This window comes from Acidovorax sp. sif1233, from assembly GCF_019218755.1.
Taxonomy (GTDB): Bacteria; Pseudomonadota; Gammaproteobacteria; order Burkholderiales; family Burkholderiaceae_C; genus Acidovorax.
In genome coordinates, this window is sequence record NZ_JAHUWZ010000012.1 from 1 (window position 1) to 93,626 (window position 93,626).

A 93,626-nucleotide genomic window follows, 5' to 3' on the forward strand; every position below is an offset into this window, starting at 1 on the left:
TTCTTCTTCCACCTTCTCAGCCCCGGCAACAACAAGGCCTAGACCCCATCATCACCCAAACCTCCAGCGCCCCGCATCTCTGCAGCACCGCCTCAGTAGCGAAGCCCTCGACTATAGCATGAGTTCGGAGGGCGAGAAAAGACTCCAGCCAAAAAATTGCCCTCTACCGGGGGGATGCCGCCATGGCGGCATCCAGTGCGTCGATGAACAGGGCTGCGACATCACACCCTGTCTGATCGAAGATTTCCTGGAAGCACGTCGGGCTGGTCACATTGATTTCCGTGACGCAGTCCCCGATGACATCCACGCCCGCCAGCAACAGGCCGCGCTCTTGCAGTAGGGGCCCCAGGGTTTCGCCGATCTCCAGGTCGCGTGCCGTCAGGGGTCGTGCCACGCCCTTGCCTCCCGCCGCAAGGTTGCCACGCACCTCCGTGCCTTGCGGAATGCGCGCCAGGCAATAAGGAACGGGCTTGCCGCCAATCACCAGCACGCGCTTGTCGCCGTCCACGATCTCGGGCAGAAACTTCTGCACCATCACGCTCTGCGCGCCGTCGCGATTGAGCGTTTCGGTGATGCTGCCCAGGTTCAGGCCATCCGGTCCCACGCGGAAGATGCCCATGCCCCCCATGCCGTCCAGCGGCTTGAGGATGATGTCCCGGTGCTCTGCGTGAAAACGCTGGATGTCCGATGCGCTGCGCGTGACCAGGGTTGGCCCGATGAACTGGGGAAACTCCATGATCGCCAGCTTTTCCGGATGGTCGCGCAGTGCCCGGGGCTTGTTGAACACGCGGGCGCCATCTCGCTCGGCCTGCTCCAGCAGATGGGTGGCGTAGAAATACTCGCTGTCGAAGGGCGGGTCCTTGCGCATCAGCACGGCGTCGAAGTCCACCAACGCGGCGACGCGTTCGGGCTGCGCCTCGAACCACGGGCTGGCATTCCCCGTCAGTCGGATGTCGCGCACCCGCGCACTCACCTTGCTTGCGCGCTGCCATGTGATGTGCCGTGGCTCGCACACCGCCAGCGTATGCCCGCGCCGATGGGCTTCGCGCATCATGGCGAAGGTGGTGTCCTTGTAGATCTTGAAGCTTTCCAGGGGATCGGCGATGAAGAGCAGTTTCATGGTGTCGGATCGAAAGTAGCAGGAGAGGCGCTGCCAGGCTGTCCAGCTAGCTCCTCTATATAGATATGGGCAAAGACGATGGCCGCAACGCCCGGTTGGCCCGGCCGCCGCGCCAGCGGTTCACCCGGGCCCGCCTCACGCACCCCGGGCCGGCGAACGCCTGTACTGTTGCACAAATAGCGCAAAGCTGCCGGCGACCACGCCCCAGAAGGCCGACCCCACCCCGGCAATGACCACGCCGCTCAGGGTGACGAGGAACGTGACGAGCGCCGCTTCGCGGTGCGACTCCTCGCGCAAGGCGACCGCCAGGCCGTTGCCGATGGTGCCCAGCAGGGCCAGGCCTGCGATCGCCACCACCAGTTCGGAGGGAAATGCGGTCAGCAGGCCGGTGATGACCGCACCAAAGAGACCGATCGCCACATACAGTGCGCCGCAGCACACCGCTGCCGTGTAGCGCCGATGGCGGTCCTCATGGGCCTCGGGGCCCATGCACATCGCGGCCGTGATGGCGCTGAAGTTCAGCGCGAAGGCGCCAAAGGGCGCGAGCGCGAGCGTGGCGAGCCCCGTCAGCGTGATGAGGCGGGAGATGGGCAGGTCATAGCCCGAGGCCCGGATCACCGCAACGCCGGGAAGGTTTTGCGACGCCATGGTGACGACGAACAAGGGGATCGCCAGGCTGATGGTCGCGGCAAGGCTGAACTGCGGCGCCGTGAAGACGGGCATTGCCAGTTCCAGCCGCACCCCCGACCATGCCATCTTCCCCTGCAGGGCCACGAAGACCACGGCCACCGCCAGGGTGACGACCACGGCGTACCGCGCCGCGAACTTGCGGGAAAACAGGTACACGACCAGCATGGTCAGCACCAGCGGCAATGCCGTCTGGGCGGCGGCAAACGCCTGCAGGCCGAAACGCGCCAGCACGCCCGCCAGCAGGGCGGCGGCGATCTCCATGGGGATCCGCCCCATGGCCCGCTCGAACCAGCGCGTCACGCCGGCCAGCGTGATGAGGACGGCGCTGACCATGAAGGCGCCCACCGCCTCGCCCATGGTGAAGCCCCCGGCCAGGCCGGCCGTGGCCAGCACGGCCGCGCCAGGGGTGGACCAGGCCACCATCACGGGCTTGCGCAGGATGAGCGAGGGCACCAGGGAACACAGGCCCATGCCCAGGCCCAGCGCCCACATCCAGGACGTGACCTGGGCCGGCGTGGCACCAAACGCCTGCGCGGCCTGGAACACGATGGCCACCGAACTGGTGAAGCCCACCAGCACGGCCACGAACCCGGCAGTGAATGCCGACAGGCTCAGGTCTTTGAAAAATTGCATGGGCTGGATTCTGGCACCACGCATCCCCGCCGGCGGCCGCGCCACCGCAGAAAGGCGGGGGACACGATTGCTATTATTTTTATAGCTATTGGCACTTGATGAGAAAGCGCTTGAAGCCCAAAAGACCCCAACCCGCTCAAATCTCGATCTTGGATCCGAGTTCGACGACCGCGTTGTTGGGCAGGTGCAGGAAGTCCGCCGCACCACTGGCGTTGTGGTGCATCTGCGCGAACAGTTTCTCGCGCCAGGGCGCCATGCCGCTGCCAATGGTGGGGATGACGGTATCGCGCGAGAGGAAGTAGCTGGTGGTCATCGACTCCAGCTCGCAGCCCCGCCCGCGCAGCAGCTCCAGCGCACGCGGCACGTCCGGGTCGTTCTTGAAGCCGTAGTGGATCACCACCTGCCAGCAGTCGTGGCCCAGGGACTCCACCTGCAGGCGCTTGTCCAGCCCGATCCAGGGCGTCTCGTGGTTGTGCACGGTCACGAACAGGTTCTGCTGGTGCAGCACCTTGTTGTGCTTGAGGTTGTGCAACAGCGCATTGGGCACCGCACCGGTCTCGGCCGTGAGAAACACGGCGGTGCCCTCGACCCGCGTGGGCGGGCTGATGAACACCGACTCCAGGAAGTCCTTGAGGTCGATGGCGTCCGCACGCAGCTTGTCGTTGAGCAGCCGTCGCCCCTCCTTCCACGTCATCATGAGGGAGAACACGACGCCGCCGATCATCAGCGGGAACCAGCCGCCCTGGAACAGCTTGAGCAGGTTGGAGGCAAAGAACGCCAGGTCCACCACGAAGAAGCAGCCCGTGGCCGCGATGCACAGCGCCAGCGGGTAGCCCCAGCCGTACCGGATCACGAAGAAGGTCAGCGTGGTGGTGATCAGCATGTCCAGCGTCACGGCGATGCCGTAGGCGGCCGCCAGGTTGCTGGAGGAGCGGAACATCACCACGGCCAGCACGATGGCGGCGAACAGCCCCCAGTTGACCAGCGGCATGTAGATCTGCCCGGTGTCCCGCACGCTGGTGTGCTGGATGTTCAGGCGCGGCAGGTACCCGAGCTGGATGACCTGCTTGGTCACGCTGAAGGCGCCGGTGATGAGCGCCTGCGATGCGATCACGGTGGCCATGGTGGCCAGAATCACCAGCGGGACCAGCGCCCAGTCGGGCGCCATCATGTAGAACGGGTTCTTCACGGCCTCGGGCTCGGCCAGCAGCAGCGCGCCCTGGCCGAAGTAGTTGAGCGTGAGCGCGGGCATGGCCACGCCGAACCAGGCCATGCGGATGGGGCGCTTGCCAAAGTGGCCCAGGTCGGCGTACAGGGCCTCGGCCCCCGTCACGCACAGCACCACGGCCCCCAGGATGATGAAGCTGGTGCCGGGATGGGCCCACATGAAGCCCAGCGCGTGGTGCGGGCTCAGCGCCCAGAGGATCTCGGGATGCCCCACGATGTGCGAGACGCCCAGCAGCGCAATGGTGATGAACCACACCAGGGTGATGGGCCCGAAAAACTTGCCGATGCCGCTGGTGCCGCGCTTTTGCACGGCAAACAGGCAAAAGAGCACGACCAGGGTGATCGGAATCACGTACTGCTTGAAATGCGGCGAGACGACTTCCAGCCCTTCGACGGCCGACAGGACCGAGATGGCGGGCGTGATGACGCCGTCGCCATAGAAGAGCGAGGTGCCGAAGATGCCCACGGCCAGCAGCACGCCACGCAGCCGGGGCTTGTCCTTGACGGCCTGGGAGGCCAGCGCCAGCATGGCGATGAGCCCGCCCTCGCCGTGGTTGTCGGCGCGCAGCACCAGCACCACGTACTTCAGCGAAACAATGACGGTGAGCGTCCAGAAGAAGATCGAGAGGATGCCGTAGATATTGGCTGGGGAGAACGGCACATGGCCGGACCCGAAGACCTCCTTGACGGCATACAGCACGCTGGTGCCGATATCGCCATACACAACACCGATGGCGCCCAGCGTAAGCGCTGCGAGCGATGATTTGGAGCTTTGCACTGACCGCACCCGGCACACAGGGGCTGCCGGGTTCCGTTACTTTTGGGAACGCTATTGTGCGCCTGAGGCAGATCAAGTGCCTGGGGGGAGCTCCCCATGTTGCAACGCAACAACTTGCCCTTGGCAGCCCGGCGCAGACATGGCAGGCCGCGCGGAATCCCCCGGCGAAACTGGCGCTGCCTGGTCGCAGGGGCGACCCCGCCCCCTCCGGGAGAACACGGAGAAGACACGCCGCTTCCCGGGGGCGCCGTTTCAGTCGTACACCTCGGCGTCCGGGTTGGTGGCTTCCAGCTCGTAGCTGGCCGCCAGCATGGCCAGGCGCGCGACCACGCCGTACATGTAAAAGCGGTTGGGGGCGCTCACGCCAGGGCGCACGCCGGGCTGGGGCATGTGCGTGCTGTGCTCGAACGCGAGCGGCACGAAGCTCGCGCCCGGGGCGTTGAGGTTCTCGTCCACGCCGCGCTCGGCATGCATGCGGTAGAAGCCGCCCACCACATAGCGGTCCATCATGTAGACCACCGGTTCGGCCACGGCCTCGTGCACGCGCTCCTGCGTGAGCACGCCTTCCTGGATGATGAGGTCGCTGACCGGCTGGCCGTCCTTGATGATGGCCATCTTGTTCTTGGTCTTGCGGTTCACCGCGTCCAGCTCCTTGGCGTCGCGCACGGTCATGATGCCCATGCCGTAGGTGCCGTTGTTGGCCTTGACGATGACGAACGGCTTCTCGTTGATGCCGTATTCCTTGTACTTGCGGCGCACCTTGGTCAGCAGCGCATCCACCGTGGTCTGCAGCTTGTCCATGCCTTTGTCCTCGGCAAAGTCCACGCCGTCGCACTGGCTGTACATGGGGTTGACGAGCCAGGGGTCGATGCCCAGCATCTTGCCGAAGCGCTTGGCCACCTCTTCATAGTTCTTGAAATGGGTGCTCTTTCGGCGCACGCTCCAGCCCGCATGCAGCGGGGGCAGCAGGTACTGCTCGTGGATGTCTTCCAGGATGCCGGGCGGCCCGGCGGAGAGATCATTGTTCAGCAGAATGGTGCAGGGGTCGAAGTCCTTGAGGCCCAGGCGGCGCTTGGTGCGCACCACGGGCTCCAGCGTCACCGTGTCGCCATTGGGCAGCTCGATGAGCGTGGGCTTCTTGATCTCGGGACTGATGGAGCCCACGCGCACGTTCAGGCCCGCCATGTTGAAGATGCGCTGCAGCTGCACCACATTGGCCAGGTAGAAGGTGTTGCGCGTGTGGTTTTCCGGAATGATCAGCAGGTTGCGCGCCTCGGGGCAGATCTTCTCGATGGCGGCCATGGCGGCCTGCACGGCCAGGGGCAGCATCTCCTTGGTGAGGTTGTTCCAGCCCCCGGGAAACAGGTTGGTGTCCACGGGCGCGAGCTTGAAGCCCGCATTGCGGATGTCCACCGAGGTATAGAACGGCGGCGTGTGCTCCATCCACTCCAGCCGGAACCAGCGCTCGATGGCGGGCATCGAGTCGAGAATGCGCTGTTCGAGTTCGTTGATCGGCCCGGTGAGGGCCGTGATGAGATGCGGAACCATGGAAAGCCCTCGGGAAGCGATTGCGATGAATTGTAGGGAGTTGGGGTCGGGCCGGAAATTCGCAAGCCGCCTGCGGCACGAGCCGTGGCGGGCGCTGGCTACCGGCGCCAGAAGGCGGGGGTGAGCAAGGCCATGAAGCTCAGGATCTCCAGCCGCCCCAGCAGCATCGCCAGCGAACACACCCAGATCTGGAAATCGGTCAGCACGGCATAGGTGGACGCGGGGCCCACGCTGCCCAGCCCCGGGCCCGCGCAGTTCACGCTGGCCAGCACCACCGAGAACGCCGTGACCGGGTCCAGGTCGGTCAGCAGCATGACCATGCTGAGCCCGAAGACCGTGCCGCCATACACCAGCATGAACGCGAGCACCGAGAAGATCACGCGGTTGTCCACCACGGCCCCTCCCAGGCACACGGGCTGCACGGCGCGCGGGTGCACCAGGCGGTTCATCTCCCGGCGCGCCTGCTTGGCCAGGATAAGCATGCGCACCATCTTGATCCCCCCGCCGGTCGACCCCGCGCTGGTGGCCACGCCCGACAGCAGCAGCATGAACACGGGCGCAAACACGGGCCAGGCCAGGTAGTCCACGGTGGCATAGCCCGTGGTGGTGGCGAGCGAGATCACATTGAACATCGCGTGGCGCAGCGCATCCAGCGGGGCATAGACCCCCTTGGCCCACAGCAGCAGCGCCACCACCAGCCCCCCGCCCACCAGCGAGAAAAGCGTCGCGCGCAACTCCGGGTCGCGCCAGAAGCCACCCCAGTGGCCCTTGCGGAAGGCCACGAAGTACAGCGCGAAATTGCAGCTGGCCACCAGCATGAAGAAGACGCAGATCGCCTCCAGCAGCGGCGACTGGAAATACCCGAAGCTGGTGTCATGGGAAGACAGCCCGCCCAGGCTCACCGTGGTGAACATGTGCATCAGCGCATCCAGCGGCCCCATGCCGGCCGCCCAGTAGGCCAGGCCGCAGGTGACGGAAAACAGTGCATACACGCCCCACAGGCCCTTGGCGGTGCCCGTCATGCGCGGCGTGAGCTTGGCGTCCTTGAGCGGCCCGGCCGCTTCGGCCTTGAACAGCTGGCTGCCCCCGACCCCCAGCAGCGGCAGGACGGCCACCGCCAGGATGAGGATGCCCATCCCGCCCATCCACTGCAGAAAGGTGCGCCATACATTGACCGACACGGGCAGCGCGTCCAGGCCGCTGAGCACCGTGGAGCCGGTCGTGGTCAGGCCCGACACCGCCTCGAAGTACGCATGCGTGAAAGACATCGGCCGCCCGATGTGGTGGCCCGCCAGCATCAGGGGCACCGCGGCGGACAGCGGCAGCAGCATCCACACCAGCGACACCAGCATCACGCCGTGGCGCGGCTGCAATTCCTGGCGGAAAAGGCGCAGGCGCCACCAGAGCCACGCCCCCACCGCCATCGTGGCGCCCATGGCGATCGGGTACACGTGCCACACGCCATCGCGCGTCCACAGCGACACCACCAGCGGCAGCCCCATGGCCAGCGAAAAGATCATGACCAGGATGCCCAGCACGCGCAGGACGGGAAACATGTCTGTCATGACGGGCGTCCTTGGTCCATGGCAGCCGGCATCGCATGCAGCTGCCGATACTGGCGCAGCCCAGGCGAGGGCCGCCGCGCAAGGGCCGCCGCGCCGCAGAGGCGGCGCTTCGCTGGCGTGCGCTGGCGGCGTCCCCCTGCCCGCAGCGCGAAGCGCTGCGAGAGCGGGGGCTGGGGGCCGGGGCTCCCAGCGTGCCTGCGCAGGCTGGGACGGCCCCGAAGAGCTGGTGCCTCTGGCAACTGCACGGAGGCGCGAATCAACTCAGGGGAGGACATCAAAAAAACGTCGCGCTCACGCGGAAGAGCTTTTCCACGTCGCGCACGAGCCGCTTGTTCGGCAGGAAGAACACCACGTGGTCGTTGCCCTCGATCACCGTGGAACTGCGCGGGATGATGACCTGCGGCTCGCGCAGATCCCCGGGCGGCGCATCGGGCGAATCCGGCAGGCCGCGCACGATCAGGCCCATGTGCACATCGCGCGGCAGCGCCAGTTCGCTGACCTTGCGGCCCACCACGCGCGAGCTTTTCCGGTCGCCGCGCGCCACGATCTCCAGCGCCTCCGCCACGCCCCGGCGCAGGCTGTGCACGGCCTGCACATCCCCCTGGCGCACGTAGGCGAGCAGCTCGCCCAGCATGGCCTGCGCGGGCGACAGCGCGATGTCGATCTGCGTGCCGTGCATCAGGTCGGCGTAGCTGCGGCGGTTGATGAGGGCGAGCACCCGCCTGGCGCCCATGCGCTTGGCCAGCAGGCAGGACATGATGTTGTCCTCGTCGTCGTCGGTGAGCGCCAGGAACAGGTCCACCTCCTCAATGCCCTCGTCGCCCAGCAGGTCCTCGTCGGTGGTGTCGCCCTGCAGCACCAGCACCTCGGAAGGCAGGGCCGAGGCCAGCTCGACGCAGCGGTCGGCGTGGTCCTCGATGATCTTGATGTTGAAGCGCCCCGGCGCCTGCGCCAGCTGGCGGGCCAGGCGCAGCCCCACCCGGCCGCCGCCGGCGATCATGATGCGGCGCACGGGCTGGGAAGGCTGCGACTGCGGCCGGTGCAGGGCCGCCAGCACCTTCGCGATGTGCTCCTGCGCGGCCAGCACGAAGACCTCGTCGCCCGGCTCGATGCGGGTGCGCCCGTCGCACGCGACGAAGCGGTCCGGCTCGTCCGGAAACCGCCGGTAGATGGCCACCATGCGCATGGCCATCTCGGGGTCGCTCTCGCGCAGCTGGCCGATGGTGTGGCCCGCCATGGGGGCACCCGCACGCGCGCGCACCGACACCAGACAGGCACGCCCCCCCGCGAACTCGCGCACCTGCATGGCCTCGGGGTATTCGATGAGCTTGCCGATGTAGCGCGTGAGGGATTCTTCGGGGCAGATGATGCGGTCCACCGCAAAGCCCTCAGGGCCGGTCAGCCGCGTGTCCAGGTCAAAGCCGGTGGAGCGCACCCGCGCGATGCGCTTGGGGATGTTGAACACCAGCTGCGCGATCTTGCAGCACACCAGGTTGGTCTCGTCCTGCGCGGCGCAGGCGATCAGCAGGTCGGTGTCCTGCGCGCCCGCCTCGGCCAGCACGGCGGGCTCGATGCCGTTGCCCACCACGCCGCGCAGGTCGAAGCGCGACTCCAGGTCGCGCAGGCGCGCGGCGTCCGTGTCGATCACGGTGATGTCGTTGCGCTCCGACACCAGGCTGTCGGCCACGCTCTGGCCCACGCGGCCCGCCCCGAGGATGATGATTTTCATGTGGTATGGGCCGTCAGCGCACTACTGGCAAGCGCCACCAGCTATGAAAAATGGAGCAAATCAGGTCCGCACCTCGCCCTCGCCCAGCACCACGTACTTGAGCGAGGTCAGGCCTTCGAGCCCCACGGGCCCGCGCGCATGGAATTTGTCGGTGCTGATGCCGATCTCGGCGCCCAGCCCGTACTCAAAGCCATCGGCGAACCGCGTGCTGGTGTTCACCATCACACTGGCGGAATCCACCTCGCGCAGGAACCGCTGGGCATGCACATGGTTGGTGGTGAGGATGGCATCCGTGTGGTGGCTCGAATACCGGTTGATGTGGGCGATGGCCTCGTCCACGCCATCCACCACCTTCACGCTGATGATCGGGGCCAGGTACTCCTCGCTCCAGTCCTGCTCGGTGGCGGGCACCAGCTGGGCGCCTTGTACCGATTGCAGGATGGCCAGCGCCTGCGGGCAGCCCCGCATCTCCACGCCCTTGGCGGCGTACACGGCGCCTATCTTCGGCAAGAAGTCGGCCGCCACGCCCCGCGCCACCAGCAGGCCTTCGCTCGCGTTGCAGGGGCTGTACTTGTTCGTCTTGGCGTTGTCGGCCACCTTCACCGCCATGGCGATGTCGCAGGGGTCGTCCACATAGGTGTGGCAGTTGCCGTCCAGGTGCTTGATGACGGGCACCTTGGCGTCGCGGCTGATGCGCTCGATCAGGCCCTTGCCGCCACGCGGAATGATCACGTCCACGAACTGCGGCATGGCGATGAGCTGGCCCACGGCCTCGCGGTCGGTGGTCTGCACCAGCTGCACCGCGTCCTGCGGCAGGCCGGCCTCGGCCAGCGCCTGCTGCACCAGCTTGGCCAGAGCCTTGTTGGAATCGATGGCCTCGGAACCGCCGCGCAGGATGCAGGCGTTGCCGCTCTTGATGGACAGGCTCGCGGCCTCGATGGTCACGTTGGGCCGGCTCTCGTAGATCATGCCGAACACGCCGATCGGCACACGCATCTGGCCCACGCGGATGCCGCTCCCCTGCTGCTTCATGCCCAGGATCTCGCCAATGATGTCGGGCATGGCGGCCAGCTGCTCGCAGCCTTCGGCGCAGGTCTCCAGCACCTTGGGGCCGAGCTTCAGGCGGTCCACCATGGGCTCGGCCAGGCCGGCGGTGCGGGCGCGGTCCAGGTCGCGGGCGTTGTCGATCTGCAGCGCCTCCACGTTCTCGCGCAGCAGGCGGGCCAGGGCCTTGAGTGCTTTGTTTTTGATAGCTGCTGGCGCTTTGGCCATCAGCGCAGAGGCCGTTTTGGCCTGCTGGCCGAGGGTGTGCGTGTATTCAGCGACGTTGAGGGCGTTCATCCGGCGATTTTGCCGCAGATACCCTCTGTGCGGCCCACCGAGCGCCTGTTACCCTTGCCACCCCGCCGCCATCCCCCGCTTCCAGAGCCGCCCATGACCCGCGCCCACCTGCTCCAACCTGTCCACGACGCCCTGCAGGCCTTCAGCCAGGGCACGCTATCGGCGTCCGCCCTGAGCACCACCGCCCGCGCCCAGACCGACCTGCTGGCCGCCCTGCCCCCGCGCTACGCCGAGGTGCTGCACGGCCTGCTGGACCGGCTCGAATCCAGCGCGCTGTTCTCGGAAGAAAGCTGCTCGTTCAGCCAGAAGGATCTTGTCGCCAACCTGGAGATGTGGGTGGACAAGGTACGCGGCGTGCTGGACGCCGCCTGACCATCACTACCATTTTGATAGCTTCCAGCGCTTGATGGACAAGCGGTAGCGGCTATTTTTATCTGGAACCAGGCGCAGCGCGGCTCACCGCGCCGCCTGCGTCAGCCGGCACACCTGAAACGCCAGCCGCTGCAGCGCCTGCCAGCCGTTCTGCGGCCAGTCGGGTACCTTCAGGCCCTTGACGATGCCGTCCACCGTGTGGGCCGACTGCAGCAGGCGCGCCAGGGCGGCGTCGCTGGCCTTGGGCAGGATGCGCTCATACAGCTTTTCCTTGGCTCCCCAGATGCGGTTCTCGCGCAGGGCCATGGGCAGGGGGCGGCCGGCGTTCATGGCGTCCTTCACGCGCTTGAGGGCGCGGATGTCTTCGGCCAGCGCCCAGTGCACCAGCACCTCGGCCTCGCCTTCGGCCTGCAGGCCGTCGAGCATGCGCTGCACGCGCGCGGTCTGGCCGGACAGCACGGACTCGGACAGCTTGAACACGTCGTAGCGCGCCACGTTGAGCACGGCGGCCTCGACCTGGGCCTGCGTCAGCTCGCCCGCCGGGTGGAGCAGGGCCAGTTTCTGGATCTCCTGGTGCGCGGCCAGCAGGTTGCCTTCCACGCGGTCGGCAAAGAACTGCAGCGTGCGCTGCCCCTCCTCGCCCGCCACCACGCGCTGCCCCTGGGCGGCCAGGCGCTGTGCGATCCACTGCGGCAGCATGCCGCGCTCGATGGGGTCGATCTGGAGCGAGGTGCCGCTCGATTCGAGCGCCGCGAACCACGCGCCGGTGCGTGTGGCCTTGTCCAGGCGCGGGAGCATCACGAGCGTGAGCGTGCTGTCGTTGCCCCGGGCGGACTCGGCCACCTGCTGCAGCGCCACGCTGCCGTCCTTGCCGGGCTTGCCCGAGGGAATGCGGATCTCCACGATCTGCTTGTCGGCGAACAGGCTGAGCGAGCCGCCCGCCGCCAGCACCGCGCTCCAATCGAAGTGCGCGCCCGCCACCGTGTAGGAACTGCGCTCGGTATAGCCCTGCGCACGGGCCGTGGCGCGGATGGCGTCGGCCGCCTCCTGCTGCAGCAGGGGCTCGTCGCCATGCAGCACGTAGAGCGGCGACAGGCCCCGTTGGAGATGCGTGGAGAGTTGGGCCAGGGCGACTTGCATGCGGCAAAGTTTATCCCCTTGCCCTGGCACCCTGGCGCACCAGGAGGCCAGGGGCACAGAAAACCCCGCAGATCGCCAGCACAGGCCTGCAGATTGCACGGTACACGCACCCGATTGCGCAGCTGTCCTGCTTTTCATTGGCGCTCCCCGCCCCGACAATCACCCCGCCACCACACGGGCACCCAGCACCCCGGGCGCGCCCGGCACCGTCCGTTCCCCACAAAGGCCTCGCACCATGACCTCCACCCCGCCCCTCCCCGCACCATCCATTAGCCTCCTGGGCGCCCCCACCGACGTGGGAGCGGGCGCGCGCGGCGCCTCCATGGGCCCCGAGGCCCTGCGCGTGGCCGGGCTGCAGCCGGCGCTGGAAAGCCACGGCCTGCGGGTGTTCGACCGGGGCAACCTGAGCGGGCCGGCCAATCCCTGGCAGCCCCCGCAGCAAGGCTACCGCCACCTGCCCGAAGTCGTGGAGTGGAACCAGCGCGTGTTCGATGCGGTGTATGCCGAATTGCGGCGCGGCCACCTGCCCATCCTGATGGGCGGCGACCACTGCCTGGGCCTGGGCAGCATCAGCGCCGTGGCGCGGCATTGCGCGGAGACCGGCAGGAAGCTGCGCGTGCTGTGGCTTGATGCGCATGCCGACTTCAACACCAGCGCCCTCACGCCCAGCGGCAATGTGCACGGCATGCCCGTGGCCTGCCTGTGCGGCTTTGGGCCGAAGGAGCTGACACAGCTGGCCCGGATGCCCGGCGGAGGCCCCGCGCTGCACCCCGGCCAGATCCGCCAGATCGGCATCCGCAGCGTGGACGAAGGCGAAAAACGCTTCGTGCACGAGCAGGGCCTGGAAGTCTTCGACATGCGCTACATCGACGAGGTGGGCATGCGCCAGACCATGCAGCAGGCGCTGGCCGGGCTGGATGCCGACACCCACCTGCACGTGAGCTTCGACGTGGATTTCCTGGACCCGGACATCGCGCCCGGCGTGGGCACCACGGTGCCCGGCGGCCCCACCTACCGCGAGGCCCAGCTGTGCATGGAGATGATCGCCGACAGCGGCCGCCTGGCGTCGCTGGACATCGTGGAGCTCAACCCCGCGCTGGACGTGCGCAACCGCACCGCCGTGCTGGCCGTGGACCTGGTGGAGTCGCTGTTCGGCAAAAGCACGCTGATGCGCGTGCCATCGGGCCTGCGCGCCCCCCAGGCGGCGCTCCGTAGCGCTTCCTGAAACGGGCGCGCTCCCCGCACGGGACGCCGTGGAGCGGGCCTGGCCCGGCCGCTGGCGTCGCCGCCCCCCGGCTACCGCTTCACGGCGGCCAGCCGGCGCATCAGCTGCTGCACCAGGTCGGTCCGCATGTTGCGGTACAGCAGCGCCTCTTCGGCCTCCTTGGCCAGGGCGATGGTTTCGTTGTAGCTGATGTCGCGCTGCTGCAGCAGTTCGGTGTCAGGGATCAGTTCGGTGCCCGCCGGGGTCCGGAGCCTGAAGCGGATGCGCAGCCGCAACTGCAGCTCGCGCACCTGGCCCGAGGCGTTGAGCCCCACCACCACGCGCTCCTGCTGCTCCTGCAGCAGGTCCAGGATGGCCTCGGCGGTGGGCAGGGCCGCCGGGTCGCGCAGCACCTGCAGCTTGCTGCCCGACCCGTCCAGCGTGCGCTGCAGCTCCCGCGCCAGCGGCGAGCCCGCGGGGGCCGCGATGTAGAGCGAGTCGAACCCGAACTCCGGCACGCCCCGCAAGCGAAAACCGCAGGCCGACAGCAGGGCCGCGGGCGCGATGAAGAGCAGTGTGCGTCTTTGCATTTCAGTTATCCATTGCGTTCGCGCCACCCACAACCCGTGGCACTGGCGCGGCCCAGGCCAGCAGACGCCGCACCAGGGCCGCCCCGGCGCGCAGCGCCTCAGGGAGGTGTCGCTTCATTTCACACCACCACGTTCACGAGGCGGCCAGGCACCACGATCACCCGCTTGGGCGCTGCGCCCGCGGCATGTGCCGTGAACGCTTCGCTGGCCAGGGCGATGCGCTCGATCGCTGCCTTGTCGGCCTGCGCCGGCACGTGGATGGAGCCGCGCAGCTTGCCATTGACCTGCAGCATGAGCTCGATCTCGTCCTGCACCAGCGCGTTCGCATCCACCTGGGGCCAGGGCGCATCCAGCAGATCGCCCAGGTGGCCCGCGTAGCCCAGGCTGCTCCACAGGCTGTGCGCGATGTGGGGCGTGGCCGGGTACAGCACGCGCAGCAGGATGCCAAAGCCTTCGATCAGCGCCACCTGGGCGCCGGCCGACTCCGTGGCCTTGAAGTCCTCGAGCGCGTTGATCATCTTCATCGCGCCCGACACCACGGTGTTGTACTGCATGCGCTGGTAGTCGTAGTCCACCTGCTTGAGCACGGTGTGGATCTCCAGCCGCAGGGCCTTGGCCTCCTTGCCGAACTCCACCTCCTTCAGGCTGCTGGCGCTTGCCACGCTGGCGCTGGCGGCTTGCATGTCCATGGCGGAGAGCTTGAAGCCGAAATTCCACACGCGGCGCAGGAAACGGTAGCTGCCTTCCACGGCCGCATCGTTCCACTCCAGCGTGGCCTCGGGCGGGGCGGTGAACATGGTGTACAGGCGCGCGGTGTCGGCGCCGTACTTCTCGATGAGGTCCTGCGGGTCCACGCCGTTGTTCTTGGACTTGGACATGGTGCCCACGCCCTCGTAGTCGATGGGCGTGCCCGCCGGCAACAGGCCGTCACCGCTGGTGGCTTCGTTCTTGAGCCTGGCGCCAACGATCTTGCCGCCTTCGTCCAGCACATGCTCCACATCGTGTGGCCAGAAGTAGTCCTTTCCGCCCTTGGCGGTGCGGCGGCTGTAGATGTGGTTGAGCACCATGCCTTGCGTGAGCAGCTTGGTGAAGGGCTCGTCCACCTTGACCAGCCCCAGGTCGCGCATGACCTTGGTCCAGAAGCGCGCGTACAAGAGGTGCAGGATGGCGTGTTCGATACCACCGATGTACTGGTCCATCGGCATCCAGTAGTCGGCGCCGCCAGCGACCATGGCGTCGGCATTCTTGGGGTCGCAATACCGCATGAAATACCAGGACGAGTCCACGAACGTGTCCATGGTGTCCGTCTCGCGCCGCGCGGCCTTGCCGCACACGGGGCAGACCACGCCAGCATGGAAACCTTCGTGCTTGTGCAGCGGGTTGCCCGAACCATCGGGCACGCAGTCGGTGGGCAGCACCACCGGCAGGTCCTTCTCGGGCACGGGCACGGCGCCGTGTTCATCGCAATGGATGATGGGAATGGGCGTGCCCCAGTAGCGCTGGCGGCTCACGCCCCAGTCGCGCAGGCGCCAGGTGGTCTTGGTCTCGCCCAGGCCCTTGGCCTGCAGCGCGTGGGCCACGGCGGTGACGGCTTCCTTGTAGCCCAGGCCGCTGAAGCTGTCGGAGTTGATGGTGACGCCGCGCTGCTTGTCGCCGTACCAGTCGTTCCACTGGTGGTAGTCGAAGTGCTCGCCATCGACCAGCACCACCTGCTTGATCTCCAGGTTGTACTTGAGGGCGAAGGCGAAATCGCGCTCGTCGTGCGCGGGCACGCCCATCACGGCGCCGTCGCCATAGCCCATGAGCACGTAGTTGCCGACCCAGACCTCGACCTTTTCCTCCGTCAGCGGGTGCGTGACGAACAGGCCCGTGGGTTGGCCCTTCTTTTCCTGCGTGGCCAGCTCGGCCTCGGTGGTGCCGCCGCTCTTGCATTCCTCGATGAAGGCGGCGAGCTCCGGGTTCGTCCTGGCGGCGTGGGCGGCCAGCGGGTGCTCGGGCGCCACGGCGCAGAAGGTCACGCCCATGATGGTGTCGGCGCGCGTGGTGAAGACGTACATGCGGCCGTCGCCGATCAGCGTGCCGTCATCGGCCCGGATATCGTGCGGGAAGGCGAAGCGCACGCCTTCGCTCTTGCCGATCCAGTTCTCCTGCATGAGCTTCACGCGTTCGGGCCAGCCGGGCAGCTTGTCGCCGGTCACGAAGTCCAGCAGCTCTTCGGCGTAGTCGGTGATCTTCAGGTAGTAGCCCGGGATCTCGCGCTTTTCCACCGTGGCGCCGGTGCGCCAGCCCTTGCCGTCGATGACCTGCTCGTTGGCCAGCACGGTCTGGTCCACCGGGTCCCAGTTCACGACCTGGGTCTTGCGGTAGGCAATGCCCTTTTCCAGCATCTTGAGGAACAGCCACTGGTTCCACTTGTAGTACGTGGGGTCGCAGGTGGCCACTTCGCGGCTCCAGTCGATGGCCAGGCCCATGGCCTGCATCTGCTTCTTCATGTACGCGATGTTCTCGTACGTCCACTTGGCGGGGGGCACGCCGTTCTTGAGCGCGGCGTTCTCGGCCGGCAGGCCGAAGGCGTCCCAGCCCATGGGCATGAGCACGTTGTGGCCGTTCATGCGCAGCTGGCGCGTGAGCATGTCGTTGATGGTGTAGTTGCGCACATGGCCCATGTGCAGCTTGCCGCTGGGGTAGGGCAGCATCGAGCAGGCGTAGAACTTCTTCTTGCTGGTGTCCTCCGTCACGCGGTAGGCGTCGGTGGCGGTCCAGTGGTCGTGCGCGGCGCGCTCGACGTCTTGGGGAGAGTATTTGTCTTGCATGAGGGCTCGGGGATGAGAGAGGTGTGCGGCTGCGAGGCCGCGCTGCGCAGATTTTAGGCTGTCAGGCCCTGCGTTCCGCGCCCGCCGCCGCCAGCGGCCTGCGCGGCCCCCCCTGGGACCCCGGCGCATGGCGGCTTCAAGGTGCCCTGGCAGGGGCCGTTGGCGCGCCAGTGGCCGGCGGCTCGGCCACGAAGCCGATGCGCTGCAGCCCGGCCAGGTGCGCCGCGCCCATGACCTCGACCACCCGCCCATAGGGCACGGCCGCATCGGCGCGCAGCTGGATTTCGGTGTCGGGCCGTTCGGCGCCGATGCGGCGCAGGCGCTCGGCCAGCGCGGGCTGCGACAGGGGCTCGTCCTGAAGAAAGGCCTGGCCCGAGGCATCGACCACCAGGGTGACGAACTGCGGCACCGTGCCGGGCGTGGCGCCTTCGGTGCGCGGCAGGTCCAGCCGGATCGCGCTGGCCATGAGCGGCGCCGTGAGGATGAAGATGACCACGAGCACCAGCATCACATCCACCAGCGGCGTCATGTTGATGTCGCTCATGGGCTGGGGCCCGGCGGTGCGTTCAAGTCGTCCGAAGGCCATGGTGAAAACGGACCTCCGGGATTCAGGGCCGAGCACCGGCGGACGGCGCCGTGTCGATCAGCAGTTCGCGCAGGTCGCGCGCGAAGCCTTCCAGGTCGGCCTCGATGCGGCCGATCAGGCGGCCGAACACGTTGTAGGCCAGCACGGCCGGGATCGCCACCGCCAGCCCGGCCGCCGTCATGACCAGCGCCTCGCCCACGGGGCCGGAGACGCGGTCGATGGTGATCTGCCCCGCGCCCGCCATGGCCGTGAGCGCATGGTAGATGCCCCAGACGGTGCCCAGCAGCCCCACGAACGGTGCCGTGGAGCCCACCGTGGCCAGCAGCACCTGGCCAAACTGCAGGCGCCCGAGCACGCCGTGCAAGGCGTCGCGCAGCACGCGGGTGAGCCGCTGCGACAGGCTGCCTGCCGCGGCCAGCGTGGGCTGGCCGGTGGGACCGGCATGATTTGCTATTGAATTCGCAGCAACAACCAAAGGCAGGACAAGCGCAGCGCGGTCAAAAGATTGCAGGCGCTGTGCAGCAACGTCCATGGACGGCGCCTGCCAGAACGCCGCCGTGCAGCGGGCCACGTCGGCGCTGGCCTGGCGCATGAGCCGCAGCTTCCAGACGATGACCACCCAGCTTGCCACGGACATGGCCAGGAGCACCAGCGCGGCACCCTGCGTGACGGCGTCGCCCTGGCGCCACCAGTGGAGAGCGTCCATGGCTGGCCCGATGGCTAGTTGTTGTTAAGGCCGAGCACATCGAACATGTCGAACATGCCCGTCTTGTGCCCGGCGAGAAAGCGCACCGCGCGCAGGCTGCCCTGCGCGTAGGTGGCGCGGCTGGAGGACTTGTGCGTGATCTCGATGCGCTCGCCGATGCCCGCGAACAGCACGGTGTGGTCGCCCACGATGTCGCCGCCCCGGATGGTGGCAAAGCCGATGCTCGACGGGTCGCGCTCGCCCGTGACGCCCTCGCGCGCAAACACGCCGCACTCCTTGAGGTCGCGGCCCATGGCGCCGGCGATCACCTCGCCCATCTTGAGCGCGGTGCCCGAGGGCGCATCCACCTTGTGGCGGTGGTGGGCCTCGATGATCTCGATGTCGTAGCCGGTGGCCATGGCCTTGGCGGCCATCTCCAGCAGCTTGAGCGTGACGTTGACGCCCACGCTCATGTTGGGCGCCATGACGATGGCCGTGCGCTGGGCCAACGCCGCGATCTCGGCCTTCTGCGCATCGGTGAAGCCGGTGGTGCCGACGACGGCCTTCACCCCGAGCTGGCTGCACACGGCCAGGTGGGCCAGGGTGCCTTCGGGGCGCGTGAAATCGATCAGGACGTCGGCGTTTTTCAGGCCCGTGGCAATGTCGGCCGTGATGGCGACGCCGCTGGCATGGCCGAGGAACGCGGTGGCATCCGAGCCGATGCCCGGGCTGGACGGCACGTCCAGCGCACCGGCCAGCACGCAGTCGTCACTGGCGCGAAGGGCCTCGATGAGCATGCGGCCCATGCGGCCCGATGCGCCGGCGATGGCGACACGGCAGGGGCCGGAGCCCGTGGAAGCGGTGGAAGGGGTGGCAGGCGAAGAAGTCCCTGTCATGGGTGTCCTGTACGTTGTGGCTGAAGCACGGCGGGCCAGGCACGGCCCACCGCCAGCCCGCCGGCGTTACCGTGCGGGCGCTTCAAGCGGTGGATAGCTGATGGAAGCGGGCTCCAGCGGCGCCGCGGTGGGCGACGCGGGGGGCCGCTGGGAAGCGGGATACCGGGCCAGCTGCTCCGGCGTGGCCTCGAGCACGGGCACCTTGCCCTTGGAGCCGCGTGACCCCAGGGCCGCCACGAACTCCGTCTCGGTCGGCATCTCGTCGCCCTCGGAGCGCTCGAGCGCGTCCCCCTTGAAGTACACGGTCAGCTTGCGGGTCTGGGCATCTTCGCCGGGGCGCTTGAGCGTGAACACGTATTCCCAACGGTCGGCATGGAACAGGCTGGTGACCAGCGGGGTTCCCAGAATCTCTCGCACCTGCTGGCGGCTCATGCCAGGCTGGAGCGCCTCGACCTGCTCGCGCGAGACAAAATTGCCCTGCACCACATCTATCTTGTAGGGGGTGACAATGTTGGCAATGCGGGTACTGGCGCCATCCAGGCTGCTGCAGCCGGCCAGGGCGGCCACGCTGGCACCGATCAACAGGACCAGGCCCAGGCGGGCGCTGCAACGGGCTTTGACGGGCATGGGTAAAAGGGCTGAGGATATGATCGCCCCATTGTAGCGGCAGGCCCTCCGACCCCCAGGCGGGGCCGCATCCCGAAAGACCATGCCATGACCAACATCGACGAACTCAAAAGCACGGGACTCAAGGCCACGCTGCCCCGCCTGAAGATTCTGGAAATCTTCCAGAAGGGCGCGCAGCGCCACATGACGGCCGAGGACGTGTTTCGCGTGCTGCTGGAGGAGCGCTCGGACATCGGCCTGGCCACGGTCTACCGCGTGCTCACGCAGTTCGAGCAGGCCAGCATCCTGATCCGCAGCAATTTCGAGAGCGGCAAGGCGGTGTACGAGCTCAACGAAGGCCAGCACCACGACCACTTCGTGTGCACCTCGTGCGGCAAGGTGGAAGAGTTCTACGACCCCGAGATCGAAAAACGCCAGCAGGCCGTGGCCAAGGCCAAGGGCTGGCTGGTGCAGGACCACACCATGGCGCTGTACGGGCAGTGCGCCGACTGCGCTAAGAAATGACTCCCCCCTGAGCCACCTTCGGCGTCTTCCCCCTAAGGGGGACGCTCCCGGCGCGGCGGGGCGGCCCTTGCGCGGGAGCCCTGGTATGGGCCGCGCCAGTTTCGGTGGCCTGAGCGCCGCTAGCCGCCCGTATCGCGCTCCATGGCGCGGCGATGGCGTTCGACAAACTCTTGGTAAGTGTCGATGCCGCGCAATTGCAGGATGGTGTTGCGCACGGCGGCCTCGACCAGCACGGCGATGTTGCGGCCGGCGACCACCTGGATCACGACCTTGAGCACGGGCACGCCCAGCACGTCCTGGGTGAGAGGCTCGTAGGGAAGGCGTTCGTAGTCGCGCTCCAGGGTTTCCTTGCGCACCAGGTGCACGATGAGCTTCAGCCGCATCTTGCGGCGCACGGCGGTCTCGCCAAAGATGGCGCGGATATCGAGCAGGCCGATGCCGCGCACTTCCAGCAGGTTCTGCAGCAGTTCGGGGCACTTGCCCTCGATGGTGGTCTGGTTGATGCGGAACAGGTCCACCGCATCGTCGGCCACCAGGCCGTTGCCGCGCGAGATCAGCTCCAGGCCGAGCTCGCTCTTGCCCAGGCCCGATTCGCCGGTGATCATCACCCCCAGGCCCAGGATGTCCATGAACACGCCGTGCATGGTGGTGCGGTCGGCGAAGTGCTTGGACAGGTAGGCGCGCAGCACGTCGATGACAAACGCCGACGACTCGTGCGTGGAGAACATCGGGATCTGCGCCCGCTCGCACATCGACACCAGGGCGTCGGGGGCGGTCTGGTTGTCGGCCAGCACCAGCACGGGCGGCTCCAGCGTCACGATGCGCGCGATGCGGCGCTTGCAATCATCGGGTGAAGCGCTGCCGAGATACGCGATCTCCCGCTCGCCCAGGATCTGGACGCGGTACGGATGGATGTAGTTGAGATAGCCGACCAGATCGGCCCCGGAACGTGCCGAGCGCACCGCCACTTCGTCAAAGCGGCGTTCGGAGGCGCCCAGCCCCGCCACCCACTCCCATTTCAGGAGGCCCCGGAATTCCTCGAAAAGGACATCGGCGCTGACGACATTGGGCTTCACGGTGGATCGGCGACGGTGCGAGCGTGCGTTCGTGCGCGGCGCCAGGCGGCTCAGGCCGTCTGCGTGGACTGCCAGCCCGCGATCATGCCGTGCAGCTCGGTGGCGTCGGTGCAGCCCTTGAGCCGTTCACGCAGCGCCGAATCGCTCAGCAGCTCGGCGATCTCGGACAGGATCTCCAGGTGCTTTTGCGTGGCCGCTTCGGGCACCAGCAGGAAAATGAGCAGCCCGACGGGCAATTCGTCCGGCGCATCGAACCCGATCGGATTGAGCAGCTGGAACACGGCGGCCATGGGCGCCTTCAGGCCCTTGATGCGACCGTGGGGAATGGCCACGCCATGGCCCAGGCCGGTGGAGCCCAGGCGCTCGCGCGCGAACAGGCTGTCGGTGATCAGCGCGCGCGACAGGCCGTGCTGGCTCTCGAAAAGGAGACCCGCTTCTTCAAAAGCACGCTTCTTGCTGGTGGCGTCCACGCACACGAGCACTTGAGCGGAAGGCAGGATGGAGGCGAGTCGGTTCATGGTCAAGGGTAACAATTATGCACACGTTGGCGAAAACCCTGAGCACAACGCATCGGGCAACAAAAAAACCGCCCAGTGGGCGGCTGCTGTGCCAGGCTCAGGGCTGCCGCATCAGGCGTGCAGTTCGCGCTTGGCGGCATCGTGGTGATGGTCCTGCAGGCGATCCTTGTGGCGCACGACCTGGCGGTCCATCTTGTCGACCAGTTCATCCACGGCGGCATACAGGTCGGCGTGGGAGCTTTCGGCAAACAGGTCGTTGCCCTTGACGTGGATGTTGCATTCCGCTCGCTGCCTCTTTTCCTTCTCCTTTTGCTTCTCTACCGTCAGCAGTACCTTGACATCGACAACCTGGTCAAAATGGCGGGTGATCCGGTCCAGCTTGGTGGTGACGTAGTTGCGCAAGGCTGGGGTAACTTCGAGGTGGTGACCGCTGATCGTCAAGTTCATAAATAAGTCTCCTGTAACACTCTCGGTGGAAGAACGCCGCCCTGGATCAGAGGAGCGGCTCGGCGAACCTGGATGCATCCCGTTGACGTGAAGTCACTATGCCCCCGCCCTCCCTGAAAAGCAATCCCATACCGACCCTGTCCGCTGGGTTATGCCGACCAAGGTGCCAAGCCTCCGAAAAGCGCGCACAATGGGCAGGTTGCCGGGTGGGCAGTCCCGTACACCGCCGCCCCGCAGATGCGGCTCCTCACCGTGCCGCGGGCGCCGCGCCGTGCAGCGTGAGCCGCCCCACCACCACCATCGACAGCAGGCTCGCCGCAATGCCCACCACGGCAGCCATCCAGTAGTTCTGCACCAGCCCCTGCGCGTCGCGGCTGATCAGCACCCCGCCCACAAAGGACGCCACGCCCATCGCCGCGGACTGCACCGACGCATTCAGCGTCATGAAGGTGCCGCGCAAGGGCGCCCGGGCCGCCGAGGAAATGATGGCCATGCCCGGAATCATGCGGCCGCTCATCAGCGCGAACATCAGCGTCGACACCACCAGCACGGCCACCAGCGGCACCCCGCGCACCAGCGTGATGCCCAGCAGGGGCAACGCGCCGGCCAGCGCCAGGCAGCGGAACATCACCACCTTGCCCCAGCGGTCCGTGAGCACGCCGAACAGGCGCGCGGTGAACAGCGTCACCACGCCGCCGCACAGGTACACCAGGGGAATCTGGTCGGGCCGCACCCCGGCGTTGGCCTGCATGTAGATGGTGATGTAGGGAATCACCGTGAAGCCGGCGAACATGATGAGCGCCGAGAACAGGAAGGCCCAGCGGTGGTTGGCGTCGGCCAGCACCTGGGCGATGCCGCCCAGCGCGGTGCGGCCGTCCGCGGCCCGCAAATGCCCCGTCATCACGGGCATGGTGCGTGCCGCCAGAACGGCCAGCACGCCCACCATCAGCGCAATGGCCAGGAATGGCAGGTTCCAGCCCCCGTATTCGGCCAGGATCAGCCCCAGGGGCACACCGGCCACGGTGGACAGGGAAAACGACGTCATCACGATGCCCATCGCGCGCCCGCGCCGCTCGAAGGGGATCACGTCGGCCACGATGGTTTGCGACAGCGCCGACAGCACGCCCCCGAAGGCCCCCGCCAGGATGCGCGCGGCCATGAGCGTGCCGTAGGTGGGTGCCACGCCGCAGGCCAGCGTGGCCAGCCCGAACAAGACGTACAGCGTCAGCAGCAGCCGCTTGCGGCCGAAACGGTCGATGTAGGTCGAGGCCAGCAGCCCGGATGCGCCCGCCGAGAGCGTGTAGGCCGAGACCAGCAGGCCGAACTGCGCATCGCTGATGGCAAACAGCCGCGTGAACTGGGGCCCCAGCGGCATCATGATCATGAAGTCGAGGATGTGGGTGAACTGGATGCCGGCCAGCGTGAGCAGCAGCCACAGTTCTCGGCGGGGGGTCAGGGTGGAATGGGAGGGCACAGGAAGCGGCCAGGGCGGCCAGGTCGGACTCAGGGCCGCCAGTGTGCCGCAACGGCACGAAGCGCGCTGGCCCGTTCGCCGAAGGCGCGTTCCGGTGCGCTCCCGCGCGCCCTCGGGAACCCATGCCACGCGCACGCTTCGGGCCCCGCGCGTAAAATCCACCGGTTGCGCGCCAGCAGGCATTTCCCATGCCCCCGCGCTCCATTCCCCACGTTCTTCGGCCTGCCTGCAGCGGACATTGACCGCCCACCCCGACACCATGACCCAGCCCAGCTCCAACGCCCTGCACACTTCCGCCTTGACCTCGCTGCCCCTGCTGGCCCGTGGCAAGGTGCGCGACAACTACGCCGTGGGCGACGACCGCATCCTGATGGTGGCCAGCGACCGCCTGTCGGCCTTCGACGTGATCATGGGCGAACCCATCCCCGGCAAGGGCGAGCTGCTCACGCAGATGGCGCTGTTCTGGTTCGACAAGCTCGGATACATCTGCCCCAACCACCTGACGGGCGACGCGCCGGAAAGCGTGGTGTCCGCGCAGGAGGCCGCGCAGATCCGTGGACGGTCCATGCTCGTGCAGCGGCTGCAGCCCATCCCCGTCGAAGCCGTGGTGCGCGGCTACCTGGCCGGCAGCGGCTGGAAGGAGTACCAGGAATCGCGCTCGGTCTGCGGCGTGCCGCTGCCCGAAGGGCTGACCAATGCCGCCAAGCTGCCCGCGCCCATCTACACCCCCGCCGCCAAGGCCGCCATGGGCGAGCACGACGAGAACATCACCTTCGAGCGCACGGTGGAGATGATCGGCCTGGACCTGGCGACCCGCATCCGCGACCTCAGCATTGCGATCTACCAGGCCGCCGCCGAGATCGCGCTGACCAAAGGCATGATCATCGCCGACACCAAGTTCGAGTTTGGCCTGGCGCCCGATGGCACGCTGGTGCTGATGGACGAGGTGCTCACGCCCGACAGCTCGCGCTACTGGCCCGTGGAAGGCTACGAAGCCGCCCTGGCCGCCGGCCAGAACCCGCCAAGCTACGACAAGCAGTTCGTGCGCGACTGGCTGGAGCAGGCCCAGGTGAACGGCAAGCCCTGGGACAAGACCGCGCCCGCCCCCCGCCTGCCGCGCGAAGTGATCGAAAAAACCGCCGCCAAGTACCGCGAGGCGCTGGAGCGTTTGGTCGGTTAAACGGCGACCTGCCTAAAAAACACAAAAGGCTCCCAACCGGGAGCCTTTTCTTTTCTTTTCTACCCATCGCACGATGCCGTCGCAACGGGCACGGTACAGGCCAGCGGCCGCCGTGCAAGGGCCGCCCCGCCGCACTGGCGGCGTCCCCCTTCCAGGGGGAAGGCGCAAGGCGCCTCAGGGGGTAGCCTGTTCTAGCTCAGCACCACGCTCGACAGCCGGCGCCGGTAGGTCGCCACCACCGGGTCGTCGGGCGGGATCTGGCCGTCGGCCACTTTCGCCTTGGGGGGTTCGATGATCTCGAGGATGGCCACGTAGGTCTTGCGGGCGATCTCTTCGCCCCAGGCCTTGTCGCGCATGAGGATTTCGAGCAGTTCGTCCATCGCGTCCGTCCAGCGCTGGCCGGCCAAGAGCCAGCGGGCGCGGGCGTAGCGGGTATCGAAATCGCGCTTGTTGGCGGCAATCTTGGCATCGAAATCGGCCTCAGCGCTTTCTCCATATGCGCCAGAAGCTACGAAATCAATAGCATCCATCCAGACTTTCAGCGCGCCGAGCTTGCGCGAGCCCGCGGCCTTGGCGATCACGGGGGCGAACGCGACCTTGGCATCGTCCTCGCGGTGCAGCTGCAGCAGGAGCTTGACGTAGTCGAAGCGCGCATCGTCGTTGGAGGGATCGGTCACCACCGCATGCTGCAGCTTCTCCAGCGCGGTGCTGGTGTCACCCTCGGCCAGGGCGTCCTGGGCTTCTTCCTCCTCCATTTCGGCCACCATTTCCTCGGCGGTGGGCACGTGCTTGTCGAGGAAGGCGCGCACCTGGCCCTCGGGCAGGGCCCCCATGAAGCCGTCCACGGGCTGGCCGTTCATGAGCAGCACACAGGTGGGGATGCTGCGGATGCCGAACATGCCCGCCAGCTGCTGCTCCTGGTCCGAGTCGATCTTGACGAGCTTGAAGCGGCCGGCGTATTCGGTCTCGAGCTTTTCCAGCACCGGCCCCAGCGACTTGCAGGGGCCGCACCAGGGCGCCCAGAAGTCCACCAGCACGGGCACGGTCATCGAGGCGGCAACGACCTCGGCTTCAAAGTTCTCTACGGTGACGTCAATCATGGTGGTGTACGGGCGGGGCCGGTCAAGCTGGTTGGTTCGCGCTATTTTGGCCCATCGACATGCCCGGGTGCGGCGAAGGGAAGCGCAAAAAGTAAAATCGCGGGTTCCACCTACAGCCGTGCCGCGGGCGCAGCCCGCGGCCAAGGCACCTTCCACACCATGAAACCCATCCAGATCGGCGTGGTCATGGGTTCCAGCAGCGACTGGGACACCATGCAGCATGCAGTGCAGATTCTTGAGCAATTCGGCATCCCGCACGAGGCCCGCGTGGTTTCGGCCCACCGCATGCCCGACGACATGTTCGCCTACGCCGAGGCGGCCGCCGGCCGGGGCCTGAAGGCCATCATTGCGGGTGCCGGTGGCGCCGCCCATCTGCCCGGCATGATTGCCGCCAAGACCACCGTGCCCGTGCTGGGCGTGCCCGTGGCCAGTCGCCACCTGCAGGGTGTGGATTCGCTGCACAGCATCGTGCAGATGCCCAAGGGCATCCCCGTGGCCACGTTCGCCATCGGCACGGCGGGCGCTGCCAATGCCGCCCTGTTTGCCGTCGCCCTGCTGGCCAACGAAAGCCCCGAACTGCGCCAGCGGCTCGAAGCCTTCCGCGCCGAGCAGACCGAGGTGGCCCGCAACATGACCTTGCCGCCCGCCGCATGAGCGCCAGCAACAAACCCCTCCTGCCGGGATCGACGCTGGGCGTGCTCGGCGGCGGCCAGCTGGGCCGCATGTTTGTGCACCAGGCCCAGGCCATGGGCTATTTCACGGCCGTGCTCGACGCCGACCCCACCAGCCCCGCCGGGCTGGTGAGCCACCACCACATCCAGACGGGCTATGAAGATCCGCAGGGCCTGGCCGAGCTGGCCCGCCTGGCCGATGCGGTGACCACCGAGTTCGAAAACGTGCCCGCGGCCGCGCTGGCCGCCCTGGCAGCGCAGCGCCCCGTGTCGCCCGCCGCCAGCGCCGTGTCGGTGGCGCAGGACCGTGCACGGGAAAAAGCCCATTTCGTGGCCTGCGGCGTGCCCTGCGCGCCGTATGCGGTGATCGAAACGGCTGAGCAACTGGCTGCGGTTTCTTCTGATCTGTTGCCAGGCATCCTGAAAACGGCTCGCATGGGCTACGACGGCAAAGGCCAGGTGCGAGTGAAGACCGCTGCCGAACTCGCCGCTGCGTGGGACGCGGTCGGCAAGGTGCCCTGCGTGCTGGAGAAGATGCTGCCGCTGGCACTGGAATGCTCGGTGATCGTGGCGCGCGGCGCCGACGGGGCCACCGTGCACCTGCCCGTGCAGCGCAACCTGCACCGCGACGGCATCCTGGCCGTGACGGAGGTTTTTGAACAAAATCTGCCTCCAGCGCTTATTCAGCAAGCGGTAGCAGCTGCAATTTCGATAGCAAACGGCCTGCAGTACGTCGGCGTGCTCTGCGTGGAGTTCTTCGTGCTGCAGGACGGCGGCCTGGTGGTCAACGAGATCGCCCCGCGCCCGCACAACAGCGGCCACTACAGCCAGAACGCCTGCGACGTGTCGCAGTTCGAGCTGCAGGTGCGCACCATGGCCCGCCTGCCGCTCACGCAGCCGCGCCAGCACAGCCCCGCCGTGATGCTCAACCTGCTGGGCGATCTGTGGTTTGCGCAGGGCGGCACGGAGCAGACGCCCCCCTGGGCCGAGGTGCTGGCCCTGCCCGGCACGCACCTGCACCTGTATGGCAAGCGCGACGCCAAGCGCGGCCGCAAGATGGGCCACCTCAACATCACCGCCGCCACCCCCGACGCCGCGCGGGCCACCGCCCTGCGGGCTGCGGCCCTCCTGGGCATCGCGCCGTTCTGACCATGATTCTTGACGGCACCCAGCCCGCATCTATCGCCGCCGCAGCGCGGGCCGTGCGCAGCGGCGCGCTGCTGGGCCTGCCCACCGAAACCGTGTATGGCCTGGCCGCCGACGCCAGCAGCGATACCGCCGTGGCGCAGATCTTCGCCGCCAAGGGGCGCCCCAGCGATCACCCGCTGATCGTGCACGTGGCCAATGCCGAAGGCATTCGCCACTTCGCCAGCGCGGTGCCGGGCTTCGCGCAGAAGCTCGTCGATGCCTTCTGGCCCGGGCCGCTCACGCTCATCCTGCCGCGCCTGCCCGGCGTGGCCACGGCCGCCACGGGCGGCCAGGACAGCGTGGGGCTGCGCTGCCCCGCCCACCCCGTGGCGCACGCGCTGCTGCTGGCCTGCGCCACGCCCGGCGATGGCGATGCCCTGGGCGGCCCGCCCGTGTGGGGCGTGGCGGCCCCCAGCGCCAACCGCTTTGGCCGCGTGAGCCCCACCACCGCCCGGCACGTGCAGGACGAGCTGGGCGCCGGGCTGCTGGTACTCGACGGTGGCCCGTGCGAAGTGGGCATCGAAAGCACCATCGTGGACTGCACGCGCGGCGTGCCAGTGCTGCTGCGCCCGGGCGCCGTCACGCGCGAGCAGATTGAGGCCGCCTGCGGCACCGCGCCGCTGTCCAGGGACGACCTGCCCGCGCTCACGCCGCGCGCCTCCGGCACGCTCGAAGCCCACTACGCCCCCGCCGCCAAGGTGCGCCTGATGGACGCCAAGGCCCTGCAGACCGGCCTGGACCTGCTGGGCGCCGAGGCCGCCCACATCGCGGTCTATGCCCGTGCCGCGCTGCGCACCCAGTCCTCCAGGCTCGTCATGCGGCGTATGCCCGACGACGCGGCCGCCACGGCCCAGCAGCTGTTCGCCGTGCTGCGCGGCTTCGACGACGACGGCGTGAAACTGATCTGGATCGAGACCCCGCCCGCCGAGCCCGAGTGGGAAGGCGTTCGTGACCGCCTGCAACGGGCATCTGCCGCATGATTCCAGCCGCACAAGGCGGCTTTACATGGGTTGACGTTGCACCGCTAAACTACCCCCCACTTTTCTGGAGAAATACATGGCAGCAAATTGGATGCGCCGCACCGTTCTGGTCGCCGCATGTGCGTCGGCCGCGTTGCTTGCGGCCTGCGGTTCAAGCACCACCGAATCGGCCATCACGCCCGAGCGCTTCATCGCGTTCGGCGATGCCAACAGCGACGTGGGGCAAAAGGGAACGCGCTACACCGTCAATGACGGCAGCGTGAACAACTGGACCCTGCAGGTGGCCGCCAGCTACGGCAAGCCCCTCACGGCCGCCTCGGCGGGCGGCAAGAGCTACGCGGTGGGCAACGCCCGCGTCAAGGCCAAGCCCGACGCCGCGGGCAACGCCAGCACCCCCACCATCACCGAGCAGATCGATACTTTCCTGGCCAGCGGCAGCTTCGCGGCCAACGACGTGGTGATCCTGAGCGGCGGCATCAGCGACGTGATCGCCGGCATGGCCGCCGTGCAGGCAGGCACCCAGACGGAAGCCGCCATGGTGGCCGCAGCCCGCCAGGCCGGTGAGGACATGGCCGCGCAGGTGCGCCGCCTCGTCGCCGCGGGCGCCAAGTACGTGGTGGTGACCGGCACCTATGACCTGAGCAAGACCCCCTGGGCCAAGGCCATCCGCCGCGAGGCGCTGCTGACCGACGCCAGCAGCCGCTTCAACGACGGCCTGCTCGTGGGCATCGTGGACCTCGGCGCCAACGTGCTGTACGTCGATTCCGCCTACTACGTGAACCTGTACACGAGCGTGCCCGCCAACTACGGTTTCAACAACGCCACGACGCCCGTGTGCACCTCCGTGGACGCCGCCAACGGCATCGGCATCGGCGCGGGCCAGGTCAACTCGGCCCTGTGCACCCCCTCGACGCTGCTGGCGGGCGCCAACCAGGCCTCCTACGTGTTCGCCGACCCGGTGTACCTCACCCCTTCGGCACAACGCCAGTTCGGCACCTACGCCCATGACCGGCTGAAGGCGCGCTGGTAACCCGCCTGCGGGGTGGCGGCGCTCGTGGAGCGCGCCACCGGGAGGCACAAAAAGCCGACCCCAGGGTCGGCTTTTTGCTGTGCGCCCTGCCCTGGGCGGGCAGGGCGGATGCCTTTGCCTACTTGACGGTGTCAAACACTGCACGGGCCTGTGCATGGCAGAAGGGTGGCTCATACGTGCCGTGGTAGGCGGCGTAGTAGGTCGCGAATGCGGCCGATGCCGGATCGGTGGGGGCCTGGCCGCCCGGGCCGAAGGTGGCCTGGATCGCGGCATCGACGTCCACCGACGCCACGTTGGGCAGGCCCCGGCTGTCGAAGTCGGCCTTCATGATCCGCTGGTGGATGGCGGGCGGCACCGTGGGGTCGCCAGCGCCGCCGCACAGCAGCACGCGGGCCTTGGGGTTCCAGCCCAGCAGGTCGTTCTTCTTGGCCGCCAGGTACAGGGGGTGGGTGGTGCTGGTCTGCGAGCCCGTGATGAAGGCGGGCTGGAACAGCGCATCACGCGCCTGGTTGGGCGTGCCCGCGGGCAGGGTGCCCGAGGTGACCAGCGTGGTGTAGGTCAGCGTGGGGTGGGGCAGCAGGGTCTCGATGTAGCCCGAGTACGGCGCCTTGAAGACCTGCTTGACGTCCGTGTAGACATCGCCATAGACCTTCTGCCAGGCCGTCACCAGGTACGGAACGAAGAACTGCACGCCCGCGATGGCGTCCGGGATGCGCAGCGAACCCGACAGGTTGTAGGGGCCCGCCAGGTGGGCGCCGGCCACCACGTTGAATTCATTGCCGTAGTCGCGCTCCGCGGAGCGGTGCGCCGCCATCGACGAGTGCCCGCCCTGCGAGTAGCCCGTGAACATGACCTTGCCCGACAGATTGGCGCCCACGGTGCCCGCCGCGTTGCGGGCGGCGCGCACCGAGTCGATGACGGAGGTGGCTTCCGAGTCGGCGTGCAGGTAGGGGTGGTAGCTGTAGCCCGACTTGGCAAACCCCAGGTAGTCGGTGGCCACCACGGCATAGCCCTGGGCGGCGTACATGGCGGCGAGCAGGAAGGTTTCGCTGTCCTGCGGATTGGCCAGGGTGCGGGGCTTTTGCACGTCGGTGCCCTTGGCATAGGCGACCAGCGGCGCGGCGGTGCTGCAGCTGCCCGCGGGCACGAGCATCACGCCGGAGGCGTTGGTGCTCTCGCCCCCCTTGGCGCCCGCGGTGGCGTAATTGAGCGCAACCACCTTCACGTCGCATTTCGCCTTGCCGGTGATGGCCTGCAGGCCGCTGCTGGAAGTGCCTGCGTCGATCTGCGCGGCCGTCAGCGTGGTGAGCACCGCCGGGGGATCGATCAGCGCGCCGCGGGCGGGATCGTCGGAGCCACCGCAGGCAACAAGCAGGACCGCGGCGGCGGCGACACAGGTAAGGCGGAAATACGTCATGAATGGATACCTCAGGTCTGGAAGGAACGACGCATCGTGCGCGCACCTGCACTGCACCATCCATAGGGGATAACGCGGACCGCACCGGGCGCGCAGACGCCTAGGCGACAGCGTGCCGCCACGGGCCGGCGGTCAGTGCCCGCCGCCTGCCCCGTAGGCCACCTTCATTCCCAGGATCGTCCCCGCCAGCGCGAGCGTGATGGCATTGGCCACCACGATGGGCCAGGCCGCCAGGGTCAGCCCATAGACCAGCCACAGCGCCACGCCCGCCGTGAACACGCTGTACATGCCCAGCGAAATGCCGCGGACATCCCGCGTGCGGAAGGTGTGCAGCGCCTGCGGCACGAAGCTGCAGGTGGTCATGGCGGCGGCAAGGTAGCCGATGAGCTCGGTCGTGGGCATGGGGCGGTGGTTCCGGAAACCTGTTCGAAGCGAAGGCCCGGGCGCGCGGGGCCGGGGCAACGCCGGATTATTCACTGGTCACGCGCCGCCCAGTCGACCAGGCTGTCCAGCACGGGCCGCGCTGCGCCGGCATTGGCATGGTTGACGACCGCCACCAGCACATAGCGCCGGCCGCTGGCCGCGTGCACGTAGCCCGCCACGGCCATCACGTCGCGCAGGCTGCCCGTCTTGAGGTGGGCCACGCCCGCGCGGCTCTGGCTGCGGCGCAGCGTGCCGTCCACGCCGGAGATGGGCAGCGAGGCCACGAGCTCCGGCATCACGGGCGAGGCCCAGGCCACCTGCAGCATGCGCGCCAGCGCCTGCGCGGTCAGGCGGGCGTCCCGGCTCAGGCCCGCGCCGTTGTCGGCCAGGGGCAGTTCCGCATCGCCCATGCGCGCGAGCCACCACTGGCGCAGGGCCTCGCGGGCACCGTCGAAGGTGGCCACACCGTTCCTTTGCAATGCCAGCGTGAGGAAGACATGCTGCGCCATCACGTTGTTGCTGTATTTGTTCACATCGCGCACCACCTCGGCCAGGGGGGGCGAGGTGGCCACGAAGGCGGGCTTCAGGCCGGCCGGCACCTTGCCCTCGCGCACGCTGCCCGTGAGCTTGCCGCCCAGTTCGCGCCACATGCCTTCCACCGCGCGCGCCGCAAAGCCGCGCGGGTCGGCCGCCGCCACGGGCCACACGCGTTCGCCGCAGGCGGCCGGGTACACCCCCTGGAAGACCACCTTGGCGGGGTCGGCCAGCTCCGCGCGCAGGGCGCCACGCCAGTCTCCGCACTCGGTGCCCGGCGCCGCCAGCGCCACGGTGGGCTGGCGCGACACGCCCGCCAGGGGCGGGTCGTACTGGATGCGGGCCAGCCCGCCGGCGGCGTCGGGCACGAAGGTCATCACCGAGGACTTGTAGTTGAGCAGCAGCGCGTCGGGCGCGGCGTTGTACGGGCGCAGGGGCTCGCCGTCAAAGCGCGCCGGGTCGTGGTCGGGCACATCGAAGGCGGTGCGGTCGAGCACGATGTCGCCCACGATGACCTGGATGCCTTGGCCCTGCAGGCGCCGCATCAGCAGCCACAGGCGCTCCATGACGAGCTTGGGGTCGCCCTGGCCCTGGATGTAGACATTGCCGCGCAGGCTGCCCTCCTGCACCGTGCCCTGCACATAGACCGGGGTGTTCCACACATAGGCGGGGCCCAGCTGCTCCAGCGCCGCGTAAGTGGTCACCAGCTTCATCACCGACGCCGGGTTGACCTGGGCCTGCGCGCGGTGCGAAAGGCGCGCCGCAGCGCGCCCGCCCTGGGCATCCACGACCACCACCGACAGCGCCTCGCGCGGCAGCCTGGCGCGCTGCAGGGCCGCCTCGACTTCCGGGGGCAACGAAACGGGTGCGGGGGTGGTGGACTGCGCCCCGGCGGCGCCGGCGCCCCCCGCCAGGACAAGCGATGCCGCGCAGCAGCGCACGGCATCCCGCAGCGCATTCCAGCGCCAGGCAACAGGAAGAGAAAACATGGCGGAAGTCTATCGCCCGGCGCCAGGGGCGGCCTCTGCCCCGGCCCCGCCGGCAAGCCAGGCGCCAGCGCTGGCGGCGGCAGGCACCGATAATCCCCCGATGCGCTTTTCTCCTCGTGCCATGGGCCTGCTGGCGGCGGTCGTGACCGTCACCATCTGGACAGGCTTCATCGTCATTGCCCGCGCCTCGGCCCAGCGCACGCTCACCCCGTTCGACATCGCGCTGCTGCGCATCACCGGCGCCAGCCTGGTGCTGCTGCCCTGGGGCTGGTGGATGGTGCGGCGGCGCACGGCGGCGCAGGGCGCGTCCGCCCCGCCCTCCAGCCTGGCGGGCGTCTCGCCCCTGCCGCTGCGCACCACGGCCCTGCTGGGCATCTTCGGCGGGCTGCTGTACGCCATGCTGGCCTACGCGGGGTTCTTCCATGCGCCCGCCACCCACGCGGCCGTGCTGATGCCGGGCAGCCTGCCGCTGTGGACGGCGCTGCTGGCCGCCGCGCTGCTGCGCGACCACATCACCCCGCTGCGTGCCGCGGGCCTGGCCTTCATCGTGGCGGGCGACCTGCTGGTGGGCGGCCGCAGCCTGCTGGCGGCCTTCTCGGGGGGCGACGTGTGGAAGGGCGACCTGCTCTTCATGATGGCGGCCGCGAGTTGGGCCACCTACAGCGTGCTGGCCCGGCGCCACGCGGTGGACGCCGTGCAGGCCACCATCGCGATCACGGCGTTTGCCTGCCTGGTCTATGTGCCCGGCTATGCCCTGCTGACCACGCTGGGCGCCGTCACCAGCCACCTGGCGCTGGCGCCCTGGAGCGAGATCGTCTTTCACATGGTGTTCCAGGGCGGCGGCTCGGTGGTGATCTCGGGCATCGGCTTCACGCGCATGATCCAGCACTATGGGCCCGTGCGCTCCACCATGATCACGGCGCTGGTGCCTGGCCTCTCGGCCATCGGTGCCGTGGTGTTCCTGGACGAGCCGATGTACTGGAACCTCGTCGCCGGCCTGCTGCTGGTGACTGCCGGTATCCTGCTGGGCGTGCTGCGCAGGAGCCCGGCGGGCCCGGCCGCCACCGCCACGCCCGCCCCTGGCCACACCGCCTCCTGACCTCCTTTTGCCGCGCAAACCCCCAGGCCCCATGAATCTGCTTGCCTTCGACACCAGCACCGACACCCTCTCCATCGCGGTACAGCAGGGCGATGCCGTGTGGCATCACACGGGCCCCGGGGGCGCGCAGGCATCGGCCACCCTGATCCCGGCGGTGCGCAGCCTGATGGCGCAGGCCGGCGTGTCGTTCGACACGCTCGAGGCCATCGTGTTTGGCCGGGGGCCGGGTTCCTTCACCGGCCTGCGCACCGCCTGCGCCGTGGCCCAGGGGCTGGCGTTTGGCGCACGCGGGGGCCACGGCGTGCCGGTGCTGCCCGTGGACACCCTGCTCGCGGTGGCCGAGGAGGCGCGCCACGCGCAGGGCTGCACGCGCGTGGTGGCGGTGCTGGACGCGCGCATGGACGAGGTCTACCACGCGCGCTGCGAATGGCGGGCCCCCGAGGCACGCTGGCAGGCCGACGCCGACTTTGGACTGGGCGCGCCGGAATCCGTGCTGCCGCCCCCGGGCTGGACGGTGGCGGGCAATGCGCAGGCCCCCTACGGCGACCGGCTCGCGCCCGATGCCCCCCATGTGGCCGCGCTGCCCACGGCCGGTGCGCTGCTGCGCCTGGCCCCTGCGCTGCTGGCCGCCGGCCACGGCGTGCCAGCCCGCGATGCGCTGCCGCGCTATATCCGCGATAAAGTGGCGCAAACCACCGCCGAACGTGCCGCCCTGCGCGCCGCCCAGGCGGCAGCCAACCCGCAGGAACCCGGGGTTGGCGCGTCCCAGTGAACCTTGTCCTGGCCACCACCGCATGAGCGCCCTGCCCACCCCGCCCGCCCGCGCCCTGGAAGCGCGCTTTGAAACCCTCACGCTCGCGCGGCTCGACGCCGTGCTGGCGGTGGAGCAACGCGCCTATTCGCACCCCTGGACGCGCGGCAACTTCACCGATGCGCTGGCCTCGGGCTACCAGGCCCAGCTGCTCATGGCCGGCGACCATCTGCTGGGCTACTTCGTGGCGATGCTGGGCGTGGACGAAGTGCACCTGCTCAACATCACCGTCACGCCCGAATTCCAGCGCCAGGGCTGGGCGCGGGTGCTGCTCGATGCGCTGGCCCTGTGGGCACGCGGACGGGGCGCGCAGTGGCTGTGGCTGGAGGTGCGCGTGAGCAACCTGCGCGCGCAGCACATCTACCAGGCGCACGGATTTCGCCGCGTGGGCGAACGCAAGCGCTACTACCCCGCGGCCGAGGGCCAGCGCGAAGACGCCGTGGTCATGAGCCTGCCCCTGTAACCCGCAAGAACCACCCACCCCGCCCGTATGAGCCTCCACCTCGATGCGCGACAGCGCGCCATGCTGCAAGAAATGGGCGTCACCGTGTGGGGCCCGCCACAGGCCGTGGCGGTGGCGGCGCCAGCCGCGCAAGCAGCGGGCGCCACAGCAGCCCCCGGCACCGATCGCCCACCGGCGCGGCCCGCCCTGGTGGCCGCCACGACAGCCCTGGCCGCCGCCCCCGACCGCGCGGCGCCCCCCACCCCGCCCCGGGTGCCCGCGCGCGCTGCACCGGCGCCAGCGCAGGACACGCCGCCCTCCACCCTCTCCACCGCGACGGCCCCCGTCGCCCCGGCCCTGAGGCTGCACGCGCCCCAGCCGCTGTACCCCCTGGCCGATCCGGCGCAGGCGCCCGCCGGGCTGGGCCCGGGCTGGCTGATCGTGGCCGAATGCCTCACCCCCGACGACCCGCTGGGCGGCGACGCAGGCCGCCTGCTCGACAACATGCTGCGCGCCATGCAACTGCACCGGCATCCCCGCGTGTTCCTGGCCGCGCTGGAGCGCCCCGCCCCCGGCACGCAGGCGAGCGCGGACATCCAGGCCACGCTGGCCGAGACCGTGGCATCGCTGCAGCCCGCCCTGGTGCTGGTGCTGGGCCATGTCGCGGCGCGCGTGGCGCTGGGCCGCACCGAACCGCTGGGCCGCCTGCGCGCGGGGCCACACGCGCTGGGCGGGTGCCCCGCCGTGGTGACCTACGACCCCGCCTTCCTGCTGCGCTCGCAGGAGACCAAGGCCGCCGCCTGGGCCGACCTGTGCCGGGCACTGGCCATCGTGCGCCAGGCTTCATCCACCTGACCACGGCGGGCGCGGGCTTTTGCCACGGGCCCGCCGCGGCGGCAGTGCCATAATCCGCCGCCTGTCCATTTTTTACGGAGAAAGCTCCTTGGAAACCTACCCGAGTTGGTAGCTTTCAGCTCCCCGGCCTGCCTGCTGTGGGGTTGAAAGCACCCGATCCCCCACACCGCAGATGCCACACAACAAGGGAGTGAGCCCATGCTCAACATCTTCACGCTCGCCAATGGCCGGCTGTTCCAGGAAGAAATCGAGTCCCTGGAAGAGCTGACCCGCTTCCAGCCGATCTGGGTGGACCTGGAAGCCCCCACCCTCGAAGAAAAGCGCTGGATCAAGCAGCATTACGGCCTGTCCATCCCCGAGGATGCGATGGACGAGGACATCGAGGAATCCGCCCGCTTCTACGAAGAAGACAACGGCGAGCTGCACATCCGCAGCGACTTTCTGATCGACGACGACGAAGACCCGCGCTCGGTGCGGGTGGCCTTCATCCTGAACCAGCACAACGCCAACCTCAAGAGCCGGGGTGTGCTGTTCTCCATCCACGACGAGGACGTGCCGGTGTTCCGCCTGCTGCGCATGCGCGCGCGCCGGGCCCCTGGCCTCATCGAGGACGCCAAGGAAGTGCTGCTCAAGCTGTTCGACGCCGACGCCGAATACTCGGCCGACACGCTCGAAGGCATCTACGACGAGCTGGAAAAGGTGAGCACCCAGGTGCTGGCCGGCGACGTGACCGACGCCCGCGCGGGCGAGGTGCTGGCCGCCATCGCGCGCCAGGAAGACTTGAACGGACGCATCCGCCGCAACGTGATGGACACCCGCCGCGCCGTGAGCTTCATGATGCGCAGCAAGATGCTCAACTCCGAGCAGTTCGAGGAAGCCCGCCAGATCCTGCGCGACATCGAGTCGCTGGACAACCACACGGCGTTTTTGTTCGACAAGATCAACTTCCTGATGGACGCCACAGTCGGTTTCATCAACATCAACCAGAACAAGATCATCAAGATCTTCTCGGTGGCCAGCGTGGCGCTGCTGCCACCCACGCTGATCGCCAGCGTGTACGGCATGAACTTCAAGTTCATGCCCGAGCTGGAGTGGAGCTACGGGTATGCCTACGGCATCCTGCTGATGATCGCCAGCGCGGTAGGGCCGATGTGGTACTTCCGCAAGCGGGGCTGGTTGAAGTAGCCCCCTGTGGCGCTGCGCGCCTTCCCCCCCGAGGGGGGACGCCTCCGGTGGACCGGCGAAGCCGGATCCACGGTGGCGCTGGTATTTGGGGTGCGCCGGTTTCACGGCGCAGCTGTCGAACTTGTAGCTGCTGGCGCTGCAGCAGATCCCATGAATCCGAGCCCCTGCCCATTCGGGCTGAGCTTGTCGACACCTGGGCCAGGCAGATGATGGGACTGGCGGTCACTTCAGCGCAGAATATGATTTAAATTGGCCTCTAGCGCTTATTCACCAAGCGCTAGCAGCTATCAATTTCATAGTTTTTGCAAAAACGCCAGCACCATGTGTTCGGCGTAGCGGCTGGCCACGGTCGTGACGAAGAGGGGGAAGTCCGCGTGGGCGGTGTCGTCGGCACGGTCGGAGATGGTGCGCACGGCGGCGAAGGGGATGCCGTAGTCGTGGCACACCTGGGCGACGGCGGCGCCTTCCATTTCCACGGCCAGCACGTCGTGGCCGGCGTCGCGCAACGTGGTGCGCAGACGGTGGGCTTCATCGGCTGCGGAAACAAAGCGGTCCCCGCTGGCCACCAGGCCGTGGTGCGCGCGGTGCAAGACACCCTCCAACGCATCTGTTGCGTCAGTTTTCAAGCCAAATTGGCCGCTGGCCCTTGATACACAAGCGCTGGCCGCTTCCAGAAGCAGAGCAGACAATACAGTGTCGCATGCCAGGCGGCTGCGCGTGTAACCCGGGATCTCCCAGCGGGGGAACAGGGGCGAGGCGTCCATGTCGTGCTGGAGGTAGTCCTGCGCCACCACCACGTCGCCCACGTTCACGCCATCGCCCACACCGCCCGCCACGCCGGTGAAGACGATGCGCGCCACGCCGAAGCGCTCGATGAGCGCCGTGGCCGTGGTGGCCGCCGCCACCTTGCCGATGCCCGAGAGCGCCAGCACCACTGGCCGGCCGCACAGGTCGCCGCGCCAGAAGAAACGGCCGGCATGCACCAGGCGCTGGGGGTGCGACAGGTGCGGGACCAGCGAGCTTTGCTCTTCGGGCAAGGCGCTGAGGATGGCGGTGGTCATGGCCTACGAAACCGACACGTCCCATACCAGCGGACGCCGTGGAACTGGCTTCGCCAGGCCGCTGGCGTCGTCCCCCTTCCCGGCGCGAGCCGAGAGAAGGGGGAAGCCGCGAAGCGGCTCAGGGGGATGGTCATTTCTTGTCGCGCAGCTCGCGGCGCAGGATCTTGCCCACGGGCGTCTTGGGCAGCTCGGTGCGGAACTCGATGACCTTGGGCTGCTTGTAGCCGGTGAGTTCGGCGCGGCAGAACTCCTTGACCTGCGCTTCGGTGAGCGCGGGGTCCTTCTTGACGATCACAAGCTTGACGGCCTCGCCGGTCTTCTCGTCGGGCACGCCCACCACGGCGCATTCGAGCACGCCGGGGCAGTTGGCCACGACTTCTTCGACCTCGTTGGGGTAGACGTTGAAGCCGCTGACCAGCACCATGTCCTTCTTGCGGTCCACGATCTTGAAGAAGCCGCGCTCGTCCATGACGCCGATGTCGCCGGACTTGAAGAAGCCGTCGTCGGTCATGACTTTGGCGGTTTCATCGGGGCGCTGCCAGTAGCCGGCCATCACCTGCGGGCCCTTGATCGCGATTTCGCCGGGCTGGCCGAGGGTGGTCACCTCGCGGCCGTCGTCGTCGAGCAGCTTCATCAGGGTGCCGGGGAGCGGCACGCCAATGGTGCCGGTGAACTCCTTGGCGGTCACGGGGTTGCAGCTGACCGAGGGGCTGGTCTCCGACAGGCCATAGCCCTCGCAGATGGGGCAGCCGGTCTTCTCCAGCCACAGCTTGGCCACGGCGCCCTGCACGGCCATGCCGCCGCCCACCGAGACCTTGAGGTTCTTCCAGTTGACGGTGTTGAAGTCGGGATGGTTGGCCAGGCCGTTGAACAGCGTGTTCACGGCCGGGAAGCTGTGGAAGGTGTGCTTGGACAGTTCCTTGAGCACGGCAGGCAGGTCGCGCGGATTGGGGATCAGGATGGTCTTGCCGCCCGTGCGCATGCTCAGCATCATGTTCACGGTGAACGCGAAGATGTGGTACAGCGGCAGCGCGCAGATGCTGGTCTGCTGCTCGCCCGCGGGCACCTTCTTCATCACCGGGTCGTTCCATGCCTCGGACTGCAGCACGTTGGCGATCACATTGCGGTGCAGCAGCACCGCGCCCTTGCTCACGCCGGTGGTGCCGCCGGTGTATTGCAGCAGCGCGATGTCGTCGGGCCGGATGTCGGGCTTCTTGAGGGTGCCGCGCGTGCCCTGGGCCACCGCGTCATTGAAGCGCACGGCGCCCGGCAGGTTGTAGGCGGGCACCATCTTCTTGACGTTGCGCACCACGTAGTTGACGAGCGCGCCCTTGAGCAGGCCCAGCTGGTCGCCCATGGCGCACAGCACCACGTGCTTGACGGGCGTGTTGGCAATGCAGCTTTGCAGCGTGGTGGCGAAGTTCTCGATGATGACAATGGCCTTGGCGCCCGAATCCTTGAGCTGGTGCTCCAGCTCGCGCGGGGTGTACAGCGGGTTCACGTTGACCACCACGAAGCCCGCGCGCAGGATGGCCGCCACCGTGACGGGGTACTGCGGCACGTTGGGCATCATGATGGCCACGCGGTCGCCCTTGACCAGGCCCAGGCCCTGCAGGTAGGCCGCAAACGCACTGGAGAGCGAGTCTGTCTGGGCATAGGTCACTTCCTTGCCCATGAAGCTGTAGGCCACGCGGCCCGCGTACTTGGTGAACGCCTCGTCCATGAGGGCCACCAGCGACGGGTATTGCGCGGTGTCGATGTCTGCGGGGACGCCTTGCGGATAGGCAGCCAGCCAGGGGCGATTCGTCATTTTTTGTCTCCTGATAAGTTTTATTGAGGCCGTGAGACCATGCTGATTTTTTCAGCACGGTCGTGCTTTTTTCGCGGTGGAATTATGCCCGTCACCCCTTGAGCGCGGAAAGAACTTCGTCGAGCATTTTCTTGGCGTCGCCAAACAGCATGCGGTTGTTGTCCTTGTAGAACAGGGGGTTGTCCACGCCCGCATAGCCCGAGGCCATGGAGCGTTTCATCACGATCGAGGTCTTGGCCTTCCACACTTCGAGCACTGGCATGCCTGCGATGGGGCTGGTCGGGTCGTCCAGAGCGCTGGGATTCACGATGTCGTTGGCGCCGATGACCATGGCCACGTCGGCATTGGGAAAGTCCTCGTTGATCTCGTCCATCTCCATCACGATGTCGTAGGGCACCTTGGCCTCGGCCAGCAGCACGTTCATGTGGCCGGGCATGCGGCCCGCCACGGGGTGGATGGCAAAGCGCACATCCACGCCTTTTTCGCGCAGGGTCTTGGTGATCTCGTACACCGTGTGCTGGGCCTGGGCCACGGCCATGCCGTAGCCGGGCACGATGATGACGCTCTTGGCATCGCGCAGCAGCTCGGCCGTCTCGGCGGAGCTGACGGGCACGGCCTCGCCTTGCGGCTCGGCAGCCTCGCCCTTCTTGGCCGGTGTGCCAGCGCCCGAGCCGAAGCCGCCCGCGATCACGCTGATGAAGTTGCGGTTCATCGCGTTGCACATGATGTAACTCAGGATGGCACCCGACGAGCCCACCAGCGCGCCCGTGACGATGAGCAGGTCGTTGGACAGCATGAAGCCCGTGGCCGCCGCCGCCCAGCCCGAGTAGCTGTTGAGCATGGACACCACCACCGGCATGTCCGCGCCACCGATGGCCATCACCATGTGGATGCCGAACAGCAGCGCGATCGCCGTCATCACCATCAGCGGCACCATGCCCTGTTCGATGGTCTCGGCGCGCAGGAACTCGCGGCCAAACCAGATCACGACCAGCAGCGCGGCCAGGTTCATCCAGTGGCGGCCGGGCAGCAGCAGCGGCTTGCCACCGATCTTGCCGTTGAGCTTGCCAAAGGCGATCAGCGATCCGCTGAACGTGACCGCGCCGATCAGGATGCCGACATAGATCTCCACCTCATGAATGATCTTCTCCGCGCCCTGCAGCTGGATCGAGGTATCGACATAGCTCGCAAACCCCACCAGGCAGGCCGCCAGGCCCACCAGGCTGTGCATGAGCGCGACGAGCTCGGGCATCTGGGTCATCTTGACGACCTTGGCCGCATACAGGCCGATGCCGCCGCCAATGACCAGAGCGCCGACGATCCAGGCCACCCCTGCGGGGCTGACGCGCGGGCCGAACACCGTGGCCAGCACGGCCAGCGCCATGCCGACCATGCCGAACAGGTTGCCCCGGCGCGAGGTTTCGGGGTTGGAGAGCCCGCCCAGGCTCAGGATGAACAAAATGGCCGCGCCCAGGTAGGCGACGGTGGCGAGACTTGGGGACATGTTCTGTGCTCCTCGTGTTCTTGTTGTGATGGAGTTACTTGCGGAACATGGCCAGCATGCGGCGCGTCACCGCAAAGCCGCCGAACATGTTGACGGCCGTGAGCACCAGCGCGGCAAACGCCAGCCACAGGATGAGCCCGTCCGGGCGCCCGTTGACACCCGCATCGGGCGGCGCGATCTGCACCAGCGCGCCGATGGCGATGATGCTGGAGATGGCGTTGGTCACGCTCATCAGTGGCGTGTGCAGCGCGGGCGTGACATTCCACACCACCATGTAGCCGATGAAGCAGGCCAGCACGAACACCGTGAAGTGCCCCAGGAAGGCCACGGGCGCATAGGCGCCGATGGCCCAGAACAGCACGGCCAGCACGGCAAAAACGATGGTCAGCGTCTTGGCGGACATCGGTGCGCCCGGGCCATGGCTGGATTTCTTGGCGGCCACAGGAGCCGCCGCGGCCTTGGGTGCCGGTGCAGGGGCCTGCTTGAGCGGCGGGGCAGGCCAGGTGATCGCCCCATCCTTGACCACGGTGAGGCCGCGGATCGCGTCGTCCTCCATGTTGACCACGGCCACGCCGTCCTTGGCCTTGCACAGCTCTTCCGTCAGGCGCAGCAGGTTGGTGGCGTACAGCGTGGACGACTGCTTGGCCAGGCGCGAGGCCAGGTCGGTGTAGCCGACGATGGTCACGCCATGGCGCACCACCGCCTGGCCGGGCACGGTCAGTTCGCAGTTGCCGCCCTGCTCGGCGGCCATGTCCACGATCACGCTGCCGGGCTTCATGCTCTGCACCATCTCGGCCGTGATGAGCTTGGGCGCGGGCTTGCCGGGGATCAGCGCGGTGGTGATGATGATGTCCGCATCCTTGGCCTGGTCGGCGTACATCTTGCGCTGCGCAGCCTGGAAGCCCTCGCTCATGACCTTGGCGTAACCGCCGCCGCCCGAGCCTTCTTCCTCGTAGTCCACCTTGACGAACTCACCGCCCAGCGACTTGACCTGGTCCGCCACCTCGGCACGTGTGTCGTTGGCGCGCACGATGGCGCCCAGGTTGGCCGCCGTGCCAATGGCCGCAAGACCCGCCACGCCAGCGCCCGCGATGAACACCTTGGCCGGCGGCACCTTGCCCGCGGCCGTGATCTGGCCGTTGAAAAAGCGGCCGAAGGCATTGGCCGCCTCGATGACGGCGCGGTAGCCGCTGACGCCTGCGGTGGACGTGAGCGCATCCATCTTCTGGGCGCGCGACAGCGTGCGCGGCAGGCAGTCGATGGCCAGCACCGTGGCCTTGCGGGCCGCCAGCTGCTGCATGAGCTCGGGGTGCTGGGCGGGCCAGATGAAATCAATGAGCGTCGTGCCCTCGCGCATCAGCGCCACTTCCTCGCTGCTGGGCGGGCGCACCTTGAAGACGATGTCCGATGCAGCCCACAGCGCGGCAGCGTCGCCCACGACCTGGGCCCCGGCGGCACGGTAGGCGTCGTCGCTGAAGTTGGCGGCCTCCCCTGCCCCCGACTCCACGGCAACCGCGAAGCCCAGCTTGATCAGCTTCTCCACCACATCGGGCACGGTGGCCACGCGCTTTTCGCCAGGGAAAGTTTCCCTTGGCACGCCAATGCGCTGCGGCTGCGGGACTGGGCTTGTCTGCATCAGAGGTCTCCTCGAGTTTCGTAATCGTTATGCAAGGCCGCCAGGCAGGGGAGGGCTGGCGCGCTAGCGTCTGGAAGGGGGCGCGGGAAACGGGAACGGCGGAATGGCCAGGTGGCCATCCATCATGCCGGCGCTCAGGCGCACGGCCTGGGCCAGGTCATGGGCCCACTGCTGGAGGGGCAGGCCCGCGGTCAGGAATTCTTCGTTGCTGCGCGGCCGGACGCTGAGCAGCCGCTGGTCCACCAGGGCATCCACCGCCACCCAGACACCCGCTTCGGTGACGTAGCGGTAGCCCACATGCGCGTAGGGAGTGCTCATCGCGATCTGGCGGCTGGCCATCCACTGGACCAGGTCGGGCCGGTTCTTTTCGAGCCACCTGGGACTGCTGGCCCAAAGCTTGAAGCGCAGGCAATCGGCGCGCACGGGGCTGCCGTCCGCGGGATCCTTGACCACGACGTCCTGTTGCGGCGGGCAGTACCCCACCCCTTGCGGAGACCCACGCAGGTCGCCCGTGCGGTTGGTCTGCACCCGCAGCGCGGCCAGCCATTCACCTTGCGCACCCCGCAGCCCCACCGCACGGGTCTGGAGCGGGGTACGGCCTGCGGGACCGGACATGGCTTCTTCGGAAGTGCCCAGGTCTTGCCACGCCCCCGGCGGCAACACCAGACGGGCCCGGCCGACGGGATATTCGGACTTGGGGGGAACGGTCAGGGGCGCGCACGCCACCGTGAACACCGTCACAGCCAACACAGGCAACAGCCGCCGGAACTTTGAAATTGTCAGAGTCATAGAGAAAGGTTCATACGAATTCGCCTTCAATCATCCCACGGCACCCGAGTCCGTCCATCGACGGCTTCTGCCATGCAACAACCAACTCGGTGTAGCTGGTGAGAAATGTGTTGAACGCGCCCTGGTATCGGACACTTCTTGCGGCGCTGCCGGTGGGCAAGCTGACCGCGAGCTTACATGAAGAAGATCTTGTCGCTGTCACCTTTGTCTGCTGTAGAGGGAACTCCCCAGTCTCTGCATGCAGACAGGCAAAAAAAAGCCTGGCAGCACAACGCAACCAGGCTGGGCAGCGGCCCCGCAGGGCCTCGTGCCAACGATCAGTGCACCACTTGCGCCAGCGTACCCGCAGCGTACTGGGCCGCCACGGCCTGCAGGCTCAGGCCCTGGATCTTGCTGCCCTGGCCTTCGCAGCCGAACTCCAGATAGCGGGCCTTGCAGACCTGCTTGGCGGCCTCGCGGGCGGGCTTGAGCCATTCGCGGGCATCGAACTTGTCGGGGTTCTCGGCCAGGAACTTGCGCACCGCGCCGGTCATGGCCAGGCGGATGTCGGTGTCGATGTTGATCTTGCGCACGCCGAACTTGATGGCTTCCTGGATCTCCTCGACCGGCACCCCGTAGGTTTCCTTCATCTTGCCGCCGTACTGGTTGATGATGGCCAGCAGTTCGGCGGGCACCGACGAGGAGCCATGCATCACCAGGTGGGTGTTGGGAATGCGCTTGTGGATTTCCTTGACCCGGCTGATGGCCAGGATGTCGCCGGTGGGCTTGCGGCTGAACTTGTACGCGCCATGGCTGGTGCCGATGGCGATGGCCAGCGCGTCGAGCTGGGTGGCCTTGACGAACACGGCGGCTTCCTCGGGGTCGGTCAGCATCTGGCTGTGGTCCAGCTTGCCTTCGGCGCCGATGCCGTCTTCCTCGCCAGCCTCGCCGGTTTCCAGGTTGCCCAGGCAGCCCAGCTCGCCTTCGACCGTGACACCCACCTTGTGGGCCATCTCCACGACCTTGCGCGTCACGTCGACGTTGTACTCGAACGATGCCGGCGTCTTGCCGTCTTCCATCAGGGATCCGTCCATCATGACCGAGCCAAAGCCCAGGTCGATGGCGCCGGCGCACACCTTGGGCGAGGTGCCGTGGTCCTGGTGCATCACCAGGGGGATGTGCGGGAAGGCCTCGACGGCGGCCTGGATCAGGTGCTTGATGAAAGGCTCGCCCGCGTACTTGCGCGCGCCAGCGCTGGCCTGCAGGATGACCGGCGCGCCCACTTCGTCGGCGGCGGCCATCACGGCCTGGACCTGTTCCAGGTTGTTGACGTTGAAGGCAGGGATGCCGTAGCTGTGGGCGGCGGCATGGTCGAGCAGTTCGCGCATCGAAACGAGGGGCATGGTCGTAGGGTCCGTTGAAGGTTGGAGGAAGGCGCTGTCAGCCTGGCAGTGCGGTGGTAACCGCTTGGTAACCCGTGATTTTAACCGGGGGGCGCGGACGGCGGCAGGGGCAAATCCAACCGGAAACAGGTGGTAAAGGGCGCGGAGGCCGGTGCCGCGCCGAACTGGCCGCCGTGGATGTCCGCCACCCGCCGCAGGATCTCGTGGCCCAGGTGCAGGCTGTCGGAGGTGCCCCTCGCTCCCCCGGAGGCGGGAGCATCGCCAGGGCGCCGGGCGCCGTCGTCGCACACCTGCAGCCATGCACCCGCCCCGTCAGACGCCCCCACCTGCACCGCGATGTGCGTGCCTTGCGGCGTGTGCTTGAGCGCGTTTTCCACCAGATTGCGCGCGGCGATGTCCAGCAGCAGCACATGCCCGGACACCCAGAGCTCCGGCGGGGCCGACAGCGCCATGTCGTCGCCCCGCTGCCACGCCGCCTGCGCGTAGTCGGCGCAGACCTGGCGGGCCACGGCGCACAGGTCCACCGGCGCCTTGGCCTCGTGCAGCTCAGCCCGGCTCGCGCGGGCCAGGGCCAGCAGCTGGTTGAGCACATGGCCGGCCCGCAGGGCATCCTGGCCGATGCGCGCGATGGCCTGCGCCCTGGCACCGGCCTCCAGGTCTCCGGCCAGGGCGCTGGCCTGCAGCGCGATGGAGGACAGCGGCGTGCGCAGCTCGTGGGCGACTTCGTTGGCCAGCCGCCGCTCGCGCACCAGCGCCGCCTGCTGGCGGTCCAGCAAGGTGTTGATGGAGGCGACCACCGACTCGAATTCGCTCCACGCATGGCGCGAGGCCAGGCGCGGCGCGCTGGCGGGGTCGAGGGCGGCCACGTCGGCCGACAGGGCATACAGCGGCCGCAAACCCCGCCACAGGGCCAGGCCCAGCGCGAGCGACACCACGGGAAGCAGCCAGAGGCCGGGCTCGATCATCTGCTCGGCGATGTCCTGCGCGAGTTCATCGCGCTCGCGCAGCTCCAGCAGCACCATGATCTTGCGCATCCGCGCGGCGTCCCATTGCGAGAAGCTGCGCCACACCGTCCCGTCCGGCCCGAGCGCCATGTTGGCGAATCCCTCGACCTCGCCAAAGGCCGGCGCCGGCGCGGTGCCGCTGTGATGGAGCATGCGGCCCTGCGCGTCCCACTGCACGACGCTGAGGGACTGCTGGTAGTCGTGCGACTTGAGCCAGGGCGTGGGGGCGCGCTGGGTGACCTGCGGCCCCTCGGCGGCCTCGGTCGCACGCAGGTTCAGCAGCAGGGCGGCCACGCTGGCCAGGTGCCCGTCGGTCAGTTCGTCCGCCTCGTGCACCCCCGTCTGGTAGCCGATGAACACGAAGCTGCCCCACACCAGCGCCAGCGCTCCAAGGCACCACAGCAGCAGCTGGCGCGTCAGGGACGGCCGGCGAACACGGGCCGCAGAGGCCGCAGGAGAATCACTCATTCCGCGGGCTCCTGGGGCATGAAATAGCCCACGCCGCGCATGGTCTGGATGCACGCGCTGCCCAGCTTGCGGCGCAGGTGGTGGATGTGGACCTCCACCGCGTTGCTCTCGATGGCCGCGTCCCAGCTGTACAGGCGCTCCTCGATCTGCTGGCGCGAGAGCACGCGCCCCCGCGCTTCCAGCAGCACCAGCAGCACCGAAAACTCCCGCGGCGACATCTCCACCGCCTTGCCGCCCTGGTGGACGGTCCGCGCAGCGGGGTCCATTTCGATGTCTGCGTAGCGGATGGTGGGGGACGCCCGGCCGGCGGCCCGGCGCAGCAGGGCCCGCAGGCGCGCGTCCAGCTCATCGATATCGAAGGGCTTGGCCAGGTAGTCGTCGGCGCCCTGGTCCAGCCCCGCGATGCGCTGGTGCACCTGGTCACGGGCGGTGACGATGAGCACGGGGGTGGACGGATCGGGCAGCCCCGGAGCCGCGGCGGCAGCGCCCGGGGCCGGGCTCAGCCGCAGCCGCCGGAGCAATTCGCCGCCGTCTCCGTCGGCCAGCCCCAGGTCCAGCAGCACGGCATCAAAGCGCTCGGCGCGCAGCGCGCTCCACGCACTGGCCACGCCATCGCACACGTCCACCGCGTAGCCGCGCTGGTGCAGGTTGGCACGCAGCCCGCTGGCGATGCCGGCATCGTCTTCGACAACGAGTATTCGCATGCGGCGATTGTCGCCGGGCCCGGCGCCCCCGGACCAGCCGCGGCCCGCCATTAAGGCGGTGTTAAGTGCGGCCTTCTATGGTCCGGGCATGCCATCTTCGCCTTCCCATCCCCATTCCTTCCCGGCCCGCCATCGATTCCTGCTCCTGTGGACACTCGGCCTGCTGGCCGCCGTGGTGGCCTGGGACGCGGGGGGGCAAGACATTCCGCTGGCCCGCGCATTTGGCTCGGCCACGGGATTCCCCCTGCGGGAGCAGTGGTTCTTCGTGCACGTGCTCCATGAAGGCGCACGCCGCCTGGCGTGGCTGCTGGTGCTGCTGCTCGTGGTGGGCGTGTGGTGGCCGCCGCGCGGGGTGCTGCGGCGCATCGATACCGGCGAGCGCCTGCAGATGGCCCTGAGCGCGCTGCTGGCGCTCGCGGTGGTGAGCATCGCCAAGAACCTGAGCGACACGAGCTGCCCCTGGGACCTCGCGGAGTTCGGCGGCGTGGCGCGCTATGCGTCCCACTGGGCGCTGGGCGTGGCCGACGGCGGCGGCGGGCGCTGCTTTCCGGCGGGCCATGCCTCGGCCGGGTTCGCCTTCATCGGCGGCTACTTTGCGCTGCGCCGCAAGGAACCCGCGGCGGCGCGCTGGTGGCTGGCCGCGGCCGTGGCGGCGGGCCTGGTCCTGGGCGGCGCCCAGCAGGTGCGCGGCGCGCACTTCATGAGCCACACGCTCTGGACGGGCTGGCTGTGCTGGGTGTCGGGCTGGCTGTGCGACCTGGGGTTTCAGAAACTGGCGCGGCCCCGCCCGGCCGATACCGGGGAGCAGGACCTGCCAGGGCACGGCGCCCCGTCCCAGTGAAGCCGGGTGCGGGGTGAGGCGGCGTCGCCGCTCCGGCGGCCGCGCTCAACTCGCCACGCAGATCTTCAGCATGTTGGTGCCGCCGGGGGCGCCCATGGGCTCGCCGCAGGTGATGGCGTAGACATCGCCCTTTTGCACGATGTTGCGGCTCTTGAGGTGGCGCTCGGCCTGCTCCAGCGCCGTGTCGCGGTCTGCGCTGGTGTCCATGAGCAAGGGGCGCACGTTGCGGTACATGGCCATCTTGCGCTGCGTGGCGACCTTGGGCGTGAGCGCATAGATCGGAATGTCGATGCTGTGCCGGCTCATCCACAGTGCCGTCGCGCCGCTGTCGGTCATGGCCACGATGGCCTTGGCGCCCAGGTGGTGGGCCGTGAACAGCGCGCCCATGGCGATGGACTGGTCGATCCGGCCGAAGGTCTGGCCGGTGAAGTCGGCGTCGAGCTGGTGGTCTTCGGCCGCCTCGGCCGCCGCGCAAATGGTGGCCATTTCTTCCACCGTCTCGAGCGGGTAGCGGCCGGCGGCTGTCTCGGCGCTCAGCATCACGGCGTCGGTGCCGTCCAGCACGGCGTTGGCCACGTCGCTCACCTCGGCGCGCGTGGGCACGGGGTTGGTGATCATGCTTTCCATCATCTGCGTGGCGGTGATCACGACCTTGTCCTGTTCGCGCGCCATGCGGATCATCTTCTTTTGCAAGGCGGGCACGGCCGCGTTGCCCACTTCCACGGCCAGGTCGCCGCGCGCCACCATGATGCCGTCGCTCACGCGCAGGATGGCTTCCAGGTGCGGGATGGCCTCGGCGCGTTCGATCTTGGCGATCAGGCCCGGCTTGTGGCGGTACTCGGACGCGGCCACGTTGCACAGCTGGCGCGCCATTTCCATGTCGGTCGCGTTCTTCGGAAAGCTCACCGCCACATAGTCGGCCTGGAAGCTCATGGCCGTGCGGATGTCTTCCATGTCCTTGGCGGTGAGGGCCGGTGCCGTGAGGCCCCCGCCCTTCTTGTTGATGCCCTTGTTGTTGGACAGCTCGCCGCCCACCTTGACGGTGGTGTGCACCTCTTCGCCGCGCACCGCATCCACGGTGAGCACGATCAGCCCGTCGTTGAGCAGCAGCAGATCGCCCGCCTTCACGTCGCGCGGCAGTTCCTTGTAGTCCAGCCCCACGCCGTCGATGTCGCCCAGCTCCGTGCGCGAGGCGTCGAGCACGAACTTGGCGCCCGATTCCAGTTGCACCTTGCCCTCCGCGAACTTGCCCACGCGGATCTTGGGGCCCTGCAGGTCGGCCATGATGGCCACTTCGCGGCCCGCGCGCTGGGCCGCGGCGCGCACCGTGGCGGCGCGGTCGATGTGGTCCTGCGCCTTGCCGTGGCTGAAGTTCAGCCGCACCACGTTCACCCCCGCGCGGATCATGGCCTCCAGCAGTGCCGGGTCGCTCGATGCGGGGCCCAGGGTGGCAACAATCTTGGTGGCGCGGCGGGTAGGCATGGGCTTGTCTCTTTCTGTGGGTATGTAATCGAATTTCAATTCTCACACGAAGCGGTTACATGCCGATTACCAGCCGCCCTCAGCCGATGCCCGGAGGGCATCCTTGGCGCCTGCGCGCACGGCTGCCCAGCATGAGGGCCATGGCCCCCACCATCAGCAGCGCGGCGGCCGTGAACGTGGCCCGCATGCCCGCCACCATGGGCATCCCTGAAGCCCCCACGGCATGCGCCAGCGCCGCGCCCATCGCGAACACGGCCCCCATGGCGGAAGCTCCCGTGATGAGCCCCAGGTTGCGCGACAGGTTGAGCAACCCCGCCACGACACCCCGCGCGCCGGGTTCTGCGTGGGCCATGACCGCGGTGTTGTTGGCCGCCTGGAACAGGGCATAGCCCGCCGTCAAGACCGCCAGCGGGACGACATAGCCCGGCACGCCCCACGCGAGCGGCGCCAGCGCCAGGCCGGCGCACCCGGCGAGCATGGCGGCGAGCCCGGCCAGCCCCATGGAATGCGCGCCCAGCCTGTCCACGGCCCTGCCCGCGGGAAGGCCCACCAGCGCGGACACCAGCGGGCCACACGACATGGCGAGCCCGACCTGCGCGGCACCGAGCCCCAGCGCCCCCGACAGATAGAACGGCCCCACCACCAGCGTCGCCATCACCACCGTGGCCACGAGGGTGGTGGTGGCCAGGCCCGCGCCCAAGCCGGGGAGGCGCAACACCGACAACCGGACCAGGGGCGCGGCCACGCGCGCCTGGGCCCACACGAACAGGCATGCCCCCAGCGCCGCAAGGCACAGCAGCGCCCCGTTCAGCAGGCCCCAGCCGCCCCGCCCCATCGTCATGGCCAGCGCGTAGGCCCCCAGCGCGAGGGCCAGCAGCACCGTGCCCAGGGGGTCGAACCCGGGCCTCTCCCCTGCGGCCAGGCGGTCCGCCGGCAGGTGGCGGCGCACCAGCAGCAGGCCCAGGGCGCCCAGCGGCAGGTTGATGAGAAAGATCATCGGCCAGCCGGCCTGGGCGATCAGCACACCGCCCAGCGTCGGCCCCAGGGCCGTGCCCACGGCGGACATGGTGCCCAGCAGGCCCATGGCGCTGCCCGCCCGGTCCTTGGAGACGGTCTCGCCCACGAAGGCCATCGTGAGCGCCATCATCGCGGCCGCGCCCAGCCCCTGCAGCGCCCTGGCGGCGACCAGGAGCCCCAGCGTGGGGGCCGCGGCGCACAGGGCCGAGGCCCCCGTGAACAGGGCCAGCCCCGCCAGCAGCAACCGCCGGCGGCCCACCACGTCGCCCAGCCGGCCCACGCCGACCACGGCCGTGGTGATGGCCAGCAGGTAGGCCAGCACCACCCATTGCACTTCCTGAAAGGGCACGTCCAGCGCCTGCGCCAGCGTGGGCAAGCCGACATTGACGATGCTGGTGCCCAGCGAGGACAGCAGCATGGACAGCGCAAGGCTCGCCAGCGCCCACCGGCTGTCCGAGGGGCCGGTGGCCTGCGGCCCGCCCGCGGCAGGCTGGGGCGGCAGGGAAAAAGTCGCTTGCGGGGGAATAGCGGTGCGGGTGGGGGGTGTCATGGCGGAGGGTCTCCTCGGGAGGCGATGGTTCGCGGGTGCCCGGTCGGCGCCCCTGGAAAACCAGCCACTCCAGCGTAGCCAGGCACGTGGCCCGGCGGAAGACGCAGCATTTGCATTCCATACATGCACCAGACGCCATGCCACGGACCGGCGTGCTATGGTCCCGCCATGCCGCGGCCTGATCTCAACCTGCTGGTCACCCTGGATGTGCTGCTTGCGGAAGGCAACGTGGCGCGGGCCGCCGAGCGCCTGCACCTGAGTCCTTCCGCGATGAGCCGGGCGCTCGCCCGGCTGCGCGACACCACCGGCGACCCGCTGCTCGTCAGGGCCGGGCGCGGACTGGTGCCGACGCCACGCGCACTGGAGCTGCGCGACAAGGTCAGCCAGCTCGTGCAGGACACCGAGGCCGTCCTGCGCCCCGCATCGGCGTCCGACCCCGCCCAATGGGCCCGGTCTTTCACGCTGCGCTGCAGCGACGGCTTTGCGGAGAACTTTGGCCCCGGCCTCCTCGCCCGCGTGGGCGAGGCCGCCCCCGGGGTGCGGCTGCGCTTCGTGCAGAAGACCGACAGGCACAGCGCCCCGCTGCGCGATGGAACCGTCGACCTGGAGACCGGCGTGGTGGGCGACGCCATGGGCCCCGAGGTGCGGGCGCAGGCCCTGTTCCGCGACCGCTTCGTGGGGGTCGTGCGCGCGGGGCACCCGCTGTGCGCGGGCGAGATCACGCCGGCCCGCTATGCGGCCGGCAGGCATGTGCTCGTGTCGCGGAAGGGGCGGGACCGGGGGCCCGTGGACGATGCCCTCGCGCCCCTGGGCCTGGCGCGGCAGATCGCCACCGTGGTGGGCGGCTTTTCCACCGCGCTGGCGCTGGCGCGCGGCTCCGACCTGGTTGCCACGGTTCCCGAACACCACACCGGCAACCTGCGCGCCGGCATGTCCAGCTTTGCACTGCCCGTCCCGGTGCCGCAGATCACGGTGTCGCTGCTGTGGCACCCCCGGCTGCAAGCCGATCCCGCGCACCAGTGGCTGCGCGGGCTGGTCCGGGAGGTGTGCGCCGAGCTTCGCTGACGCGCGCCCCCGCACGGCCGCACGCAGCGGTCAGACGAAGGGATGCGACAGGGCGTGCGCCAGCACATGGGCCAGGATGGCGGCCTCCAGCCCATGCCGGGCATAGAGCCATCCCGCCACCAGCCCGAAGGCGGTGTTGCCCACCAGCACGAACGCCACCACGGAGGGGGTGAGCACCCCGGCCATGGCCTGCGCGGCCGGCAGATGCCCCAGCGCAAACAGCAGGGCGCTGGCCACCACGGCGGCCGCCACGATGCCACGGCCCGGCGTGCCCTGGCCGCGCTGCACGAAGCGCCAGCCCAGCCACAGCAGCAGGCTCATCACGCCCCAGCGCACCAGCAGTTCCTCGGAAATCCCGCCATAGAGCAGCTTGACCCCCAGGGATGCGGCACCGGCCGGGTCGGAGGGCCTGAGCGCCTGCGGCGCCACCAGCGAGAGGCCCCACAGCCACAGTGCGCCCGCGAGCCCGCCCACAAGCCCCGGCGCCCACTGGCGCCGGAAGGGCCCGGCCACCGGCTGGCCCTGCAGCCAGGCCGACACGGCAGGCGCCGCCAGCCCCACGCGGGGCGCCAGCGCCACACCCAGTGCCACGCACAGGGCCAGCAGGACCGCGGTCTGCAGGCCGCTGAGCAGCACCATGGCCCACAGCGGCAGCGGCAACAAGGCCTGGTGGGCGGCCAGGGGCGGGACCAGCGCCCACACCACGGCCACGACGCCCGGCAGGCCCAGCAGCCACAGCGCGGCACCCAGGCGCCACTTCTGCGCGCGGGGGGAGCGCGTGGCAAGGTGCGCGGGCACGGCGGTATCAGAAGCCATCATGGACCCTGGCCATCCCTCGGCCTCAGCCGCGCATCAGCGCTTCGATCTCGTCGGCCTTCACCGGCACGCCGCGCGTGATCAGCTCGCAGCCCGTCTCGGTGACGATGGCGTCGTCCTCGATGCGGATGCCGATGTGGTGGAACTGCTCGGGCACCCCGTCGGCCGGCCGCACGTAGATGCCGGGCTCGATGGTGAGCACCATGCCCGGGCGCAGCACGCGGCTGGGGCGGTTGGTGATGGTCTCGCCCGACAGCGGGTCCTTGCGCTCGCTCACCGCCCCGACCTCATCGGGTTCCACGTAGCTGCCGCAGTCATGCACGTCCATGCCCAGCCAGTGGCCCGTGCGGTGCATGTAGAACTGGAAGTAGGCGCGCGTGTCGATCACGTCCTGCGCGGTGCCCACCTTGTTCCTGTCGAGCAGGCCCAGGTCCAGCATGCCCTGCGCCAGCACGGCCACGGTGGCGTCGTGCGGGTCGTTGAAGCGCGCGCCGGCCTTGGTGGCCGCCACCGCCGCGTCCTGGCTGGCCAGCACCAGGTCGTACAGCGCGCGCTGCGGCCCGGTGAAGCGGCCGTTGGCCGGGAAGGTGCGGGTGATGTCGCTGGCGTAGCCGTCAAGCTCGCAGCCGGCGTCGATGAGCACCAGCTCGCCGTCGCGCACCGGGGCGGCGTCCGCGCGGTAGTGCAGCACGCAGGCGTTGGCCCCGGCCGCCACGATGGAGCTGTAGGCCGGGTACTGCGAGCCCTCGTCGCGAAACGCGTGCAGCAGCTCGGCATCCAGGTGGTACTCGCGCACGTCCTGGCCGGCGCGCAGCATGCGGGCCGAGCGCTGCATGGCGCGGATGTGCGCCCTGGCGCTGATGTCGCTGGCGCGGCGCATGATGTCCTGCTCGTGCGCGTCCTTGATGAGCCGCATCTCGTCGAGCAGCGTGCACACATCGTTCTGCTCCGCCGGGCACAGCGCGCCGTAGCGCACGCGCGCGCGCACCGCGTTCAGCCACCCTTCCACCCGCGCTGCCAGGCCGCTGTGGATGGCAAACGGGTACCACACGCGGTGGCGGTTCTCCAGCAGGCGGGGCAGCTTGGCGTCCAGCTCGGCGATGGAATGGGCGGCTTGCACGCCCAGCGCCCCGGGCGCCGCAGCAGGGCCCAGCCGGTAGCCGTCCCAGATCTCGCGCTCCAGGTCCTTGGGCTGGCAGAACAGGGTGCTGCACCCGTCCTGCGCGACCACAAGGCATGCCCCCGGCTCGATGAAGCCGGTCAGGTAGTAGAAGTAGCTGTCGTGGCGGAACAGGAAGTCGGTGTCCCGGTTGCGCGGGCGCTCCGGCGCCGTGGGAATGATGGCGATGCCCCCCGCGCCCAGCTGGGCAGCAAGCCGCGCGCGGCGTTGGGCGTAGATGGAGGCAGGCACGGTGGTGTTCATGGACGGGCAGCAGAGAGAGAATTGAGTTCAGCCAGGCGCTCGGGGGTCCCCACATCGGTCCAGCGTCCGGTGTAGAGCTGTGCGCTGACCCGGCCATTGTCCATCGCGCGGCGAAGCAGCGGCGCCAGCGGGGCTTTGATGCCATCCGGGTTGCCGGCCGGAATGTCGCACCAGGGCGCCGCGAACAGCCCGGCGCGCAGCAGGGCGATGGTGCTGTAGGTGTAGCGCGGCGCGGGGTCGGCGGCGGGCAGGTTCAGTGCCAATCCGTCCGCCGACAGCCCGAAGTCGCCGCGCAGGTTGTGGGCCGGGTTGGGCACCAGCCACAGGTGGGCCAGGTGGCCGCTGGCCTCGAAGGCCGACACGGCGGCGCTGCCGAACACGAAGTCGGGCGCAAACACATCGCCCGCCGCCAGCCAGAACACGGGGCCCAACCGGGGCAGGGCGCGGGCGATGCCGCCGGCGGTTTCCAGTGCGCCGCCAAAGTCCACGCCTTCGTGCGAGTATGAAATGGATAGCTGCTTGCGCTTGTCCACCCGGCGCTGGAGGCCAAAAACATCGGAAAAGTGGTGGCTGATCTGCCCACCCAGCCATGCGGTGTTGATCACCACCTGCTCCACACCCGCTTCCTGCAGCGCCGCCAGGTGCCACTGCAGCAGCGGCTGGCCCTGCACCTGCAGCAGGGGTTTGGGGATGGTGTCGGTCAGCGGGCGCATGCGCTCGCCACGGCCTGCGGCCAGCAGCATGGCGGGGACCTGCCCCCCGGTGGCGGCGGCCGGCGCCGCGGCACCCGCGCTCACGCCACGGCCTCCTGCAGGGCGCCCCGCTGCAGCGCGTGGCGCTGCACGGCCGTGGGCGCGAACAGGGCCACGAGCGCCTCCAGGAGCGCGCGTGCCTTGCCCGAATGGTCCGCACCGAAGTTGCACACATAGACGTCGAGCGTGACGGCCTGCTGTTCGGGCCAGGTGTGCACGCACAGGTGCGACTCGGCCAGCAGCACGGTGGCGGTCACCCCGCCAGGTCCGTGGGCGGTGGCGGGAAATCCGTGGAACAGCTGGCCCACGGGCTGCAGCCCGGCGGCGCGCACGGCGTCGCCGCAGGCCTGGCCCAGGGCGGCGGCATCGAGCAGCCACACGGGGGCGCAGCGGCAGCCATGGAGATCGGCGGTGAGGTGCAGTCCTTGCATGGCCCGCACTGTAGTGCATCACGGGGGCGGGCGGCGCCGGGCTTTCGGGCCCACATCGCGGCCGGGCTGGCGCCACCCCGGCCGGTCCCGGCGGTCCAGCGCCCAGGCGGTGGTCGCGCGCGCGGCGCCACGGACTATCCCGCCGGGGTAGGGCGATGCGCCGGGCGCTCGGGTAGCCTGCGCGGCCCATGACAGCCCCTGCCCCGCAACCCCGGCCCGGCCACCCGAAGCCGCTTGTGCCAACTATTACCGGATCACGCCTGCGCGCGATCGTGGGCCGCCGTTTCGCGGGCACCGACACCCCCCATAGTGTCGCCACCATGAAGATCATCCTTGCCGACGACCACACGCTGTTCCGCGAAGGACTGCAGCACCTGCTGTCGGCACTGGACCCTCAGGCCCAGGTGCTGGAGGCGAACGACTACGCCAGCGCGGCGTCGCTGGTGGTGGAGCATCCCGATGCCGCCCTCGCCCTGGTGGACCTGGACATGCCGGGCCGCGACGCCAGCGCGCCGGGTGGCGGCGGCCTGGAACGCCTGCTGGCGCTGGCGCCCGGCGTGCCGGTGGTGGTGCTCTCCGCCCGCGAAGACCCCGCCGTGGTCCGCGACGTGCTGGACGCGGGCGCCATGGGGTTCATCTCCAAGCGCGAACGCGCCGCCGTGATGCTCAACGCCCTGCATCTGGTGCTGGCCGGCGGCATCTACCTGCCGCCCATGCTCCTGGGCACGGCGGCCCGGGCGTCCGCCTGCGCCGCCCTGACCCCCCGGCAGGTCGAGGTGTTGCACGGCCTGGCGAACGGGCATGCCAACAAGGTGATCGCGCGCCAGCTCGGCATGAGCGAGGCGACCGTGAAGGCGCACACGGGTGCCATCTTCCGCAGCCTGGAGGTCAGCAACCGCGTGCAGGCCGTGCGCATGGCCCGGCGGCTGGGCCTGCTGGCGCCCGACTGAGCCCAAGGAAGCTCCTGATTTGATAGCTGCCAGCGCTTTATAGACAAGCGCTTGTGCCCTGTTTGATTCAAAATTGAAGGTCCGGCAGGCCGCGGTGCGACGGCCGCGCAATGCGCCCGCCTCCGAGACTCGGAACGGCCGATCACTGAGCGCAGATGTGCCGCGGGCTGCGCGCGGGCCGTGCGGCATCCGCCGGGGCAAAAGCCGCCAGCGCGGGGGACCGCGCTCCGGGCTCCAGGCCGCCGGTGGAGGGGCGGGGGCGCCGCCCCGGTAAAATGCCGGGTTTCCCCTGAACCTCCCACCCTGAACCCTCCCCCATGGCCAACACCCAGCAATCCCAACAGATGGCAAATGCGATCCGCGCATTGGCCATGGACGCCGTTCAACAAGCCAACTCCGGCCACCCCGGCGCCCCGATGGGCATGGCCGACATGGCCGTGGCGCTGTGGAGCCGCCACCTCAAGCACAACCCCACGAATCCCCAGTGGTTCGACCGCGACCGCTTCGTGCTCTCCAACGGCCACGGCTCGATGCTGCTGTACGCGCTGCTGCACCTCACCGGCTACGACCTGCCCATTGGCGAACTCAAGAACTTCCGCCAGCTGCACAGCAAGACGCCAGGACACCCCGAAGTGGGCTACACCGCTGGCGTGGAAACCACCACCGGCCCGCTGGGCCAGGGCATCACCAATGCCGTGGGCTTCGCGCTGGCCGAAAAGCTGCTGGCCTCCGAGTTCAACCGCGAAGGCCACGCGGTGGTGGACCACAACACCTACGTGTTCCTGGGCGACGGCTGCCTGATGGAAGGCATCAGCCACGAGGCCGTGTCGCTGGCTGGCGCCTGGAAGCTCAACAAGCTGATCGCGCTGTATGACGACAACGGCATCAGCATCGACGGCCAGGTCGCCCCCTGGTTCGCCGACAACACCCCCCTGCGCTTCGTGGCCAGCGGCTGGAACGTGATCGGCCCCATCGACGGCCACGACGCCGACAAGGTGGCCGCCGCCATCGTGGAAGCCAAGAAGCAGACCGAGCGCCCCACCCTCATCGTGTGCAAGACGCACATCGGCAAGGGCAGCCCGAACCGCGCCAACACCGCCAAGGCCCACGGCGAGCCGCTGGGCGCGGAAGAAATCAAGCTCACGCGCGAAGCCCTGGGCTGGACCAGCGAGCCCTTCGTGGTCCCGGACGACGTGTACGCCGGCTGGGATGCCAAGGCCAACGGCCAGGCTGCAGAGGCCGCGTGGAACGAGCGCTTTGCCGCCTACAGCGCCGCCTTCCCCGAGCTGGCCGCCGAACTCACGCGCCGCATGGAGGGCAACCTGCCCGCCAACTTCGCGCAAGTGGCCGTGGACGCCGTGGTGGCGGCCCACACCAAGGGCGAGACCGTGGCCAGCCGCAAGGCCAGCCAGCTGGCGCTGGAAGCCTTCACCGCCGCGCTGCCCGAACTGCTGGGTGGCAGCGCCGACCTGACGGGCTCCAACCTCACCAACACCAAGAGCACCCCCAACCTGCGTTTTGACATGCAGGGCCACGTGGTACAGACCACGCTGGAAAACGGCCAGAAGATCGGCGGGCGCCACATCAACTACGGCGTGCGCGAGTTCGGCATGGCCGCGATCATGAACGGCATCGCGCTGCACGGCGGCTTCATCCCGTACGGCGGCACCTTCCTCACGTTCAGCGACTACAGCCGCAACGCCATCCGCATGGCCGCGCTGATGAAGCAGCGCGTGATCCACGTGTTCACGCACGACTCCATCGGCCTGGGCGAAGACGGCCCCACCCACCAGTCCATCGAGCACGCCGCCAGCCTGCGTTTGATCCCCAACCTGGATGTGTGGCGCCCCGGTGACACGGCCGAAACCGCCGTGGCCTGGAGCGTGGCCCTGTCCAACCGCAACAAGCCCACCGCCCTGCTGCTGTCGCGCCAGAACCTGCCCTACGCGCCCAAGCGCGACCTGGGCGACATCTCGCGCGGCGCCTACGTGCTCTCCGAACCCGCGGATGTCGGCATCAAGAAGAAGGCAGTGGCCGTGATCATCGCCACCGGCTCCGAAGTGCAGCTGGCGCTCAAGGCCCAGCGCCTGCTGGCCGACAAGAAGATCGCCGTGCGCGTGGTCTCCATGCCCAGCACGACCACGTTCGACCGCGAAGACGCCAAGTACAAGGGCAGCGTGCTGCCCGCCGGCGTGCCCCGCGTGGCCGTGGAAATGGGCGTGACCGACGGCTGGTGGAAGTACGGCTGCGCCGCCGTGGTGGGCATCGACACCTACGGCGAATCGGCCCCGGCGCCCGTGCTGTTCAAGCACTTCGGCTTCACCGAAGAGAACGTGGCCGACGCGGTGCTGGTCGCCATCGGCGCCGCACGGCTCAAGCCCGCCAAGAAGGTCAAGGCCCGCTGAGACGCCTCCCCGCCCGCTGCGTGCCCACTGCTGCAGCGGGCGCGCCCCGGCAGATTCCTGATTTCGACTTTGCAACCTTGGAGAGACACCCTATGACGATCAAGATTGGTATCAACGGCTTTGGCCGCATCGGCCGCAACGTGCTGCGCTCGGCCATCCAGAACTTCAGCGACATCGAAGTCGTGGGCATCAACGACCTGCTGGAGCCGGAGTACCTCGCGTACATGCTGCAGTACGACTCGGTGCACGGTCGCTTCAAGGGCGAAGTCTCGGTGGACGGCAACACCCTGGTCGTCAATGGCAAGAAGATCCGCCTGACGCAAGAGCGCGACCCCGCCAACCTCAAGTGGAACGAAGTCGGCGCCGACGTGGTGATCGAATCCACCGGCCTGTTCCTGGACAAGGTCACCGCGCAAAAGCACATCGATGCGGGCGCCAGGAAGGTCATCCTGTCGGCCCCCTCCAAGGACGACACGCCCATGTTCGTGTTCGGCGTGAACCACGACACCTACGCCGGCCAGGCCATCGTGTCCAACGCCTCGTGCACCACCAACTGCCTGGCCCCCGTGGCCAAGGTGCTCAACGACAAGTGGGGCATCAAGCGAGGCCTGATGACCACGGTGCACGCCGCCACCGCCACGCAAAAGACCGTGGACGGCCCGTCCAACAAGGACTGGCGCGGCGGCCGCGGCATCCTGGAAAACATCATCCCCTCGAGCACCGGCGCCGCCAAGGCCGTGGGCGTGGTGATCCCGGCGCTGAACAAGAAGCTGACCGGCATGTCCTTCCGCGTGCCCACCAGCGACGTGTCGGTGGTCGACCTGACGGTGGAGCTGGACAAGGCTGCCACCTATGAGGAAATCAAGGCCGAGATGAAGGCCCAGTCCGAAGGCGCGCTCAAGGGCGTGCTGGGCTACACCGAGGACAAGGTGGTGGCCACCGACTTCCGTGGCGACACCCGCACGTCCATCTTCGACGCCGACGCCGGCATCGCGCTGGACGGCACCTTCGTGAAGGTCGTGAGCTGGTACGACAACGAATGGGGCTACTCGAACAAGTGCCTGGAAATGGTGCGCGTTGTTTCCAAGTAAGCGTTACCCTTGAGAATGAAGAAGCATTAGAAGCAACTACCCTGTTCAAGCCGGCCGCCTGCAAAGGCTGCCGGCTTTTTTTTGCCCCCCGCCCGCCCCGCGGTGCGCGGCAGGCCGCCGCCTCAACGCGCGGCCACGGACGCGGCGGCGGCCGCCGCAGCACCAGCCAGCGGCGCCGGGCCCTGGGACTGCGCAGGCGCGCTGGCGATGTGCACCGTGCTGGTGGGAAAGGCAAACTCCACCCCCATGGCCTTGAACTCGCGCATGAGGCCCAGATTGATGGACTGCTGCAGGTCCATGTAGAGGTTGAACGCCGGGTCCTGGACGATGTAGACCACCTCGTAGTCCAGCGAACTCGCGCCAAACGCCTTGAAGTGCGCGCGGTCGAAGCGCAGCTCCGGATGGGCGTCGATGAGCTTGCGCACCACGCCCGGGATCGCCTCGGCCTGCTCGGGCGTGGTGTTGTACGACACACCGAAGCCGAACACGATGCGCCGCTTCTCCAGCATGCGGTAGTTGCTGATGGTCTGCTTGAGCAGGTCGGTGTTGGACATCACGATCTGCTCGCCCTGCAGGCTGCGGATGCGCGTGGTCTTCAGCCCGATCACCTGCACCGTGCCCGAGACGCTGCCGACCACGATGAAATCGCCCACCTCGAAGGGCTTGTCCACCGCGATCGCGAGCGAGGCGAACAGGTCGCCCAGGATGTTCTGCACCGCCAGCGCCACGGCGATGCCCCCCACCCCCAGGCTGGCGATGAAGGCCGTGATGTTCACGCCCACGTTGGACAGGATGGCCAGCAGCACCACGCTCCACAGCAGCGTGCGCAGCCCCCAGGACAACAGCGTGGCGGAGGCGCTGACCTGGGTCATGCCCGTGGACGAATGGCGTTCCACATACCGCCGCACGCCCATGCCGATGGCCCGCATGCCCCACAGGCCCATCTGCAGCGCAAGGGCGACAAACCACAGCTGGCTGAGCCGGCTTTCCCAGCGGCCCGGCAGCTCCAGCAGGCTCGCGCCCACCAGCAGGGCCACGACCACCATGAGCAGGCGGCTCGTGCCCTCCAGCACCTCCACCACGGTGTGCGCCGCCGCGCTGCCGGACTGCGTGGCCCACACCCTGGCACGGCCCGTGAGCAGATGCAGCACCAGCAGGATGCCCACATAGGTCGTGGCGGCGGCGGCCAGCGCCACCATCAGGCTCCACAGCGGAACGCCCACGAAGGTCGTCTCGCGGATCCAGGTTGAGAAGGTCGATGGCGGCATGGTTGTTTCTCCTTGGTGGGGCGGCACGCGCGCCGGGCTGCGGCGTGTGGCCCGCTTGCAGGCCTGCGTGGGCGCGGGTGCGGCCACCGGCCACCGGCCACCGGTGGCCGGTGGCCGGTGGCCGGTGGCCGATGGCAGTGGCGCGCGGTGGACTGATTGATCGACAGCCATCGCCGCGCAGAGTTCCCGCACCCTTGCTCGGCAAGGCCGCCAGCACCTGAGCGAGGGACGGGTGAAGCGGTGGACGACACCCGGCACAGGCCCGGCCACGCCCCACGCAAATTGCAAGCGTTCGTAAGACATGGCCCACAGGAATACAGAGGCAGTGCCTACGCGGGCGGCGGGCCGCGCGGCGAACAATGCATTCATCAAAAAGCTGGCATGCATTGCCTGGCGCCGCGCCCCCTGCCCAGTGAGGCGCGCAACGCGCCGGGGCCTGCCCACCAACAATCCACCCGCTCAGGAGGTCTCCACACCATGCACCCATCCATCCCCCTCCGTCTCACGGCCGCAGCCCTCGCGCTGGGCGCCCTGGCAGCGTGCTCGTCCACGCCCCCGCCCGCCGAACAGATGGCCGTCACCCGCACCACGGTGAACCGCGTGGCGGCGGCGCCGGCGACGGCCACCAGCGCCCCCGTGGACCTGCAGCGTGCGCAGGAAAAACTCATCCTCGCCGAGAAGGCCATGGCCCAGCAGGACTACAAGAACGCCCGGCGCCTGGCGGCCGAGGCCGAGGTCGACGCCCGCGTGGCCGAGACCCGTGCCGACGCGGCACGCAATGCGACCAACCTTGCCCAGGTCCAGGACAGCATCCGCGCGCTGCAGGAAGAAATCAACCGCCGGTCCCCCCGCTGAGGGCCGAGCGCTCCTGACCACGCCGCCCGCACCGCGGGCCGCTCTTGACCTTTGAAGGACACCACACCATGCACCGATTGATCCAACGTACCACCGCCCTGTGCACCAGCCTCATCGCCGTGGGGCTGCTCGCGGCCTGTGCCAGCACCGCGCCGTTCCCGGCGCTGGAGCAGGCCCGCTCCGCCGTGAGCGCCGTCGCCGGCGATCCCATCGTGAACCAGTACGCCCCCGTGGAACTGAAGGAAGCGACCGACGCTCTGGCCCGCGCCGACCGCGAATGGGCCGACGACCACGACGAATCGGAAACCAACCACCTGGCCTACATCGCACGCCAGCGCGCCGAGATCGCCACGAACGCGGCACGCTCACGCCAGCTGGACGCCAGCATCCAGCAAGCCAGCGGCGATGCCGACCGCATCCGCCTGCAGGCCCGCACACAGGAGGCCGACCAGGCCCGCCTGCGCGCCCAGCAGGCCCAGGCCCAGGCCCTGAACGCCGAGCAGCGCGCCGCCCAGCAGCAGGCCAATGCCAGCGTCGCGATGGCCCAGGCCAGCGCCGCACAGGACCGCGTGCGCGCACTGGAAGCCCAGCTGCGCGACATGGAAGCCCAGCAGACCGAGCGCGGGCTGCTCGTGACGCTGGGCGACGTGCTGTTTGCCTTCAACAAGGCGGAGCTGTCGGCCCAGGCCGGCCCCCGCCTGGACAAGCTGGCCAGCTTCCTCAAGCAGTTCCCGGACCGCAAGCTGCTCATCGAGGGCTACACCGACAGCGTGGGCTCCGACGGCTACAACCAGGACCTGTCGGACCGCCGCGCCCAGTCCGTGCGCGACGCACTGGTGCAGCGCGGCGTGGACAGCAGCCGCATCACCGCGCGCGGCTACGGCAAGGCCCACCCCGTGGCCGACAACGCATCGCCGGAAGGCCGCGCCATGAACCGCCGCGTGGAGATCGTGATCGCCGACGACAAGGGCACCCTGCGCGGCCGTTGAGCCCCTGGGGCGCCCGATCCCTCGGCGGACAGGCCGGGGGACGGCAAGGTCACCAGATCCCGCCAGCGTGCCGAACGAACAAGCCCTGGAGCAGTGATGCTCCAGGGCTTTTTCCTTTCAGAAAGCGCAGCCTTTGAACGTGGGCGCGAGCGGAGGTCTGCGAGGTGTTTGTGACCGCGGAATGCCGCAGCCCGCCTGGTGAGATGGGCGAGAGCCCTCGTGCCTGTGCCTGGCTTAGCCTGCCGAGGACCGACCGGCCGAGACGGCGCTCTGCCGCGCCTTGTTCAATTCGCTCAGGTACGAGCCCGGAATCTGCTGCACCTCCTGCACGGGTCCGAGCACGCTGATGCGCGCGCCGTCCACGGCCACCTGCAATCCCGCCGGCACCGCAAGGAACTGGATCAGGTCCGGGCGGTGCACGCCCAGCTGGTACAAGGAGGTCTTCATGAAGCGTGCCGGATCCTCAAGGCGTGCCTCGTCGTCCAGGTCCGAGAGCCACCAGCCGGAATCCGCCGCGTTGACGGGGTCGTTTCGGGTCAGCAGGATTCGACGGGCTTCCTGGTAGTTCACGTGCACGACGGCGCTTTGGCGAAGCGACGGAAAGTCCGGCGCGATGGACGGGGAGAGGCTCTCCACAACGTCTTTCTGGTTGCGCAGCTGCATGAGCGTGTTGTCGACCGAATCGACGAACCTCACGGGCACCACCTGCATGTCGGGCTCCAGCACCCGCAGGAATCCTGCGGGCCCCTCTTCCAGCATCGTGAACATCCAGCCGACCTGCAGGCTCTCGCCACCGCGGAACTTCTCGCCCCGGGCGACCCGTTGCTCGAAGAACTGCAGCAGGAAGGAGATGTCCTCCACCGGCACCGCGCTGTTCGACACCCGGATCTGGAACTCGGGATGGCCGTACAGCTTGCACCGGGAAGTGGCGTGCACGGATGGCGTGTCCGGCCGCGCCGGTGCAGGCTTGCGGCCGAATGTCGAGAGGATGGAGCGCAGAGACATTTTTTCAGGTGCGGCTGGGCGGCCCAGGGCGGCCGGGCGTCGTCCGTGGCGCCCGCCAGGCAGTCCGGGGCCGCAGGACGACTTACACCGCGTGGCTTTCGAACGTCTCGGTGTCCACCTCGCTCGCGCTCTGCGCGCTGTAGCGCGGGCCCACCACGGTGCGCTCGTTGATCAGTGCATCCAGCCGCGCGAGCACCGTGGCATCGAGCCGCACACCGGCCGCGCCCACATCGTCCCGCAGGTGCTCCACGCTGGTCGTCCCGGGGATGGGAATGATGTGCCCGCCCTGGTGCAGCAGCCAGGCCAGCGCCAGCTGCGCCGGCGTGCAGCCCACTTCGCGCGCGATGGCCTGGTAGCCGTCCAGCAGCTGCAGGTTGGCGGCGTAGGCATCGGGGGCGAAGCGGGGCATGGCGCGGCGGATGTCCTTGGGGTCGAGGGCGGAGACGTCCCTGAGTTCGCCGCACAGAAAGCCCCGCGCCACGGGGCTGAAGGCCACGAAGGCCGCGCCCAGGTCGCGGCAGGCACCGAGCACGGCGATCTCGGGGTTGCGTGTCCACAGCGAATACTCGGTCTGCACCGCCGCGACGGGGTGCACCGCGTGCGCGCGGCGCAGGGTGGCGGCCGACACTTCGGACAGGCCGATGCTGCGGATCTTGCCCGCGCGCACCAGGTCGGCCAATGCGCCCACGCTGTCCTCGATGGGCACCTTCTTGTCCCAGCGGTGCAGGTAGTACAGGTCGATCACGTCGGTCTGCAGGCGGCGCAGGCTGTCCTCGCAGGTCTGGCGCAGCGTGGCGGGGCGGCCGTCGATCACGCGCACCAGCTTGCCGTCGCCGTTCACGTCCACGCCCTGCATGCCGCATTTGCTGGCCAGGGTGAAGCGGCTGCGGTGGCTTTTCATCACGCGGCCCACCAGCGTTTCGTTGGCGCCGAAGCCGTACAGCGTGGCGGTGTCGAACAGCGTCACGCCCGCATCGAGCGCGGCCAGCAGCACGCGCTCGCCCTGCTCGGCCGACACGGGCGCGCCGTAGGCGTGCGAGAGGTTCATGCAGCCCAGGCCGATGGCCGAGACGGAGAAAGGTCCAAGGTTTCTTTGTTGCATGGCGCAAGCTTACGGCATGCATGCACCCCGCGCTGCACGGCCGCTACGCGGCGTGCTCACTCCCAGAAGCTGTCCGTGGTGCGCGCGCGCACGCGCTGCACGCTGTACCGCGCGATCTGTTCGATCAGCTCTGCCGGCAGCGGCTGGTCGTAGGGCAGCACGATGGTGCCCTTGGTCGTCCTGACGGCCTGCAGCGCCTGCCCAAAATGCACGAGCGCCGCAGCGGGCGGCGCAAAGCTCGCATGCGCCTTGTGCGCCGAAAAGGCGTACACGAAGCGCGGCTCGATGAAGAACGGCGTGTTCCACTTGATGGCTTCCTCGGCCTGCGGCGCGGCGCGCTTCAGGATGGCGTACAGCGCGTGCAGCAGCGGCTGGCCCGCCTTGGGGGCGGCCGCGATGTAGTCCGCGATGGTGGTGGGTTGGGAGGGCGCGGGCGGGGCCATGGTGGGCGAGGTCCTTTCAGGCCGAAGGTGTAGCAGCATCGCCCGCGCGGGGGCGCCGGGTCCACAGGTCGATCCGCTCGCCGGCCACCGAGGCCGCCAGCAGCTGCGCAAACCGCGCCGCGCGGGTTTCAGGCCGCTTGGCCGACGTCACCCAGTGCAGCATGGACTTGCGGTAGCCCGCGGGGGCGGCCTCGAAGAACTGCCATGCCTTCTTGTGGCGTTTGAACTCGCGCAACTGCGCGGCGGGCAGCTCGGCCACTGCGGCCTGTTCGTGCGAGTAGATCGCGGACTTGTCGGCCTTGCGGTGGCTGAAGGCCGCCAGGCCCGCGGGCGTCATGCGGCCGGCGGCCTGCAGCTGCTCCATCTTGGCGATGTTCACCGCGCTCCAGACGGACGATGGCTTGCGCGGCGTGAAGCGGATGGAATAGGTGTGCTCGTCGATGCGCCGGCGCACGCCGTCGATCCAGCCAAAACACAGCGCCTCGTTCACCGACTCGGACCAGGTCATGCACGGGCGGCCCGAGCCGACCTTGTGGAAGCCCACGAGCAGTTCGGGCGCGTGTGCCGCATGGGCTTGCAGCCACTGGCGAAAGGCAGCGGAGGTGGCAAAGAAGGCAGGGGGGGTCATGGGGTGCCATTGTTACCAACATCGGCGCGCACGGATAGCCGGCCATGGCGCGCCGGCCACGGGGGCCGCGGTGGTTTGCTGCGCCGGGTCGGCGCGATACATTACGCGAAGCCGCGCGCTCCGCAGCGGCCCATCCCGCCCAGGAGAAGCGCCATGCCTTCCGCCATCTACGCAGCCTTCTTCTTCACTGTCGCCATGCTCGTCACCACCGCCTACTTCCTGCTGGGCGGCCTGCCGCTGCTGATCCTCCAGCACGACGAGCCGCTCGACGCCCGGTTCGTGCGCGGTTTCTTCAATGTCTACTACAAGGCTGCATTTTGGGTGGCCCTGTGCGCGTCGGCCAGCTACGCGCTGTGGGGACAGTGGGCCTATGCCGCTGGCGCGGCGGCCATGGCAGCGGTTTCCACGGCCTTGCGCAAGCGCCTGGTGCCCGCCATGCAGCAACTGGGCAGCCAGATAGAAGCCAGGAACGGCGGGGCGGTGCAGCGGTTCCGCCGGGTGCATGCCACCGCGCTGCTCGTCAATCTTGCCCAGCTGGTGGTGCTTGTCTGGGGGCTCATCGCGCTGTCCCGGTCCCTGTGACCGCCCGCGCCTGCCGGCCGCGTGGTGCCGGTGGCGTCAGGCCCCGCGTCCGGGGGTGCCCAGTTCCAGCGGCTTGCGAAACACGCAGTTGCGCTGTTCCACAACGAAGCCGCAGTCCGTATAGACGCGCAGCGCGCCGCTCGCATTCTCACTGTCCACCCCCAGCCCGGACTCCTGCATGCCTGCATCGGCCTGGGCGCGCAGGCTGCGCGCAATCAGGGCCCGTGCCAGGCCGCGGCGCCGCCAGCGCTCGCCCACGCTGATGAATTCCGTCCATCCGCGCTGGCGGCCATTGCCCGCGTTCCATGTGGTGTCGATGTAGGTGCGCACCTGGCCCGCCACCTCGTTCATCCGCACGTCCCAGGCCACCTGCCACAGGTGCGGCTGGAAGACCGGGCTGGCCAGCCAGCGCTGGTAGTCCGCCTCGTCGGGCGGTGCATAGCCCCAGTGCGCATGGAAAGCGCGGGCATGCGCATCCCAGATGGCGCGGTAGTGGCCGGGCTGCACCGCACGCACTTCCAGGCCGGCAGGCAGCGCAAAGTCGGCAATGGCCTGCAGCGTGGGGCGGCCCATGGTGAAGAAATAGCGCTCGGGCCGGTAGCCCGCTTTTTCCAGCAGCGCCGCACGTGCGGTTTCGCCCTCCGTGACGAAGGCGTGGTGCGCATGCGGGCCGGCCTGGCCCAGGGCCGCCGCCATCTCGCGCTGGCGCGCCTCCAGCCACGCGTGCAGCCGTGCGCCGATGCCCTGCCGGCGCCACCGCGGCGCAACGACCGCAAACTGCCCGTAGAGCTGCAGCCCATCGGCCTGCGCCCAATGCCAGGCACGCACATAGCCAGCGATCTCATCGCCCGCCTGCGCGATCCACACGTCCTGCTGCGGCACGCACTGGGTGAACGCGGCGTAGTCCCGCGCCACGTCCTCCACGGTGCGAAAGAACCGGGTCTGGTCGGCGGCAAAGCTGGCGTTCGCACAGGCGACCATGGCCGGAAAATCCGAGGCCCCGGCAAAAGCGCGGAATGTCACGTGCTGCGGTGGTTGCATCGGGATGGGCTCCTGGGACGGTGTGTCCGGGGTGTGAGGGCATGGCAAGCCTGGCATTGTGGCCAGCGCACCCTGTGCTCCACCTTAAGACGCCGCCAGACGTTTTATATATAATTCATATACGTTTTGTATAGGGATCATCCATGGGTATCGTCAAGATTTCAGACCAGATGCACGAAAACCTGCGTGTCGCAGGCACCGCGCTGAGCCGCTCCATCAACGCGCAGGCCGAGCACTGGATGCGGGTGGGCATGCTGACCGAGATGCACCCCGAACTCGACCACCGCGAGATCTGCCAGTTGCTGGTGCGGGCCGAACTGGCGGGCGGCTTCGATATCGGCATGGCGGTGAACGGCCTGCCGGCCAAGCCCCGCGCCGTGGCCAGCGGCAAGCACTGATGGCGCGCGGCGTTCCCGTCAAGTCAGCGGACGAGCTGGCCCTGTCGCGGCGCGCCGCGCAGCTGGCCGCCGAGGTGCTGCACATGATCGAGCCCCACGTGGTGCCCGGCGTGAGCACCGAGGAACTGGACCGCATCTGCCACGACCACATCGTGAACGTGCAGGGCGCGGTGCCGGCCAACGTGGGCTACCTGGGGTATCCCAAGACCATCCTCACCTCCGTCAACCAGGTGGTCTGCCACGGCATTCCGTCGCACGACAAGATCCTGAAGAAGGGCGATATCGTGAACATCGACGTGGCGGTGATCAAGGACGGCTGGTACGGCGACACCAGCCGCATGTACTTCGTCGGGCCGCCCAGCCTGCTCGCCCGGCGCCTGGTGGAGACGACGTACGAAGCCCTGTGCGCGGGCATCCGGCAGGTGCGTCCCGGCGCCACGCTGGGCGACGTCGGCCACGCGATCCAGACGGTGGCGCAGCGCGAGCGCTTCAGCGTGGTGCGCGAGTACTGCGGGCACGGCATCGGGCAGGTCTACCACGACGTGCCCAACGTGCTGCACTACGGCCAGCGCGGCACCGGGCTCACGCTGGAGGCCGGCATGGTCTTCACCATCGAGCCCATGCTCAACGCAGGCGGCCGCGAGACCAGGGAACTGGCGGACGGATGGACCGTGGTGACCAAGGACCGCTCGCTGTCCGCGCAGTGGGAGCACATGGTGGCGGTGACGCCCGACGGGTACGAGGTGCTCACGGTCTGGCCGGGCGGCACGGGCAGCTACGCGCCGATCTGACCGCCGGCTTCAGCCAGGGGCACTGCGTGTGCAGGACGCCCCGGCCGGAAAAAAATCAGCTATCGATTCGATAGCTGCCCGCGCGCTCCTGATGAGCGCAGGGGGCCTATCCAGCCCCACAAACCCAACTTCAGCCCGCGTTGAGCTGCTGCTCCAGGTCGTGCAGCACCTCGTAGCAGGCGAGCACGAGGCCCACGCTGGAGTTGGGTTCGCGGCCTTCGCGGATGGCGGCGAAGAACTCGCGGTCCTGCAGCTCGATGCCGTTCATCGACACGTCGACATGGCTCACGTCGATCTTCTCGTCCTTGCCGTTGTACAGGTCGTCGTAGCGCGCCAGGTAGGTGGCGGTGTCGCCGATGTAGCGGAAGTACGTGCCCAGCGGGCCGTCGTTGTTGAACGACAGCGACAGCGTGCAGATGGCGCCGTTCTCGGCCTTGAGCTGGATGCTCATGTCCATCGCAATGCCCAGCACCGGGTGGATGGGGCCCTGGATGGCGTTGGCCTTCACGATGGGGCTGCCCGCCTGGTACGCGAACAGGTCCACCGTGTGGGCGGCGTGGTGCCACAGCAGGTGGTCCGTCCAGCTGCGGGCCTGGCCCAGCGCGTTGGTGTTGGTGCGGCGAAAGAAGTAGGTCTGCACATCCATCTGCTGGATGTTGAACTCGCCGGCCTGGATCTTCCGGTGCACGTACTGGTGGCTGGGGTTGAAGCGGCGCGTGTGGCCGCACATGGCCACCAGGCCCTTTTCCTTTTGCGCGGCGACGACCTGCTGCGCGCCCTTCAGGCTGTCGGCCAGCGGGATCTCCACCTGCACGTGCTTGCCGGCCTTCAGGCATGCGATGCTCTGCTCGGCGTGCATCTGCGTGGGCGTGCACAGGATCACCGCGTCCACCTCGGGCAGGGCCAGGCTGTCGGCCAGGTCGGTGGTGACATGGCCGATGCCGTACTTGGCGGCGACTTCCTTCGTTTTGTCGAGGTCGCGGCTGATCAGCGAAACGACTTCCACGCCGTCGATGTTCTGGATGCCGTCCAGGTGCTTGATGCCGAAGGCACCCGCGCCCGCAAGCGCTACTTTGATGGTCTTGGTCATGTCAGGTGTTCTCCAGGATCAGGTGGCCCACGGCCGTGTTGGATGCGGGCACATGGTAGAAGCGGTGCACCAGCTTCGGGGGCTTGCCGCCGGCCACGTCGGCCATGGCGCCGCGCGCGATGAGCCACATCACGAGTTCGATGCCCTCGCTGCCCGCCTCGCGCACGTAGTCGATGTGCGGGATGCTGGCGGCGGCCTCGGGGTCGCTGATGAGCTTGTCGAGGAAGGCGTTGTCGAAGTCCTTGTTGATCAGGCCCGCGCGCGGGCCCTGCAGCTGGTGGCTCATGCCGCCCGTGCCCCAGATGTGCACGTTGACGTCTTCGTCGTAGCTCTCCACGGCCTTGCGGATCGCCTGGCCCAGGTTGTAGCAACGGCGGCCGCTGGGCACGGGGTACTGCACCACGTTGACCGCGAACGGGATCACCGGGCAGGGCCAGGCTCCGTCCACCGGATCCTGCGGGCCGCACATGAGCGACAGCGGCACCGTGAGGCCGTGGTCCACGTCCATGCGGTTGACGATGGTGAGGTCGAAATCCTGCTGGATGACCGACTGCGCGATGTGCGAGGCCAGGTCCGGGTGGCCGATGACCTTGGGCACGGGGCGCGGGCCCCAGCCCTCGTCGGCGGGCTGGTACTCGGCGGCGGTGCCGATGGCGAAGGTGGGGATCATCTCCAGGCTGAAGGCCGTGGCATGGTCGTTGTAGACGAGGAAGATGACGTCGGGCTTGTTGTCCTTCATCCACTGCTTGGAGAAGTCATAGCCCGCGAACAGCGGCTTCCAGTAGTCCTCTTGCGTCTTGCCCAGATCGAGCGCGGCGCCGATGGCGGGCACGTGCGAGGTGAAGACGGAGGCGGTGATACGCGCCATGTTCAGTTTCCTTTCTTTCCCGCAGCACCCTGCGGCTGGCGGTGCGCCTGGGCATCGCCGTCTTCGCCGATGACGCGGTTGCCCTGCGCCGACCGGCCGCCACCGACCATCATGGCGCGGTACTCGTCCTCGGTCATTCCGGTCATGGAGCCGGCCATCTGCTGGAAGCTCTTGCCATCGGTGGCACCGATCTTGGCCAGGAAGTAGATGTTGCCGCCCAGGCGGATGCACCAGTTGAGGTCGCGCGCGAGCACGGCCTGCTTCTGTTCCTCGGTCATCGCCCACTCGTCGAGGTAGGCGCGCTCGTCGGCCTTGAAGCGGGCGCGGTTGTCGGCCTTCATGAGGCTCATGCAGAACTGGTTGAGCCAGTAGCCCTTGCGGCTTTGCTCTGCATCGAAGATGGTCGTGCCGGGCACGTCCAGGTAGGGTTTGTCGAGGGACATGGCGTCAGCCCTTTTCTTCTTCCGGCCAGTACAGCCGCATGGGATTGTCCACCAGCAGTTTTTGCTGCAGCCCGGCCGTGGTGGCGATGTGCGGGATGAAGTCCACCAGCAGGCCGTCGTCGGGCATGTGGTCCTTGAGGTTGGGGTGCGGCCAGTCGGTGCCCCAGAGCACGCGGTCCGGGAACTCCTCGACCACGCGGCGCGCGAATGGCACCACGTCGCGGTAGGCGGCCTGCTCGCCATCGAGCGCCTTGGGCCCGGCCACGCTCAGGCGCTCGGGGCAGCTGACCTTGCTCCACACATTGGGGTGCTGGCGCATGAATTTCAGGAACAGCTCGAACTCGGGCCCGTCCACGGGCTTGGTCACGTCAGGGCGGCCCATGTGGTCCACCACCACCGTGGTGGGGAGTGCGGTGAAGAAATCCCACAGTTCGGGCAGGTCCACCGCCTCGAAGTAGATCACCACGTGCCAGCCGAGCTTGGCGATGCGCGCCGCGATCTCCATGAGCTCGTCCTTGGGCGTGAAGTCCACCAGGCGCTTGACGAAATTGAAGCGCACGCCGCGCACGCCGGCGTCGTGCATGGCCTGCAGCTCCTCGTCGCTCACCGAGCGGCGCACCGTGGCCACGCCACGCGCCTTGCCGCCCGAGTGCACGAGCGCATCGACCATGGCGCGGTTGTCCGCGCCATGGCAGGTGGCCTGCACCACCACGTTGCGCGCGAAGCCCAGGTGGTCGCGCAGCGCATAGAGCTGCTGCTTGCTGGCGTCGCAGGGCGTGTACTTGCGCTCGGGCGCGTAGGGAAATTCGGCGCCGGGGCCGAACACGTGGCAGTGCGCGTCCACGGCGCCCGCGGGCACCTGAAAACGCGGCTTGCTCGGGCCGGCGTACCAGTCGAGCCAGCCAGGGGTCTTGGTGAATTCACTCATGTGCGTGCTCCTTGCGTTTCGCTCCGATCAATCCAGCGACACATTGGCCTTCCTGATCACGTCGCCAAAGCGCTGGCTCTCGTCCTTCACGAACTGGGCGAACTGCGCACGCGTGGTGGGGAACTGCTCGTAGCCGAAGGTCTTGAACTTCTCGGCCACGTCGGCCCCCGTCAGGGCCTGCTCGATGTCGCGCTTGATCTTGTCGGTGACGGCCGCGGGCAGGCCGGGCGGCACGGCGATGGCGTTCCAGCCGGTCACGGCGAAGTCCTTGGGGCCACCGGCTTCGGCCACGGTGGGCACGTCGGGGAACTCGGCCGACCGCTGGGGGCCGGCGAACGCCAGCAGGCGCAGCTTGCCCGCGCGGTACAGCGGCCCGGCGGTGGCGGCGCTGCCCAAGGCGAAGTCGATGTCGCCGGTGGCGACCGAGGTGTACAGCTGCGTGGTCTCCTTGAAGATCACGTGCTCCATCTGCGTGCCGGTGGCGCTCTCGAACAGCTCGGAGCCCAGGTGCACGGGGTTGCCCACCGACCAGGAGCCGTAGTTGAGCTTGCCCGGGCGGGCCTTGGCGTCGGCCACGATGTCGCCCACGGTCTTGTACTTGCTGCCCGTGCCCACGGTGAAGAAGAAGTGGGTCTTGAACAGCGGCAGCAGCGTGTCGAAGTCCTTGGCCACGTCGTAGGGCAGCTTCTTGAACAGGCTGGGGTAGGCGGCCAGGTGCACGTTGTCCAGCACGATCAGGTCGTGGCCGTCCTTGGCGCCGCGCTTGAAGGCATCGATGGCGATGAAGCCGTTGCCGCCGGGGCGGTTCTCGACCACCACGGGCTGGTTCCAGATGCGGCCCAGCTTCTCGGCCACGATGCGCGCCACGCCGTCGGGACCACCGCCCACGGGGAAGGGCGTGATGATGCGCACGGGCTTGGTGGGGAAGGCCTGGGCGTGTGCGCCGTGGGATGCGAGGCCCAGGGTGGCGGCCAGGCCCAGGGCCAAGGCAAGACTGCGACGCAGGGGGGACAAGGTGCGAAAGGTCATGGGATGCAGGAAAAATAGAATGCTATAAATTCAATAGCTTCCAGCGCTTTCCAGTAAAGCGCCAGAGGCCTGAAAGATTCAAAACTGGCGTGTCAGTCGATGTACCTGAGGCCCGCCTTCTCCAGGCCGGGGCGCATGTTGTACATATCCAGGCCCAGCACGCCCGAAGCGAGCTTGGCGCGCTTTTCGCCTTCGAAGCTCTCGCGCTTTTGCGCGGCTTCCAGCGTGGCGGCGGCACGTGCGGCGGGCACGCAGACCACGCCGTCGTCATCGGCCACGATCACGTCGCCCGGCGTGACGAGCGCACCGGCGCACACCACGGGGATGTTCACCGAGCCCAGCGTGGCCTTGATCGTGCCCTTGCTGCTGATGGCGCGGCTCCACACGGGGAAGTTCATCTCCTGCAGCGTCTTCACGTCGCGCACGCCGGCATCGATGATGAGCGCGCGGGCGCCACGGGCCTGGAAGGACGTGGCCAGCAGGTCGCCGAAGTAGCCATCGGTGCACTCCGAGGTGACGGCCGCCACCACGATGTCGCCGGGCTGGATCTGCTCGGCCGCCACATGCATCATCCAGTTGTCGCCGGGCTGCAGCAGCACGGTCACGGCCGTGCCGCTGACCTGCTGGCCGCCGTAGATGGGCCGCATGTACGGCTTGAGCAGGCCCACGCGGCCCATGGCCTCGTGCACGGTGGCCGAGCCCAAAGCGGCCAGGCCGTCGGCGGCCGCGCGGTCGGCGCGGGTGATGTTGCGGTAGACAACGCCTAGTTCGTACATGTCAGAGCCCCTTTGCCTTCAGGCGTGCATCGAGTCGGGAGAACACGCGGCGCGTGTTGGCTTCGTAGATCTGGTGCTTGTCTTCGGCACTGAGGATCGTGGACGCCTCGATGTAGCGCTTGGTGTCGTCGTAGTAGTTGCCGGTGGTCGGGTCGATGCCGCGCACCGCGCCGATCATTTCGCTGGCGAACAGCACGTTCTTCACCGGGATCACCGTGTTCAGCAGGTCGATGCCGGGCTGGTGGTACACGCAGGTGTCGAAGAACACGTTGTTCATCAGGTGCTCGTCGAGCAGCGGCTTCTTCATCTCCTGCGCCAGGCCCCGGAAACGGCCCCAGTGGTAGGGCACCGCGCCGCCGCCGTGCGGGATCAGGAACTTGAGCGTGGGGAAGTCCTTGAACAGGTCGCCCTGGATCAGCTGCATGAAGGCCGTGGTGTCGGCGTTCAGGTAGTGCGCGCCCGTGGTGTGAAAACACGCGTTGCAGCTGGTGCTCACGTGGATCATGGCGGGCAGGTCGTACTCCACCATCTTTTCGTAGATGGGGTACCAGTGCTTGTCGGTCAGCGGCGGGCTGGTCCAGTGGCCGCCCGAGGGGTCGGGGTTCAGGTTGATGCCCACGGCGCCGTATTCCTTGACGCACTTTTCCAGCTCGGGGATGCAGGTGGCGGGATCGACACCGGGGCTTTGCGGCAGCATGGCCACGGGCACGAAGTGGTCGGGGAACAGCGTGGAGACGCGGTAGCACAGCTCGTTGCAGATGGCGGCCCAGGTGCTCGACACGTTGAAGTCGCCGATGTGGTGGGCCATGAAGCTGGCGCGCGGGCTGAACAGCGTGATGTCGCTGCCGCGCTCCTTCATCAGCCTGAGCTGGTTGGTCTCTATGGATTCGCGCAGCTCGTCGTCGCTGATCTTCAGGTCCGCCACCTTGGGCATCTGGGCGGGGTCCTTGATGCCGGCGATCTGCGCATTGCGCCAGTTCTCCAGCGCCTTGGGGGCCGTGGTGTAGTGGCCGTGGCAGTCGATGATGAGGCTCATGGGTTTGTGCTCCTGAAAGATGTTCTTGTCGAAGTGCTTGTGCTGTGGCGCAGGCCGGTCACGCGGGGCTCATGCCCTGCCTATGCTTGGCGTCCGCTGCTTGCGGCGACGCCATGTAGGTCAGCAGTTCGCGCGCGGCATCGGCCTGCTGCGACAACGCGCCGATCCCGGCGGAAAACGTGGTCGTGATCTGGATGGCGGGCGGCAGCGGCCCGACGATGGTGATGCCCTGCACGTGCAGCAGCTCGCTCAGCTGCTGAAAACCGAGTTCCACCTCGCCCTTGGCCACCAGCGAGCCCACGGGCACGCCGGGCGGGGCCTGCACCATGCGGCCGGCGATCTCATCAGCGATGCCCCAGCGCTCGAACAGTTTTGCCAGCGCCACGCCGCTCGGGCCGGTGGAATAGCTGATGCTGCGTGCCGCCAGCACGGCCTGGCGCACGGCGTCTTCGGAGCCGATGTCCGGCAGCGGCGCGCCTGCGGGCACGGCCACCGCCACGCCCGACTGCACCAGGTCCACCACGCTGCCGGGCACGATGCAGCCGGCCGCCAGCAGCCTGGCGATGGCGTCGGAGGCGAGCACCACCACATCGAAGGCCTCGCCGGCCAGCACGCGCTGGGCGGCGTCCACGCCGCCCACGGCCTCGATGCTGGCGCGGTGACCGGTCGCCTGCTCATAGCCGGAGGTCAGCTCGGCCAGCACTTGGCGGGTGGCCATGGACGAGATTCCGCGAAGGTGTTGGGGCATGGCGGGCGTCGATTGGAAAGGGGACAACAAGGCTGCGGCACAGGCGGCGGTGCCGCTGTGTAGGCCGATTCTGGGTGAAGGCAAGCTATACAAAAAGTAGGTACACCATCTATCAGGTATATCATTTACCGATAGGAAACACTCCCCTCTGTCGACCCCCATGGACCTCAAGCAGCTGGAATACTTTGTGCGCGTGGCCGAGCTGGGCAGCTTCACCCGCGCGGCCGCCGCGCTGGACGTGGCGCAGTCGGCACTGAGCCGCCAGATCCGCCTGCTGGAGGTGGAGCTGCGCCAGAACCTGCTGGTGCGCAACGGCCGGGGTGCCACGCCCACCGAGGCGGGCAAGCTGCTGGTGGAGCACGGGCGCGGCATCCTGCACCAGATGGCGCGGGCGCGCGAAGACATGGACCGCATGCGCGGCGGGCTGTCGGGCCGCGTGGCCATCGGCCTGCCCAACAGCGTGGCGCGGGTGATGACGGTGCCGCTGACCCGCGCGTTCCGCCAGGAGCTGCCCGAGGCGCGCCTGTCCATCAGCGAGGGGCTCTCGGGCGCCATCCTGGAGGGGCTGGTCAGCGGGCGCCTGGACATCGTGGTGCTCTACAACGCCCAGCCCTCGCGCGACATCGACGTGTCGCACCTCATCGACGAAGACCTGGTGCTGGTGCGCGTGCGCCCGCCCGGCCTGGCCGAAGACCCGCCGCCCGGCCCCATCCCGCTGGCCGAGGTGGCGCGGCTGCCGCTGATCATCCCATCGCGCCCGAACGCCATCCGCATGCATGTGGAATCGGAAATGGCCAGCATCGGCTGCCGCCCCGAGGTGGCGCTGGAGATCGACGGCGTCTCCGCCATCCTGGACCTGGTGGCCGACGGCGCGGGCTGCGCGGTGCTGTCGCGCAATGCGCTGCTCAACTCGCCCCGGCCTTCGGCCTACACCGCCCAGGTCATCGGCACGCCCGGCAAGCCACCGCTGCGCATCGCGCTATCGCTGGCCACCAGCCTGCAGCGGCCGGCCACGCAGGTGCAAAAGGCGGCGCTGGACCTGATCCAGCGCACCGTGCCGCTGGTTTTCGAGCCTACCTAGAACGGTCCCCCGAGGGGGTTCGGGCCGCAAGCAAGGCATCCGCGTAGTCCTGCCAGCGCGCGCCTTGGGCCACGTCCGCAAACGCGCCCGTGGCGGCCAGGTCGGCCACCCACTGCTGCTTGGCGGCAATGGCCGATGCCATCACGGGCTCCATGCCCGCTTCGCGCACGGTGTGGGCGGACTCGCGCATTTCCTCCGCGCGGCGCTGGCCGTGCTGCACCACGCGGCTCAGGAAGTACGCGCCCTGCGCGCTCCAGTCGATGCCGGGAAAGGTCTCTTGCAGCGTGGGCAGCACCTGGTCTTCCACACCGTAGTGGCGGGCCGTGGCGTAGCTCTCGGCCACCAGCGCCTCCAGGCCCTTGATCATGATGCTGCGGCACATCTTGATGGCGCTGGCGATGCCCAGTTGCGCGCTCACCGGCTTGGCATCCATGCCCCAGCGGCCCAGCACCTCCGCCAGCGCGGCGGCCTGTGCGCCGCCCAGCAGCATGGGAACGCGGATGCCATGGGGCGGCACCGAGGTCATCACGCCCGCCTCCACGTAGTGCGCGCCGCGCGCATCCACCAGCGCGGCCGCCTGCTGCTTGGTGCCGGGCGATGCGGAATTCAGGTCGAGGAACACCGTGCCCGCGCGCAGGTGCGGTGCGGCCGCTGCGGCCACGGCCAGCGTGCTGGAGGCAGTGACGGCCGAGATGACAAGGTCCGAGCGCCCGCACAGCTCGCGCACCGAGGCCGTGGCCACGACGCCCGCCCGGTCTGCGTGCGCGCGCTCTGCGGACGCTGTGCGATCGTCCCCGAACTTCAGGTCCCAGGCAGCGATGCTCGCCACGCCCGGCCGGCCCTTGAGGCCCGTGCCGAAAATCTTGCCCACCTCGCCGTAGCCAATGAGGCCGATGTGTTCAATCTGCAGGTTCATCTTTTGCCTCCGTGTCGACGCTGCCCCCGGGCGCACCATGCGCCTTGCGGAGCGCCCTACTGCCGCGCGATCTTGGCCCGGGCGATCACATCGGCCCAGCGCCGCGCGTCGGCCGCCAGGTGTTCGCTGGCCTGCGCGGGTGTGCTGCCCTGGGCCTGCAGGTTCAGCTCCAGCAGGCGTTTTTTCACGTCGGGCTGGGCCAGGGCCGCCTGCACTTCGCGCGAGAGCCGCTCCACCACGGCGGGCGGTGTGCGCGCGGGCACGGCCAGGCCGTTCCAGGACGTGACGTTGAAGCCCTCCAGCGGGCCGCCGCTTTCGCGCACCGTGGGCACACCGGGCAGCTGCGGCGCGCGCCGGGCGCCCAGCACGGCCAGCGGGCGCAGGGCCTTGGCGGCGACCTGCGGCATCAGAGCGCCGAGGATGTCCACCATGGCGTCCACCTCGCCGCCGCGCACGGCCGTGATGACCGGCGGCGTGCCGTTGAAGGGCACCACCTGGGCGTCGATGCCGGCAGTCACCTTGAAGAGCTCGGCCGCCAGGTTCTGCGTGGTGCCGATCTGCGGCGTGCCGATGTTGAGCTTGCCCGGGTGGGCGCGGCCATAGGCCAGCAGGTCCGCCAGGGTGGAAAAGCGCCCGCCTTCGCGCACGACGATCGCGAGGTCGAAGGTGGCCAGCAGGGACACCGGCGCGAAGTCCTTAAGGGTGTCGAAAGGCAGCGAATGGAACAGCGCGGCGCTCACCGCCGTGCCGCTGCTGATGAGCAGCAGCGTGTGGCCGTCGGGCTCAGCACGCGCCACCAGTTCGCCCGCCACCACGCCGCCGGCGCTGGGCTTGTTCTCGATCACCACGCTCTGCCCCAGGGGGCCCGCGATTTTCTGGCCCACCGTGCGCGCCGTGATGTCGGCCGCGCCGCCCGCGGCGTTGGGCACCACGATGCGGAGGGGGCGCGAGGGGAACGCCGGCTGCTGCGCCTGGCTCCCGGCCGCGAAAGGCACGGCGCACAACGCCAGCAGGGTTCTGCGGTGCAGGAAGGCCATGGCGGATCTACCGCGCCACGCCCAGCAGGCGGCCGAGCAGCTCGGGCTGCGCCTGCAGCTCGGCGGCCGTGCCGGTGTGCACCACGGTCCCCCGGTCCAGCACGGCGGCCTGGTCGGAGATCGCCAGGATGGCCTGCGGGTGTTGCTCCACGATGATGGCCGACAGGCCTTCTTCGCGCGTGATGCGGCGGATGGCGCGCAGCAGCTCTTCCACGATGATGGGCGCCAGGCCTTCGAGCGGCTCGTCGAGCAGCAGCAGGCGCGGGTTGAGCACCAGCGCGCGGCCCACGGCCAGCATCTGCTGCTCGCCGCCCGACAGCTGCGTGCCCAGGTTGGTCTTGCGTTCGGCCAGGCGCGGAAACATTTCGTACACGCGCTCTGGGGTCCAGGGCCGGGCACTGGAACCCTTGCGGCCGGGGCGCGCCACGGCCGTGAGGTTCTCGTGCACCGTGAGCGACTTGAAGATGTTGCGCTCTTGCGGCACCCAGCCGATGCCCGCCGCCGCGCGCTCGTGCGAGGGCAGCCTGTGCAGCACGGCACCGCCCAGCGACACGCTGCCGCCATGCTGGCGCGTGGCCCCCGCCAGGGTGTTGATGAGCGTGGTCTTGCCGGTGCCGTTGCGGCCCAGCAGCGCCAGGGTGTCGCCCTCGGCCAGCGAGAGGGAGATGCCTTGCAGCACCACGGCCTCGCCGTAGCCCGCGCTGAGGCCTTCGATCTTCAACAGCTCAGGCATGCGCATCCTCCCCATGCCCCAGGTACACGGCCTTCACCTGCGGGTCGTTGGCAATCGTGTCCGGGTCACCCTCGGTGAGCACCGTGCCGTTGACCAGCACCGTCATGCGGTTGGCAAAGCTGAAAACCAGGTCCATATCGTGTTCGATCAACAGTACCGAGACATCGGCGGGCAGTGCCGCCACGGTCTGCAGCAGTTCTTCGCGTTCGCCCGCAGGCACGCCGGCCACGGGTTCATCCAGCAGCAGCACGCGCGGTTCGCAGGCCAGGGCGATCGCGATCTCCAGCAGGCGGCGCTTGCCGTAGGCCAGCACGCGCGTTTCCTCGGCCATCACGGAGGTCAGGTGGAACTGCTCGAGCAGTTGCTCGCAGCGCTCGGTGACCGCACGGCGCGCGCCCAGCGGCTGCCACCATTTGCCGCCCAGGCCCTGGTGCTGCGACACGGTGAGCGCCAGGGTTTCCAGCGGCGTGAGGCTGTCGAACAGCTGGTTGATCTGGAAGGTGCGCACCATGCCGCGCGCCACGCGCTGGTGCGGCGCCAGGCGCGTGATGTCCTGCCCTTCGAGCACGATGGAGCCTTCGGTGGGCTCCAGCACGCCGGTCAGCAGGTTGATCAGCGTGGTCTTGCCCGCGCCGTTGGGGCCGATGAGCGCATGGCGTGCACCCTTTTTCAGATCGAGCGTGACGTTGTTCGTGGCCGTGATGCCGCCGAAGCGCTTGACCAGTCCCTGCGCCGACAGCACGGTGGTGGAGGTTGTCGTGTTCATATCAATGGCCTCCCGCGCTGGAGCTGGCGCCGGGCTTGCGCCCGGCGCGGAACCAGGTCCAGGGGCGGAACAGGCGGTCGCGCCCGACCAGCACCAGCACCACGAGGAACAGGCCGATCCAGAACGTCCAGTACTGCGGCGTGACGGAGGAGATCACGTCCTGCAGCAGCTTGAAGCCCACGGCGCCCAGGATGCCGCCGTAGAGCCAGCCCACGCCGCCGATCACGAGGATCAGCATCACGTCGGCCGAGCGGTGGAACTCGAACAGGTCGAGCGACGCAAAGCCCGTGGTCTGCGTGAGCAGCGCGCCCGCGGCGCCCGCCAGTGCGGCGGCCAGCGTGTACACCTGCGCCAGCTTGGCCGTGACGGGGATGCCGATGGCCATGGCGCGCAGCCGGTTGTCGCGGATGGCCTTGAGCGTGGCGCCGAACGGCGACTGCACGATGCGCCGCGCGATGAGGAAGAACACCAGCAGCACGGTGAGCGAATACCACGCCGCCGTGCGCCCGTATAGGTCGAACTCGAACTGGCCGAGCACCGGGCCCATCACCACGCCCTGCAGGCCGTCGGCACCGCCGGTCAGCCAGTCGAGCTTGTTGGCCAGCTCCAGCATGATGAGGCCCACGCCCAGCGTGACCATGAGCCGCGTGAGGTCGGTGCCGCGCATGATGGTGAGCGAGGCCACCGCCCCCAGCACCGTGGCCGCCGCGATGCCCACCGCCAGGCCCACCAGCGGGTCGGGCATCACGTGCTTGGCGAACAGCGCCGCCGCATAGCCGCCCAGGCCGAAGAAGGCCGCATGGCCCAGCGACACGATGCCGGTGTAGCCCAGGATCAGGTCCAGCGACAGGGCGAACAGCGCCACGATGGCGATCTCGTTGATGATGAGCGCATGGCTGGGCAGCGCCAGCGGCGCCACGAAGGCCAGGATCCAGAAGATGGGTTCCCACCAGCGAAAGCGCCGGGCCTTCAAGAGGATGGAGGTCTGAGCGTTCATCTCATTTCCCTCCCTTGCGGACAAACAGGCCCTGGGGCCGCCAGATCAAAATCACGATCATGAGGCTGTACACGATGAAGGCACCCAGCTTGGGGATGTAGTACTTGCCCGCCACGTCGGCGATGCCCAGCAGCAGCGCGGCCAGCAGCGGGCCGGTGATGGACGAGGTGCCGCCCACCGCCACCACGATCAAAAAGTAGATCATGAACTTGAGCGGAAAGCTCGGGTCCAGCCCCAGCACCTCGGCGCCCAGCGCTCCGCCCAGCCCCGCCAGGCCCGAACCAAACGCGAAGGTGGACAAAAACACGATGTTCACGTTGATGCCCATGCCGGCGGCCACGCGCTGGTCGTCCACGCTGGCGCGCAGGCGGCTGCCGAAGCGGGTCCTGGCCAGCACGTACTGCAGCCCTACCGTGAGCGCCGCGCACACCGCGATGATGAACAGCCGGTAGTGCCCCATGCCCAGCATGAAGGCGCCGCTGCCGATCTCGGTGCGGCCCTTGAGCCATTCGGGCAGCTGCATGATCTGCTGGGTGGAGCCCACAAAGTAGTCCACGCTGGCCACGGCCATGAAGACCAGCCCGATGGAGAACAGCACCTGGTCCAGGTGCGCCTTGTTGTAGAGCGGCCGGTACAGCGTGCGCTCCAGCACCGCCCCCAGCAACGCCGTGCCGACAAAGGCCAGAGGCAGGCACACCAGAAACGGCACGCCCAGCCGCTGCATCAGCAGCACCGTGATGTACCCGCCCGCCATGGCAAAGGCACCGTGCGCCAGGTTGATGAAGTTCATCAACCCCATGGTCACGGCCAGGCCCACCGCCAGGATGAACAGCAGCATGCCGTAGGCAACGCCGTCGAAAAGAATGGTCAGCATGAAATCACTTCAATGAAGACGAACAAGAGTCATGGGCTCGTGCACGGCGCCCTGGCTTCGGCAGGCTCAGCCTGAACGGGTGGTCCCTCTCCACAAGCTCAGCCTGAACGGTGACGCCCTGGCTTCGACATGCTCAGCCCGAACGGGTGGAGGAAAGAGGGCCACCGACCCCAAAAACTGGCACGCCCCACACCGGATGGAAAACCGCCCCCGCCCGCAACAACCGGCGCGCCCCAGGCCAGTGCCACCGTGGAACTGGCTTCGCCAGGCCACGGGTGGCGTCCCCCTCCGGGGGAAGGCGCGAAGCGACTCAGGGGGGCTTCCTATCCCGGGGTTACTTGGTTTTTCCGGGGTCCTTCACATCCTTGATCACATCGAACTCCACGTTGTACAGCTGCCCATTCACGCGCTCCACCTTGCGCAGGTACACGTTCTGCACGATGTCGCGGGTCTGCGCGTCGATGAACACCGGGCCGCGCGGGCTTTCAAAAACCTGGCCCTTCATGGCGGCCAGCAGCGCGTCGCCACCACCCGCGCCCTTGGTGGTGCGCAGCGCTTCGTAGATCACGCGCATGCCGTCGTAGCCGCCCACGGCCATGAAGTTGGGGCGCAGGCCCTTGTTGGCCTTCTCGAAGGCATCCACGAACTTCTTGTTCAGCGGCGAGGGGTGCGCGGCCGAGTAGTGGTGCGAGGTGACCACGCCCAGGGCGCCGTCGCCCATGTCGTTGAGCTGGTCGTCATCGGTCACGTCGCCAGTGGCGATGAGCTTGATGCCGGCCTTGTCCATGCCGCGTTCCAGGAACTGCTTCATCACCGCGGCGCCCGCGCCCGAGGGCACGAACACGAACAGCGCGTCGGGCTTGGCGTCGCGCACCTTCTGCAGGAAGGGCGCGAAGTCGGGGTTGCGCAGCGGCACGCGCAGGGCCTCGGTCACCTGGCCGCCGTTGAACGTGAGGCGCTGGTTGAAGTACTTCTCGGCGTCGATGCCGGGGCCATAGTCGCTCACCAGCGTCACCACCTTCTTGATGCCGTTCTTGGGCGCCCAGTCGGCCAGGGCCACCGACACCTGGGGCAGCGTGAAGCTGCTGCGCACCACGTAGGGCGATGCCTCGGTGATGCTCGACGTGGCGGCCGCCATCACCACCAGCGGGGTCTTGGACTGCGTGGCCAGCGGCGCCGTGGCCATGGCCGACGGCGTGATGCCCATGCCGGCGAGCACGTTCACCTTCTCGTTCACCACCAGTTCCTGGGCCAGGCGGCGCGTCACGTCGGGCAGGCTGGTGTCGTCCTTGATGATGAGCTGCACCTTCTTGCCGGCCACGGTGTCGCCGTTCTGCGCCATGTAGAGCTTGGCGGCGGCCTCGATCTGGCGCCCCGTGGTGGCCTGCTGGCCTGTCATGGGCAGGATGAGGCCGATCTTGAAGACGTTGTCCTGCGCCGACGCGGGCACGGCGGCCAGGAGGCCTGCGGACAAAGCCAGGGCGGCAGCGGCCGAGGCGCGAAGAAGGTGGCGTTTTTGCATCGTTGTCTCCTGTGGAATGTCGTTGTATACAGCAACTGCTGGCCGGAGTTTGGAGCGTGGGGCGTCATTTCACAAGTGGGATTTCCGACTTTTAGATATCGCCAAATGGGATAACTAAGCCTTCCGCCGGGTGCCCTGGGGCGGCACCCTGTCCTTCGGGCGCAGAGGGCAGCCACGGGCTGGGGCCAACCCGGACTCGCCGGGGCCGCGCCCGCCTGCTTCATGCGCGGCACCCTGGAGGGCCGGCAAAAGTCCACATCGCCGCAGTATCAAAAAGATAGCTGCTGGCGCTTTCCACATATGCCTCGAAACCCATTTTCCCGTCCAAGAATCACCCGCGCTCGCGGATGAGCCCCACACCCGGCAGCCCCTGCACCTGCGCCGCCTGCACGGCCGCCAGCAGGTTGCGCCGGGTGATGCGCGAGTGTTCGCGCATGATGGCCTCCGCCCGCGCGCCCTCGCGGCGTTCGATGGCATCCAGGGCCTGGCGGTGCTGGTCCTGCGCCACCACCAGCATGTCGCGCGCCGCGTGCGAATGCGTCTGGACCACCACGAAGGCCGAGGGCGACGCGAAGGGCAGGCCCTTGACGCGGTCCAGCTCGCGCGCAATGACATCGCTGCCCACCATGCGCCTGAGCAGCAGGTGAAAACGCGCGTTGAGCTCCACGTAGCGCGCGAAGCCCTCGTCGTCCAGCGTGCGCGGAACCAGGGCGGCATCGATGTCGTCCAGGCAAGCGTGGGCCTGGGCCAGCACGGCGGCCTCCACACCGCGCTCGGCGGCCAGGCGCGCGGCCAGCCCTTCCATGGTGCCGCGCAATTCGATGGCATCGGCGACATCCGTCTCGGAGAAGGTGCGCACCGCATACCCGCCCCCGGGCAGCCGGTGCAAAAGCCCTTCCTGCTCCAGCCGCATCAGCGCCGCGCGGATGGGCGTGCGCGACACCCCCAGTTTTTCCACGAGCGTCAGTTCGGCGATGCGCGCACCGCCCGGCAGCTCGCCCGCCAGGATCATCTCGCGCAGCCGCAACTGCGCCTTCACGGCCTGGGAGGCGCCCGCGTCAGCCACGGGGGAAGGACCGGAAGCGGTCAAGGGGTCGTCGTTCAGATTCATGGGGGGAGCTCCACGCCCGGCCTTGCGCAGGCCGGCGAAGAAATACACAGACAGAGGCGCCATGTGGCGCCCCTCAATGTATACAGAAATTTCCACTCGGATTCACAACACGCCCAGCAAAATCAATCAAAACAACAACTTATAGGCCATGCCAATGTGCGATAGCTGATTTCGCTGATTTTTATGTATACAGCGCCGCCGGCATTTCGCACAATTCGGACCAGCGCCCAGGCTTTGCGGCCGTGCCGCCCCGGGCCCCACGACCCCCACAGAAAGAGACAAACCGCCATGTATCCCAAGAACGCCTGGTACGTCGCCTGCACACCCGACGAAATCGCGGACAAGCCCCTGGGCCGCACCATCTGCGGCGAGAAGATCGTGTTCTACCGCCCCGCGCCCGACCAGGTCGCCGCGCTCGACGACTTCTGCCCCCACCGGGGCGCGCCGCTGTCGCTGGGCACCGTGTGCGACGGCCACCTGCAATGCGGCTACCACGGCCTGCGGGTGGAATGCACGGGCAAGTCGGTGTCCATGCCCGGCCAGCGCGTGCAGGGGTTTCCCAAGGCGCGCAGCTTTCCGGTGGTGGAGCGCTACGGCTTCATCTGGGTGTGGCCCGGCGACGCGGCCCAGGCGGACCCGGCCACCATCCACCACCTGCCCTGGGCCGACAACCCCGAATGGGCCTATGGCGGCGGGCTGTACCACATCGCCTGCGACTACCGCCTGATGATCGACAACCTGATGGACCTCACGCACGAGACCTACGTGCATGCCACCAGCATCGGGCAAAAGGAAATCGACGAGGTGCCCTGCAAGACCCGCGTGGAGGGCGACGAGGTCATCACCAGCCGCTTCATGGAAGGCATCGAAGCCCCGCCGTTCTGGAAGATGGCGCTGCGCATGAACGGCCTGCCCGACGACCAGCCCGTGGACCGCTGGCAGATCTGCCACTTCACGCCACCGAGCCACGTGCTGATCGAAGTGGGCGTGGCGCTGGCAGGCCACGGTGGCTACGACGCGCCGGCCGACAAGAAGGCGTCGAGCATCGTGGTGGACTTCATCACGCCCGAGACCGAGACCTCCATCCACTACTTCTGGGGCATGGCGCGCAACTTCAAGCCGCAGGACCCGTCGCTCACCACGCAGATCCGCGAGGGCCAGGGCAAGATCTTTGCCGAAGACCAGGAAATGCTGGAGCTGCAGCAGCAGAACCTGCTGCGCTACCCCGAGCGCAAGCTGCTCATGCTCAACATCGACGCGGGCGGCGTGCAATCGCGCAAGGTGCTGGACCGCGCCCTGGCAGCCGAACGCGCGCCCGCGGAGCAGCCGGCATGACCGCGCAGGAGACCCTGCAGGTCCGCGTGGCCAGCAAGCGGGCCGAGGCCGAAGGCATCGCCAGCTTCGAGCTGGCGCGCGTGGACGGCGCGGCACTGCCCCCTTTCAGCGCGGGCTCGCACATCGACGTGCACCTGCCCGGGGGGCTGACCCGGCAGTACTCGCTGTGCAACGCCTCGCACGAATCGCACCGCTACCGCATCGCGGTGCTGCGCGACCCCGCTTCGCGTGGCGGCTCGGTTGCCATGCACGACAGCGTGCACGAGGGCGACGTGATCACCATCAGCACGCCGCGCAACCACTTCGCGCTGCACCCGGCGCAGCGCACGCTGCTCCTGGCGGGCGGCATCGGCGTGACGCCGCTGCTGTGCATGGCCGACCGGCTGGCGCACACGGGCGCCGACTTCACGCTGCACTACTGCACCCGCTCGGCCGAACGCACGGCGTTCGCCGGCGAGATCGCGGCCTCGGCCATGGCGCCGCACACGCAGTTCCACTTCGATGCGGGCGCTCCCGGCCAGAAGCTCGACCTGCCCGCGGCGCTGGCCGGACCCGGGCCCGACAAGCGCCTGTATGTGTGCGGCCCCCCGGGCTTCATCGACCACGTGGTGACCACCGCCAAGGCCCTGGGCTGGCCGCAGGACCATATCCACCTCGAATACTTTGGCGCCCCCGCGCAGGACACCTCGGGCGATCAGGACTTTGACGTGCGCATTGCCAGCACCGGCAAGGTCTACCGCATTGCCTGCGATGTGTCGGTGGTGGAGGCCCTGCGCAGCGAAGGCATCGACATCCTGACCTCGTGCGAGCAGGGCGTGTGCGGCACCTGCCTCACGCGCGTGCTGGAGGGCGAGGTGGACCACCGGGACATGTACCTCACCGACGAAGAAAAAGCGGGCAACGAGCAGTTCATGCCCTGTTGCTCGCGCGCGCGCAGCAAGCTGCTGGTGCTGGATCTGTGAAATTGCCCCCCTGAGTCGTCCGTGGCGCCGTCCTCCTGAAGGGGGACGGCGCCCGCGCAGCGGGGCGGGGCGTTGTTGCTTGGCGGGCCTCGCGGGGGGCACGCCCAGCTCATGCCCCCGCTCCAGGACAAACACCAGGCTCCTGGAAAAGCTCCTGAATTTATAGCTGCCAGCGCTTATCCATCAAGCGCTGGCGGCCAATTTCATTCAAAACTACTCTTCCACCGCCGTCCGGATGGTGTCGCGGCCGTGGCGGTCCTTGGCCCGGCCCAGGTCGGTATCGAGGGCGCGGCCCAGCTTGTCGGCGGCACCGATGAAGGCGTTGGCCATCTTGTCGGCTTCGTCGGTCACGGTGATGGGCTGGCGACCCGTCACGCGCGCTTCGATGCGGCAGCGCTTGTCGTTGGCGCCGGACTTGCCCGCATCCAGGTCCGACAGAAACACCTCCAGCCGCGTGACGTGATCCTGAAAGCGCGACAGGCGGCTTCGGGATTCATCCGTGATCCACTGCGCGAGCGACTCGCCGCCGTGGATGTGGTCGTCTGTGTTGACGTGTACTTGCATCGGGGTTCCTTTCAGATGACGTTGCTTGAGAAACCTGTCTGACTGGGAGTCGTCGGCTGCGGATTGGCCGCAGCGGTCCATTTTTTTACCGTCTTTGGCCCCATGGCTCGGCCATGGGGCTGCAAATCCAGCAAAACCATCCTCGCTGGGCCAATCTTCGCTTCGACGCTCCAGGTCAGACAGGCTCCTGACCCCATGATGGCACCGCGGGCCATGTCCCCGGTGAATACATGTCAAAACATCCTCACAACTTGTCCAGCGCCACGGCGGGCGACCAGGCGCCGCCAGCGGGCAAGGCGCGCGCCAGGGCCACGCGCTCCTGCAGGCGCAGCGCCGCCGCATCACCGGGCACGCGCGCCAGCACCTGCGCCAGATGGCCATTGGCGCGCTCCCAGTCGCGCGCATGGAAGGCGTCCAGCGCCGCCAGGCTGGCATCGCGCACCACGGCATCGTCGCAGGGCGTGAACACGCGCACCGGCTCGGTCTTGCCCTTGACGATCACATCGTCCAGCGCGCGCAGCGCCACCGAGGCGGGCAACTGCGCGGCCGTGGCGGCCGACAGCAGGATGCCCGTGCCAAACGCCTTGTTGGCGCCCTCCAGCCGGGCCGCGAGGTTCACCGCGTCGCCGATCGCGGTGTACGAAAAGCGCTGTTCCGACCCGACGTTGCCCACGACCACCCGCCCCGTGTGCAGGCCGATGCGCATGTGGATGGGCGGCAGCCCCCGCGCCACGAGGTCGGCCACCAGCGCCTGCATCGCCTGCTGCATGGCGATGGCCGCCTGCACCGCATGCAAGGCATGCTGCGGGTCGTCCAGCGGCGCGCCCCAGAACGCCATCACGGCATCGCCGATGAACTTGTCCACCGTGCCGCCGCTGGCATGCACGATGGGCGTCATCGCGTTGAAATAGCCGGTGAGGACCTCCACGGTCTGCTCCGCGCTCAGCTGCTCGGACAAGGTGGTGAAGTTGGCCAGGTCGGTGAACATCAGCGTCACCTCGCGCGCCTCGCCGCCCAGGCGCATCAGCCCGGGCTGCGCGATGAGGCGCGAGACCACGGCGGGGGGCACGTACTGCGCGAACATCGCCCGCGTCTGGCGGGCCCGCTGGCGCACGATGGCAAAGCCCACGAGCGCGGCCGCGCCGTAGACGGCCACCGCGGCCGCGGCGGGCAGCAGCGGCGGCCACCAGAGGCGAAAACCGGCGAACAGCCACCACGACACCGCCCCCATCGCCACCACCAGCGCCCCCGTGAGCGCCGCCGCGCCCGCCGGGTGCAGGCGGCGGCTGCCCCACAGCAGCACGGGCACCAGCAAGGCGGTGAGCGCGAGCGTCCAGCCCTCCGAAACGCTGCGCAGCCCGCCGCCGGACAGGAAGTTGTCCACCAGCGTGGCCTGCAGCTCCACCCCCGGGAACAGCCGCTCGCCCCCCGCCGTGCCAAACGGCGAATTGAAGAGATCGGCCTGCGAGCGCGTGAGCTCGGTGGCCGTGCGCGCCGAGCGCCCCACCAGCACGATCTTGCCTTTGAAGAAGCCCGCGGGCAGCAGGCCCGGCTCCAGCGCCTGGTAGTACGAGCGCGTGTCAAAGGTGCCACGCGGGCCCCGGTAGCCAATCCAGTCGAAGTGGCGCAGCACCGGCATCTGGCCGCGCGCCTCGGCCGCGCGCTGCGCCAGGCGCAACGCAAAACTCTCGCGCGCCACCGGGGCGCGGCGCACCACGAAGTCGTCGTCCGGCTCCACGCCGGCATCGCCCGCATCGGCACCGGCGTCCAGAAAACGCTGCAGCGGCAGAACGTCCATCCACAGCGCGGCGTTGGCACTGTCGATCTTCTCGCGGGTGGCGGCCAGGACCACGGGGCCGGTCTCGGCGATGCTGCGCGCCAGGGCGGCGTCTTGCGCCTCGGTGGACGGGTCGGCGAACACGATGTCCAGGCCCACGGCGGCGGCGCCCTCCGCGTGCAGGCGCCGCAGCAGGGCCGCATGCATGCCGCGCGGGAACGGCCAGGTCTGCTGCAGTTCCTGGAAGGTGGGTTCGTCGATCGCCAGGATCACCACGGGCAGGCCTGGACGCTGCGGCGCGGCCAGGGCCGTGAGCACGTCGAAGGTCTTGAACTCCAGCGCGTGCCACGGGCGGCTGAGCGTGGCGGCGCCCACCAGCAGCAGCGCCAGCGCGCAGGCCCCCAGCGACAGCAGCCGCTGCCGGCGCCGCGCGGTGGGCGCGGCAGGCTCAGAAGCGGTAGCGCGCGTCCAGGACATAGCGGGTCTTCCTGCGGTCCGACTTCGGCGCCCACAGGTTCATGGCGGCCACACCCACGACCCAGTGCTTGTCCTGCGATTCCCAGAACCCCATGAGGTCCACGCCCCAGCCCGGCGCGATGCGCGTGAGGTTCTCCTTGTCCTCGAAGCGCTCCGACCGGTACACCGCGCGGCCGCTCAGGTACAGCCGCTGCGGGCTGGCCCAGGTGGCGCCCACCGCCAGCGTGTGGCGCGGGATGTAGGGGATGCGGCCCACGGGCACGTCCGCGTCGTAGCTGCGGCTTTCGCTGCCCTGGTAGAGGTACTTGGCATAGCCCGACCAGCGCCGGCTGAACATGTGGTTGAGGCCCGCACCCAGGGTTTTGAGCGTGCCGGAGTCGAAGCTGGGCGTGTCTTCCAGCAGGTCGGTGGTCGAGAGGTTGACGAGCTGCGCGTTGCGCATTTCTTCGAGGAACGGCAGGCTGGGCGTGCGCAGGTCCACGCCCACGGTGCCGGGGTTGCGCACGCGCAGGTGGTCCGCGCGCAGGCTCAGGAAGGTGCTCGCACCCAGCTCCAGGCCCACCTGCGCCACGGTGCGCTTGTGGCGGCCGCCGGCCTCGACCAGACGGTCCTCGACGGGAATTCCCGCCGTTTCCACGCTGGTGAGCGTCGATACGCTGAGCGGGCGCAGCCAATCCTGGTAGGCCATGCGCACCGTAGTGCCCTGCGCTGGCTGCCAGACGAGGCCGACGCGCGGCGTGACCACGCGTTCCATCTCGGCGCGGCGCGCCTCCTCCTCGCTGAAGTGGTCCAGATTCACCAGGTAGCTCTGCGTCAGGCCATCGACGCGGTGGCGTATCTGCTGCAGGCCCAGCGCCGCATCCAGGTTCAGCGCGGGGTCCAGGCGCTGGGTCGTGGCCAGGGTCAGGGCGGTGTAGCGCCGGTCCACGCGGTTGTACCCGCCCACCAGCAGGTAGTCGCGGTACTCGCCCACGCCCGGGATGTTGGCGCCCACGGCCGCCTCGCCCCCGATCAGGTTGTTCTGGCGTTCGCGCACGTGCTCCAGCGCCACGCTCCAGCGGCTGCCGGGCGCGGTGTCCACCGTATGGCGCAGTTGCAGGTCGGTGAACTGTTTCTTGGGTTCGCTGCTCACGCCCATCAGGCTCACGAAGGGCGGCTGCAGATACAGCGTGGGGTAGCGCAGCAGCAGGATGTCCTCCACGCTGCGCCCCAGCTTGATCCAGGTCTGCTCGGTCGGCCCCCAGCGGTAGGACATGCCCAGGGCGCCCTGGGTGCTCTTGTTGTCCATGGAGGTCTCGAACAGGTTCTGGCTGCGCAGGCGCATGTCGAACTGGTTCACATAGGCAAACAGGTTGATGCGCTCGGTGGGCTGCATGCCTGCGCCCACCGTGACCGCGCGTGCGCGCACATCGCCATAGCCGCCCCGCACGGCCGGGGCATCGTTGACCTGCAGATCGAACGGAAACTCGCTGGCATTGGCCGACTGCGCCTTGAAGAACCACGACACGGGCACGTGGGTGTTGTCCATGCCGTTGAGGGTGACCGCGGGCGCCCGCATGCGGTACAGGTCCTTGTCCAGCGTCACCCCCACGGCCCCGTGCGCGCCCGGCTGCTGCAGCAGCGACGAATACCGCTGGCTCGCGCCAAACGCCATCGGGTCCGTGAGGAAGCCCTGGAACAGCGCCGAGTTCTTGTTGAACTCGCCCGGGTAGCGGTCCGCCAGGAACAGGTGGCTGCCGCCCCAGTACGGGTAGAAGCTCTGCTGCGCCAGCTCCAGCGCCCAGTCCTCCATGCCGAAGAACGCGAGCGAGGCGCCCAGGTTGGCGCTGCCCTTCTGGTCATTGGCCACCTGGTTGAGGGACTTGAGATAGGGCATGCGTTCGACGGCGGCGCGGGCCGCCTCCACGGCCTCGCCAGGCTGGAACAGGTCGGTGTGGATCTGCGCGAGCAGCATGTACGGGACGGGGTCCTTGTCGTCCAGGGCGCTGGCCTGGTGCAGCGTGGCCAGGGCATCGTGGTGGCGGCCGAGCTGGTAGTACGCCACGGCCGTCCAGGTCTTGGCGCGCGCGTAGCGGGGCTCCATCACCCCGGCGCGCAGGAACACGTCGAGCGCGGCCTGCGGCTGGCCCTGCTTGAGGTGCAGCAGCCCCTGCCCCGTGAGCGCCACATAGTCCGCCGGGTTCTCGCCGAGCGCCGTGTTGAATGCCTGGCCCGCTTCCGTGAACTGGTTGGCGAAGGTCTCCAGCGTGCCCAGTTCGCCCCAGGCGCCCGGGCTCTGCGGCGCGAGCGCCAGGGCCTGCTTCAGGCTGGCGCGGGCCGGGCCGGAGTCCTCGCGCTCCGTGTGCGCGCTGCCCAGGCCCTGCCAGCCGCGCGCGTCGCCCCCGGCCAGCCGCGTGGCCTCGGTGTAGGCCGCCAGCGTGGCGGGCGCATCGCCCCGGCGGCGGGCCAGCTCGGCGCGCACCAGGGCGATCTCCGCGTGCGCGGTGCCCTGCGCCGGGGCCAGCGTGGCCGTGGCGTCCTCCACGCGGTCGCTCAGCATCTGCGCCCGGGCCAGCTGGGCCACCAGCGCGGGGTGCGCGGGCCAGTGCTGCAACGCCGTGCGCAGGGTCTGCGCGGCGGCGGCACCATCGCCGTCCATGAGCTGCAGGTCCGACTGCATCAGCCACGCGGGCAGCGGGGCGGCGGCCGGCGCGGCGGCGGCGAGCTGGCGCGCCAGCAGTTCGCGGGCGGCCAGCACCTCGCCGGCCTGCAGCGCGATGGCGGCGTCCATCACCGCCGCCCACGGTGCGGGCGCCTGGCCCCGCGC

Annotated in this window: 88 protein-coding genes; 27 read left to right on the plus strand and 61 right to left on the minus strand. The window is 68.6% G+C overall.

The window, feature by feature from the left end:
• Nucleotides 1–163: 163 nt before the first annotated feature.
• The 7 genes from gshB to KW843_RS25100 all read right to left on the minus strand — a co-directional run bounded on the left by gshB (nucleotide 164) and on the right by KW843_RS25100 (nucleotide 10,631).
• On the minus strand, nucleotides 164–1,120 hold the full coding sequence (gene gshB, locus KW843_RS25070; protein ID WP_218297843.1) for a glutathione synthase: 957 nt from the start codon (nucleotides 1,118–1,120) through the stop codon (nucleotides 164–166).
• Nucleotides 1,121–1,255: 135 nt separating this feature from the next.
• Nucleotides 1,256–2,443, minus strand: coding sequence for a benzoate/H(+) symporter BenE family transporter (locus KW843_RS25075; protein ID WP_218297844.1), 1,188 nt, complete (start codon nucleotides 2,441–2,443; stop codon nucleotides 1,256–1,258).
• Nucleotides 2,444–2,579: 136 nt separating this feature from the next.
• Nucleotides 2,580–4,448 carry a potassium transporter Kup gene (locus KW843_RS25080; protein ID WP_218297845.1) on the minus strand — a complete coding sequence of 623 codons (1,869 nt, stop codon included), beginning with the start codon at nucleotides 4,446–4,448 and terminating at the stop codon, nucleotides 2,580–2,582.
• Between the two features lie 252 nt (nucleotides 4,449–4,700).
• Complete coding sequence (gene gshA / locus KW843_RS25085; protein WP_218297846.1) at nucleotides 4,701–5,996, minus strand: glutamate--cysteine ligase; 1,296 nt, start codon at nucleotides 5,994–5,996, stop codon at nucleotides 4,701–4,703.
• 98 nt (nucleotides 5,997–6,094) lie between these two features.
• Nucleotides 6,095–7,561, minus strand: a complete 1,467-nt coding sequence (locus KW843_RS25090) for a TrkH family potassium uptake protein (protein ID WP_218297847.1) — start codon at nucleotides 7,559–7,561, stop codon at nucleotides 6,095–6,097.
• A 274-nt stretch (nucleotides 7,562–7,835) separates the two neighbouring features.
• Nucleotides 7,836–9,290 carry a Trk system potassium transporter TrkA gene (trkA, locus tag KW843_RS25095; RefSeq protein ID WP_218297848.1) on the minus strand — a complete coding sequence of 485 codons (1,455 nt, stop codon included), beginning with the start codon at nucleotides 9,288–9,290 and terminating at the stop codon, nucleotides 7,836–7,838.
• Between the two features lie 60 nt (nucleotides 9,291–9,350).
• Nucleotides 9,351–10,631 carry a glutamate-5-semialdehyde dehydrogenase gene (locus tag KW843_RS25100; protein WP_218297849.1) on the minus strand — a complete coding sequence of 427 codons (1,281 nt, stop codon included), beginning with the start codon at nucleotides 10,629–10,631 and terminating at the stop codon, nucleotides 9,351–9,353.
• A gap of 93 nt (nucleotides 10,632–10,724) precedes the next feature.
• Between KW843_RS25100 and KW843_RS25105 the strand changes: the two genes are divergently transcribed.
• Complete coding sequence (locus KW843_RS25105; RefSeq protein ID WP_218297850.1) at nucleotides 10,725–11,003, plus strand: hypothetical protein; 279 nt, start codon at nucleotides 10,725–10,727, stop codon at nucleotides 11,001–11,003.
• An 84-nt stretch (nucleotides 11,004–11,087) separates the two neighbouring features.
• Here the strand turns inward: KW843_RS25105 and holA are convergent, their stop codons facing one another.
• Entirely contained in the window at nucleotides 11,088–12,143 is a 1,056-nt protein-coding gene (gene holA, locus KW843_RS25110; RefSeq protein ID WP_218297851.1) for a DNA polymerase III subunit delta, read from the minus strand.
• 235 nt (nucleotides 12,144–12,378) lie between these two features.
• Here holA and rocF point away from each other — a divergent pair, with 235 nt between their 5' ends.
• The gene (rocF, locus tag KW843_RS25115) at nucleotides 12,379–13,368 is read left to right on the plus strand and encodes an arginase (protein ID WP_218297852.1); all 990 of its coding nucleotides are present in this window, start codon (nucleotides 12,379–12,381) and stop codon (nucleotides 13,366–13,368) included.
• A 71-nt stretch (nucleotides 13,369–13,439) separates the two neighbouring features.
• Here the strand turns inward: rocF and lptE are convergent, their stop codons facing one another.
• The 6 genes from lptE to KW843_RS25145 form a co-directional block, all read right to left on the minus strand.
• Nucleotides 13,440–13,937, minus strand: coding sequence for an LPS assembly lipoprotein LptE (lptE, locus tag KW843_RS25120; protein WP_218297853.1), 498 nt, complete (start codon nucleotides 13,935–13,937; stop codon nucleotides 13,440–13,442).
• Between the two features lie 119 nt (nucleotides 13,938–14,056).
• A complete protein-coding gene (leuS, locus tag KW843_RS25125) occupies nucleotides 14,057–16,750 on the minus strand; it encodes a leucine--tRNA ligase (protein WP_218297854.1) in 2,694 nt (897 codons plus the stop codon).
• 136 nt (nucleotides 16,751–16,886) lie between these two features.
• Entirely contained in the window at nucleotides 16,887–17,336 is a 450-nt protein-coding gene (locus KW843_RS25130; RefSeq protein ID WP_218297855.1) for a biopolymer transporter ExbD, read from the minus strand.
• A 22-nt stretch (nucleotides 17,337–17,358) separates the two neighbouring features.
• Nucleotides 17,359–18,042 (minus strand): MotA/TolQ/ExbB proton channel family protein, encoded by a 684-nt coding sequence (locus KW843_RS25135; protein WP_218297856.1) that lies wholly within the window; start codon nucleotides 18,040–18,042, stop codon nucleotides 17,359–17,361.
• 14 nt (nucleotides 18,043–18,056) lie between these two features.
• The gene (gene dapB / locus KW843_RS25140; RefSeq protein WP_218297857.1) at nucleotides 18,057–18,917 is read right to left on the minus strand and encodes a 4-hydroxy-tetrahydrodipicolinate reductase; all 861 of its coding nucleotides are present in this window, start codon (nucleotides 18,915–18,917) and stop codon (nucleotides 18,057–18,059) included.
• Between the two features lie 66 nt (nucleotides 18,918–18,983).
• Complete coding sequence (locus KW843_RS25145) at nucleotides 18,984–19,544, minus strand: outer membrane protein assembly factor BamE (protein WP_218297858.1); 561 nt, start codon at nucleotides 19,542–19,544, stop codon at nucleotides 18,984–18,986.
• A gap of 87 nt (nucleotides 19,545–19,631) precedes the next feature.
• Between KW843_RS25145 and fur the strand changes: the two genes are divergently transcribed.
• Nucleotides 19,632–20,048 (plus strand): ferric iron uptake transcriptional regulator, encoded by a 417-nt coding sequence (fur, locus tag KW843_RS25150; protein WP_218297859.1) that lies wholly within the window; start codon nucleotides 19,632–19,634, stop codon nucleotides 20,046–20,048.
• 119 nt (nucleotides 20,049–20,167) lie between these two features.
• On the opposite strand, the gene hprK is transcribed toward fur, so the two are convergent.
• The 4 genes from hprK to KW843_RS25170 all read right to left on the minus strand — a co-directional run bounded on the left by hprK (nucleotide 20,168) and on the right by KW843_RS25170 (nucleotide 23,563).
• Nucleotides 20,168–21,124 carry an HPr(Ser) kinase/phosphatase gene (hprK, locus tag KW843_RS25155; protein WP_218297860.1) on the minus strand — a complete coding sequence of 319 codons (957 nt, stop codon included), beginning with the start codon at nucleotides 21,122–21,124 and terminating at the stop codon, nucleotides 20,168–20,170.
• 50 nt (nucleotides 21,125–21,174) lie between these two features.
• Nucleotides 21,175–21,642 carry a PTS sugar transporter subunit IIA gene (locus tag KW843_RS25160; protein ID WP_218297861.1) on the minus strand — a complete coding sequence of 156 codons (468 nt, stop codon included), beginning with the start codon at nucleotides 21,640–21,642 and terminating at the stop codon, nucleotides 21,175–21,177.
• Nucleotides 21,643–21,753: 111 nt separating this feature from the next.
• Nucleotides 21,754–22,089 (minus strand): ribosome hibernation-promoting factor, HPF/YfiA family, encoded by a 336-nt coding sequence (gene hpf / locus KW843_RS25165; protein ID WP_218297862.1) that lies wholly within the window; start codon nucleotides 22,087–22,089, stop codon nucleotides 21,754–21,756.
• A 247-nt stretch (nucleotides 22,090–22,336) separates the two neighbouring features.
• Nucleotides 22,337–23,563 carry an MFS transporter gene (locus tag KW843_RS25170; RefSeq protein ID WP_218297863.1) on the minus strand — a complete coding sequence of 409 codons (1,227 nt, stop codon included), beginning with the start codon at nucleotides 23,561–23,563 and terminating at the stop codon, nucleotides 22,337–22,339.
• Between the two features lie 259 nt (nucleotides 23,564–23,822).
• Between KW843_RS25170 and KW843_RS25175 the strand changes: the two genes are divergently transcribed.
• Nucleotides 23,823–24,743 (plus strand): phosphoribosylaminoimidazolesuccinocarboxamide synthase, encoded by a 921-nt coding sequence (locus KW843_RS25175; protein ID WP_218297864.1) that lies wholly within the window; start codon nucleotides 23,823–23,825, stop codon nucleotides 24,741–24,743.
• Nucleotides 24,744–24,934: 191 nt separating this feature from the next.
• Here KW843_RS25175 and trxA read toward each other — a convergent pair whose 3' ends face one another.
• Nucleotides 24,935–25,843, minus strand: coding sequence for a thioredoxin (gene trxA, locus KW843_RS25180; RefSeq protein WP_218297865.1), 909 nt, complete (start codon nucleotides 25,841–25,843; stop codon nucleotides 24,935–24,937).
• Between the two features lie 159 nt (nucleotides 25,844–26,002).
• Between trxA and purE the strand changes: the two genes are divergently transcribed.
• The 4 genes from purE to KW843_RS25200 all read left to right on the plus strand — a co-directional run bounded on the left by purE (nucleotide 26,003) and on the right by KW843_RS25200 (nucleotide 29,712).
• A complete protein-coding gene (purE, locus tag KW843_RS25185) occupies nucleotides 26,003–26,497 on the plus strand; it encodes a 5-(carboxyamino)imidazole ribonucleotide mutase (RefSeq protein ID WP_057227318.1) in 495 nt (164 codons plus the stop codon).
• Entirely contained in the window at nucleotides 26,494–27,663 is a 1,170-nt protein-coding gene (locus tag KW843_RS25190) for a 5-(carboxyamino)imidazole ribonucleotide synthase (RefSeq protein ID WP_218297866.1), read from the plus strand. Before purE ends, KW843_RS25190 begins: the two co-directional genes overlap by 4 nt.
• 2 nt (nucleotides 27,664–27,665) lie before the next feature.
• Complete coding sequence (locus KW843_RS25195; protein ID WP_218297867.1) at nucleotides 27,666–28,682, plus strand: L-threonylcarbamoyladenylate synthase; 1,017 nt, start codon at nucleotides 27,666–27,668, stop codon at nucleotides 28,680–28,682.
• Nucleotides 28,683–28,758: 76 nt separating this feature from the next.
• Nucleotides 28,759–29,712 carry an SGNH/GDSL hydrolase family protein gene (locus KW843_RS25200; protein ID WP_218297868.1) on the plus strand — a complete coding sequence of 318 codons (954 nt, stop codon included), beginning with the start codon at nucleotides 28,759–28,761 and terminating at the stop codon, nucleotides 29,710–29,712.
• 118 nt (nucleotides 29,713–29,830) lie between these two features.
• Here the strand turns inward: KW843_RS25200 and KW843_RS25205 are convergent, their stop codons facing one another.
• The 3 genes from KW843_RS25205 to dacB all read right to left on the minus strand — a co-directional run bounded on the left by KW843_RS25205 (nucleotide 29,831) and on the right by dacB (nucleotide 33,075).
• A complete protein-coding gene (locus tag KW843_RS25205) occupies nucleotides 29,831–31,129 on the minus strand; it encodes a lipase family protein (RefSeq protein WP_218297869.1) in 1,299 nt (432 codons plus the stop codon).
• 132 nt (nucleotides 31,130–31,261) lie between these two features.
• Entirely contained in the window at nucleotides 31,262–31,531 is a 270-nt protein-coding gene (locus tag KW843_RS25210; protein ID WP_218297870.1) for a SemiSWEET transporter, read from the minus strand.
• A 71-nt stretch (nucleotides 31,532–31,602) separates the two neighbouring features.
• Nucleotides 31,603–33,075: a D-alanyl-D-alanine carboxypeptidase/D-alanyl-D-alanine-endopeptidase gene (dacB, locus tag KW843_RS25215; protein ID WP_218297871.1), complete on the minus strand. Its 1,473-nt coding sequence runs from the start codon at nucleotides 33,073–33,075 to the stop codon at nucleotides 31,603–31,605.
• 100 nt (nucleotides 33,076–33,175) lie between these two features.
• Between dacB and KW843_RS25220 the strand changes: the two genes are divergently transcribed.
• The 5 genes from KW843_RS25220 (at nucleotide 33,176) to corA (ending at nucleotide 37,467) form a co-directional block, all read left to right on the plus strand.
• Nucleotides 33,176–34,174, plus strand: a complete 999-nt coding sequence (locus KW843_RS25220) for a DMT family transporter (protein ID WP_218297872.1) — start codon at nucleotides 33,176–33,178, stop codon at nucleotides 34,172–34,174.
• A 31-nt stretch (nucleotides 34,175–34,205) separates the two neighbouring features.
• Nucleotides 34,206–34,946: a tRNA (adenosine(37)-N6)-threonylcarbamoyltransferase complex dimerization subunit type 1 TsaB gene (tsaB, locus tag KW843_RS25225; RefSeq protein WP_218297873.1), complete on the plus strand. Its 741-nt coding sequence runs from the start codon at nucleotides 34,206–34,208 to the stop codon at nucleotides 34,944–34,946.
• A 22-nt stretch (nucleotides 34,947–34,968) separates the two neighbouring features.
• Nucleotides 34,969–35,448: a ribosomal protein S18-alanine N-acetyltransferase gene (gene rimI / locus KW843_RS25230; RefSeq protein WP_218297874.1), complete on the plus strand. Its 480-nt coding sequence runs from the start codon at nucleotides 34,969–34,971 to the stop codon at nucleotides 35,446–35,448.
• A 27-nt stretch (nucleotides 35,449–35,475) separates the two neighbouring features.
• Nucleotides 35,476–36,282 (plus strand): uracil-DNA glycosylase family protein, encoded by an 807-nt coding sequence (locus KW843_RS25235; RefSeq protein WP_218297875.1) that lies wholly within the window; start codon nucleotides 35,476–35,478, stop codon nucleotides 36,280–36,282.
• Between the two features lie 198 nt (nucleotides 36,283–36,480).
• Entirely contained in the window at nucleotides 36,481–37,467 is a 987-nt protein-coding gene (gene corA, locus KW843_RS25240) for a magnesium/cobalt transporter CorA (RefSeq protein WP_218297876.1), read from the plus strand.
• A 293-nt stretch (nucleotides 37,468–37,760) separates the two neighbouring features.
• Here corA and KW843_RS25245 read toward each other — a convergent pair whose 3' ends face one another.
• The 8 genes from KW843_RS25245 to KW843_RS25280 form a co-directional block, all read right to left on the minus strand.
• Nucleotides 37,761–38,528 carry a 5'-methylthioadenosine/adenosylhomocysteine nucleosidase gene (locus tag KW843_RS25245; protein ID WP_218297877.1) on the minus strand — a complete coding sequence of 256 codons (768 nt, stop codon included), beginning with the start codon at nucleotides 38,526–38,528 and terminating at the stop codon, nucleotides 37,761–37,763.
• A 130-nt stretch (nucleotides 38,529–38,658) separates the two neighbouring features.
• Nucleotides 38,659–40,338, minus strand: a complete 1,680-nt coding sequence (locus tag KW843_RS25250; protein ID WP_218297878.1) for a long-chain-fatty-acid--CoA ligase — start codon at nucleotides 40,336–40,338, stop codon at nucleotides 38,659–38,661.
• A 91-nt stretch (nucleotides 40,339–40,429) separates the two neighbouring features.
• Nucleotides 40,430–41,842, minus strand: a complete 1,413-nt coding sequence (pntB, locus tag KW843_RS25255; protein WP_218297879.1) for a Re/Si-specific NAD(P)(+) transhydrogenase subunit beta — start codon at nucleotides 41,840–41,842, stop codon at nucleotides 40,430–40,432.
• A 34-nt stretch (nucleotides 41,843–41,876) separates the two neighbouring features.
• Nucleotides 41,877–43,478, minus strand: coding sequence for a Re/Si-specific NAD(P)(+) transhydrogenase subunit alpha (locus KW843_RS25260; RefSeq protein ID WP_218297880.1), 1,602 nt, complete (start codon nucleotides 43,476–43,478; stop codon nucleotides 41,877–41,879).
• Between the two features lie 63 nt (nucleotides 43,479–43,541).
• Complete coding sequence (locus tag KW843_RS25265; protein ID WP_255594944.1) at nucleotides 43,542–44,093, minus strand: hypothetical protein; 552 nt, start codon at nucleotides 44,091–44,093, stop codon at nucleotides 43,542–43,544.
• A gap of 491 nt (nucleotides 44,094–44,584) precedes the next feature.
• A complete protein-coding gene (fba, locus tag KW843_RS25270; RefSeq protein WP_218297882.1) occupies nucleotides 44,585–45,649 on the minus strand; it encodes a class II fructose-bisphosphate aldolase in 1,065 nt (354 codons plus the stop codon).
• Between the two features lie 80 nt (nucleotides 45,650–45,729).
• Complete coding sequence (locus KW843_RS25275) at nucleotides 45,730–47,121, minus strand: histidine kinase dimerization/phospho-acceptor domain-containing protein (protein WP_218297883.1); 1,392 nt, start codon at nucleotides 47,119–47,121, stop codon at nucleotides 45,730–45,732.
• Nucleotides 47,118–47,825, minus strand: a complete 708-nt coding sequence (locus KW843_RS25280; protein ID WP_218297884.1) for a response regulator transcription factor — start codon at nucleotides 47,823–47,825, stop codon at nucleotides 47,118–47,120. Before KW843_RS25280 ends, KW843_RS25275 begins: the two co-directional genes overlap by 4 nt.
• Before the next feature lie 88 nt (nucleotides 47,826–47,913).
• On the opposite strand from KW843_RS25280, the gene KW843_RS25285 reads away from it, so the two are divergent.
• Nucleotides 47,914–48,666 (plus strand): phosphatase PAP2 family protein, encoded by a 753-nt coding sequence (locus KW843_RS25285; RefSeq protein ID WP_218297885.1) that lies wholly within the window; start codon nucleotides 47,914–47,916, stop codon nucleotides 48,664–48,666.
• A gap of 45 nt (nucleotides 48,667–48,711) precedes the next feature.
• Here KW843_RS25285 and pyk read toward each other — a convergent pair whose 3' ends face one another.
• The gene (gene pyk, locus KW843_RS25290) at nucleotides 48,712–50,148 is read right to left on the minus strand and encodes a pyruvate kinase (RefSeq protein WP_218297886.1); all 1,437 of its coding nucleotides are present in this window, start codon (nucleotides 50,146–50,148) and stop codon (nucleotides 48,712–48,714) included.
• 79 nt (nucleotides 50,149–50,227) lie between these two features.
• Nucleotides 50,228–51,715, minus strand: a complete 1,488-nt coding sequence (locus KW843_RS25295) for an MFS transporter (RefSeq protein ID WP_255594945.1) — start codon at nucleotides 51,713–51,715, stop codon at nucleotides 50,228–50,230.
• Nucleotides 51,716–51,883: 168 nt separating this feature from the next.
• Between KW843_RS25295 and KW843_RS25300 the strand changes: the two genes are divergently transcribed.
• The gene (locus tag KW843_RS25300; RefSeq protein ID WP_218297887.1) at nucleotides 51,884–52,780 is read left to right on the plus strand and encodes a LysR family transcriptional regulator; all 897 of its coding nucleotides are present in this window, start codon (nucleotides 51,884–51,886) and stop codon (nucleotides 52,778–52,780) included.
• 30 nt (nucleotides 52,781–52,810) lie between these two features.
• Here KW843_RS25300 and KW843_RS25305 read toward each other — a convergent pair whose 3' ends face one another.
• Genes KW843_RS25305 through KW843_RS25320 form a run of 4 tightly spaced genes read right to left on the minus strand, consistent with a single transcriptional unit; the run spans nucleotide 52,811 to nucleotide 56,202 of the window.
• Nucleotides 52,811–53,599 (minus strand): type II CAAX prenyl endopeptidase Rce1 family protein, encoded by a 789-nt coding sequence (locus KW843_RS25305; protein WP_255594946.1) that lies wholly within the window; start codon nucleotides 53,597–53,599, stop codon nucleotides 52,811–52,813.
• Between the two features lie 22 nt (nucleotides 53,600–53,621).
• Nucleotides 53,622–55,019: an aminopeptidase P N-terminal domain-containing protein gene (locus tag KW843_RS25310; protein ID WP_218297888.1), complete on the minus strand. Its 1,398-nt coding sequence runs from the start codon at nucleotides 55,017–55,019 to the stop codon at nucleotides 53,622–53,624.
• The gene (locus KW843_RS25315; RefSeq protein WP_218297926.1) at nucleotides 55,016–55,762 is read right to left on the minus strand and encodes a nucleotidyltransferase family protein; all 747 of its coding nucleotides are present in this window, start codon (nucleotides 55,760–55,762) and stop codon (nucleotides 55,016–55,018) included. Before KW843_RS25315 ends, KW843_RS25310 begins: the two co-directional genes overlap by 4 nt.
• Nucleotides 55,763–55,812: 50 nt before the next feature.
• Nucleotides 55,813–56,202 (minus strand): S-adenosylmethionine decarboxylase family protein, encoded by a 390-nt coding sequence (locus KW843_RS25320; RefSeq protein WP_218297889.1) that lies wholly within the window; start codon nucleotides 56,200–56,202, stop codon nucleotides 55,813–55,815.
• Between the two features lie 320 nt (nucleotides 56,203–56,522).
• On the opposite strand from KW843_RS25320, the gene KW843_RS25325 reads away from it, so the two are divergent.
• The 3 genes from KW843_RS25325 to gap all read left to right on the plus strand — a co-directional run bounded on the left by KW843_RS25325 (nucleotide 56,523) and on the right by gap (nucleotide 60,648).
• A complete protein-coding gene (locus tag KW843_RS25325; RefSeq protein WP_218297890.1) occupies nucleotides 56,523–57,152 on the plus strand; it encodes a response regulator transcription factor in 630 nt (209 codons plus the stop codon).
• Between the two features lie 317 nt (nucleotides 57,153–57,469).
• A complete protein-coding gene (gene tkt, locus KW843_RS25330; RefSeq protein WP_218297891.1) occupies nucleotides 57,470–59,557 on the plus strand; it encodes a transketolase in 2,088 nt (695 codons plus the stop codon).
• A 92-nt stretch (nucleotides 59,558–59,649) separates the two neighbouring features.
• On the plus strand, nucleotides 59,650–60,648 hold the full coding sequence (gap, locus tag KW843_RS25335; RefSeq protein WP_218297892.1) for a type I glyceraldehyde-3-phosphate dehydrogenase: 999 nt from the start codon (nucleotides 59,650–59,652) through the stop codon (nucleotides 60,646–60,648).
• Between the two features lie 122 nt (nucleotides 60,649–60,770).
• Here gap and KW843_RS25340 read toward each other — a convergent pair whose 3' ends face one another.
• The gene (locus KW843_RS25340) at nucleotides 60,771–61,916 is read right to left on the minus strand and encodes a mechanosensitive ion channel family protein (RefSeq protein WP_218297893.1); all 1,146 of its coding nucleotides are present in this window, start codon (nucleotides 61,914–61,916) and stop codon (nucleotides 60,771–60,773) included.
• Between KW843_RS25340 and KW843_RS25345 the strand changes: the two genes are divergently transcribed.
• The 3 genes from KW843_RS25345 to KW843_RS25355 all read left to right on the plus strand — a co-directional run bounded on the left by KW843_RS25345 (nucleotide 61,915) and on the right by KW843_RS25355 (nucleotide 63,760).
• Nucleotides 61,915–62,076 carry a hypothetical protein gene (locus KW843_RS25345; protein WP_218297894.1) on the plus strand — a complete coding sequence of 54 codons (162 nt, stop codon included), beginning with the start codon at nucleotides 61,915–61,917 and terminating at the stop codon, nucleotides 62,074–62,076. The two genes, KW843_RS25340 and KW843_RS25345, sit on opposite strands and share 2 nt — an antisense overlap.
• Nucleotides 62,077–62,393: 317 nt before the next feature.
• Nucleotides 62,394–62,771, plus strand: a complete 378-nt coding sequence (locus tag KW843_RS25350; protein WP_218297895.1) for a DUF4398 domain-containing protein — start codon at nucleotides 62,394–62,396, stop codon at nucleotides 62,769–62,771.
• 68 nt (nucleotides 62,772–62,839) lie between these two features.
• The gene (locus KW843_RS25355; protein WP_218297896.1) at nucleotides 62,840–63,760 is read left to right on the plus strand and encodes an OmpA family protein; all 921 of its coding nucleotides are present in this window, start codon (nucleotides 62,840–62,842) and stop codon (nucleotides 63,758–63,760) included.
• Nucleotides 63,761–63,994: 234 nt separating this feature from the next.
• Here KW843_RS25355 and KW843_RS25360 read toward each other — a convergent pair whose 3' ends face one another.
• From KW843_RS25360 to KW843_RS25375, 4 genes are all read right to left on the minus strand, one after another.
• A complete protein-coding gene (locus KW843_RS25360; RefSeq protein WP_370628119.1) occupies nucleotides 63,995–64,696 on the minus strand; it encodes a hypothetical protein in 702 nt (233 codons plus the stop codon).
• Between the two features lie 151 nt (nucleotides 64,697–64,847).
• Nucleotides 64,848–65,867 (minus strand): aldo/keto reductase, encoded by a 1,020-nt coding sequence (locus tag KW843_RS25365; protein WP_218297898.1) that lies wholly within the window; start codon nucleotides 65,865–65,867, stop codon nucleotides 64,848–64,850.
• Nucleotides 65,868–65,923: 56 nt separating this feature from the next.
• A complete protein-coding gene (locus KW843_RS25370) occupies nucleotides 65,924–66,310 on the minus strand; it encodes an iron chaperone (protein ID WP_218297899.1) in 387 nt (128 codons plus the stop codon).
• Between the two features lie 16 nt (nucleotides 66,311–66,326).
• Entirely contained in the window at nucleotides 66,327–66,938 is a 612-nt protein-coding gene (locus KW843_RS25375) for a YdeI family protein (protein WP_218297900.1), read from the minus strand.
• A gap of 153 nt (nucleotides 66,939–67,091) precedes the next feature.
• Here KW843_RS25375 and KW843_RS25380 point away from each other — a divergent pair, with 153 nt between their 5' ends.
• Entirely contained in the window at nucleotides 67,092–67,520 is a 429-nt protein-coding gene (locus tag KW843_RS25380; protein WP_218297901.1) for a hypothetical protein, read from the plus strand.
• 36 nt (nucleotides 67,521–67,556) lie between these two features.
• Here KW843_RS25380 and KW843_RS25385 read toward each other — a convergent pair whose 3' ends face one another.
• A complete protein-coding gene (locus KW843_RS25385; protein ID WP_255594947.1) occupies nucleotides 67,557–68,561 on the minus strand; it encodes a GNAT family N-acetyltransferase in 1,005 nt (334 codons plus the stop codon).
• A gap of 143 nt (nucleotides 68,562–68,704) precedes the next feature.
• On the opposite strand from KW843_RS25385, the gene KW843_RS25390 reads away from it, so the two are divergent.
• The gene (locus KW843_RS25390; protein WP_218297902.1) at nucleotides 68,705–68,959 is read left to right on the plus strand and encodes a ParD-like family protein; all 255 of its coding nucleotides are present in this window, start codon (nucleotides 68,705–68,707) and stop codon (nucleotides 68,957–68,959) included.
• A complete protein-coding gene (gene map, locus KW843_RS25395; protein WP_218297903.1) occupies nucleotides 68,959–69,750 on the plus strand; it encodes a type I methionyl aminopeptidase in 792 nt (263 codons plus the stop codon). Before KW843_RS25390 ends, map begins: the two co-directional genes overlap by 1 nt.
• A 130-nt stretch (nucleotides 69,751–69,880) precedes the next feature.
• On the opposite strand, the gene KW843_RS25400 is transcribed toward map, so the two are convergent.
• The 8 genes from KW843_RS25400 to KW843_RS25435 form a co-directional block, all read right to left on the minus strand.
• Nucleotides 69,881–70,840 (minus strand): Gfo/Idh/MocA family oxidoreductase, encoded by a 960-nt coding sequence (locus KW843_RS25400; RefSeq protein WP_218297904.1) that lies wholly within the window; start codon nucleotides 70,838–70,840, stop codon nucleotides 69,881–69,883.
• A 1-nt stretch (nucleotide 70,841) separates the two neighbouring features.
• Nucleotides 70,842–71,708, minus strand: coding sequence for a class III extradiol dioxygenase subunit beta (locus tag KW843_RS25405; protein WP_218297905.1), 867 nt, complete (start codon nucleotides 71,706–71,708; stop codon nucleotides 70,842–70,844).
• Nucleotides 71,709–71,710: 2 nt separating this feature from the next.
• Nucleotides 71,711–72,151, minus strand: a complete 441-nt coding sequence (ligA, locus tag KW843_RS25410; RefSeq protein ID WP_218297906.1) for a protocatechuate 4,5-dioxygenase subunit alpha — start codon at nucleotides 72,149–72,151, stop codon at nucleotides 71,711–71,713.
• Between the two features lie 4 nt (nucleotides 72,152–72,155).
• Entirely contained in the window at nucleotides 72,156–73,079 is a 924-nt protein-coding gene (locus KW843_RS25415) for an amidohydrolase family protein (protein ID WP_218297907.1), read from the minus strand.
• Nucleotides 73,080–73,106: 27 nt separating this feature from the next.
• On the minus strand, nucleotides 73,107–74,108 hold the full coding sequence (locus KW843_RS25420; protein ID WP_218297908.1) for a tripartite tricarboxylate transporter substrate binding protein: 1,002 nt from the start codon (nucleotides 74,106–74,108) through the stop codon (nucleotides 73,107–73,109).
• Nucleotides 74,109–74,200: 92 nt separating this feature from the next.
• Nucleotides 74,201–74,884 (minus strand): 4-carboxy-4-hydroxy-2-oxoadipate aldolase/oxaloacetate decarboxylase, encoded by a 684-nt coding sequence (ligK, locus tag KW843_RS25425; RefSeq protein WP_218297909.1) that lies wholly within the window; start codon nucleotides 74,882–74,884, stop codon nucleotides 74,201–74,203.
• A gap of 1 nt (nucleotide 74,885) precedes the next feature.
• A complete protein-coding gene (locus KW843_RS25430) occupies nucleotides 74,886–75,920 on the minus strand; it encodes an amidohydrolase family protein (protein ID WP_218297910.1) in 1,035 nt (344 codons plus the stop codon).
• Nucleotides 75,921–75,978: 58 nt separating this feature from the next.
• Nucleotides 75,979–76,638, minus strand: a complete 660-nt coding sequence (locus KW843_RS25435; RefSeq protein ID WP_255594949.1) for a substrate-binding domain-containing protein — start codon at nucleotides 76,636–76,638, stop codon at nucleotides 75,979–75,981.
• 190 nt (nucleotides 76,639–76,828) lie between these two features.
• Here KW843_RS25435 and KW843_RS25440 point away from each other — a divergent pair, with 190 nt between their 5' ends.
• Nucleotides 76,829–77,749, plus strand: coding sequence for a LysR substrate-binding domain-containing protein (locus tag KW843_RS25440; protein ID WP_218297912.1), 921 nt, complete (start codon nucleotides 76,829–76,831; stop codon nucleotides 77,747–77,749).
• Here KW843_RS25440 and KW843_RS25445 read toward each other — a convergent pair.
• From KW843_RS25445 to KW843_RS25480, 8 genes are all read right to left on the minus strand, one after another.
• On the minus strand, nucleotides 77,742–78,659 hold the full coding sequence (locus tag KW843_RS25445; protein ID WP_218297928.1) for an NAD(P)-dependent oxidoreductase: 918 nt from the start codon (nucleotides 78,657–78,659) through the stop codon (nucleotides 77,742–77,744). The two genes, KW843_RS25440 and KW843_RS25445, sit on opposite strands and share 8 nt — an antisense overlap.
• A gap of 62 nt (nucleotides 78,660–78,721) precedes the next feature.
• Nucleotides 78,722–79,702 carry a tripartite tricarboxylate transporter substrate binding protein gene (locus tag KW843_RS25450; protein ID WP_218297913.1) on the minus strand — a complete coding sequence of 327 codons (981 nt, stop codon included), beginning with the start codon at nucleotides 79,700–79,702 and terminating at the stop codon, nucleotides 78,722–78,724.
• 7 nt (nucleotides 79,703–79,709) lie between these two features.
• The gene (locus KW843_RS25455; protein ID WP_218297914.1) at nucleotides 79,710–80,435 is read right to left on the minus strand and encodes an ABC transporter ATP-binding protein; all 726 of its coding nucleotides are present in this window, start codon (nucleotides 80,433–80,435) and stop codon (nucleotides 79,710–79,712) included.
• Entirely contained in the window at nucleotides 80,428–81,201 is a 774-nt protein-coding gene (locus tag KW843_RS25460; RefSeq protein WP_218297915.1) for an ABC transporter ATP-binding protein, read from the minus strand. The genes KW843_RS25455 and KW843_RS25460 overlap by 8 nt, the downstream gene beginning before the upstream one ends.
• A 1-nt stretch (nucleotide 81,202) precedes the next feature.
• Complete coding sequence (locus tag KW843_RS25465) at nucleotides 81,203–82,198, minus strand: branched-chain amino acid ABC transporter permease (RefSeq protein WP_218297916.1); 996 nt, start codon at nucleotides 82,196–82,198, stop codon at nucleotides 81,203–81,205.
• A gap of 1 nt (nucleotide 82,199) precedes the next feature.
• Nucleotides 82,200–83,072 carry a branched-chain amino acid ABC transporter permease gene (locus KW843_RS25470; protein WP_218297917.1) on the minus strand — a complete coding sequence of 291 codons (873 nt, stop codon included), beginning with the start codon at nucleotides 83,070–83,072 and terminating at the stop codon, nucleotides 82,200–82,202.
• 334 nt (nucleotides 83,073–83,406) lie between these two features.
• Complete coding sequence (locus KW843_RS25475) at nucleotides 83,407–84,594, minus strand: ABC transporter substrate-binding protein (protein ID WP_218297918.1); 1,188 nt, start codon at nucleotides 84,592–84,594, stop codon at nucleotides 83,407–83,409.
• A gap of 331 nt (nucleotides 84,595–84,925) precedes the next feature.
• Entirely contained in the window at nucleotides 84,926–85,705 is a 780-nt protein-coding gene (locus KW843_RS25480; RefSeq protein ID WP_255594950.1) for a GntR family transcriptional regulator, read from the minus strand.
• Nucleotides 85,706–85,993: 288 nt separating this feature from the next.
• Between KW843_RS25480 and KW843_RS25485 the strand changes: the two genes are divergently transcribed.
• Nucleotides 85,994–87,040, plus strand: coding sequence for an aromatic ring-hydroxylating dioxygenase subunit alpha (locus tag KW843_RS25485; protein ID WP_218297919.1), 1,047 nt, complete (start codon nucleotides 85,994–85,996; stop codon nucleotides 87,038–87,040).
• Complete coding sequence (locus tag KW843_RS25490) at nucleotides 87,037–88,002, plus strand: PDR/VanB family oxidoreductase (protein WP_218297920.1); 966 nt, start codon at nucleotides 87,037–87,039, stop codon at nucleotides 88,000–88,002. Before KW843_RS25485 ends, KW843_RS25490 begins: the two co-directional genes overlap by 4 nt.
• 213 nt (nucleotides 88,003–88,215) lie before the next feature.
• On the opposite strand, the gene KW843_RS25495 is transcribed toward KW843_RS25490, so the two are convergent.
• The 3 genes from KW843_RS25495 to KW843_RS25505 form a co-directional block, all read right to left on the minus strand.
• Entirely contained in the window at nucleotides 88,216–88,566 is a 351-nt protein-coding gene (locus KW843_RS25495; RefSeq protein WP_218297921.1) for an HPF/RaiA family ribosome-associated protein, read from the minus strand.
• Nucleotides 88,567–88,810: 244 nt separating this feature from the next.
• Nucleotides 88,811–90,820, minus strand: a complete 2,010-nt coding sequence (locus KW843_RS25500; RefSeq protein WP_218297922.1) for a CHASE2 domain-containing protein — start codon at nucleotides 90,818–90,820, stop codon at nucleotides 88,811–88,813.
• Nucleotides 90,792–93,626, minus strand: a 2,835-nt coding sequence (locus KW843_RS25505; protein ID WP_218297923.1) for a TonB-dependent receptor domain-containing protein, incomplete at its 5' end; no start/stop codon positions are given. The genes KW843_RS25500 and KW843_RS25505, both read right to left, overlap by 29 nt.

Coding starts and splice junctions, on each gene's coding strand:
- KW843_RS25420 (WP_218297908.1), bottom strand. CDS start 74,108: ATGACCTTTCGCACCTTGTCCCCCCTGCGTCGCAGTCTTGCCTTGGCC.
- KW843_RS25345 (WP_218297894.1), top strand. CDS start 61,915: ATGGTTGTTTCTCCTTGGTGGGGCGGCACGCGCGCCGGGCTGCGGCGT.
- KW843_RS25295 (WP_255594945.1), bottom strand. CDS start 51,715: ATGACACCCCCCACCCGCACCGCTATTCCCCCGCAAGCGACTTTTTCC.
- KW843_RS25235 (WP_218297875.1), top strand. CDS start 35,476: ATGAGCCTCCACCTCGATGCGCGACAGCGCGCCATGCTGCAAGAAATG.
- KW843_RS25300 (WP_218297887.1), top strand. CDS start 51,884: ATGCCGCGGCCTGATCTCAACCTGCTGGTCACCCTGGATGTGCTGCTT.
- KW843_RS25130 (WP_218297855.1), bottom strand. CDS start 17,336: ATGGCCTTCGGACGACTTGAACGCACCGCCGGGCCCCAGCCCATGAGC.
- KW843_RS25245 (WP_218297877.1), bottom strand. CDS start 38,528: ATGACCACCGCCATCCTCAGCGCCTTGCCCGAAGAGCAAAGCTCGCTG.
- KW843_RS25105 (WP_218297850.1), top strand. CDS start 10,725: ATGACCCGCGCCCACCTGCTCCAACCTGTCCACGACGCCCTGCAGGCC.
- corA (WP_218297876.1), top strand. CDS start 36,481: ATGCTCAACATCTTCACGCTCGCCAATGGCCGGCTGTTCCAGGAAGAA.
- KW843_RS25415 (WP_218297907.1), bottom strand. CDS start 73,079: ATGAGTGAATTCACCAAGACCCCTGGCTGGCTCGACTGGTACGCCGGC.
- KW843_RS25160 (WP_218297861.1), bottom strand. CDS start 21,642: ATGAACCGACTCGCCTCCATCCTGCCTTCCGCTCAAGTGCTCGTGTGC.
- gshA (WP_218297846.1), bottom strand. CDS start 5,996: ATGGTTCCGCATCTCATCACGGCCCTCACCGGGCCGATCAACGAACTC.
- ligA (WP_218297906.1), bottom strand. CDS start 72,151: ATGTCCCTCGACAAACCCTACCTGGACGTGCCCGGCACGACCATCTTC.
- KW843_RS25090 (WP_218297847.1), bottom strand. CDS start 7,561: ATGACAGACATGTTTCCCGTCCTGCGCGTGCTGGGCATCCTGGTCATG.
- gap (WP_218297892.1), top strand. CDS start 59,650: ATGACGATCAAGATTGGTATCAACGGCTTTGGCCGCATCGGCCGCAAC.
- KW843_RS25260 (WP_218297880.1), bottom strand. CDS start 43,478: ATGCAGACAAGCCCAGTCCCGCAGCCGCAGCGCATTGGCGTGCCAAGG.
- KW843_RS25320 (WP_218297889.1), bottom strand. CDS start 56,202: ATGCAAGGACTGCACCTCACCGCCGATCTCCATGGCTGCCGCTGCGCC.
- KW843_RS25435 (WP_255594949.1), bottom strand. CDS start 76,638: ATGGCCACCCGCCAAGTGCTGGCCGAGCTGACCTCCGGCTATGAGCAG.
- KW843_RS25370 (WP_218297899.1), bottom strand. CDS start 66,310: ATGGCCCCGCCCGCGCCCTCCCAACCCACCACCATCGCGGACTACATC.
- KW843_RS25210 (WP_218297870.1), bottom strand. CDS start 31,531: ATGCCCACGACCGAGCTCATCGGCTACCTTGCCGCCGCCATGACCACC.
- KW843_RS25205 (WP_218297869.1), bottom strand. CDS start 31,129: ATGACGTATTTCCGCCTTACCTGTGTCGCCGCCGCCGCGGTCCTGCTT.
- KW843_RS25285 (WP_218297885.1), top strand. CDS start 47,914: ATGCCATCTTCGCCTTCCCATCCCCATTCCTTCCCGGCCCGCCATCGA.
- KW843_RS25280 (WP_218297884.1), bottom strand. CDS start 47,825: ATGCGAATACTCGTTGTCGAAGACGATGCCGGCATCGCCAGCGGGCTG.
- tsaB (WP_218297873.1), top strand. CDS start 34,206: ATGAATCTGCTTGCCTTCGACACCAGCACCGACACCCTCTCCATCGCG.
- KW843_RS25500 (WP_218297922.1), bottom strand. CDS start 90,820: ATGTCCTGGACGCGCGCTACCGCTTCTGAGCCTGCCGCGCCCACCGCG.
- KW843_RS25465 (WP_218297916.1), bottom strand. CDS start 82,198: ATGAACGCTCAGACCTCCATCCTCTTGAAGGCCCGGCGCTTTCGCTGG.
- KW843_RS25355 (WP_218297896.1), top strand. CDS start 62,840: ATGCACCGATTGATCCAACGTACCACCGCCCTGTGCACCAGCCTCATC.
- dacB (WP_218297871.1), bottom strand. CDS start 33,075: ATGTTTTCTCTTCCTGTTGCCTGGCGCTGGAATGCGCTGCGGGATGCC.
- hpf (WP_218297862.1), bottom strand. CDS start 22,089: ATGAACTTGACGATCAGCGGTCACCACCTCGAAGTTACCCCAGCCTTG.
- KW843_RS25100 (WP_218297849.1), bottom strand. CDS start 10,631: ATGAACGCCCTCAACGTCGCTGAATACACGCACACCCTCGGCCAGCAG.
- trxA (WP_218297865.1), bottom strand. CDS start 25,843: ATGATTGACGTCACCGTAGAGAACTTTGAAGCCGAGGTCGTTGCCGCC.
- KW843_RS25220 (WP_218297872.1), top strand. CDS start 33,176: ATGCGCTTTTCTCCTCGTGCCATGGGCCTGCTGGCGGCGGTCGTGACC.
- rimI (WP_218297874.1), top strand. CDS start 34,969: ATGAGCGCCCTGCCCACCCCGCCCGCCCGCGCCCTGGAAGCGCGCTTT.
- KW843_RS25135 (WP_218297856.1), bottom strand. CDS start 18,042: ATGGACGCTCTCCACTGGTGGCGCCAGGGCGACGCCGTCACGCAGGGT.
- KW843_RS25375 (WP_218297900.1), bottom strand. CDS start 66,938: ATGACCCCCCCTGCCTTCTTTGCCACCTCCGCTGCCTTTCGCCAGTGG.
- KW843_RS25200 (WP_218297868.1), top strand. CDS start 28,759: ATGGCAGCAAATTGGATGCGCCGCACCGTTCTGGTCGCCGCATGTGCG.
- KW843_RS25475 (WP_218297918.1), bottom strand. CDS start 84,594: ATGCAAAAACGCCACCTTCTTCGCGCCTCGGCCGCTGCCGCCCTGGCT.
- KW843_RS25145 (WP_218297858.1), bottom strand. CDS start 19,544: ATGCCCGTCAAAGCCCGTTGCAGCGCCCGCCTGGGCCTGGTCCTGTTG.
- KW843_RS25075 (WP_218297844.1), bottom strand. CDS start 2,443: ATGCAATTTTTCAAAGACCTGAGCCTGTCGGCATTCACTGCCGGGTTC.
- fur (WP_218297859.1), top strand. CDS start 19,632: ATGACCAACATCGACGAACTCAAAAGCACGGGACTCAAGGCCACGCTG.
- KW843_RS25455 (WP_218297914.1), bottom strand. CDS start 80,435: ATGCCTGAGCTGTTGAAGATCGAAGGCCTCAGCGCGGGCTACGGCGAG.
- tkt (WP_218297891.1), top strand. CDS start 57,470: ATGGCCAACACCCAGCAATCCCAACAGATGGCAAATGCGATCCGCGCA.
- rocF (WP_218297852.1), top strand. CDS start 12,379: ATGACCTCCACCCCGCCCCTCCCCGCACCATCCATTAGCCTCCTGGGC.
- KW843_RS25385 (WP_255594947.1), bottom strand. CDS start 68,561: ATGCAACCACCGCAGCACGTGACATTCCGCGCTTTTGCCGGGGCCTCG.
- KW843_RS25315 (WP_218297926.1), bottom strand. CDS start 55,762: ATGCTGCTGGCCGCAGGCCGTGGCGAGCGCATGCGCCCGCTGACCGAC.
- KW843_RS25450 (WP_218297913.1), bottom strand. CDS start 79,702: ATGGCCTTCCTGCACCGCAGAACCCTGCTGGCGTTGTGCGCCGTGCCT.
- KW843_RS25440 (WP_218297912.1), top strand. CDS start 76,829: ATGGACCTCAAGCAGCTGGAATACTTTGTGCGCGTGGCCGAGCTGGGC.
- KW843_RS25495 (WP_218297921.1), bottom strand. CDS start 88,566: ATGCAAGTACACGTCAACACAGACGACCACATCCACGGCGGCGAGTCG.
- dapB (WP_218297857.1), bottom strand. CDS start 18,917: ATGACAGGGACTTCTTCGCCTGCCACCCCTTCCACCGCTTCCACGGGC.
- map (WP_218297903.1), top strand. CDS start 68,959: ATGGCGCGCGGCGTTCCCGTCAAGTCAGCGGACGAGCTGGCCCTGTCG.
- KW843_RS25340 (WP_218297893.1), bottom strand. CDS start 61,916: ATGCCGCCATCGACCTTCTCAACCTGGATCCGCGAGACGACCTTCGTG.
- KW843_RS25480 (WP_255594950.1), bottom strand. CDS start 85,705: ATGAATCTGAACGACGACCCCTTGACCGCTTCCGGTCCTTCCCCCGTG.
- KW843_RS25350 (WP_218297895.1), top strand. CDS start 62,394: ATGCACCCATCCATCCCCCTCCGTCTCACGGCCGCAGCCCTCGCGCTG.
- KW843_RS25365 (WP_218297898.1), bottom strand. CDS start 65,867: ATGCAACAAAGAAACCTTGGACCTTTCTCCGTCTCGGCCATCGGCCTG.
- KW843_RS25430 (WP_218297910.1), bottom strand. CDS start 75,920: ATGAGCCTCATCATCGACTGCCACGGCCACTACACCACGGCCCCCAAG.
- KW843_RS25265 (WP_255594944.1), bottom strand. CDS start 44,093: ATGTCCGGTCCCGCAGGCCGTACCCCGCTCCAGACCCGTGCGGTGGGG.
- ligK (WP_218297909.1), bottom strand. CDS start 74,884: ATGTACGAACTAGGCGTTGTCTACCGCAACATCACCCGCGCCGACCGC.
- KW843_RS25190 (WP_218297866.1), top strand. CDS start 26,494: ATGAGCGCCAGCAACAAACCCCTCCTGCCGGGATCGACGCTGGGCGTG.
- pntB (WP_218297879.1), bottom strand. CDS start 41,842: ATGTCCCCAAGTCTCGCCACCGTCGCCTACCTGGGCGCGGCCATTTTG.
- KW843_RS25490 (WP_218297920.1), top strand. CDS start 87,037: ATGACCGCGCAGGAGACCCTGCAGGTCCGCGTGGCCAGCAAGCGGGCC.
- trkA (WP_218297848.1), bottom strand. CDS start 9,290: ATGAAAATCATCATCCTCGGGGCGGGCCGCGTGGGCCAGAGCGTGGCC.
- leuS (WP_218297854.1), bottom strand. CDS start 16,750: ATGCAAGACAAATACTCTCCCCAAGACGTCGAGCGCGCCGCGCACGAC.
- KW843_RS25405 (WP_218297905.1), bottom strand. CDS start 71,708: ATGGCGCGTATCACCGCCTCCGTCTTCACCTCGCACGTGCCCGCCATC.
- KW843_RS25485 (WP_218297919.1), top strand. CDS start 85,994: ATGTATCCCAAGAACGCCTGGTACGTCGCCTGCACACCCGACGAAATC.
- KW843_RS25175 (WP_218297864.1), top strand. CDS start 23,823: ATGACCCAGCCCAGCTCCAACGCCCTGCACACTTCCGCCTTGACCTCG.
- KW843_RS25250 (WP_218297878.1), bottom strand. CDS start 40,338: ATGACGAATCGCCCCTGGCTGGCTGCCTATCCGCAAGGCGTCCCCGCA.
- gshB (WP_218297843.1), bottom strand. CDS start 1,120: ATGAAACTGCTCTTCATCGCCGATCCCCTGGAAAGCTTCAAGATCTAC.
- KW843_RS25390 (WP_218297902.1), top strand. CDS start 68,705: ATGGGTATCGTCAAGATTTCAGACCAGATGCACGAAAACCTGCGTGTC.
- purE (WP_057227318.1), top strand. CDS start 26,003: ATGAAACCCATCCAGATCGGCGTGGTCATGGGTTCCAGCAGCGACTGG.
- KW843_RS25325 (WP_218297890.1), top strand. CDS start 56,523: ATGAAGATCATCCTTGCCGACGACCACACGCTGTTCCGCGAAGGACTG.
- KW843_RS25310 (WP_218297888.1), bottom strand. CDS start 55,019: ATGAACACCACCGTGCCTGCCTCCATCTACGCCCAACGCCGCGCGCGG.
- KW843_RS25380 (WP_218297901.1), top strand. CDS start 67,092: ATGCCTTCCGCCATCTACGCAGCCTTCTTCTTCACTGTCGCCATGCTC.
- fba (WP_218297882.1), bottom strand. CDS start 45,649: ATGCCCCTCGTTTCGATGCGCGAACTGCTCGACCATGCCGCCGCCCAC.
- KW843_RS25460 (WP_218297915.1), bottom strand. CDS start 81,201: ATGAACACGACAACCTCCACCACCGTGCTGTCGGCGCAGGGACTGGTC.
- holA (WP_218297851.1), bottom strand. CDS start 12,143: ATGCAAGTCGCCCTGGCCCAACTCTCCACGCATCTCCAACGGGGCCTG.
- KW843_RS25195 (WP_218297867.1), top strand. CDS start 27,666: ATGATTCTTGACGGCACCCAGCCCGCATCTATCGCCGCCGCAGCGCGG.
- lptE (WP_218297853.1), bottom strand. CDS start 13,937: ATGCAAAGACGCACACTGCTCTTCATCGCGCCCGCGGCCCTGCTGTCG.
- KW843_RS25305 (WP_255594946.1), bottom strand. CDS start 53,599: ATGATGGCTTCTGATACCGCCGTGCCCGCGCACCTTGCCACGCGCTCC.
- KW843_RS25400 (WP_218297904.1), bottom strand. CDS start 70,840: ATGACCAAGACCATCAAAGTAGCGCTTGCGGGCGCGGGTGCCTTCGGC.
- KW843_RS25275 (WP_218297883.1), bottom strand. CDS start 47,121: ATGAGTGATTCTCCTGCGGCCTCTGCGGCCCGTGTTCGCCGGCCGTCC.
- pyk (WP_218297886.1), bottom strand. CDS start 50,148: ATGCCTACCCGCCGCGCCACCAAGATTGTTGCCACCCTGGGCCCCGCA.
- KW843_RS25470 (WP_218297917.1), bottom strand. CDS start 83,072: ATGCTGACCATTCTTTTCGACGGCGTTGCCTACGGCATGCTGCTGTTC.